Genomic DNA, 115343 nt, shown 5'->3' on the forward strand with positions numbered 1-115343 from the left:
AGTTCCAATTAGGAATTCCACATATTAATTTAAACCAATATGCAATTGAGCCTGAACTGTTGCAATTGGTTCCGGCTGAACTTGCAAAACGTGCAAAAATTATGCCTATCCGTCGCGATCGTAACAAACTTTTCATCGCGATGGCGGATCCAATGGATTACTTTGCGATTGAAGAAGTACGAATGGCGACTGGTTGCCAAATAGAGACAAGTATTGCGGCAAAGGACGATTTATATCGTACGATTACGAAATACTATGACTTACAAGAATCAATGGATGCGGCACTTTCAGATTTAGGTGTCGCAGCTAACGAAGTGCAGCAAGAAATTACCGACGAAGATTCTCCAATCGTTCGCCTAGTAAACCAAATTATTGCAAATGGTGTTGCTCAACGTGCCAGTGATATTCACTTTGACCCGCAAGAAACAGATTTTCGAGTACGGTATCGTGTCGATGGTATATTAAGAACGGAACGATCATTACCAAAACATATGCAAAACATGATTACCGCTCGTATTAAAATCATGGGTAATTTAAACATTACGGAAACCCGCGTTCCACAGGACGGTCGTATTAAATCAACCGTAAACTTTAAACCAGTGGATATTCGATTAGCAACATTACCAACGGTTTTTGGTGAAAAAATCGTAATGCGTTTACTTGATTTAAGTAGTGCGATGAATGATGTTTCAAAACTAGGGTTTACAAAACATAACGAAGACCAGTTCCGTAAAATGATTTCCAGACCGAATGGAATTGTGTTAATTACAGGTCCGACTGGGTCAGGGAAATCATCAACGTTATATGCAGCATTAAACAATCTAAATCAAGAGGGAGTCAACATCATAACTGTTGAAGATCCAGTTGAATATCAACTTGAAGGGATTAACCAAATTCAAGTAAAAGAAGAAGTGGGATTAACCTTTGCAGCGGGACTTCGATCCATATTACGTCAAGACCCTGATATCGTCATGGTAGGGGAAATTCGAGATTTAGAAACTGCGGAAATTGCTGTACGTGCATCTTTAACCGGGCATTTAGTTTTAAGTACGTTGCATACGAATAGTGCAGTTGAATCCATCTCACGTTTAAGAGATATGGGAATTGAACCGTTCCTCATTTCTTCATCGTTAATCGGAATTGTTGCTCAACGTTTAGTTCGTCGTGTATGTCGTGACTGTGCTCGTACGGTTCCAGCAACAGATCGTGAAAAAGAAATCTTTGCTGAAGTAGGCCTTTCAGTTGATACAGTACAACGTGGGCGTGGTTGTGCTGCATGTACTCAAACTGGATATCGTGGTCGTTTGGCAATTCATGAAATATTACCAATAGATCGTGTTATTCGAGACCATATTCTTCAAAGAAGCAACATCTCTGTCATAAGAGACTATATGCATCAAAGTGGTTTCCCTACTTTGTTGAAGGACGGTTTATTAAAAGTTTTAGATGGTGTTACAACAACGGAAGAAGTACTCCGTGTAGCAACGTTTGATTAGGAAGTGAGACAGTGACTAATTTTTCAATAAGAGCATTACTTCAAAAAGCGTATGATGTAAAAGCATCCGACCTTCATATAACGGTAGGAATTCCACCTGTTTACCGCATAAACGGAACTTTACAACAATATGGACAAGCTGTTGTAGAACCTGATGATGTGAGAGATATGGTAACGGCAATCCTACCACCTCACAAGGTTGGGGAGTATAAGGAAAAAGGGGAAACCGACTTTAACTATTCTTTAGGTGACATTTGTCGTTTCCGTGTAAATGCCTATCATCAACGAAATGTAGGAGCTATTGCTTTCCGCTTGATACCATCTAAAATTCCGACGATTGAATCTTTAGGAATGCCAAGTGTGTTGTATGATATAGCTGAAAAACCACAGGGACTCATATTAGTAACAGGTCCTACAGGATCAGGGAAATCAACAACTTTAGCAGCAATGATTGATTATATTAATGAAAATAAATCAAAGCATATTATTACGTTGGAAGACCCGATTGAATATATTCATCACCATAAAAAATCAGTGGTTAATCAACGTGAAATTGGTATGGATACTGGTGATTTTGCAAGTGGATTACGTGCTTCACTACGTCAAGACCCTGATGTCATTCTAGTTGGTGAGATGCGTGACTTAGAAACGATTTCGACTGCCATTACAGCAGCTGAAACTGGTCACCTAGTCTTTGCAACACTTCATACTTCAAGTGCTCCGACAACCATTGACCGAATTATCGATGTGTTTCCTCCACACCAACAAGGTCAAATTCGCATACAGCTAGCAAACGTTATTCAAGGAATCATTTCACAACGACTGTTTCCAAGAAGAGATACAATTGGTCGAGTTGCAGCGACAGAAATAATGGTTGCGGTACCAGCTGTTACGAATTTAATTCGAAATGAAAAGGTTCATCAAATTCCAAGTGTAATGCAAACAAGTCGTGCGCTAGGTATGCATACCTTACAGTCTTCCTTACAAGATTTAGTTTCTAGAGGGGAAGTTTCATTCGAGGATGCAAAACCTTATATGAACGTTGGTGATTACAATTGACCGTATTTAAATATGTAGGTCGAACAAAAACAGGGGCACCTGCAAAAGGGACAATTGATGCAGCGAATAAAAATGCAGCGATAACAAAACTACGTGAAAAAGGCATTAATCCCCGGGAAATCACCGAGTCCAATAGTATATTGCATATGGAATTAAATCTCGGTGGAAACACCATTAAAAATCAAGACTTTGTAATTTACTGTAGACAATTCGCAACACTCATTCGTGCAGGTGTTTCAATTGTTGAATCAACAGATATTTTAGCTAACCAAACGAAAAGTAAACCTTTAAAAAAGGCATTACAAGCAGTCGAAGAAGATATTCGTTCAGGGATCCCATTTTCGGAAGCAACCGCAAGACATCCAAAAGTGTTTCCTGCATTATTTACAAATATGATGCGATCTGGGGAAGCTACTGGTAACATCGACGATACATTGGAACGATTAGCGAATACGCTTGAGAAGCAATATAACTTAAAGAAAAAAATCCAATCAACGCTAACTTATCCTGCAGTTTTAATGGTTATTACGATTTGTGTTGTGTTTTTCTTATTACTTTTTATCGTCCCGACATTTGTAACGACATTTGAGTCAATGGATGCGGAATTACCTGCAATTACTATCTTTACATTAGCTGTTAGTAATTTTCTCCAGGATTTTTGGTGGATTGTTATTGGTTTTGTAGTTGTTGTTAGTGTCGTATTTCAGTTTCTATATAAAAACAATAAGGAATTCAACTATACAGTGCATTACGCATTATTAAGAATCCCTGTTTTCGGGCAGTTATTACAAAAAGATGTGATCGCAAGACTGATGAGAACATTGTCTTCTTTATTTAGTAGTGCTGTACCAATTTTGAATGCATTATCTATTGCAGAAAGAGTTGTAGGTAATCCAGTGGTGGGAAAAGTAGTTTTGGAAGCGAGGACAAGCCTTGAAAAGGGGAGTTCACTAACAGAGCCACTTCAAAAAAGTTGGTTGTTCCCACCATTAGTAACTTCGATGACATCGATAGGGGAATCGACAGGTTCACTTGATTATATGTTGGAGAAGATTGCGGATTTTTATGAGGCAGAAGTGGATCGGGCAGTAGATACTTTAAAATCTTTGATTGAACCGATAATGATCTTAATTTTGGCAGTTGTAGTTGGTTTTATCGTAGCGGCGATTATGTTGCCGATGTTTAGTTTATATGAACAAATTTAAAATAGGAAAAGAATAGGATAGAGGACGTTTTGCGGGGAGGTGTAGGTTAATGCAACTAACGTCCGGGCAAAAAGAAATGATTAATACTAAAAATAATGGAGGATTTAAGATGAAAAAATTCATTAAAAACTTATTGAACAAACGTCTAAACAATGAAAAAGGTTTGACTTTAGTTGAATTACTAGCTGTAATTGTTATTTTAGGAATTATTGCTGCAATTGCGGTGCCGGCGATTGGAAATATTGTAAGTAATAGCCAAGTAAAAGCGATTAAAGCTGATGCAGCAAATATAATAAATGCAGCAAATTTATATTATACAGATAAGGGTAAAGACTCTACTGTTCCAGAATTTAGTCAAGCGAACGGTACTGAATTTATAGAAAATCCAGGTAGTTTTACAACTTATACTGTAAATAAAAATTTAGAGTTTACTGGTACTGCAACTAAAGGTGGGGTAACAGTAAAAATTACAGAGGCAACATTAAATGAATTACAACTTGACACGTCCGATGGCAATGGAACAATAGTTGAAGTAACAAAATAATGGAATTTCAAAGAGCATCTAACTTTCTTAGATGCTCGAATGAAATTCTATTTAAAGGAGGCCCATCCAATGTTCAAAACCAAAAAGAAAAACTCTCACGTCTCCATTGAACTAAATGACTATGTACTTCGTACTCTGGGTGATGAAGGGCCCATCAATTGAGCAAGCGATGATTTATGAAGTAGAGCTTCCTAAAGGAATTGTGAAAGAAGCTTCTATTCAAGATGAAATGGAACTTTTTAATCTATTTAAAGCAAATGCAACGAAATGGGGAGGGAAAAATCAACGAGCTCGCTTTTTTGTTCCTGACCCTACGATTCTATTGAAATCTTTTGAGCATCCTAGTGATGTGCCTAGCACTAAAATATTAGAGTATGTTCAAATGGAGCTAGGTCACACTATTCATTTGCCTTTTCAAGAGCCACTGATTGACGTGTACGACCCAACTCCTGGTGATCGACAAGCGATGATGTTTGCAGCAGCACCAGATGAAGTTCATAAAATGTCCAATTTATTATTAGATATTGATTTTGATCCAGAAGCTGCAGATATCCGTGCTTTGTGTAATTTAAGATTCCTAGATCACATCAAACTTTTACAAAATGATAAAACTTATTTAATTGCTAACTGGTTAATTAATGAATTATCCATTTGTATATATTCTAAAGGAAATGTAGAATTTATCCGTTATCAACCGATTGATACTGATTTATCAACATGGAGAGCGAATAGTACATCCGAAGGGAATGTTGATTTTTCATTTGCTGGAAATATGGAAGAATACCGTATGACATTATCTGATCATATATTAGAAATGGATCGAATTATGAATTTCTTCCGATTCTCATTAAACAAAGGTGAGAAATCTGTCGATGAAATTATTGTTATGGGAGATAATCCATTTTTAGTACAGATTCAATCCTTCTTGCAAGAAAACTTAGCATTACCTATTCAGATTATCGATGATGAACTTGTGCACCAACATTTTCCGAATTTTAAAGCGAAGCATGCTAGTCTTTTAGGTCTTGCGTTAAAGGTGGTTGTTTAAGATGATTCCAGATATAAATCTCTTACCGAAATTAGAAAGACGACAAACCACTTCCAAACTTTTTTATTTGATTCTAGCTGCAGCTACTTTACTAGCGCTTGCTTTTTTCGCTTGGCAATATTTTAGTGCTTCAAATTCTATTTCTTCTTTACAAGCACAAGAAGCGAATTTAATACAACATCGAGATCAATTGCAAATGGGCCTTACTGATATGACGGCGAACCAACAAACTTCATTTGAAGATACTGTAGAATATGTTGATCTTATTTCCTATCCAGTCTTGCCGTTGATCACTGAGATTGAAAAATTGAAAATGAATAATTCATATTTGCGAAATTACTCCTTTGGGGTGGACTCTGTTACCATCTCCATGGATTTTGAAACGTTAAGTGATATCTCCAAATATTTAAGCCGCTTAAAAAATAGTGCTTATTTTGTAGATGTACAAATCTCTCATGTTTCACAATTTGAATTAGGAAATGAAACAGAGACCGAGGAAGACTTTAATGTGCAACCTCGTCAATCTGCAGACATTACTTTAACCATTGATGAAATTTATTTAGCTACGGGAGGTACAAGATAATGAATCTCTCAAGCAATAAAAATACGCAAGTGATTTTACTTGTGGCACTCGTTGCAGCACTGATTTTTGCTGTTTATTATTATTTAGTGCTACCAAAACAAATTGAAGTGGATGAGCTTAATCGTTCGATTCAAAGCTTAAATGCGGAAATCGCGACGATTCAATCTTCTATTACTCAATTAGAAACAAATAAAGGAACAAGTACAACTAACTTGTTTGCACTTCGACAAAAAGTTCCGCCTACAAGTGATGTGGACGAGCTGTTACTAAATATTGAGGAAATCGAGTATGTATCAGATTCTTTAGTTTTATCAATCTCAATAAATGACTCTGGTTCTTCTGCAGCTGATGCGGGGATTGGGATTACCTCTCCAGAGGATCCAGTTGCAGATCCAAATGCGGGGAATTCAACTGATACACAGAATGCTGGAACTGAAACAACAGATGGAGAAAGAGTGAATGAAACACCTCCACTGGTTTCACCTATTGCTACATCATTACCACCTGAGCTAAAATTGTTCTCGTTTAGTATGGAAGTGGAATCACCGGATTACAACAGATTACTAAAATTTATCGATGAACTTGAAAATTTAGATCGCATTATGCATATTGATTCGATTAGTTATTCTTTACCTGGGGAAGAAATAGAATTCGCAGAAGATGAGACGCAATCTGTTACTGCATCCCTTCAAGTAACAACTTTCTATTATGAGGGAGAATAATGCTTTCGAATTAGCTTTGACAAATCTAGTAGAACCTTTATACTAGAGTTTAGTAAGTTTTATGAAGTTAGGTTAGGAGTTGGATTTTTTGGAATATGTGATTACGATTTTTGCATTTTTATTTGGGATGATTTTTGGCTCGTTTTACAATGTGGTTGGGTTACGGGTCCCTCTTAAAATGTCAATAGCTTATCCACCATCACATTGCACGAATTGTATGCACCGTTTATCCACTCTTGACCTAATTCCGATTTTTTCGTACATCTTCCTTAAAGGAAAATGTCGTTATTGTGGGGAGAAAGTTTCTCCAATTTACATGTCTACAGAGATTTTAACAGGTGCTTTATTTGCCTTTGCATATTGGCAGTTAGGTTTTACTCCTGAATTAGCCGTTGCATTAATCTTTATTTCATTACTTGCAATAATCGTAGTTTCAGATATTGCTTATATGATCATTCCAGATAAGGTGTTACTATTTTTCTTACCTCTATTAGCAGTGGGAAGATTTTTCGCACCTTCTGAACCTTGGTGGGATAGTTTACTAGGACCTGTTATAGGTTTTACCGTTTTATTTTTAGTCGCGTTATTGTCTAAAGGTGGAATGGGTGGGGGAGATATTAAACTATTCTTCCTTATCGGTCTGACTCTTGGAACGATTGGAACATTGGTGACGTTGTTCTTTGCTTCATTAATTGGAATAGTGGTTGGCTTTGTTGTTTTAAAAGTACGTGGACAAGACCGTAAACAACCAATATCATTTGGACCATCCATTGCAATTGCAGCCTTGATTGTTTATTTTTATGGGGATTCAATAGTAAAGTGGTACATAAACTTATTTTAATATCATAAAAGATTCGAGCCTAACGCATGTCGTAAGGCTTTTTATTTTGTTTAAATAATATCAACTTCTAAATAATTCTAGTAATTAAGAAAATTTTGAAATATAATTTGATTTGTTAAAAGTTTATTTGGAGGTGGCGTGATTGAAGCCTATTATTGGAATTACAATGAGTATTGAAAATGATACGAGTTTTATCAATTGGCGATATACAAAAGCAATCATTCAAGCAGGTGGGATTCCAGTTGGTATTCCATTAGGTTTGGAAGAGGATGCGTTACAACTGATTCACATGGTTGACAGTCTAGTTTTATCGGGTGGTGGTGATTTACATCCACATACATTTGGGGAAGAGCCACATGTGAACTTAGGACAAGTGAATAGTGATCGAGATCGTTTGGAATTGGCACTAGCGAAAGAAGCGATTAAACGTCAAATTCCGATTTTCGCGATTTGCCGTGGTCATCAAGTGCTGAATGTTGCATTAGGGGGCACTTTATTCCAAGATATTTATTCACAAAATCAAAATATTTATTTACATAGTCAAAAGGCGCCTCGACATGAGGGCACTCATTTTATCTCGGTGAAGCAAGATAGTTTACTTTATAAGTTGTTAGGAAAAGAGACTATGACGGTCAACTCATTCCATCACCAATCAGTAAAACGTGCAGCGTCAAATATTAAAGTAGTCGGAAAAGCAGGCGACGGCATTATTGAGGCAATTGAAATTGTCGACTATCCGTTTTGCTTAAGCGTACAATGGCACCCGGAAGAAATGGCTGTTGAGGGCGATGAAGACTCTAAGAAATTGTTTACGGCATTTATTGAGGAGAGCTTGAAAAATAAAGTGGGGTAACTAGGGGTTCAATGAATATTCCCCAAATTATATTATTACGAGGGTTATGTGACATTTGAGGAGTGTTTTCCTGGAAATGTCTTATAAGCAAAGGATATGAGACATTTGTTGACTGATTTATGAGTGAAATGTCTCAAAAGTATAGGATATAGGACATTTGAGGTATGATTTTCGCGTGAAATGTCTCAAATGTAGAGGAAATGGGACATTTGAGGCGTGATTTTCTTTCGAAATGTCTCATAAGTAGCTGGAATGAGACATTTAAGTCTAGTTTTCCTTAAAAAATGTCTCAAAAGCATAGGATATGAGACATTTCAGCCAGAATATCCTCTGAAATGTCTCAAATGCTAATCCACGAACATCCATCAACTCAATATAATCAAAAAAACGATTTGGAAATCTAACTGATTCCAAATCGTTTTATATTTTTTAATGAATTCGACGATATAAACCTACCACTTTACCTAAAATAGTTACTTGATTTACATAGATAGGGTCCATTGATGAGTTTTCCGGTTGTAGTCGGAAATGTGTTTTTTCTTTATAGAAACGTTTTACAGTTGCCTCATCGTCCTCAGTCATAGCTACTACAATTTCCCCGTTATTTGCAGTGGATGTTTTCTTTACAATGACATAGTCACCATCTAATATACCAGCTTCTATCATGGATTCTCCCATTACTTCTAGCATAAACAGCTGATCTTCACTTGTTCCATAGGAATCTGGTAGAGGAAAATATTCTTCAATGTTTTCAATTGCTGTAATTGGTAGACCGGCTGTTACTTTACCTATTAAAGGAACGTTCACAACACTTTGTTTTGGAACTGGAATTTCTTCCTCTTGGTCGAGAATTTCAATCGCACGTGGTTTCGTTGGATCTCGGCGAATTAAGCCTTTACTTTCTAAGCGAGCTAAATGTCCATGCACAGTGGAGCTTGAAGCGAGGCCAACAGCTTCCCCAATTTCACGAACAGATGGCGGATAACCTTTTGTACGAACTTCTTCTTTAATGAATGCTAATATATCTTCCTGCCTTTTCGAAACTTTTTTCAATCTAGCTCACCTCTGGTATGAATATCTATCTTTACTAGTTACATATAGTATAGCAACAGGATATGAAAAATGCAAACATAAGTTCGAACAAAAGTGTTGACAAAACGTATGTTCGGTTTTATATTAAGAATATACATATACGAACAAATATTCGAAAAGAGGTAGAAAGTATGAAATGGTTAGAAAAAAATAGTTATGTAAAGGTACTTTTAACAGCTTTTTTAGTTATAGCAGGTTATATTTTCATTACAGATGAGGGCAATACAACATACGAACAAATACAAGTGCAACATGGTGATAGTTTATGGTCATTAGCAGAAAAATACCGTGGTAATATGCCAACACATGAGTGGATTAAAGCAGTAAAACTTGAAAACAACTTAAATGGTGAGACAATTGTAGCTGGACGAGAGCTAACAATTCCATTATCAGCAGATACAATCATTATGGCCCAAGACTTTGAGCAAGAGAATAATTCAACTGAAGTAAAGGTAGCGACAAATAATCAATGATCCAGGAAAAACGAAATGCAGTAATTTATGCGAGAGTTAGTACAGAAAAAAATACACAAGAAACCTCTCTTGCTCGTCAACAAGATGAACTAGAAAAATATGCACAAAAAATGGGTTATATAGTACTAGCCTCCTTCCAAGACCAACATAGTGGTTACGAAGTGGATCGTGATGGTTTATTAGAAATGATGGACTATATAAAAGAACATAATGTACAAGCATTATTCATCCAGGATGAAACACGTTTAGGACGTGGACATGCTCGTATGGCAGTGATCCATCTTCTCCAAAAATACGACACAACCATCTATACTCTTAATGATTCTGGACCAATTGCATTAAACGAAATGGATTCGATGTTATTAGAGATTCTTGCTATTGTTGAAGAATATCAACGGAAAATTCACAATGCCAAAATCCGCCGTGGTATGAGACGTGCTGTAGAAAATGGGTACAAGCCTCAACTAAATCTAAAAGATCGCGGAAATCATGAAGGTCGAGATAGAATTGATGTACCAATAGAAGAAATTGTTAACCTTCGCAACAAAGGTCTTACGTTTAATGAGATTGCCTCAACATTACGTGGTGTTGGTTTTGAAGTAAGTAAAGCAACGGTACATCGTAGATACCAAGAATATATGGAGAAAACTGATAGTCAGAATTGATTTGTCATTGAAAAGATGGAGAGTAATGCATTCTAAATACTAAGTTTCTTTTTAATAATTTTTACATCTTTAGTTAGTTCATCAATTTGTTTTTGCATTAACTTTAAATCATAATTATTACTACTATTATTCTGATTTTGTTGCGATTCTTTTAGGGCAATAATAGACGCAATTGTTGCAAGTCCATCACATAAAGTAGTTATTAATCCAGCAATCACTGCTAATTGGGCAGCTTGACTTTCTGGATTTTCAATTTCATTAAATTTATTAATTTCGTTATTCTTCATTAAAGAAACCTCCAAATTTACAATAAAATCTTTCGCTTTTGAATAAATGTAACAGTAAATTCCTAATCCCATTATCGCTAAAGTATGTATCTTTGACATATAGAATTGGGCAAAAGAAGGATAGGTTCAAAGTGTAAATTGACGAGTAAATTTATGATGAATGAATTAAACAATGTAAATGAATTAAGAGCACTCTCATTGAGTGCTTTTTCTAATTGTTTCTCTATTAAAAGATCGCCTTTTATTTTACGAGTAAAGAAACGTTAAATTTCAGAATATTAAAAACTTACTATTGCCAAAATTCACATCTTCAATATGATACTAATAGGGGTGGTTTTTATTTTAGCAATAAAAAAAGAGACAGAAGGAAATAATATTAAATTTGATTTTTTCGTCGGTGATCGAAATATCGGATACGCGGATGGAATGAAAAAGGGTGATACATTTGAATACCATTACATCTACATTTATGAAGAGGTAAGAAAATTAGGTTATGGTTCAGCTGTTTTAAAATTGATGGAAGAAGAATTGAAACTATTGAATATAAAAGTAGCCAATGGTGATTTTATTGCCGAGGATGATCAAACTCAAAAGCAACTACATGATTTTTATATTAAAAATGGATATGCCATAGTCGATGGTGTAATCATTAAACAATTAAGCTAATCTTGTTATTTCGAAAACATGAAACGAATCATAAATCGGGGTATTGCAGATTTATTTTGGTAACTTACGGCAATCTAAATTGTAGCGTGCTTTTTCATTTTCCAACTAGATCTAAAATCGATTAGTTTCTAATACTGCAAAAATTATTAATCACGTGATAATTTTTTATTCTCCTACAAAATCTTTTAATAATGTGCGTTCGAGATGAAAGTTAATAGTTTATCAAAAGAGAAACTTGTATTTTATACAGTAAATTAACATTAAATCATTTATTTTATTAAGTTCTTTCACTTGCACTTCAAGTCTTTTTTCCTTACCTTTAAATCATTGGAAGAATGAAAGGTTGGAACAAATATGTTATCAAAAGAAAAAATTAATCGCATCAACGAATTATCAAAGAAAAAGAAATTGGGAACACTCACAGAAGCGGAAGCGAAAGAACAAACTGCTTTACGAAAAGAATACTTAGATACATTTCGCAATTCGTTTAGAGATACTATAACAAATGTACAAGTTTTTGACGAAGCAGGAAATGATGTAACACCTGAAAAAGTTAAACAATTAAAACGTAATCGCTTAAATTAAATAGATTGATATAACACATTAGGGAAAAGCATGTCATATTTCCGAAAAAGTCATGAGATAGGATTGTTTTCTTTGACAAACTTGTCTAAACTGTATAAGGAAGAAAAGTAAGAAAACTGATCGAGAAAGGAAGTCTCGCAATGACAACAAATGCGGATTTACAAGCAATTAACGCCATCCGAACATTATCAATTGATGCAATTGAAAAAGCAAATTCAGGTCACCCAGGTTTACCAATGGGTGCAGCACCAATGGCATATACTTTATGGACTAAACAGTTAAAACATAACCCACAAAATCCTAAATGGTATAACCGTGATCGTTTCGTTCTTTCTGCTGGACACGGATCGATGTTACTATACAGCCTTTTACACTTAGGTGGATATGGTCTTGATATGGAAGAAATTAAAAACTTCCGTCAATGGGGTTCTAAAACTCCTGGTCACCCTGAATATGGTCACACAGTGGGCGTAGAAGCTACAACTGGACCACTTGGACAAGGGATTGCAATGTCAGTTGGTATGGCGATGGCTGAACGTCATTTAGCTGCAACTTACAATAAACCTGGTCATGAAATCGTAGATCATTACACATATGCATTATGTGGTGATGGCGACTTAATGGAAGGTGTTGCGGCAGAGGCTATTTCATTAGCTGGTCACTTAAAATTAGAAAAATTAATCGTTCTTTATGATTCAAATGACATTTCACTTGATGGTGATCTAGCAAAATCATTCTCTGAAAATGTTCAAAAACGTTTTGAATCATACGGTTGGAACTATATCCACGTAGCAGACGGTACAGATATTGATTCGATCAATAAAGCAATCGAACAAGCAAAACAATCAAAAGACAAACCAACTTTAATCGAAATCAAAACGGTTATTGGATTTGGTTCACCAAATAAATCAGGTAAAGCTGATGCACACGGTGCTCCTCTAGGTGCGGATGAAGTGACATTAACTAAAACTGCTTACGGATGGGGACATGAGCCATTCCAAATTCCACAAGAAGTATATGATACTTTCAATGCAGCTGCAGAAGTACAAGGTGCCAAACCTGAAGCTGAATGGAATGCAAAATTCGAAAGCTACAAAGCAGAGTATCCAGAATTAGCAGAACAATTTGTGAAAGCTATGAACAATGAACTTCCAGCTGATTTTGATGCAGAAGTACCTGTTTATGAAGCTGGAAAATCAGTTGCTACACGTTCTTCATCTGGTGATGTAATTAACGCATTAGCTAAAAAAGTTCCTTCATTCTTTGGTGGTAGTGCGGACCTTGCTGGTTCTAACAAAACTACTATTAAAGGTGGCGGCGACTTCTTTGCTGAAACTCCAGAAGGCCGTAACATTTGGTTTGGTGTTCGTGAATTCGCAATGGGTGCTGCCCTTAACGGTATGGCGTTACATGGTGGATTAAACGTATTCGGTGGAACATTCTTTGTGTTCTCTGATTATGTACGTCCAGCAGTTCGTTTATCTGCATTAATGGGATTACCTGTTACTTATGTGTTCACGCATGATTCAATTGCAGTAGGGGAAGATGGTCCTACACACGAACCAGTTGAACATTTAGCTGCATTCCGTGCTATGCCTAACTTATCAGTTATTCGTCCAGCCGATGCAAATGAAAGTGCTGAAGCATGGAAATTAGCAGTTTCATCTAAATCTACACCTACATTGCTTGTGCTTTCTCGTCAAAACTTACCAGTATTAGCGAATTCAGCAGAACTTGCTAAAGATGGTGTTGCAAAAGGTGCATACGTTGTTTCTCCAGCTACAAAAGAAACTCCAGATGCAATTTTAATCGCAACAGGTTCTGAAGTAGCATTAGCTGTTGAAGCACAAAAAGCATTACTTGCTGATGGAATTGACGCTTCTGTTGTATCTATGCCATCAATGGATCGCTTCGAACAACAGTCAGCTGCTTATAAAGAATCTGTATTACCAAAAGCTGTTACTAAACGTTTAGCAATCGAAATGGGATCTTCATTCGGTTGGCATAAATATGTAGGCTTTGAAGGTGACGTTCTTGCGATCGACCAATTCGGTGCAAGTGCTCCTGGAGAAGTTGTAATTGAAAAGTACGGTTTCACAGTTGAAAACGTTGTTTCTAAAGTAAAAGCTCTATAAGAGTTATTAAGTCGATTTGTTCCAATGTTGGAGCAAATCGGCTTTTTTGTTTGAACTACATTTATTGCTGGGAATCCCTTCTAATGTCTGAAAATGGGACATTAAAATCTGGAATAACATCTGAAATGTCTCAAAAAGTCGAGAAATAAGACATTTGAAGCGAGAATTACATCCGAAATGTCCCAAAACGCCCGGAAATGAGACATTTGAAACGGGAATTACATCCGAAATGTCTCAAAACGCCCGGAAATGAGTCATTTGAAGCGAGAATTACATCCGAAATGTCCCAAAACGCCGGAAATGAGACATTTGAAGCGAGAATCAAATCATAAATGTCCCAAAACGCCGGAAATGAGACATTTGAAGCGAGAATCAAATCATAAATGTCCCAAAACGCCGGAAATGAGACATTTGAAGCGGAAATCACATCATAAATGTCCCATAATCTATCAACCTCACTAGTATTCTCAACTCAAAATTCTCACCCCCTCCCATCTTAAACCCCCATTTTCACCAATAGTTTGTGTAATTCGCTATAATCCTTCCATTTAAGAGAAAATTCATGTAAAATATTCCTAATCTACTAAATTATCAAAATTATTACATAATAGAATAACATTACAAGGATGGGGATGACGTCATGAGATTAACAATTGCCAGGAAACTATGGATGGGGTTTAGTTCGTTAATTATTTTAATACTGATTGCGGGGGCTATTGCTTTATATTCGATTCATGATTTGACTGGAAGATATCAATCTATCATCGATGTGAATTTAGAAAAAATTAATCTTGCAAAGGAAATTGAGAAATCACAAATCGAAGCGGAATCGAATCTTCTTTCATACATAACGTTTAGCAATGAGGAAACAATTGAAAAAGTACGTAACTCCTTACAAACTGGAACTTTAGCAGTTCAAACTTTTAAAAACTTTTCAAATGATGCAAAAGCCTCTGAATTACTGGATAAAGTAACTACGAACTTTACAGTGTTTACCGAAACGACAAATAAAGTTATTGAAATGAAGCAAAAAGGTAAACCTTTTACAAGTTCATTGGCACAATTAAAAACACATAACGGGCAAATTGTTGTTTATCTATCAGAATTAGTAGAACTGCAACAACAAAATGTAAACAAGGCACAAGAAGAAATTAAGTTGTATCAATCATTTGTATGGACTGCGATGATCATCATCATGGGTATAAGTATTGTCCTTGGCGTAGGAGTAACGGTCATTGTAAGTCGAAATATATCAAATCCGATTAAGAAAGTTACAAAGGGCTTAAGACATATCGCCAATGGTAATTTACAAACTGAATTGATTCAAATTAAAAATAAAGATGAAGTAGGCTTGATGGCTGAAACGTTTAATAAAATGTTAGCAGACTTACGAAATATCGTAGGAAAAGTAAGAGATTCCTCTGCACAGCTTGCTGCAAGTGCAGAACAATTATCTGCAAGTTCGGAACAAAGTCTTGCTTCTTCTCAAATGGTAGCAACTTCTACTGAGCGCCAGTTATTGGCAAGTGATAGTCAGGCGAAACTAATGGTTTCCTCTGTTGATGCCATGCGTGATCTAAATACAGGAATGCACCAAATTTCAGAAAGTAATGAAGAAATGCTACGCTCTTCAGACGATGTTCATAAATTGGTATCGAAGGGCTCAACAGTTATCTCTGATGTTGCATATCAAATGGAGACAATTCACCAAACATTTACTGAGACAAATGCCATCATGAGTGAAATGGCCAAGCATTCAAATGAAATTCAAAATATTACTTCACTAATAACAGAGATTTCAGAACAGACGAATTTACTTGCTCTTAATGCAGCAATTGAGGCGGCACGTGCTGGAGAGGCAGGAAAGGGATTTGCAGTAGTTGCAGATGAGGTTCGAAAACTTGCTGAGCAATCAAGAAAGTCGGCAGACGAAATTCAGAAAATGATAAATCAAATGCAAAAAGCAAGTGGTGCTGCCGTTAATGCTATTACAGATGGTGGCGCTAAAATCAATGAAGGAATCAAAAAAACAAATGAATCCTTACATGTATTTAAAGATATTGAAACAAGCGTAGAAGTTGTTATCGATAAAGTTGAAACGGTATCTGCTGCAATCGAAGAGATTCATGCTATTGCAGACTCAGTTACAGAAAGTGTAGTGAAAGTAGAGGCACTTGCACAAGAAGTTGCTGCATTCTCGAATGATTCAAGTGCTGCCACAGAAGAACAGCTGGCAGTTAATCAGGAAATTACATCTAGTGCACAATCACTAGCGACTTTAGCAGAAAAACTTCAACAAGAAGTAAGTAAATTTAATATTTAGTTTCATAATTAAAGAGGTTGCTTGAAAGGATAAAAACTTTCAAAATGGCCTCTTTTTATTTTATAATTTAACAATTTACTAGAATCTCTTGATATATTTCCCAAATATTCCCGATATTATAATATCTGTTAGAGACGGGGAGTAAGTAATGAAGTTTTCAATTCGCAAAAAAACTATGGTTAGGCTTTGGATTTGTCCTATTTTTACTGATTACTATAAAAATCGGATGCAGCTTTTGTGCATCCGTTTGTCCATTTATTTCACTAGTCCATTATGAAAAGCATAAACGACCGCTTGTGTGCGGTCCTGTACTTCTAACTTCGCTAAAATATTACTCACATGTGTTTTAACTGTTTTAAGTGCAATGAATAACTCGTCCGCAATTTCCTGATTTGTTTTCCCTTGTGCTACAAGAAGTAGTACTTCCATTTCCCGTTCTGTTAACTGTTCATGGAGCGGGGTAGCAGTATTAGCATTTGAGCGCATTCTTTGCATCATCTTTGTTGTTACTTCAGGCTCTAGAACAGATTCGCCGTTCATCGTTTTGCGAATGGCATCGGCGATTTGTTTAGCGTTAGAAGTTTTTGAAATGTAACTGACAGCACCAGCTTCTAAAGCAGGATAAACTTTATCATCATCAAGAAAGCTTGTTACCATCATTATTTTAGCTTCTGGCCATTGTTTCAAAATCTCCGCAGTTGCTTCAGCCCCCGTCATTACGGGCATGACATTATCCATTAAAATCAAATCTGGGCGAAGCTTTAAAGCAAGTTCTACAGCTTCCTTGCCATTTTCTGCTTCACCGACAACCGTCATATCAGATTGTGCGGAAAGATAAGCTGAAACGCCAATTCGCACCATTTCATGATCATCCGCGATTAATACACTAATCATTTATTCACCCCATACTTAAGCAAATTTCACTTTTGGAACCAGGTTAGGCACCCCGAACTAATTGCTTTTTCAAAATTCATTCCCAACCAACTATTCCAGTGAATCTGAAACATCATTAGTTTTCAACTCAACTTCAGCACCGTTTCTCTTCTTTAACGGCACCTTTACTTCCACAATCGTTCCTTCACCAGGAACAGAAACGATTTTATACGTACAGCCGATTTCCACCGCCCGTTCGGCAATATTTTTTAAGCCGTACGAAGTAGTTTTATTGTCCTCCTCGACGTTAAAGCCTCGGCCATTGTCTTGAATACGTAAGATAGCGACATTATCCCGAGCAATTAATAATAATTCTACTTCCGTTGCTTTAGAGTGGCGCAATGTGTTCGATAGAGCTTCCTGAGCAATGCGGAATAAATGATCTTCTTCTGCTTTAGAAAGCTCCATTTCTTCAATTTTATAATCTATTTGGAAGTTTACTTTTTGCTTTAATTCAATAACAAGTCCTGTTAATCCTTCAGCTAATGTATTATTGCGAAGGGCAATAGGGCGTAAGTGTAACAATAATGCGCGCATTTCAAGCTGTGCTTGTTGGACTACTTTTTCAACTTGATTTAATGTTTTTTGTGATTTTTCTTCGCCATGAGCTTGCTCAGTTAAGGCTGATAATAACATGGAAGCAGCGAACAGTTGCTGTGAAACGGAATCGTGTAATTCACGAGCTAATCGTTGTCTTTCTTGAACGATTCGTTCTTGAATTATCGCGTCATTTGAATCAACGCGTTCATTCGTTAATTTTTGTAAGCTTTTGCGCTGAGTTTCTATTAATTCACTTGTTTGAAGTAATGCTTTTCTTAATGACCTTGGGATATTTTTTTTCTTCTCCAATGAAAATTCAGGATCCACTAATTGTTTTACATATCGAATGGCTACGATTTCTTTTGTTTTTGAAGCGATGGCCATCCAAATGCTAATCATACAACTTACAACGAAAATTGTAATTCCAAAATAAGCTACTAGCGGGATGTTATTAAATTGTTCTTCCCATAGTGGTCTAAATGTTTCTTCGACAGGTTCACCTAAAAGGAAGTAAAAGAATAGAAAGACCATCGTACTTAGTAGCATACACATTGTAAATGTTCGGACTATAAAGTTAATCATTGTCGAACCACCTCCACATCACCTAACCAGGTTGCAACGTGGATGACAAGCTTTCGTTTTGCCTCAACGGGTTCACCGTCTTCAACTACAATATGTTCATTCATTAACCGTTTTGATGGTTTTTGAGGTAGTTTCACTTCACCTAATATGGTTGTATATTGCAAACGGAATGGAATATCGTATGGAACCACAACCGTTACTTTTCCAATAGCCTGTCTTATTGAAATGACGGAAGTACCATTTGGTAAAATTGTTTGAGTCGTATCGATTGTAATGTCACCAAGAAATCGTTGAATTTGAACGTCTTGCCACTTGTATGCTTCAAGTGGGGGAGATGTAATTCCGATAAAATCATTTTTATGTATCGAACCTTTCTCAAAGGCATCTCCACTTACAATAATGTCGTCTTGTGGTTTTTTATATTGTTTATAAAGCATGTAAATTAAGATCGCAATTACAAATAGTCTTAAAGTTAAAACTGCCATAACAGCTAAAAATGCAAAGAAGCAACCAATCCAAAACAGAGCTTTTTTGCGCTTTTTAAAACTAAAGTAAAATAAAAACCCCGTAATAATGAGTAAGAAGGCACCACCATTATTAAAAACTGTAAGCTCAGTAAATACAATTAAAAGAAGAATGATAAGTGAGGTAGTCAGTTGATCTGTTGTGTATTTATTCAAAGTGGGTACCTCCTTTTTATTGGTTTTGGTGAAAGTAGAAGAGAGGATGTCAATATTTCGACACCCTTCCTCATTTTCCGGCGCAGGGCTAATAGTCCAAAGGATATATCGCTCCCTAATTCCACACTATTATACCATTATATAACTTCGCTTGTTGTAACTACTTCTGTATTAGGAACTGAATTCTTTTTCTCTAATTGTGCTAAACGAGATTCAAGCATAGTCACTTCATATTTGTTATCAATTTTAGTAGATAGATGGTCAATATAAGCTGATAAGTCTTCAAAGCTTGTTTCGTTATTTGATTCAATCACATGATCCATTTTATGGTGTGCGCGGATCACGTTCTCTTTACCCATCAATTGCAATTGTCGTACTTTCATATCTTTAATTTTATGTTTCATTGTTTCATATTTACTTTCTAATTCAAACACTTGTACTTTTGTTGTTTCAATACTAGCTTGTAAAGTCGATTGACGAACAGTGTATACTTCCACTTCTTGTTTTGCAAAGGCAATTAAATCTGCTTCGTTAGCGTCAATAGCAAGTGCTAATTGTGTTGAACGTTTTTCAAGCATAGCTGTAGCTTCTTTTAATTCGCGTTCTAGTTTATTTTTTAGTTCCACTTGGCGAGTAAGTAACTTACCTGTTTGTTCTGTTTGTTTTTCTGCTTCACGAATGTATTGGTTTAACATAGCGATTGGATTTTTGCTTTCCTTTTTATCAAAGAATTCGTGTAAATCTGCTTGAATTTGGTATTTAAATCTTGTTAATAAACTTGTCATTTTGTTCTCTCCTTAAATTTGACTTAGGTGGGGGAGGCCCCCATATCACTGGGAATTATTTTGTTAAGTTAGACCATTCTCTTTCAAAGTTTGTGAATGGATCATTTGATTTGCTTTTAGTAGGGAATTCTACTTTTACGTCTTCGTCTTTCCATTTTTTATAAAGTACATAAAGGATTACGATAGCGACAATTCCGATGATAGCTGGAATGTTTGAGATAGCGGATAAAATCCCGATAATCCCAAGAATAACCCATATGACTTTTGAGAAAGATGATTTACTTTTCACGTAGAAGTGCATTGCTAGGAAAACAAGCAGTGCTGAAAATGCAAGACCTATCATTGGACCTACCATCGCAAGTGCTATGATAAGAGTGACACCACCAGCAATTAATAGTAAAAGTTTTTTCATTTTGTTTAGCTCCTTTCGTTTGGCAGATATGATCTGCATAAGTGCAACTAAGGCTAATCACCAATAGGTTTGGCACTTAACCAAGTTTTACTAATATCCTTATCTTATCTTCTATTCTGTTTTCCTAAAACGGACTGTAAATGGATTTTGAAGTAGGTCTAGAGGCTGAGATGGTATAGGAATAGAGTGCTATTTATGCGTTTCCTCGATATTTTGACAAAAATAGAACTGAATGTGTGACAGTTTGTGACAAAATATTCAGAAAGTTTCGGTTATAATGGCAAATAAGGAAGGGAGGACAAATAATTATGAGAATTTATTCAATTTTTAATATAAGAAAAGAATATCAATCATTTATATTTGGTAGAGAACGCATGCTTTTAGAAATGGTCCAATCAACAGACAAAGTAAAGGAGTCCTCTGTGAGTATGGAACTGAGTTTTATCTGTAAACCTTTAGAAGAGGCGAATGTAAATCAAATCTTTCAACATATTCAAGATCGTTTTCCAACGACTTGTGTTGCGGAGGATACATTAAAAATAAAACATCAAATTAAAGGCGAAATAAAATTAAAAATGCGTAAATACTATATAGAAGCAGTTTGCGAAGGATCACGAATGCTTGATTTGGATTTATTCCAAACTTTAGGTCAAGTCAATGATTCGTTCCTAGCTTTTAACACACAAGAGGCAGAATGCGGTTGGTTGAAGCCCATTAAGCACCTTGCTTACTAGAAGAAATATTATGAATTGCGTGGGTATATAGAAAAAACTTTTGAAATGCTAGAAACAACTGAAGTTATAGTGTATAATCCTTCATGGAGAGTTTTTCTCGAAGACAAGCGTTATTGTGGAGGAGGTTGGTTACAGCATGATGCCAATATGGTTAGGAATTTTACTTATCGTAGTTGCTTTAATAGGGGGCACTTTCTTAGGTTTCTTTATTGCCCGTCAATATATGATGAAATATTTAAAAGAAAACCCACCAATTAATGAACAAATGATCCGTGTAATGATGTCTCAAATGGGACGTAAACCATCAGAAAAACAAGTTCGTCAAATGATGGCCCAAATGAACAAATTACAAGATAAATAAAAAATCTACCTAACAACAGTTTTACTTACGTAGCTGTTGTTTTTTAGTTTTTTATAAGTGTTTGGAAATGTGAAAAGCGCACCGGATTGAGAGTCGGCGCGCCTTAATTTATTTTTTGGTCGGTTGTTAAGTTTCTTCACTCACGGATTGTAGGTTGGCTTGATTGAAAACGTATTTCTCTAAAAATTCTTTGACGGTTTTTTCGTACTCGACTGGGTTGTCGTTGAAGGATTGTGCATGGGCCCCTTTTTCAAACTTTTTGAACATCTTCGGTCCTTTTTTCACTTCATACATTTCTTCTGACATTTCCGGTAAAATGAAATCGTCCTGAAGGCTATGAACGAAAAGGATAGGTGATTCGATATTCGACACAGCTTCTTTTGGTGACACATCCCAAATCGAATAACCATCACGTATTCTTAGGAAAATATTAGCTAGATGAACAGGTAGTTGCGTACGTAATACTGTTGATTTCTTTATTACATGAGAGACTTGCTTCGAGAAATCAGAGAAAGCACAATCTGCAATATAGAAATCTGCATTGTCTTCAATAGATCCAGCATATAGTAGTGTCGTTGCAGCCCCCATTGATTCTCCGTGAATTCCTAAAATAGCATCATCTCCAATAATCGATCTCACTGTTTGCACTACCGCTTGCAAATCAAACTTCTCATAATGTCCATAACTTGTTGTTTTTCCACCTGATTCTCCGTGTCTTCTGTGATCAAAAACAAAAGTATTAAATCCAAGTCGTTCATACATTCTCGCGTACTTCATAGAATTCATTTTGTTTTCTGTAACACCATGGCTAATAATTACGGTATTTTTTGTGTCAAGTGGTTGTAAAAATACACCTTTCACTTGGTAACCGTTTGGTGAATCAATTAACATTTCTTCTTTACGACAATTTTTATACCAAGCTTCATCAAAACGTTGTGCTTTTATTTCACGGTCATAGATAAATCGGTCGTCTTTCTTTTTAATGTACATTAGTTTATTCGTTACAAATATACCGAATACAGTTGTTGCTGCAGATAAGGCGGTTGTAAAAATACTAGAGAATAAAAAGACTCTTCCACGTTTCATAAAAACACCTCGATCTCTTAAAATTTTGAGATATTCAAACCCTTAAGTAACACATCGATAAAACTATTGTAACATAGGATTGTAAACGTAGTATTAATTAAAATCATGTCGTAATTGTATGGGGAATTTGGTAAAATCTCATTACGAAGTGAGTGTTTCCAATGTAAGCGTACTCTTCTTTATTATATTTTACGCAAGAAATAAACGATTGGTTCACAATTCCACCGCGAAATGACAGTAATATATGAAAGTAGGTAATGAAAAATGGCTAAAAATAAAAAACAAAATGGTTTTGCTCAAACAACAAATGTTAGTGATTTAGGAAAAAATGAATCAGTAACATTACAAGATCAATTAAACAGTGACGTCCTAGCGAAATTAAAACTAACTAAGAAAAACTTGGTGGAAGAACAACAAGCCAAAGAAGCAGAACTAGAAGCACAACGCGCATTCGAACGTAAACAACGCGAAAAAAACATGAGCTTCGAAGAATTACTTGAGAAGTACGGGGATCAAGGATCGAAGTTTTAGGTTGATTGGGGGTTAGTGAGGGAAGTTTGAGGTGCGCGGTGGCAAGTGTACATGGTGTATTGCTCGAGGGCGTGGAATAATGGACAAAACTTGCTGGAAAAGTTAGTGGAATGTCCATAAGAAGTGGGTTAATGGACAAAACCTGCTGGAAAAATTAGTGGAGTGTCCATAAGAGGCGGGTTAATGGACAAAACCAGGTTGAAAAGTAGGTGGAATGTCCATATGAAGCGGGTTAATGGACAAAACTTGGTGAAAAAGTTAGTGGAATGTCCATAAGAAGTGTGTTAATGGACAAAACCAGGTTGAAAAGTAGGTGGAATGTCCATTACAAGCGAGTTAATGGACAAAACTTGCTGGAAAAGTTAGTGGAGTGTCCATAAGAGGCGTGTTAATGGACAAAACCTGGTTGAAAAAAAGGTGGAATGTCCATATGAAGCGGGTTAATGGAGAAAACTTGCTGGAAAAGTTAGTGGAGTGTCCATAAGAGGCAGGTTAATGGACAGAACCTGGTTGAAAGGTAGGTGGAGTGTCCATAAGAAGCGTGTTAATGGAGAAAACTTGCTGGAAAAGTTAGTGGAGTGTCCATAAGAGGCGTGTTAATGGACAAAACCAGGTTGAAAAGTAGGTGGAGTGTCCATAAGAAGCGTGTTAATGGACAAAACCTGATTGAAAGGTAGGTGGAGTGTCCATAAGAAGCGTGTTAATGGACAAAACCAGGTTGAAAAGTAGGTGGAATGTCCATAAGAAGTGTGTTAATGGACAAAACTTGCTGGAAAAGTTAGTGGAGTGTCCATAAGAGGCGGGTTAATGGACAAAACTTGGTGAAAAAGTTAGTGGAATGTCCATAAGAAGTGTGTTAATGGACAAAACCAGGTTGAAAAGTAGGTGGAATGTCCATTACAAGCGAGTAAATGGACAAAACTCGGTGAAAAAGATAGTGGAATGTCCATAAGAGGCAGGTTAATGGACAAAACTTGGTGAAAAAGTTAGTGGAATGTCCATAAGAGGCAGGTTAATGGACAAAACTTGCTGGAAAAGTTAGTGGAGTGTCCATAAGAGGCAGGTTAATGGACAAAACCAGGTTGAAAAAAAGGTGGAATGTCCATATGAAGCGGGTTAATGGACAAAACTTGGTGAAAAAGAGGTTGAAGTATCCATAAGAAACAGTTTATTGGATACATTTCGATGGAAAAGGTTGGGTTTTGTCCATTATCATTTTTCTCTGTGCCCAAATCGACCCGAAATCCATGTGAATGGTAACATAGAACGGTTCTCAGTGCCCAAACAGCTCGAAAATCCACCTCAAAAGTAACATAGAGCGGCTCTCAGTGCCCAAACAGCTCGAAAATCCACCTGAAAGGTAACATAGAGCGGCTCTAAGTGCCCAAATCGACCCGTAATCCACCTCAAAGGTAACATAGAGCGGCTCTAAGTGCCCAAACAGCCCGAAAATCCACCTCAAAGGTAACATAGACCCGTTCTCTGTGCCCAAATCGACCCGAAATCCACCTCAAAGGTAACATAGAGCGGCTCTCACTGCCCAAACATCCCGAAAATCCACCTCAAAGGCAACATAGAACCGTACTCAGTGCCCAAACAGCTCACAATTCCACCTCAAAGGTAACATAGAAGTCCACTTCGCACCCAATCCGTCCACAAAACAAAAAAGAGAAGCGCACAAACGCTTCTCCATACTTCATTCCATTCCTCACAAACTACTTCTTTGCTTTCCTCATTCCATAAATAAAGAACAACAAAATAAACCAAATCGGCGTAAGCAGTAAAGCCGGTCTTGTATCATCGGAAACAAACATAATTCCCAAAATCACCACGAATAGAACTAGTACCACATAGTTAATGAACGGTGTTAGTGGTGCTTTGAAATGTGATTTTTTGTGTAAATCTGGACGTTTTTTCAAATAAACTAAATGAGAAATCAAAATGATACTCCACACCCAAATGAAACAAATCGCACTAATCGTTGTAACAATGCTAAAAGCAGATTCAGGTACTAAATAGCTTAATAAAGCCCCAACAGAAACAACGATCGCTGAAACAATCAATGCATTTCCAGGTACGTGATTTTTATTTAACTTGGAGAATGCTTTTGGACCTTGTTTATTTTTACTTAAGTTAAACATCATGCGGCTAGTGGAGAATAAACCACTGTTCCCGGCAGAAGCTGCAGATGTAATGACGACGAAATTAATAATACCAGCCGCTACTGGAATCCCAACCAAAGTAAACACTTGTACAAATGGACTATTTGCTGCACTTAACTCTGTCCATGGGTTGATAGATAAAATAACGAAAATCGCTCCGACATAAAATAGCAAGATGCGGACAGGGATTTTATTAATCGCTGATGGAATATTTTTTTGTGGATCCGCAGTTTCAGCTGCAGAAACCCCTACTAATTCAACCCCTACAAATGCGAATACTACCATTTGGAAGGCGAATAAAAATCCTGAAATACCATTCGGGAAGAAACCACCATGTTCCCATAAATTTGAAACTGACACATAGCCTGTATCTGTTTGGAATCCAGTAATAATCATCACAATTCCTATAATTATTAATGCAACTATCGTAATTACTTTAATAATAGCGAACCAAAACTCTAACTCTCCAAATAATTTTACAGTTAATAAATTCAAGGCTAATAAAATTATTAAACATAGGATTGCAGGGATCCATTGAGGAATGTCAAACCAGTGTCGAACATAAACACCAACCGCAATAATATCTGCCATAGCAGTCATAATCCAACAAAACCAGTAAGTCCATCCTGTGATAAATCCTGCCCAGTCACCTAAATAATCTGTAGCGAAATCTGTAAAAGATGAATAGCGTGAGTTTGATAATAACATTTCACCTAATGAGCGCATTACAAAAAATAGCGCCACACCAATGATTAAATATACAAATAGGACGGACGGACCGGCTTTTTCTATCGCTGCTCCTGATCCTAAAAATAAACCTGTACCAATCGTTCCACCAATAGCAATCAATTGAACATGTCGGTTTTTCAATTCTCGTTTTAACTCTTGCTGTGCCATTAGAATGCCTCCAAAAATATTAGATTTGCTATTTTGCTGCTAATATTACTAAACAATGCATTTCTGATGGATTCACGATTTCTGTATCCTAATTGGACATTTATGATGTGACCCCCCTGTGTCGCAAACAAGAACTGGGACAGAAAGCCTGTCCCCAATGTCCCTCCAAGAAAATAAAAAAAGAGATGGTAGGATACCATCTCTGAAAAGTCGAAGAAGAGGAATAAATAAATGTAAATGCATCATTTCATTTAATATTCGTTTCTAGCTTCTGTCCTTTTGCCTGAGATTGTGAACCCTTCGGCGTCGCGTAATGCGAACTCTCCAGAAATTGCTCCAGCTATAGTCCCCCCATAGCCTTCATCGCACTATATGTAATTGAATTCAATTGTACAACTCACCTTGCAATTGAATTTATAGTGAATATAACAGTTATTTATCAAACTTACAATACTACGAAACTATTTTAATGCTTCTAGTAAAGTAATTACAAGTACATAAAAGAATTGCAATAGGGTGAAACAGTGAATAATGTAATAAATAAGAATAGTGAGAGAAATCGATACTTCCAACCGAAAACATAAAAAAACTGACAAAAAATTGTCAGTTCGTCATTGAGTTCATTTTTCTATTTTTGATATATTCTCTTAATGAAAATAGTATTTTTAATATAACAATAAAAGTAATAGCCCCAGTTGTATCAAGCAAAACATCTTGGAAAGCGCCTGTTCTACCAGCAAGAAAGGTTTGTCGGTATTCATCAAGGCAGGCGAGAGTAAAAGTTGTAAGTATTGCGTATATGACAGCTAGTTTTAATTTGAATTTTCTATAGACTATATAAAACAAGCTCGCTAATAGACCAAAACCAATGAAGTGAAAACTTTTTCGAATTAAGAATTCAATAAAGTAAAAATAGCCACGAGTTTCTACGGAAATGGTTTTTCCCCAATAGGAAAGTTCAATTTTGCTTAACAAATCATAGAAAGGTTGATCAGCTAAAATCGTTCTTAATGATGGAACTAGCGTTTGCTGTTCATAAGTGGTGTTCGAAAATACGAAAAGTATGAGCAACCCAACCGCTAAAAGTAATAAATATTTTTTCATCGGTGCTCTTCGTACATGTCTTGCTTAACGATATTTTTTAGTAGCTCTACATTCTTTATCTGTTGAGCTGTTTTATATGCGGCAATATTATCAAGAAGCTGCTTTTCATTTCTTGCACCTATGACAGTGGAAGCAATGACTGGATGACTAAGGTTAAATGCAAGTGCAGCTGCATGAATGTCACCAAATTCTTCCTCGATTTTTTGCAATACTTCTACTAATTCCTCTTTTGAATATGACATATAGCCTTTCGATTGCTCAACCCGTGATTTCCACTCATTTGTTAGTAAGCCTTTAGCAATCGACCCACGTGTAACAACTGAAGTGCCCGCTTGTTGAATAGATTCAAACCATTCTTCTGGTCTACGGTCGAGAAGACTATATTGCATCATGTTTGAGACTGCAGAACTGTTTTGGACGAATGGAATAAATACGTTTGGACGAATCGATGAAATACCATATTCACGAATAAGGCCATCTTTTTTCAACTTTTCAAATGATTCGATGATCTCGTCCCACGAATCTTCTTTAGTACCTCCATGGAGCTGGTAAATGTCAATGTAATCTGTTTGTAATCGGCGCAAACTATCTTTCAAGCCTTCTTCAATATGCTTAGGGGAAGCATCCCAATGCCAACCATTTCCGTCCTCATTCCATACATTACCAACCTTTGTTGCAACGATGACTTCATGGCGAAAAGGTTTTAAACATTGACCAACGATCTCTTCATTGATTCCTTTATCATACAAATCGGCAGTATCAAAATAATTAATGCCATTTTCAATGGACAGTTCAATAATTGACTTTGCTTCTGATAGATTAGTAGGAAGTGACATGCATCCTAAACTTAGCTCTGAAATTTCAATATCGCTTTTTCCAACCGTTCTTTTTTTCATGTAAAGAACCTCATTTCCAAAACTGTGTTATTTCCATATTAATGGTACAATAAAACAAAACATTAGGACAAGCGAGGACACCTTTTCATGAAAAAATTTGAAGAAAAAACGATACATTCAGAACCCATTTTTAAAGGGAAAGTCATTTCTTTAAAAGTTGATGATGTCATCCTTCCAAATGGAAAAGAATCAAAAAGAGAAATTGTTAATCATCCAGGTGCGGTGGCAATAATTCCTATTACTGACGAAGGTAAAATCATTCTTGTAGAGCAATATCGAAAAGCGCTTGAAAGATCAATTATCGAAATTCCTGCTGGGAAGTTAGAAAAGGGAGAATCTCCTGAACATACTGCTAGAAGGGAGTTAGAGGAAGAAACGGGTTATGGCTGCCATGAGTTGACGTACCTTCAAACATTTGCTACATCTCCAGGATTTGCAGATGAGGTCATTCATCTTTATGTTGCTAAACAACTTTATACAATCGATGTGAAAGCAGAACTTGATGAAGATGAATTTGTATCACTTATGGAAGTTTCGCTCCAAGAGGCAGAAGAAATGGTAAAAGAACAAAAGATTTATGATGCCAAAACAGCATTTGCAGTTCTTTGGATGAAGCTACAAGAGCAAAAATAGTTTTGAACTCAATAAAAACCGATCGTACTCATAATTTCAGCTGTGAGACCGGGCGTTTTTTGATAGATTGTTAAATATTTTTTCATGAGAATTAATTCAGCCAGCATTACCAACTAGTAGATTAATTTATAAAAATTTAAACCTATTAATTTTGCATATTGATAGAGGACGAGCATAAGCTGTATCAACGAAAGGAGAATGCTTATGTTTCGTTCTACTATACTTATCCAATATGCTGTTATTTTAGCAATTAGTTTTGTGAGCGGTGTGATTTGTTTTCAAGCTTTTAGCCTAGACAAATCAATACAATTAATAGAATTGATTGATTCCAGAGTAATTGACCCTAATGATGTATCAATATGGCAATCAATTCTACCATTAGGAGTATCAATTTTATTAGTACTACTTTTTGCAACGCATCCTTATATTCCTTTTGTTGCCCAATTTGTAGTGGCCGTTCGAGCAACATTCTTTGGCTTTAGCTCTGTTTTTTTATTAACTCAACAAGATTCGATGATTGTATATAGTTTATGGTGGTTCCCGTTTCAGTTAATTTATTGTATATTGCTTCTTATTTTATGTTCAGTTTATACGTCGAGAAAAGTGGGACCTAACCGGAGACATTTTTTTGCACAAAATCTATTTTATATCCTATTAGCAGGTTTTGTAGGGCTTTGTATTCTTGAGATTCTCGTCATTTCTTATATTGTTTAAAGTAATAAAATTAGTATGAATGAAATGAATTTTTCGAGTACGCCAAAAAATACGACAAAGTGCGCATAATAATATGACTATATTTCGTCAATATGAAAATCATGTAAAACCTCCCTTGTAATCACTTTTACTCATTTGGTATAATGAGGTGAGTTTAGGAGGGCGTCGTATGGAAAGCCGTATCGATCGTATAAAAAAGCAATTACATAGTGCTGGCTATAAGCTGACGCCGCAAAGAGAAGCGACAGTTGCAGTGCTATTAGAACATGAAGAAGATCATTTAAGCGCTGAAGATGTATTTTTGAAAGTAAAGGATAAGGCACCTGAAATTGGGTTAGCTACTGTATATCGAACATTAGAATTATTAACTGAATTGAAAATTGTCGATAAAATTAATTTCGGTGACGGTGTATCCCGTTATGATTTGCGTCAAGAAGGTGCAAAACATTTCCATCACCATTTAGTATGTATTGAATGTGGATCTGTAGATGAAATCCAAGAAGACCTATTAGATGATGTGGAAGCTGTTGTAGAAAGAAGATGGAACTTTATCATTAAAGACCATCGACTTACATTCCACGGAATTTGCTGGCGTTGTAGTGGAAACAAAACTAAATAAGACTTCTCGAGTACTGTATCAATTGAATACAGTACTTTTTATTTTGTTCATGCAAATATTTCATAAGTTATTTTTTACTTATGGAATATTCCTAACTTTGTCTTTACTTGGATTATTCCAAGTGAATGATGGGTATTAAAATTAACATACCGAGCATTGTTTAACAGTGAGAAAAATAGAGAAATGGTGGACGTGCTAGGTTCAGATGTGTTATTCCAAAATGCACTTTTACTATTCTTAATTTCTGTAATTATTATTTAGCAGTTGGATTTGTTGTATCTAAAGTGCGACAAGTGAATATGAAAGAAATCGCGATTTTTGGTTTAATGTTTACTATTATTCAATTCTTTATCATTAATGTGTTTAGTATTAAATTTAGTATGGATTATATCTATGATGAAACAACAGTATCTATTGGGTTTGATATGGTCAGTACATTAGTTTTTGCTTTCATTATTTCATTTGCTAGTTTTTATGGTGGCAGCTACTTACGAAAAGTGTTAAGTAAATAATGATAATATGAATTAGGACGGTCCGTTAATAGCTGACCGTCTTTTCTATTCGTTCATTCACTTCCTTTTTTCTTATTATTAGGGGATAAATCTTGTACACTTTCCAAAAAAAAACTATCATAACAAGTGAGAAGGTTAGGTGAAGATAGTGAAACATACTAAAGACGCGCTGTTAGATTATATTCATTTTTTACAAGTGGAACGGCAACTTTCAAAAAATACGTTAGCCTCTTACAAAAGAGATTTAGAAAGTTATATTGAACATTTACATACAGTACAAGGAATTGAAAATTTAAATTTCGTCACACGTTCAAACATATTGCTCCATCTCGATGAATTGCGTACAAAAGGGATCTCAGCGCGAACTATTGCACGGCACATTTCAGCCATCCGCTCTTTTCATCAGTTCTTATTGCGTGAAAAGGTAACAGACTCAGACCCTACAATACACTTAGATATGCCGCAAATCGATCAAAAGCTCCCAAGAGTTTTGACGATTGATGAAATAGATGCCCTTATCGCTGCTCCAGACCGTAGTAAACCGCAGGGCATTCGAGACGTCGCAATGCTTGAGTTGTTATATGCTACTGGAATGCGTATAAGTGAATGTATCAGTTTAGATTTGAATGATGTCCATATAACAATGGGCTTTGTGCGAGTGTACGGGAAAGGTGGAAAGGAAAGAATCATACCACTGGGCAAAAGCGCAATAAAAGCATGTGATGCTTATTTGCAAGTTGCACGGGATCGATTACAAGGAAAGTATCCGAAAACTGATGCGTTTTTTATCAATCAAAGAGGGAAACGCTTAACAAGACAAGGTTGTTGGAAACTTTTAAAAGAGCATGCGGAAAGGGCGAATATAAAGAAGGAAATTACGCCCCATACTTTAAGGCATAGCTTTGCGACCCACTTAATTGAAAATGGTGCAGATTTACGTGCCGTTCAGGAAATGCTCGGTCATGCTGACATTTCAACAACTCAAATTTATACACATATTAGTAAAACAAGACTTTCAGAAGTATATAAACAGTTCCATCCAAGAGCGTGATTTCTAATTTTGTGGTAAATTTATTTTCCTAGGTGTTTTGGAAGGTTTACACCTGCAATGTCGGAATCAAATTTTCCCGACCACAATAAAAGCAAACTAAAAAACTTAAAAACAGAAAACAACAGTACATCTTAGGAGGAAAAACAATGAAACCCTTTAAAAAAATACATCTAATCGTTATGGATTCAGTTGGTATTGGAGAGGCGCCAGATGCTGCAAACTTTGGCGATGAAGGTTCAGATACTTTAGGGCATATTGCAGAAAAAATGAATGGTTTAAATATGCCAAATTTAGAAGCATTCGGATTATCAAACATCCGTGAAATTAAAGGAATGAAAAAAGTTGATCAACCAAAAGCCTATTTTGGAAAAATGCAAGAAGCTTCTGTTGGAAAAGATACAATGACAGGGCATTGGGAAATTATGGGCCTAAATATCGATAAACCATTTAAAGTGTATCCTGAAGGCTTCCCTAAAGAATTAATCGACCAACTTGAAGCGAGAACGGGTCGAAAAGTGATTGGAAACATTCCAGCTAGTGGAACAACAATCATCGAAGAATTAGGGCAAGAACATATGGAAACAGGAGCTATCATTGTTTATACATCAGCAGACCCAGTACTACAAATCGCTGCTCATGAAGAAATCGTTCCTTTAGAAGAACTTTATAAAATTTGCGAGATCGCACGTGAAATTACGTTACAACCAGAATTTTTAGTTGGTCGAGTAATTGCACGTCCGTTCGTCGGAACACCAGGTAATTTCTCGCGTACTTCTAATAGACATGACTATGCTTTAAAACCATTTGGTCGTACAACAATGAATGAACTTAAAGACTCCGGTTTCGACGTTATTGCTATTGGGAAAATTTCAGACATTTACAATAACGAAGGTGTGACAGAAGCCATTCGTACGAAAAACAATACAGATGGAATGGATCAAATTGTTGAAGTGGCGAAACGTGATTTCCACGGAATTAGTTTCTTAAACTTAGTTGATTTCGATGCGAACTACGGACATCGTAGAGATCCAATTGGTTACGGCGAAGCATTAGAAGAATTTGATCGTCGTTTACCTGAATTACTAATGGAATTAGATGAAGATGATTTATTAATCATTACGGCGGACCATGGTAATGACCCAACATTCCCTGGAACAGACCATACACGTGAATATGTACCTTTACTTGTTATTTCACCAAGATTTGCAGAAGGAAAAGAGCTTCCACTTCGCGATACATTTGCGGACATCGCAGCTACAATCGCGGAAAACTTTAGTGTCAATGAACCACCATTTGGTAAAAGCTTTTTGTCTGAATTAAAATAAGTAAATTATGTTATAAACTGAAGTTGTAAAGGGAGGCCACTCAAAATGAGAATGGTTGATATTATTGAAAAGAAACGAAACGGTGAAGAATTAACAACAGAAGAAATTAGCTTTTTCGTTCAAGGTTATACAAAAGGAGAAATTCCTGATTACCAAGTAAGTGCGTTAATGATGGCGATTTACTTTCAGGATATGACTGAACGTGAACGCGCTGATTTGACTATGGCGATGGTACATTCAGGAGACCAAATTGATTTATCACAAATTAATGGAATTAAAGTCGATAAACACTCTACTGGTGGAGTAGGGGATACAACGACATTATCTTTAGCTGCCATGGTTGCTGCTTGTGGTGTGCCTGTTGCTAAAATGAGTGGACGCGGCTTAGGACATACTGGTGGAACAATTGATAAACTTGAGGCTATTGAAGGATTCCATGTTGAACTAAGCAATGAGCAATTTGTAAAACAAGTAAATGATATTAAGATGGCGGTTATTGGGCAAAGTGGAAATCTGACACCAGCCGATAAAAAACTTTATGCTTTGCGTGATGTAACTGGTACTGTTCCAAGCATTCCTTTAATCGCAAGTTCTATTATGTCTAAAAAAATTGCAGCAGGTGCAGATGCAATTGTACTAGATGTAAAAACTGGTGATGGTGCATTCATGAAAACACTTGAAGAGTCTGAAGCACTTGCACATGCAATGGTAAAAATCGGGAATAATGTTGGTCGTAAAACAATGGCGATTATTTCAGATATGAGCCAACCTCTTGGTTACGCAATTGGAAATGCTCTTGAAGTGAAAGAAGCGATTGATACATTAAAAGGTGAAGGACCTGAAGATTTACAAGAATTGTGCTATGCGCTTGGATCTCAAATGATCGTTGTAGGCGGTAAAGCTGAATCAATCGAAGAAGCTAGAAAGATGTTAGTAGAAGTTGTCCAAAATGGTGCAGCTCTTGAAATCTTTAAGAAATTTATCGAAGCTCAAGGTGGAAATCCAGCGGTTGTTGACGATCCTTCGTTGTTACCACAAGCAAAATATAAGATCGATGTAGCTTCAAAACAATCTGGCTACATTAGCAAAATGGAAGCAGATGATATCGGTATTGCAGCGATGTTGCTAGGGGCTGGTCGCGCGACAAAAGAATCTACTATTGATTTATCAGTGGGTCTTGTTCTACAGAAAAAAGTTGGAGATGCGGTTGAAATTGGAGATACAATTGTAACAATCCATACTAATTCGTTAGATGTGGAAAATGTCATTCAAAAACTGTATGCTCATATTGAAATTTCAGAAGAAAAAGTGGAAGCTCCACAGTTAATTAAAACAGTCATTACAGAATAAAAAATCCTAAACTTTTAAAGCGAATTATTCATGAATACTATTTCATGGATAATTTGCTTTTTTTGAATTTGTTTAAATAGTTCGAAAGTTGTTAGTACAGTCAAGAAAATATTGTTGTATAACAGAATTGGTGGTAATATAATCTCGACATTACACTTTTTTGGTGTTGCAAGTAGTTTAAAGCTATTACTTAAATGAATATCGCCTATCGATTCCTCGCTAAATAAGGATCAATCAATGACGACTTTTAATAAGTTAGTAGCTTAAATATAGATATTTGCTACTAACTTTATTTTTTAGGTAAATATGTTAGAATAAGAATAATTTCATAATTTTTACATTTACGAGTTAAATTGCAACGCGAAAGAGAAAATGCATAAATCATACTAGAAGAAGGGATATAATGGGGAAATTTTGGACAGGGAGATTCGAAGGCTATTCATTTAATCATTTTAAAAAGGATTTATTATCCGGGACGATAGTAGGGATTGTTGCTATACCACTTGCGATGTCATTTGCTATTGCTTCTGGCGTGAAACCAGAATACGGAATCTACACGGCAATTATTGCCGGTATCCTCATTTCATTACTTGGGGGCTCAAGGTTCCAAATTGGAGGACCAACAGGGGCATTTGTTCCTATATTATTAGGTGTAGTATTAGCGTACGGTTATGAGAATTTATTAATTGCTGGGTTGATGGCAGGGGTTATGCTTGTCCTCATGGGTATTTTTAAATTAGGAGTGTTAATAAAATTTATTCCTAGACCAGTAACAGTAGGATTTACAGCAGGAATCGCAGTGATCATTTTCACGGGGCAAATCGGTAATTTTTTCGGATTAACAGGTTTAAAATCCCACGAATACTTTATCGATAATATTCGAGAAATTGCTTCTCATTTTAATACAATTAGCTTTTATAGTGTTTTAATTGCAGTTATTTGTATGTCAATACAGTTATTAACGCCGAAAATTTTACCTAAAGTACCTGGAGCTTTAGTTGGTATTGTTGTTTCATCTATTGTAGCGGCTCTATTTTTCAGCGGGCAAGTCGCCACAATTGGAACAACTTATGGTGCGATTCCTAGTACTCTACCAGAATTCCATATTCCTGAAATTACGATAGAAAAAATATATTTACTATTAGGACCTGCGTTTGTTATTGCGATGTTGGGAGGAATTGAATCTCTTTTATCTGCAGTTGTAGCGGACGGAATGACAAATAGTAAACATAATAGTAATAAAGAATTAATTGGTCAAGGGATTGCGAATATCGTCACTCCGTTCTTTGGAGGGATTCCGGCGACTGGTGCCATTGCACGAACTGCTACAAACATTAAATCGGGTGCAGTTTCGCCAATGTCTGGTGTAATCCATGGGTTAGTTGTTTTATTAACTTTACTTGTTTTTGCACCTCTTGCAGTCCATATTCCGCTTGCAAGTTTAGCTCCAGTATTAATGATTGTTGCTTGGAATATGAGTGAACGTAAACATTTTGCTCATATATTAAAACTGAAATCAGGCGATTCTCTTGTTCTAGTAATCACATTTTTACTAACAGTATTTACAAGTTTAACAACTGCCGTAATGGTAGGGTTATTATTAGCGGTCATTCTATTTGCAAAAAGAATGAGTGAGATGTTGATTGTCACAAAAGTACTACCAGACCATGATGATCACCATGGCAAAGTTCTACCACATGTAGTGAAACCTAATCATGACTGTCCACAAGTAAGTATCTATACAATAGAAGGGCCGTTATTCTTCGGTGCTGCACAAACTTTTGAGCAATCGATCTTATCTTCAATCAATTACAGACCGAATGTATTAATTTTACGTATGTCAAAGGTTCCTTATATAGATACGACGGGTGAGGAATATTTCCGTAATATAGTGAAGGATTTTAAGAGTCAAGGTGGAACACTATTTGTAACTGGGGTTAATGCTAAATTGAAAAAAATATTAGATCAAACCGGTTTAACTAAAGAAATTGGAGAAGCTAATTTCTTTGCACGTACAGGTGAAGCCATAAACCGTGCAATTGGTTGTGTTAACCGAGGAGTTTGCCTTGGATGTAAACATTTTGCATTCCGTGAATGTACTGATCTTTCTAGTACAAAAATAAGTTAATAGTAGATAAAAAATATGACTATTTTTCAAAATTGGGGTAACACAATTTTGAAAGATAGTCTTTTTTATTGTTTAAAATACTTCCTTTTTTACCATACTAAATGATGGTAATGGTTTATATTTGGCGCGCTTGTTTTAACTGCAGTGAAATTTCTATACAGTAACAAAAGCCAAATTCACATTTAATTTACCTTGTCCATCTTACATAGCAGCTCCTAGTTAGAACAAAAAGAACAACTAGGAGAGATTGTTCCTTTTAGTCGATTGATAGCTATAGTATGTCGGATTTTCACTAGTTTTAACGAATTCTTTCTACTATTGTCAGACGAAAAGGAAAAAAGGGGTGCATTGTGGAATAGCCTTGTAAGAGGAGGCGAATACCATTCATGAATTTTGAAATTAATATGCACACAAATACAATCGCAGTCATTCGTCTATATGGCGAACTGGATCACCATGCAACTGAAAAAATCCGAGATCAAATTTCCAGAACTATTTTACAAGGTAGCCTTAGAACGATTATTTGGAATTTAGAGAAGTTAAACTTTATGGATAGCTCTGGGATAGGGTTGATATTAGGGCGCATGAGAGAACTGCGTGCTGTAAATGGACAAACAATCATATTAAATCCATCGAATACGATGAAAAAGATTTTCCAGTTTTCAGGATTATCTTCGTTCATGATGGATGGAAAAGAACAAGACGCAATAATGCATGCAAGGGGGATTGTGAATGGATAACGAAATGACGCTTTCATTCTTAGCTGTGAGTGAAAATGAAAGTTTAGCAAGGATGGCCGTAACAAGTTTTGTGTCTCAGCTAGATCCTACCATTGATGAACTTTCTGAATTTAAAACGATTGTATCCGAAGCAGTTTCGAATGCAATTATCCACGGCTATGACGAAGATGGCAAAGGTCTAGTGACGGTACATGCTGTACGAGAAGGGGATGTCATTTCTGTTGCTGTAAAAGATGAAGGAAAAGGTATTCCTGATTTGAAGAAAGCGATGGAACCGTTGTACACATCAAAGGCCGAAATGGAACGTTCTGGAATGGGCTTTACCATTATGGAAAGTTTTGCGGACAACTTACAAGTTGAATCGGAACCTGGTGTAGGGACAGTGGTGACGTTTTCGAAAAAATTTCTCTCTGTAAAAATGCCACAAATTTCATAATTTTGGACGCGAATACGCCTGGCGTATTTGAAAGAAGTAAGGGGGATGAGGACAATCGAACAGCCGTCCAATGTTTTGTTGACACAGGAGGAGATGCGTGAGCTTATTGCTCAAGCACAAACTGGTGATATTGAAGCAAGAAAGCAAATGATTGAAGGCAATACGCGGCTCGTTTGGTCGATTGTTCAGAGGTTTGCTTCTCGAGGAGTGGAGCTTGAGGATTTGTTTCAAATTGGATGTATCGGGCTCATGAAATCTGTTGATAAGTTTGATTTATCCTATGATGTGAAATTTTCGACTTATGCTGTTCCAATGATTATCGGTGAAATTCAACGATTTTTACGAGATGATGGAATGGTAAAAGTGAGTCGTTCAATCCGCGAGTTGAACTATAAGATTCGACATGCAACCGATGAATATTTAAAAACAAACGAAAAACCACCTTCAATCTCTGAATTAGCAGATATGTTAGGTGTAACGAAAGATGAAGTACTCGTTGCTACTGATGCTATGAGAGATCCAGCTTCGTTACATGAACAGCTATTTGAAAGTGAAGGGGATTCCATCACTTTGATGGATCAGATGAAAGATGAAAAATCAGAATTACCTTTCCAATATGTACCTCTAAAAGAAGTACTAGCGAAACTCGATAAACGTGAACAGTCCATCATTTACTTGCGATATTACTTAGATTTAACCCAAACAGATATTGCGGAAAGGCTAGGTATATCACAAGTCCAAGTGTCGAGGCTAGAAAAGAAAATTTTAGCGCAATTAAAACATTGGATGGACACCAATAATGCAACAAGATCTACTAAAAAGACGGTGAATAAATGACCAACAAGATTTTTACATCTATAGACGAGGCAAAAAATTATTGTTTTAGTCAATTTGGTAAAGATGAATCATTTGATATTTGTATAAAAGAAGTATACGTAAGAAGTTTACCTGTACTTCTTGTGTATGTAAGTGGGCTCATCGATTCAAATACGTTAACGATTCAACTTACGCCACTCTATTTAGAGCGTGAGGATTTCGACAAATATGAGATAAAAGATCATATTGAAGACGAAGACGCATATTTCGATGAGCATTTTAACTTCTTTGGAAAATCGGAACCAAAAGACAAAAATGAATTTATATTAAGCGTTTTAAGTGGGACAGTTGGGATTGTTACGTTGCATGGTTATGCATACACATTAGAGTTGCGTAATTATCCAGGACGTACCCCTGAAGAGCCTGATAATGAAAAAGTAATTAGAGGATCGCGTGATGGTTTTGCTGAAAACATTATCATCAACGCGGGACTTATCCGACGTCGAATTAGAAGTTCTCAATTACGAATTAACCTCCATAAGTTATCTGATTTAGGACAAACCGATGTTGCGATTTGCTATATGAATGACATCGTGAATGATAAACATTTAGAGTGGATTAAAAAGCGCTTTGAGCAGATTAAACATGATGGTCTGACAATGACTGATAAATCACTGGAAGAATGGTTATTTAAACAAAGATTCCATCCTATGCCATTTGTCAGATATTCGGAAAGACCTGACATAATTGCAGCACACTTATTAGAAGGCCATATTGCAATAATAGTGGATACATCGCCATCGGTTATTATTGTTCCTGTGACGATGTTTCATTTATTGCAACATGCAGAGGAGTACCGACAAGCACCATTTATTGGTACTTCGGTAAGACTTCTTAGATATATAGCTGCATTTTTAAGTTTAACTTTACTGCCGATTTGGTACTTACTCGCGACAAATGAATATCATGTCCCCGATGCGCTCTCCTTTATCGGAGCCAAAGAGGATAACAATATTCCATTATTCCTTCAAATAATTATTGCGAGTTTAGGGTTAGAATATTTACGACTCGCCGCTATTCACACCCCAACACCACTGTCCACCGCAATGGGCTTAGTGGCTGGTGTAATTATCGGACAAATTGCGATTGAAGTAGGATTATTCTCTTCCGAAGTCGTACTCTATACAGCTGTAGTTGCGATTTTCTCATTTGCAATTCCAACTTATGAATTGAGTACAGCATTGAAATATTTCCAATTCTTAATAATTATTTTAACCGCTTTATGGGGGGCAAATGGTTTCTTCATTGCTTTATTTATAACGTTTTCATACTTCTGCCATTTAAGGCCAATGAACGTGCCTTATATGTGGCCATTAGTACCTTTCTTCCCGAAAGCATTCGCACGTGTCTTTATTAGGTTTCCGATGGCAGATGATGCAATTAGACCGTATATTGTCGGGGCGAAATATCGAAAGCGTTCTTGAATGTACCATTGCATAAACGATGTTTCCTATGTTAAAGTTCACATATAAGTTTTTATCTTTAGAAAAGTATTTTTTACATTTCTAGAGAACTTAAGGAGAGATCGTTTATGCATTTATATGGAACACAGTGTATATCAAATAACGGTCATTTAACAATTGGTGGAGTAGATACTGTTGAGTTAGCGAAAACATATGGTACTCCACTTTTCATTTATGACCTTGAGTTAATTCGTGAACGTGCAAGAGGATTTATCGATACATTTAATAAATTAGGGGTTAAAGCAGAAGTTGCTTATGCATCAAAAGCATTTTCATGTGTAGCAATCTATCAAGTTGCGAAACAAGAGAATTTATCATTAGATGTAGTTTCTGGCGGTGAACTATATACTGCCATTAAGTCTGGTTTCCCTGCAGAACGAATTCATTTCCATGGTAATAACAAATCTTATGCTGAACTTGAGTTAGCATTTGAAACGAAAATTGGTTGTATCGTGGTTGATAACTTCTATGAAATTGAACTATTAAAAGAGATTTCAGAAGCTAAACAACAAGCGATGCGCATCTTACTTCGTGTAACACCGGGAGTTGAAGCACATACACATGACTTTATCACGACAGGACAAGCTGACTCTAAATTCGGCTTTGACTTAAACAATGGCCAAGCTGATGAAGCTTTCCAAAAAGTTGTTAATCATCCATACTTACAATTACTAGGATTACATTGTCATATTGGATCTCAAATTTTTGAAACAGACGGCTTTAGTTTAGCTGCTGGCAAATTAATGGAAAAAATTAGTGATTGGAAAGAAAATTTCCAATTTGAATGTACAGTTTTAAATTTAGGTGGAGGCTTTGGTATCCGTTATACTGAGGAAGACCATCCACTTGAACCGAAAGTTTATGTTGAAGAAATGATTAAAACGGTTCAAGAGAATGTAAAAGAATATAAATTATCCATGCCAGAAATTTGGATTGAACCAGGTCGTTCATTAGTTGGAGATGCAGGTACTTCACTATATACAATTGGATCTCAAAAAACAGTTCCAGCGATTCGTGAATATATTGCAGTCGATGGCGGTATGAGTGATAATATTCGCCCAGCATTATACGATGCAAAATATGAAGCGACAATTGCCAATAAAGCAAACGAGCAAAGAGACTTTACATATACAGTTGCAGGTAAACTGTGTGAATCTGGTGATAAATTAATCATCGATGCTGCTTTACAAAAAGCTGAAGCTGGAGACTTATTAGCTGTATTTTGTACAGGTGCATATGGCTATTCAATGGCCTCAAACTACAATCGTATTCCACGCCCTGCAGTTGTCTTTGTTGAATCCGGTGAACATCAATTAGCTATCAAAAGAGAAAGCTACGAGGATCTTGTTCAAAACGACCTTCCATTTTCTATGAATCAGGTGAGTGTGAAGTGAGTAAAAATTCAAAATGGTGGATACTTGGCTTTTTAGTCGTAGGATGTTTTATATGGGCACTGATCTACTTATATATCATCATTCCAAATTCATCTTTACAATAATACTTAAAAGCTACTAGATTATTGAATTTATTTAGCTAGTTGCTTGTAATTAATATATCGTGTAGTATTGTAAAGATGTTAAAACAAGTATGATAAAGTGAAACTACTATTAGAAAGTGAATTATTTCTAATAATATGTTGAAGCCCACAGGATTTGGGTAACACAGTTATTGCTTTCATGGCATTTTGTAAACAATAAGGGCAAAAAGCGAATTTGGCGATAAGTACTGTGTTCTATTTTTCGAACCTTTACAAGCAGTTGGATCACCTACTAAATTGTTAATATGTTTTTATTTATAAGGTTGAGAATAAACTTGCTGTACAGGCGGGATAAAAGAGGGAATGTTATAGATGTTAGTTCGCTATAAAAAATCATTCGAAAAATTAGCAATGGGTCTGCTATCGTTCATGCCTGAAGAAAAAGAAGTAAAGCGATTAATGGAAACTATGCAAAAGTATGAGCATGATGACCATTGGCAATTGTACCTTTGGAAAAAGGATGAAGAATTTGTAGGATTAGTTGGCGTCTTTACACAAGATAAAGTCGCGACGATTCAGCATATTACGGTCATGCCTTCTTATAGAGGCGAGGGTATTGCAATGGCTATGCTTCTTGAGCTTTCAAAACAATATGAAAAGCTTTTGGCATGCGAGGCAACAGAATCATTTATTAACAAGTGTCTACCGATCATAAACGGGGCAGATGGTACGATTTAACGTACCTCTGCTTTTTCTTTTGCTAAGAAATTACTATTTATTTTTTTGATTTCTTTTTAAATCTCTTGCATTTAGTATATCTGAGCGATCACGAAGCATATGTTTATTAAGAAGATAGTGATAAGAATCTTTTGGTAGAATTCGTATTTTATTAGATACTAATGTTTGAAGTTCTTGGTTGATAATTAGGAGTTCAAACGCTTCAAATGGACAATCCTGTTCTAACTTCACAATAGAAGATCGACAATTATTTATTAATGAATCATAATCAATATAATCAAAAAATGGAGAGTTATTATTTTTTTGAAAGTTTTTATAGGCTTTCGTTAATGTTCTTAGAGCACCAGCAAGATTTTGACGACGCCAATGATACATACTTGTTGCTAGTTGAATATATCCGACTAATGGATGATTCTTATCGCTTCTTGGAATATCTTTCCAATACTCTTCCAATACTTCATGGCATTCAAAATAATCTTGGTTTCCATTAAAATAAGAACAATAATCGATAAACAATGGGTGAAACAGTGGATGCATTGATTTCCTCTTTCCTTTATACTAATGAGTGGTATATAAATAGATTCAGTTCAATCTACACATACTTCATCAATGAGTGTAGACAATGGATTCTAAACACATAAAAATAGAACTTTAACAAATAATCAGGTGGGTACAAGTTATGTCTTATGAAGTAAAATTAGATGCCTTTTCGGGGCCTCTTGATTTATTATTGCATTTAATTCATCGTTTGGAAATTGATATATATGATATCCCGATGGCTGAATTGACTGCACAATATATTGACCATATTCATGCAATGAAAGAAGTAGAGCTAAATGAAGCAAGTGAATATCTAGTAATGGCAGCAACACTTCTTGCTATTAAAAGTAGAATGCTTTTACCCATTCATGAAGGCGAAATGGAAGATGCGGATTTTGAAGTTGAAACAGAAGACCCACGAGAAGAATTAGTAAATAAACTGATTGAATATAAAAAATATAAAGAAGCAGCGATTGAGCTAAAAGAGCTAGAATCGGATCGATCATTAGTATATACACGTCCACCGAGTGATTTATCTTCATTTGCTCCAGACGAGCAACTAGCACTATTTGATGCATCAGTGAATGTGTACGATATGATCGGTGCATTACAAAAGATTTTACGACGTAAAAATTTAAGAAAACCACTGTCAACTAGAGTTGCAAGACAGGAAATCTCTGTAAAAGATCAAATGTTTGCCGTTGTAGGTTCATTAAAATCGAATGGAGGAAGATCCTCTTTTTCAGATCTTTTCCCTTATGAAGATAAGACAACCATTATTGTAACGTTTTTATCAATATTAGAATTAATGAAAAGACAAGTTGTTTCCGTTGAACAGCAAAATAACTTCGAAGAGTTATTCGTAATATTGGACAAGGAGGTTCCCGAGGATGAACTCAGAAATTTTAATGAGTAAAATTGAAGCACTTCTGTTCGTAATTGGGGACGAAGGAATTAGTGTAAAACAATTGTCTCAGCTACTGGATGTTGATTCGATGGAAATTGAAGCTGCATTAAGTGAACTGAAAACAAACTATGAAGAATCTAATGTTCGAGGGATTACATTAAAAAATTTAGCAGGTACATATCAGTTAACAACTAAATCAGAAATGGCAGATACGATAAAAAAATTAGTTGAAAACCCTACGAGTAATGTTTTATCAACTGCTGCACTTGAAGTTCTTGCTATTATCGCCTATAAACAACCTATTACAAGAGTTGAAATTGAAGATTTAAGAGGAGTTAAAAGTGATCGACCAATCCAAACTCTCGTTTCAAGGGCACTTATTCAAGAGGTTGGACGAGCAGAAGGGACTGGCCGTGCTATCCTTTATGGTACAACGAAAGAATTTTTAAATTATTTTGGTTTAGAAACACTTAAAGATCTACCACCACTTCCAGATGAAATGTTAAAAGATGACGAACAAGAAACAGATTTATTTATGACGAAATTCCAGGAAACTTTCTCAAAAGAAGGAAAGTAACCATTACTTAGTTTAAGTTTTTGGTTTACGTGAAATACTAGAGTGGAATCCCACTTGAAAAGAATGTAAACCAATTCTTAGTTGTCGCGAATCACATCGATTATTAGGAAAAAATTTGCTTGATTCATATATAATTCATAAAAAATTGTAAGTATGTGATTAGTGGGATAAATTGAACAAAGGAGTGCCTAGTTGAAAAAAATTGCGAAACTAATCTTAATGTTGGCATTTTCATTTACTGCTTATTTTGGTGCTGCTCAAGCTGCAAGTGCATCATATGCAGTAATCGACGCGGATACGGGAAGACTATTGTACGGAAGTAGCCCTCATGTAAGAATGCCCATTGCAAGTCTAACAAAAATGTGGACAGCCTTAGTCGCAATTGAAAATGCGGATATAGATATGGAAGTGACGATTTCACACGAAGCTGCTAACGCTGAAGGTTCTGCCATTTATGTAGAACCTGGTGAAAAGGTGAAATTAGAAACTTTACTTTATGGATTAATGTTACGCTCAGGTAATGATGCTGCCTATGCAATAGCTGAAAGTGTCGGCGGCTCCATTGAAGGATTTGTTGATTTGATGAACGAAAAAGCACTCTATTACGGGCTCAAATCTACCTATTTTACAAATCCATCTGGCTTACATCATGAATTCCACATCTCAACGGCATATGATACAGCGCTAATGCTAAAATACGCAATGGATAACGAGCAATTCCGTGAAATAGCGACAACAATCACTTATAATGCAACTGACAAACTAACGCATGGTACAAACTGGCTAAATAAACACCGATTATTAAGAGAAAAAGTTGGTGCCATAGCAGGAAAAACAGGCTTTACTAAGGCCGCTGGAAGAACGTTAGCAACCTATTTCGAAAAAGATGACAAAAGAGTAATTGTTGTCACATTAAATGAATCAAACGACTGGCAAGTGCATAAATACCTTGCACAAAAAGCGTTTGACGAATACAAAAAAGTTACGATTGCAGATAAAGGATCTTACACTGTAAACAATAATATTTCAGTCAATCTCGAAGAACCTATTAAACTACTTTTAAATGCAAACGAAGAAAACGAATTAAAGAATGTATTATATCTTTCTAGAAAACAAAATGAATTTGGTGTTTGGCACGTCTTTTTAAATAATCAAAGTATCTTTACAAAACGTGTTACTTTAGAGAATTAGATTCGAATGATGCTGGAATAATTCTGTGACTAAGGTTTAGATTTGTGATCCGGACAACTTGGTCGATAACAGTCAAGATGTAAGTTTGTTGTTTAACTGAGCTAGGAAATTGAAAGTGGTAGGGCTATCTAGAAAGTTCGACTTTCTGGAGTAGTCCTATTTTTTGTGGTGTGGGGGATGTTATGGAAGTGTGTATTGTAGTGTTTAGTTGAGGGGCGGAGGAAATGCGGTAGAACGGTGGATTATGGGAGATTTGTGTTAGGGAAGCCGGTGGAAATGTTTCGATAAGGTGGGTAATGGGACATTTGAGCGCGGAAACCAGAGTTACGTGACAAAAAAATAGGAGTCACCGGAAAAGTGTCACGGAAACCAGTGTTGTTTCGTGACAGAAATTCAGAAATCAGCGGAGAAGTGTCAAAATAAAGCCGTTATTTAGACAAAAAATATGAATTCATTTACAAAGTGTCAAAATAAAGCCGTTATTTAGACAGAAAATATGAATTCACATCCAAAGTGTCAAAATAAAGCCGGTATTTAGACAAAAAATATGAATTCAAATCCAAAGTGTCAAAATAAAGCGGTTATTTAGACAGAAATTATGAATTCACATCCAAAGTGTCAAAATAAAGCCGGTATTTAGACAGAAATTATGAATTCATTTACAAAGTGTCAAAATAAAGCCGGTATTTAGACAAAAAATATGAATTCACATCCAAAGTGTCAAAATAAAGCCGTTATTTAGACAAAAAATATGAATTCAAATCCAAAGTGTCAAAATAAAGCCGTTATTTAGACAGGAATTATGAATTCAAATCTAAAGTGTCAAAATAAAGCCGGTATTTAGACAGAAATTATGAATTCACATCTAAAGTGTCAAAATAAAGCCGGTATTTAGACAAAAAATATGAATTCACATCCAAAGTGTCAAAATAAAGCGGTCATTTAGACAGAAAATATGAAAGTCAGTTAGAAATGCCCCAAAAATAGGTTATGAAATATTTGAACACAGTAAGCCGGTGGAAATGTCCGAATAGCATAGGTTATGGGACATTTCATCAAGTAAATCCTGCCAAAATGTCCTAGAAAAACATAGATTACAGACATCTCACCATTAAAAACCGCACAAAATGTCTCGCAAGAAACAGAAACCCTAACTAACATCCGCTAACTAGCAACAAAGCACTATAAATCACATTTGTAAACAGCTGAATGAATAATTTCCCTATAAGTGGAAAACGATAAGAATACTTAGTGACAAAAAGCTGTTTTCCTTTTATATTGGACGAAAATATGACATAATTTTCAACAGATTCTAAAATGCAATCGATGCGGGTATGTATGAATCGAATCAAAGAATACTCGCCAAAAACATTGTGAATTGTCGTGAATGCAAAATCGCATCAATTCATCAACATTAACCGCTTTGTATTCAATTTACTTAGCATTTTAAATAGACGGAGTGAACTAGAAATGGAAAGATTACAAAAAGTGATTGCTTATGCAGGTGTTGCTTCAAGGCGCAAGGCCGAAGAACTCATATTAGAAGGTAAAGTGAAAGTAAATGGTAAAGTTGTAAAGGAATTGGGAACCAAAGTATCTAATTCTGACGTTATAGAAGTTAATGGCGTAAAACTTGAAAAAGAGGACAAAGTTTATTATCTCCTTTATAAACCAAGAGGAGTAATTTCTGCAGTTACAGATGACAAAGGTCGAAAAACTGTAACGGATCTATTTAAGAATGTCCATGAACGAATTTTCCCAGTAGGACGTCTCGATTATGATACGACTGGACTATTATTAATGACGAATGATGGCGAATTTGCTTACCAAATGACTCATCCGAAGTTCAAAATTGATAAGACTTATATTGCACGTGTTAAAGGTGTTCCAACGATTGAAGGATTAAAGAAGCTACAGAGAGGTATTAAGTTGGAAGACGGTAAAACAGCACCTGCAAAAGTGAGTATGACGTCATTTGATGAAAAAGCTGGTAAAGCGATTTGTGAAATCACGATTCACGAAGGTCGTAATCGTCAAGTAAGACGTATGTTCGAAGCTATTGGTACACCTGTTGTAAAACTAAAACGTGAAAGATTTGCATTTTTAGATTTAACAGGTCTAAATCCTGGTGAGTATCGCCAACTTACGAAACATGAAGTTAAGCTTCTTCGTGTATTAGCTGAGACAGGAAAAATTGATTAACACTAGTCTCGTAGTGAAAAGTTCAAAAATCATTCATAATAGGTCAAAGTACTATATTGGATATTTGTTATAATATAGGTGATTTGTTTACTTTATTCAGTAAATTTCACCTTACATAATTCAAGTAATGGCAAATGAACTGAATAAGTGAACCTGCCTAAGAAAATGCAATGCTATTGTCTACGACTCAAAAATGAGATGAATCATAAAGTGAATCATCGTGACAATCGCAAAAACAACAAGATAAATGAGATAGATGGGGAGGTTGACACTCATTGGATAAAAAAAGAAAGCGCTCTATTGTACGTGGAATTATTCTGGTTTTACTAGTAGTAGCCTTTGGTTATACAATTTATAGTTCATTTACGAAAGATAAAGTAGAGGTATTACAAAATGGTGATCAAGCACCTGATTTTCAATTAGTTGGATTAGATGGAAAAACGTATCGTCTATCTGATTTTAAAGGCGAAGGCGTTTTCTTAAATTTCTGGGGAACTTGGTGTGAGCCATGTAAGAGAGAAATGCCTGCTATGGATCGTCAATATGACGTCTACAAAGATCAAGGTGTTAATCTACTAACGATTAATATTGCACAATCAGAATTTGAAGTTGAAAGTTTCCTTAGAGATCTTGGTGTAGACTTTCCAACTGCTATTGATACAACAAAAGATGTAATGACTACTTACAATATCGTACCTTTACCGACAACAATTCTTATTAGTCCAGAAGGTAAAGTAAAAGATATTATTACTGGTGAAATGAGTGAAGCGGATATCGTTTCATATATGGAGTCAATTAAGCCAGAATAGGAGTTCAAATGATGGAAAAAATAGTTTGTGTTTGTGGTCATGAAAACCCGACTGGTACAAAAATTTGTGCGAATTGTGGTAGACCATTAACTGAAGAAGCAAAATCACAAAAAGTGTTAGACATGAAGTATGATGGTTCTGCTATCAGATCGAAAACATTTAACAAATCAATTGTCGATAAAGTATGGAACTTTTTCTCTAGCGTAAAAGTAGGGGTATCTTTAATCATTATTACTTTAGTAGTAGCTTCCATCGGTACAATTTTCCCGCAAGAATTTTATGTTTCTGCAGGTACGGATACTGAGAGAGCACTTTACTATGAAACGAATTATGGTTCAATCGGGACGCTTTACTATAATTTAGGATTAGCAGATCTCTATTCCACTTGGTGGTTCCAAGTACTTGTAGGAATGCTCGGTATTTCAATTATTGTGGCAAGTATTGACCGTGGTTTCCCACTACACAAATCATTAACGAAACAACGCGTTAAACGTCATGAAAGTTTTATGAAACGTCAAAGAGTAATTGCTGAAGGTACAATTACAGAAGGTGATTCTACAAAAACATTAGCTCAGGTTGAAGAAAAACTTAAAAAACTTAAATATAAAGTTCGTCGAGATGGGTCAGCTTTACTTGCGGAGAAGGGAAGATTTGCCCGTTACGGTCCATACATAAATCATTTAGGTTTAATTATTTTCTTAGTTGGAGTTATGCTTCACCAACTACCTGGAATGTATGTGGATGATTCTATGTGGATTCGCGAAGGAGAAACGCGTGCAATACCAGGTATGGATGGATACTTTTTAAAGAGTGAAAAGTTTATTTTCGAAACACATGATAATGAACCAACAACTGCTCAAATCCAACAAGGTGTAAATGCGGTTGCAAAAAATTACCAAACGGATGTCATCCTGTATAAAAAATCTGAAGATGCATTACCAGGTCAAACTGATAATTTAGAAGTGGTAAAAGAATATTCCATTCGAGTAAACCACCCATTACAGCATGAAGGCTTTTCAGTGTATCAAATGGATTTCCGTTTGAACGAATTAAAAGAAATGACATTTGCTTTAACGAATAAAGAGACAAGTGAATCATTAGGGGAAATTACGATCGATTTAAGAAACCCTAAAAAAGAATACATCATTAATGAAACAACAAAAGTTGAATTGAAAAAATATTTCCCGGATTTCTCTGGATTTAACGATAAAGGTGAGCCACAAACTTTATCTCCAAACCCAAATAACCCAGCATTTATTTTTAACATGATTACACCTGACCATCCAGATGGAGAAATAAGCTTTGTAGCCATTCAGCAAACTGTAGAGCCAACTGGTAACAATGAATACAAAATGGCATTTACTGGCGTAGATACGGTGAATATGTCAGGGTTAACAATCCGTAAAGATAACACAATACCGCTATTAGTCGTAGGTGCATTTATCTTCTTATTAGGTGTTACAATTGGATCGTACTGGAATCACCGAAGAATATGGGTTGAGCAATTAGAGGGCGGTCGTATTCGTTTAGCTGCTCATACAAACAAAAACTGGTTCGGCATTAAAAAAGAACTCGATGCAGTAACTGCTCATGCTCATTTACCACAATATATCGACCAGTTAGACGATGAAAAAGATAAAGAAGATCATGAAATAGAAGATGAAAAATAAGACTAGTTTGAATTTAAAAGGGATGGTGACCACACCGTATGAGTTTAATTGATTTAAGTGGTAATTTATTAGAAATTGCATTTATAGCCTACTTAGTTGCAACGTTATTAATTGGAGGTTCGATTAAGAGTTCAAAACCAGATGGTGCTACTAATCGTGCAAATAAATGGGGATACCTTGCAATTGTCGTAACAATCATTGGTTTCCTAGCACATTTAGGATACTTTATTACTCGTTGGATTCATTCTGGGCATGCACCAGTAAGTAACATGTTCGAATTTACAACAGCATTTGGTATGTTCCTAGTTGGGGCATTCATTTTAATGTTCTTTATGTATCGTGTAACAGCACTTGGCTTAGCTGCTTTACCGATTGCTTTATTAATCATTGGTTGGGCAGGAATGTTCCCACAAGATGTAACACCGCTTGTTCCATCTTTACAAAGCCATTGGTTAACAATCCACGTTATTACAGCAGCACTAGGACAATCGATTCTAGCAATTAGTGCAGTTGCAGGTTTAATTTATTTATTAAAAGTTGTTGATAGTAAGAAAAAAGGTAAAGAACGTTTTTGGCTTGAAGCCGTTCTATTTTTCTTAGTAGCTATATTAGGTAATATTGTCGTTTCCGGTGCATTCAATATTGCTGGATATGAAGCGGAATATTCATACATCGATAAGAACGGAATGGAACAAAAAATTTCATATAATGTTCCTGCAATTTTCGGTATGAATGAATCTACTACTTTAACGGATGGAGCTATGGATCCGTTAATTGAAGTACCAGCATTTATTCACGCGTTAAAATTAACGATAGTAGTATGGTCGTTAATAGGTGGTACGGTAATCTATTTGTTAATACGTCTTATTACAAGAAGACGTATTATTGAATTGCTTAATCCTCTAGTTAAGAAAGTAAATTTACAATTGTTTGATGAAATCGGATATCGTTCTGTTCTAATCGGTTTCCCTGTATTCTCACTAGGTGCACTTGTCTTTGCAATGATTTGGGCACAAGAAGCTTGGGGCCGATTCTGGGGGTGGGATCCAAAAGAAGTATGGGCTCTTATTACGTGGCTATTCTATGCGGCATTCCTTCACCTACGTTTATCTAAAGGTTGGGAAGGCAACAAAAGTGCTTGGCTTGCATTAATTGGTTTTGCAATTATAATCTTTAACTTAGTTGTAGTTAACTTAGTAATAGCAGGCTTACACTCTTACGCTTAATATCTTATTTATAGATTGAATAGAAAGTTCTTCTTGTTTTAGGAGAGCTTTCTTTCTATTTAACATTTACATAGATATTATTAATTAAGTAGTATGGCACTATTGAAATAGCATTTAAATACTGACAAAATGACTGTTTCGCTTTATAATCTTTTCATTTTTTTGCATAAATAGTACAATAATAGTAGAGAAGAATGAGAGGGGTAAAACCTATGTCTGAAAATATTTCTATATTAGTCGTAGACGATGAGGATAGAATTCGTCGTTTGTTAAAAATGTATCTAGAGCGAGAAGGATATGAAGTAGATGAAGCTGAAAATGGCGAAGTTGCTCTCTCAAAAGCATTTGAGAAAGAATACAGTTGTATTTTATTAGATATTATGATGCCAGAGAAAGATGGACTTCAAGTCTGTCAGGAACTGCGTGAAAAGAAAGTTACACCAATCATTTTACTAACTGCAAAAGGTGAAGAAGCAAACCGCGTACAAGGATTTGAGCTAGGTGCAGACGATTATATCGTTAAACCATTCAGTCCTCGTGAAGTTGTATTACGTGTTAAAGCAATTCTACGTCGCTCTACAGCATTCTCACCTGTATCAAATACATCTGCTTCAAAGGATTTAGTAGTATTTCCACATTTAACAATTGATCACGATGCACACCGTGTAACTGCAGATGGAACAGAAGTGAACCTTACACCTAAAGAATATGAGTTACTATACTTTTTAGCAAAATCTCCAGACAAAGTATTTGACCGTGAGCAATTACTAAAAGAAGTTTGGCACTATGATTTCTTTGGAGATTTACGTACTGTAGATACTCATGTAAAACGTTTACGTGAAAAACTTAACCGTGTCTCTGAAAATGCTGCAAAAATGATTGTCACTGTTTGGGGCGTTGGCTACAAGTTTGAGGTAGTCAATGACTAGAATATGGAATAGTATCGTCGGGAAGCTATGGGCAACCATATTGCTTCTCGTTTCATTTGTATTGTTCATTTTCACGGTATTAATTTTAGAGTTCTTTGATAACTATCACAAAGAACAAGCAAAGACATCTATTAGTAATACAGCTGCTACAATCGCAAATATAGTCAATAACTACGATGTGGATACTATTTTAGATGATATAATTGATGATTTATTGAATCAAGACACTAATGCTTTTATTGCAACGAATCCTAACGAAGTTACTTCTTCTTTCCAAACAGGATTAAATAAAGAAGAGATTCAGGAGAGCATATTAGAAAATGAGGCATTTAGAAAAGTTTTTGAAACAGACGAGCAAGTGATTAATGAAATGATTCTTCCTTCACAAAAAGAGTCAAACAAACTTGAATCGTATGTTGTGTTAGGTTACCCGTTAAAAAGTGAAACTGAAATGCACGGGGCCATCTTTATTTTCCAAAACCCCGAGTCTATTCACAAGACGACCAACCAAACAACAAAAATTGTCTTTTTATCCGCAGCTATTGCCTTCTTGTTAACAACCTTCTTTGCATTTTTCTTATCCAGTAAAATTACATTGCCTCTCAGAAAAATGCGAGAACATGCTTTTGAATTAGCAAAAGGGAAATTTGATAGTCAGTTACCATCTACTCAGAACGATGAAATTGGTCAACTTGCGGTAGCCTTTAACCAGATGGGGCGTCAGCTAAAACATCACCTTGAAGTAATCAATCAAGAGAAAGAACAATTAGCGAGTATTCTAACTTCTATGACGGATGCGGTAATTACTTTTAATCGAGATCGAACGATTTTAGTAAGCAATCCACCTGCTGAAAAATTACTGCAAAAATGGTATTTGAAGAAAGATGAAAATAACGTCAGTCCGATACCTGCAGAAATTTATCATATGTTAGATCATGTACTCGACTTTGAAGATAAAATAGAAGAAGAATTAGATATTAATGGTTCTAGCTATAGTTTAACAATAAGTCCTCTGAAAAATAACGGGCAGTCTATTCGTGGTGCAGTTGCCGTAATTCGAGATATGACAGAGCAAAAGAAATTAGAAAAATTACGTTCTGATTTTATTGCTAATGTATCTCACGAACTACGTACTCCAATTGCAATGTTACAAGGGTATTCAGAAGCGATTATTGATGATGTAGTTGGAAATGAGGAAGAGCGCAATGAAATGATTCGAATAATTTATGATGAATCACAACGAATGGGTCGTCTCGTATCCGATTTGTTAGACTTAGCGCGGATGGAATCAGGTAATATTACGTTATTTAAAGAAAACATGCCAATTGTTCATGTCATAGAGCGTATTACACAAAAATTTGCTCAAGTTGCAAAAGAAAAGCATGTCCACTTAGAATTTGCTACTGGTCTGTCAGAGGATCTACATGTAAGTTTAGATGAAGACCGTATTGAGCAAGTGTTAACGAACTTAATTGATAATGCAATACGTCATACTCCTGATGGTGGAAGTGTAACGGTTTCACTTGAAGTTGAACTGTCGTATGCTAAAGTGAAAGTATCAGATACAGGTGAAGGGATTCCTCAAGAGGATCTACCATTCGTTTTTGAACGTTTTTATAAGGCAGACAAAGCAAGAACAAGGTCAAAAGGTGGTACAGGTTTAGGTCTAGCCATTGCAAGAAACATCGTAGAAGCGCATAAAGGAAATATTAAGGTTGAAAGTGTTGTCGGTGAAGGTACGACATTTACTTTTTATTTACCATTATAAGGTTATAGTTTACAATAGCAGGGAATGCCTTTTCCCTGCTTTTTATATAAATAAGTAAGGAAGCTAGGCTGACGATTTCGGTGATCGACTTAAGTTCTTAATCGGCTTTTTATCATTGGGTCTTCTACATACCATGATCACACATAAGTGTTTAAATATGGCGAGATGGGAATATGCTTTTTTATAAAAAATTAAACATAAGCCGAAACTTTTAAATGTTTGAAACGACAAATTTAGTAGAATGGGAGTTGTTATGGATGAAAGAATCCATTTTCCATCGTTTATATGATACTTATCATCAAGACGTCTTTCAGTTTCTAATTTATTTAGTGAAAAATCGTTCTGTTGCTGAGGATTTATCACACGAAGTATATGTGAGAGTATTAAAGTCTTATGATCGTTTCGAAGGAAAAAGCTCTGAAAAAACATGGCTTTTTGCCATCGCAAAAAATGTAGCAATCGATTATTTTCGTAAAAATACAGTGAGGGCTGCACGTACGTTCGATGCCTTTGATTGGGAAACAAACCAATTAGTGTCCCCGACAAAATCACCAGAGTCATTCGTCGAGTTAAACGATGAATTGAGAGAATTACTAGAAGCATTAGAAAAATGTACAGGTGACCAAAAAATGGTCGTAATTATGCGCTATCTTCAGGAGCTATCCATTGCAGAAACAGCTGAGATTTTAAATTGGACAGAAGGTAAAGTAAAAACAACACAGCATCGAGCGATTAAACACTTACGGGAAATTTTGACGAAAGAAACTGATAAGGAGGCGAAGTCATATGAGTCATAATCAGTGGGATGATGACAAAATAGAAGAACTACTTTCAACTGTTCCAAAAGTAAAAGATACTCGAACAAAAGATGAAATCCTGCAACGACTAAAAGACGATGGTGTTTTTGATGAAGAGCCTTCAGAAACGAAAGAACCTATAATAACAATCAAGAAAAAGCGTAACAAATGGATTCCTCCTTTCATAACAGTGGCTGCCATTGCTTTAATTGCACTTATGATTCCTTCGCTAATGAACCGGATGAATAGTGGAGGTGAGCAATACTCACTCACTACTACGGAAAAAGCGGAAGATTCAGCTAGTTTGAATGCTATTTCTAGTGAAATGGCGGAAAGTGAATCAGCTCAAGATACGAGGGAATTCGGAATAATGGCTGAGGACTCAGCTTCAAGTTTAAGAACTTCCGTTTATCCTGAAGATTTAGAAGGATACACGGTTTTTCATATAGGTTTAGCCAGTGATCAAGCAGACAGTGTTCCTTTCACGATTTTAATACCGAATGAACAAGTAATGGAAGACTTAGGAAAACCAGACCCAACTGAAGTTGAGCTTTATAACTATTATGCTCCTATTTTAGATGAAGCTGCGATCGGATTCCAAGATTATCATCCATACAAAGGAACGATTTCAGAAGATGGAGATCAGGTGATTCATACACTTCCAGCTGGTCATGGTTACGATATGGCTACTGCTACGATGGGTGTATATACAGGTTCTTTAATTGATACTTTTAAAGCTTATGAGGAAGTAGTATTTTTAAATGAAAATGGAACACCAGTCGAATTTGATCAAGAAGGTGAACCGAGCAAACCGTTGAAGCTACATTCTGAATTCACACAATTTAATTATTTTAAATTTACTCAGGATAATGGGTCAGAATATTTATCTACTAATGGACGAAGATCTTTTACTACTGTTGAAGAAGCTCTTGAAAGTATGAAAGTGGAAGATAATGGTGTTTATCAAACCGTTATTTTGCCAGGAGTAGATTATTCTGTATCTGTAAATGGAAAAACAGTAGTTATTAAGTTTGCATCTGAGCTAGATTTAGAAAGTTTTAATCCTGTCGATGCAATGCAAATGATAGAAGGAATTTTATTAACTGCTGCTAGTTTCGACATGGAAGTAAAATTTGAAAATGTTATTCAATCTAACTGGGGAGGATTTGATTTTACAAATCCGCTACCAACCCCAGTTGGACCAAATAAACTACCATTGTTAATCAATAAATAGCATTGCTGAAATAGAACTCGTGTACTTGAAGGTGCGCGGGTTCCTTTTCATGTTTGTAAAGATGGGAAATAAATACACAAAGCTAGAGGGGGAATTGAAATTTGACCAATAATGGGATGTTAATGGACAATTTGACATTAAATGGGAATTGTAATGTCCATAAACAAGGTGATAATGGACAAAGTGAATGAAAAAGGCAATCGGAATGTCCATAAACAAATCGATAATAACTAAATAAATGAAATCAACCTCATAACTGCTCATTATTACAGAATTAATGTAATTAATAATGCCTCCCTAAAAGTAACCCTAAACCATACCATTCTAAAAGTCTCGAATTCAAACAAGTATCTTTACAGATGCCTATATACGAGCTATAATGAAATCGTAATAAAAAATTAAATATTGATTCATCTTCGGGGCAGGGTGAAATTCCCGATCGGCGGTAATAGAGGTTTACAATTCTGACCATTCACTTGGAGGAATATGTAACATAACTTCTTAAGCCCGCGAGCTTAATTTTGAGCAGGATTTGGTGTGATTCCAAAGCCGACAGTATAGTCTGGATGGGAGAAGATGAAGGTACGGCCGTCTTTCGTTTGCAAAATGAAAGAAAACTGTATGTTTTAGTATTGTTGTATAGTAATAGTACAACCATACTTATTTAAGTGTATCTAAAACTTTATTTAGAACGCTTATTAAACATGCTTTTTTCTCGAATAGACGTTTATTTAACTATACCTATTCTCCCTTATGCTTCCATTGCATAAGGGTTTTTCATTTTAGGAAACGAAACAAAGGCTGTCCTTTCTTCTTGCGAGTTGAATCAGCAAAGAGGAGAGATTCGTAATGCGTCGTCAAAACTTAAAGTTACGATCATACGTAACAATTGGGATGTTAAGCAGTATTGCCTTTTTACTAATGATTATTAAATTCCCACTACCATGGTTCCCAGTGTTTTTACAAATTGATTTTAGTGACGTGCCACCTTTAGTTGCAGCAATCACTATGGGACCTATTGCTGGTATTCTAGTGGAATTCTTTAAAAACTTACTAGACTGGATTTTCTCAGGTGCACCAACAGGAGTGCCAGTAGGACATATGGCAAATTTTGCAACAGGAATTCTATTTATCTTACCTGTTTACTACATCTATCAAAAATTCACTTCCGTAAAAGGGTTAACAGTTGGTTTAATCGTCGGTACAATAACTATGTCGTTAGGAATGAGCATATTAAACTATTTTGCATTTCTTCCTATGTACGCATCATTACTTGGATGGGAATTTAACATGTACGAAACAGTCGTACTAGGAATTTTACCATTCAACGTTATTAAAGGAATTTTGTTAATGTTCGTTGCAATCGTATTATTCCGAACAATGAAAACTTGGATTGAAAATCAACGCTCTCAATATTTAATTCAAAAATAAACCTGAAAAAAATTCATTTATATAAATTAACGGTCGATCCACATATGGATTGGCCTTTTCTATTTGTAAAGAAAAACCGTGATGTTCGTATCAAAAAGTAGAACACTGTTATTGATTTGTGTAAGGATAATTAACATAAACGCTAGACGCGAAGTGAAAAATAGGTAAATATCCCTGTTTAACTCATCGACTTTTGATATAATAAATATCTAAAATTCATATGTTATATTTTATAACATAGTATTGATTACAAACATAACATGTAATAAAATGATGTTAAGTAAGAAAGGAAATGTAACAAATACAAATTTTGATTTATTGTTACATTCAAAAAAACCTTTCTTAATACTTAAATAATTAGTTCATAAATATTAGGGAGAGTGAATTAAATGGGGAAATACACTAAAGAAGATATTAAAAGAATTGTAACGGAAGAAGGAGTTAAATTTATTCGTCTTCAATTTACAGATATTCTTGGTACAATTAAAAATGTTGAAATTCCTTTAAGCCAACTTGATAAAGCTCTTGATAATAAAATGATGTTTGATGGTTCTTCAATTGAAGGTTTTGTTCGTATTGAAGAGTCAGATATGTACTTAAAACCAGATTTAGACACATTTGTAATTTTCCCTTGGACAGCTGAAAAAGGGAAAGTAGCTCGTTTAATCTGTGATGTTACAAATCCTGACGGAACTCCATTTGCTGGGGACCCACGTTCTAATTTAAAACGTGTTCTTAAACAAATGGAAGAGCTAGGATTCACAAGCTTTAACTTAGGGCCAGAACCAGAGTTCTTCTTATTCAAATTAAATGAAAAAGGCGAACCTACGATGGATCTAAATGATGCTGGTGGTTACTTCGACTTAGCTCCAACTGACTTAGGTGAAAACTGCCGTCGTGATATCGTTTTAGAGCTTGAAGAAATGGGCTTTGAAATTGAAGCTTCACACCACGAAGTAGCGCCAGGTCAACACGAGATTGACTTTAAATACGCTAATGCAGTAGATGCGTGTGATAATATCCAAACGTTTAAACTAGTAGTAAAAACAATTGCACGTAAACATGGTTTACATGCTACATTCATGCCAAAACCATTATTCGGAGTAAATGGATCTGGTATGCATGCTAACTTATCATTATTCAGTGGCGATAAAAACGTATTCTTTGATGAAAGTGCCCCATTACAATTATCTGAAACAGCTCGTCAATTCATGGCAGGTATTATGAAACATGCTCGTGGATTTACAGCTGTAACAAATCCATTAGTTAACTCTTACAAACGTTTAGTACCTGGTTATGAAGCACCATGTTATATCGCTTGGTCAGCTCGCAACCGTTCGCCATTAATCCGAATTCCAGCTTCTCGTGGATTATCAACTCGTATTGAATTACGTTCAGTGGATCCATCAGCGAATCCATATTTAGCAATGGCAGTTCTTTTAGAAGCAGGTCTTGACGGTATTCGAAATGGCTTAACTCCACCTGAAGCTGTTGATCGCAATATCTACATTATGAGCCCAGCAGAATTAAAAGAAAATGGAATTGAAAGTTTACCAGGTTCATTAGCTGAAGCACTTGTGGAATTAGAAAATGATGAAGTGATTAAAGCTGCTTTAGGTGAACATATCTACGAAAACTTTAAAGAAGCAAAAGAAATTGAATTCGATCAATTCCGTATTACAGTTCACCCATGGGAACGTGAACAATACATGCAAATGTATTAATAGTTTGTTTAAAGATGCTAGGGTTTAACTCTAGCATTTTTTTATAGATTGATATATTCAAAGGGTTGTCTTGAAAGTTAAAACTCAAGGCAATCTTTTTCTATTTGTATTTTCATGATGAAAAAATTAAAACATATATTGATAAAGATTGAATAATAGTTTTCGCTAAGTTAAAGGGGTGAATGGTGTGCGGAAAAATTGGTTGAGTTACTCCATATTGGTGGTTATTGTTTGTGTCATTGTATGGACAATCTATTCGAATTTATTTCAATCAAAACTTACAATCGATAAATCTATGCCTATAGGAAGTTATGATATTGAGCTTGCGGAACCTGACGAAACTGAAATAGATGAAGGGGACGAATCCGAGGAAGTAGTAAGCGATAAACATGAGGAAGCTGAACATGATCATGAAGATTCTATATTAGATACACACTCAGAAAACGAAAACCACGACCACTCCCATGATATAAATACAACAGAAGTAGTGGATGTATCAAACCCGGCACCACAATTTGTTACAAAGACATTAGATGGTAAGCAAGTTCAACTTTCAGATTACTTAGGTAAAAAAGTGATATTAAACTTTTGGACAACTTGGTGTCCTCCATGCCAAGAAGAAGTTCCGGAGTTACAAAAGTTTTACGAGACATCAGCCTCACAACATGATGTCGTATTGTTAGGATTAAATATTACCTATGATGATCTTGGAATAGATGTTATCCATGATTTTCGAGAATATTACGGAATCACATATCCCATTTTGTTAGATGAGACACGTGAAATTACAGATAGTTATGAAATATTAACAATTCCAACAACCTATATCATTGATGAAAATGGAAACCTCGAAAAGCAAATCATAGGTCCACTTACAAGTGAAATGTTAGACGAAATATTAGAAGATTAATAGAGAAACATAGGAGTCATCTCCTGATAACCTGATATAGGTTGCGGTATACTATATGTAGCGAGATGGAGGTTGAAAATATGGAGATTATTGAAACACCCTATATCCTTGGTGAGAAGAATAAAAAAGCTGGAAAAGTTTTTACGCAAGATCAATTTGATGTAATGAATATACAGTTAAAAACAGGGGAAGAGATACCTGCCCATCATTCGGATCGTGATGTGATTATTATTGTTAGAAATGGAATTGTAGCTTTCACTGTAGAAGAAAAAACTGTGGAGTTAACAAATGAGCAACTTTTATATATAAAACCATTTGAAAAACATAGTATAGTTGCTAAAGAAGATGCGGATATTATTGTAATGAAAATAAAAAATGAATCACTGAATGATCAATAGATACAATAAATAAAGCACCTTACGAATTGTAAGGTGCTCATATTTTATCCCATAATATTGTATCCAGAGTCTACATAAATAACTTCTCCAGTTACACCGCTTGAAAGGTTACTTAACATAACCATTGTCATGTTCGCAACTTCTTCAGATGTTACATTCCGTTTTAATGGAGATTTTTCTTCAATTTGATGTAAGATTGTATTGAAGCTTGGAACACCTTTTGCTGCTAAAGTACGAATTGCTCCAGCTGAAATTGCGTTTACACGAATTCCTTCAGCACCTAAATCGTAAGCTAAATAACGTGTTGAAGCTTCAAGTGCAGCTTTCGCAACACCCATTACGTTATAACCGTCTAGCACTCGTTCAGCACCTAAATATGTCATCGTTACGATTGATCCGCCTTCTGTCATATAAGGACGAGCAGCTTTTGCAACAGCAATTAAAGAATAAGCGCTTGTATCTTGCGCAAATGCATAACCATCACGAGTTGTTTCAACGAAACGATTGTGTAAATCTTCAGCATTAGCAAATGCAACAGAGTGAACTAAACCATGAATAACTCCGTATTTTTCACCAATTTCAGTGAATGCTTTTGCAATACTTTCATCGCTGTTTACATCACATTCTACAACGTCTGTATTATAATCTGTGTAATTTGCTAACACTTTTTCAATTTTACCTTTTGAACGTTCCTTACGATAAGTAAAAATAACGTTTGCTCCAACTTCAAGAAGACTTTTTGCAACTCCCCAAGCAATGCTTCGTTCGTTTGCAACTCCCATTACGACTATGTTTTTATCTTTTAATTGTAAAACGTCCATTTAATTCGGCCCCTTTATCAACAAAGTAATATCAGTTATTAGTACCAACTACTAAAAAGAATTTTAACAGTAAATCCTGTAAATATCAATACAATAATAGTATCTTAATAATAGAGGTGAGGAATGATGAAGTTAACGGTTAAACAGTTAATTGAACAAAATAACGAAAAACGAAAATTGTTAACGTCAGAAAATGTAGCTTATTATGATGATTTACTTGTTTATATAAGAATGAATAAATTCAAGGATGAGAGGGCAACTGAGATTGTATTACTCAATTTATTAGATGAAATATTGGAGGCGCAAAAGGAAGGAAAGTGTGCAAAAGAACTTTTTGGCACATCTCCAAAGGGATATGCTGATAAAATCATTGAATCACTACCAAAAGAAAGTAAGAGAAGTATTATTGAATTTGGTCTAGAGATCTTATTTACGTTATTTGGTTGGTATCTAGTTGTTTGGGGAATTTGGCCGATGATCAATCAAGAAAATCAAACGGTTTACATAGGATCTCTAACTGTTTCGGCGTTATTATTAATAGCTAGCTTACTATTATTAGTCTTATTAGTTTTTAAAGTAATAAAAAATCAAGCATTTTCTGATCAAAAGAAAAAGACAACGGCTACTTGGGTTTTAGGGTTACTAATTGGAATTCTGTTTGTAGTTGGAATCATGAGTAATTTCTTGCTTCAACCTTTTGGCCCTGCTATGAAAATGACATATTACACTCCGTTCGGACTAGGGTGTTTTTTATTACTAGCAAGTTACGTGTTGAAGAAATCGCGTGAAAACAGAGTTGAGTAGTAGAGGTTAATGATATGGTGGGTTTCGTGACAAAAGGTTTCGGTGTTGCTCTTGGGTTTCACGAAAAGGGGATTTGCGTGACATAAAATACCAGGATTACCCAAAAACGTCACGAAACCACTATCAAATATGAAAACGCTCGGTAATCTAAGCAAATAAAAAAGGACATGTCTACCATGTCCTACAATTATTCAAACTTTAATGGGTCTCCATCAAATGACTCGTCTGCAACTTTAATAGAATCTGTTGGACAGCCTTCAAATGCATCTTGCATATCTTCTAGTAGATCCTCTGGAACTTCTGTAGTCCCCATGTTATCATCTAAAATAACGAAGGCAATACCTTCATCGTCATAATCATAAATATCAGGGGCAGCTGCACCGCAAGCGCCACAAGCTATACATGTATCTTTATCTACAATTGTAAATTTTGGCATCTCTTTCTCTCCTTTTTACGCTAGCTACAAATGAGCTTCTTTATCATTCTAAAACGGTTTTATTGACTTTTCAACATAATACTACAATTTTGGAGGGTATGTTTTTGATATTTCAAACTTTAGTCTTAAATTTACTCCGCCTATTTAATGGAGAACGGACCGTTTCAGCTGCCTACCATTTGTTACGTGGGAAGCGTTCAGGACAAACCATTCAAGACGTTGGAATCTTTCATTTGCATGATTATTTTGGTATTCTACCAAAACTTCATAGAAAACAATTTGATGATCAAATTCAACAATTGTGTGAACTTCAATACATAACCATTTTACCTGATAATGGCTACGAGATCACTGAACCAGGATTTCGAGCTTTAGAACAACCACTTCTATCTTTTGATGGTTGGCATTATCGAGGGAACGAACATATCTATTTTGCGCGACTTTCATTAATTGTGCAAACATTATCTCATCAGAGTGTGGGAGAAATGAAATTTACACCCATTCAACAAAATGAAATTGTTCAACAATGGGTAAAAAACTTTTTAAGAACACATCAATACCAAAGCGGACATCTGCAACAAAAATTATTGGATGAAATCATAGAAAGTTTAGATTCGTTATCAATAGAGGAACGTGATAAAGCTATTGTTATGAAAAGATTAAGTGGTATAAGTATTCCAGGTTTTACTTGGCAACAAATTAGCATACAAGAAAATTTATCTGAAATGGATGTTCAATTACTTTATATCGCCACGTTACATCAGTGGTTAAATGAAATAACCTTCAATGAAATAAAATATCCAATTCTTTCTCATATAGCAGAACAAGTTCGTATTGAAGTGACATTAACGGACTCTGCCTACCAAACAGCTCATCTGTTCAAAAAGGGTTATTCAATTGAGGAAATAAGTATTATTCGAAAATTAAAGATCAGTACAATCGAAGATCATATTGTGGAATTGGCGTTGAATGATCGAAAATTTCCATATCATAAATTCGTAACCGAAGAGGATATACAGAACACACTAAGGGCAATAGAAGACTATCAAACGAAAAAACTGAAAGTGTTGCACGAAGTTGTGCCGAATTTATCATATTTTCAATTACGTCTTGTTTTAGCTAGAGGTGACTCAAATTCATGAATTTAGAAGATGTATTATATCAACATTTTGGCTACCGCTCATTTCGTCCTGGCCAAAAAGAAGTAATCGAACAACTGATGCAAGGGAAAGATGTCATCGCTTTATTACCGACAGGAATGGGGAAATCTCTATGTTATCAACTACCTGGTTATTTATTAAATGGCCCGGTACTTGTTATTTCTCCGTTACTATCATTAATGCAAGACCAAGTTACCCAAATGAAGCAGCTTGGTGAAAAGCGTGTAGTTGGTCTAAACTCATTTTTGACTATGGAACAAAAACAGTATGCTCTAAAGTTTTTGGATCAATATCGGTTTATATTTATTTCTCCAGAAATGTTATTACAAAAGCAAGTTAGTGAGAGATTAAAAAGGGTACCACTTTCTTTAATTGTCGTGGATGAGGCACATTGTATCTCGCAGTGGGGATTTGATTTTAGACCTGATTATTTACGAATCGGAGAACTTTTCTCTCATGAAAATAGACCACCTATTCTTGCTTTATCTGCCACTGCTACTAGTAAAGTATTAGGTGATATTCAAACATATTTAAAAATGGACGACCCATATCAGTACATTCACTCAGTAGACCGACCAAATATCCATCTAGCTAGAAAAGTATTTCAGCAAAAGGACGAAAAGGTAGAGTGGATTATCCAGCATGTATTAGAAACAGAAGGTCCAGGAATTATTTATACACAGTCCCGAACAAAAGCTGAAGACATTAGTAATCGATTAAATCAGGCTGGACTATCTGCAGCGAGTTATCATGCTGGAAAAGAATCTGTTGATCGACAATTTATTCAACAGCAATTTATAGGAGGCCAGGTAAAGTGGATTGTTGCAACCAATGCTTTTGGAATGGGTGTGCACAAAGATGATGTGCGTCAAATAATTCATCATTCATTACCTTCTAACATAGCGAACTATATGCAAGAGATTGGTAGAGCTGGTAGGGATGGTAGGGATGCTTTAGCGATTTTGTTGTATGAAGAAGGAGACGAAAATTTCACGAAAATATTGGCAACGGATGAATTGCCAACGGAGCATCATATTGCACTCTATGAAAATGATAAAATTCAAGGTAGAAATCCTAGCGATATGGTACAAAATGGAGAAATCTCTGAAACTGCATTTCGTGTACTAGATTATTGGATGAATCAACTTTCAAGTGAAAATGTTAAGCAGTTGTTACATAAAATGCGAATTGAAAAAATCATTGAAGTAGATGAGATGATGAAAATTGTCCGTACGAATGACTGTATGAGAGAAGTACTTGTCCGCTATTTTGGACAAACTCTTAAATCTCGACCGCAAAATTGCTGTGAATGTTGTGGTATTGAAATGAAAGAGATTTTAGAGCCTAGAAAAATAGATGAATTTACCACACAATTTGACTCATGGAAAAATAGAATTGAGCACATATTAATTGGGAATAAAGAAAAATAGTGAAACTTTTTCATCTAAAAATCGACATAATCTATGAAAATGATAATTGGAAGCATTTACTTTTATCTTATATTTCGTCATAATATGATACAGTAAGTGTCGGAGGTGGTAAAAAATGAGTAAAGAGGATTATAGAGAGAAAATAGAAGAGCATCGTCAATCTATTGAAATCGAAAAACCTAACTCCAGACAGTCACGCTCACGTGTTGCGAAAAATAAAAAGCCAAGACGTAGAGACCCTTTAATGACAATTTTAACTGTTATATTTATTTTCATTCCATTAGTTATTTTAGTGTATGTATGGGGATTCTATAAGCCAACAACACCAAGTCAAGCACAAACTAAAGAAGAAGAATCTCTTGAATATGAAAAAAATGATAAGATAGAAGATGAAGAGACAATAATTGATGAACCAGTATTAATAGATGATACGGTAGATGAAAATAAAGAGGAAGATGACGAGTCTGAAGTAGAAGAATCTAAAGACAATCAAACAAGCGAAGAAGATACTACTTATGAAAAACCGAGTTCTGGACAAGTTCAGGATGAAGAATCAAAAGGTAACAAACATGTAGTTAAAACTGGTGATACATTATTTAGTATTGCAAATGCTAACAACACAACAGTTGATGCTATTATGGAAGCGAATGGTCTTCAAACACCTGATATTCAAGTAGGTCAACAATTAATTATTCCATAATTAGGGAAAATGATTTTCTTTTTAATAGTAAATGAAGTACAATATTCTTCATATACTAAGTTGGATTTTCGATTTGAAAGACGACGGTTTAGTTAAACTAGATCGTCTTTTTCTTTTTGAAAGGGGGAGAGCTTCTTGATTTATATCGCATTATTTGGTATTTGTTGCTGTATTATCATCATGCTATATATGGTAAAGGAAGCTTTTGAAAATAACGTTCTATATCATGAAGTTCAGTTACGTGGAAAAGGAAAACAAGAGAATTTTACGTTGTTTTTTATTTCTGATATACACGTGCGTAAAGTGAATGAAAAAATGATAAAGAATATTTCAAATAAAGTGGATGCGGTAATCATTGGTGGAGATTTCGCAGATAAACGCACTCCCATATATCGAATTTATAACAACATAAAAGTTTTAAAATCATTAGGTCCAATTTATTTTGTTTGGGGAAATAATGACCGAGAAGTTGGGGAAAGTCGACTTCGAAAAATTTTTGAGGAAACCGGTGTTCAAATTATTGAGAATGAATCGGTTTTATTGAATGAAAATGTGCGGCTAGCTGGAGTTGATTTTTCAGCAAAAAATATAGTTCCGTATGATCAGACCTTTAAATATTGTACTGATAAAGATGTAATTATTTTTATTGCCCACAATCCGCAAGTATTTCCGAAAGTACTAAAACAGCAACGTGTTGATTTACTAATGGGTGGTCATTTACATGGTGGACAGATTCGATTTGGACCTTTTGGAATTCATCCTCCTGGTTCATTTTCAATAGTTGACGGCATAGCGACTTTAATAAGTAATGGTTATGGAACGACTTTATTACCATTGCGTTTTGGTGCAAAACCACAATGTCACATTATTGAAGTAAAGTTTACAGTTTAACTAAATGAAAATGGGTAGGTTGAATTGTGAAATTTTCATGAACTATCAGCGGAATAAAATATTACTCGTTATAATAGAAGTAGGTTTGTTTTAAGGAGATGTCATTATGCAAAAGATTGATGCAATTATTGTAGGAGGAGGACCATGTGGTATATCCGCTGCTATTGAATTGCAAAATATTGGGTTACAACCAGTGATTATTGAAAAGGGAAACGTCGTCAATGCACTTTATAATTATCCAACACACCAAACGTTTTTTAGTACAAGTGAAAAATTAGCAATTGGTGACGTACCATTTATTATAGAAGAACGTAAACCGCGTAGAAATCAAGCGCTTGTCTATTATCGAGAAGTAGTAAAAATGAAAAACCTACAAGTGAATCGCTTTGAAAAAGTGGAAAGTGTATCGAAACTTGAGGATGGCCTGTTTTTAGTGAAAACAGACAAGGAGGAATATGTAACACCATACGTCGTAGTGGCAACAGGATATTACGATCAGCCAAATTATATGAATATTCCGGGAGAGAATTTAGATAAAGTATACCACTACTTCAAAGAGGCACATCCATTCTTTGACACGGACGTACTTGTAATTGGTGGTAAGAATTCTGCAGTCGACGCCGCTTTGGAATTACAAAAGGCTGGGGCACGTGTAACTGTATCATATAGAGGAAGTCACTATTCTCCAAGTGTGAAACCGTGGATTCTACCAGAGTTTGAAGCATTAGTTCGAACAGGTGAAATTGAAATGTTGTTCAATAGCCAAGTACGCGAAATTCGTGAGAACGAAGTAGTATTGACGGTAGATGGAAATGAAAAAGTAATTAAAAATGATTTTGTATTTGCAATGACAGGTTACCATCCAGATCATCAATTTATTCGAGCTATGGGTGTTGGAATCGACAATGAAACAGGTCGTCCTACATATGATCCAGAAACGATGGAAACAAATATAGAAAATTTATTTATCGCAGGGGTTTTAGCTGCTGGTAACAATGCCAATGAAATCTTTATCGAAAACGGTAAATTCCATGGCGGATTAATTGCGAATTGTATAGTAAATAAGAAGAAGTAAAGCGGCGCGGATTATGCGCCGCTTTTGTTTTGTAATAGCGGTGTAAAAATTTAATACCGGTATGACCGAGGAAGTGTATGTACCCGAATGCAATTACTGATGAGTGTGTTCATGGCCCGATGAAAGTGTCAAGGGAATTCGGTTTTGAGTGACATTATTTTGGTTTACTTCTTCAAACTGTCACGGAAACTCTGGTTGCGTGACAGAATGATGGAATTACTTCTGAAAATGCCGCGGAAATCCCGGTTGGTGACTGAATTTTGATTCCCTACTTCAAATTGTCACGTAGATATGCCTTTTATTTTGACATCTTTAATTGGATTCTATGATTTTTGTCTAAATAAGCCCTATATTTAGACAACTTTAATTGGATTCTATGATTTTTGTCTAAATAAGCCCTTTATTTAGACAACATTAATTGGATTCTATGATTTTTGTCTAAATAAGCCCTTTATTTAGACAACATTAATTGGATTCTATGATTTTTGTCTAAATAAGCCCTTTATTTAGACAACTTTAATTGGGTTCTATGATTGTTGTCTAAATAAGCCCTTTATTTAGACAACATTAATTGGATTCTATGATTTTTGTCTAAATAAGCCCTTTATTTAGACAACTTTAATTGGATTCTATGATTGTTGTCTAAATACCCCCTATATTTAGACAACTTTAATTGGGTTCTATGATTTTTGTCTAAATAAGCCCTTTATTTAGACAACATTAATTAGATTCTATGATTTTTGTCTAAATAAGCCCTTTATTTAGACAACATTAATTGGATTTAATGATTTCTGTCTAAATAAGCCTTTTATTTAGACAACTTAAATCGGATTTTATGTTATCTGTCTAAATACCCCCTATATTTAGACAACTTTAATTGGATTCTATGATTTTTGTCTAAATACCCCCTTTATTTAGACAACTTTAATTGGATTCTATGATTTTTGTCTAAATACCCCCTATATTTAGACAACTTTAATTGGATTCTATGATTTTTGTCTAAATAAGCCCTTTATTTAGACAACATTAATCAGATTTAATGATTTCTGTCTAAATAAGCCTTTTATTTAGACTAAATACCCCCTTAATTTTGAAAATTCTCAAGCCCGAATGTTCCCTCAACCTGAGCAAATGGGCCATTTCATCTTAAAACTACATACAAACTGCCTCAACCACAGACACCCCAAGCACAAAAAACCACTTAGCAAACGCTTCTAAGTGGCCATCACGCAAAACCCAACCCCAACCCAACCAATAACTAATTAAAAAACTCCTTCAAATCAACAGGTTTATGCACCTGATTTAATCCGATCAATAATTTTAACCGTGCTTTTTGACCGCTAATTCCTGTGGCGAAAATTACTCCCATATCTTCTAGCATTTTCCCTCCACCAACATACCCATATACAGGCTCAGCAATTCCGTTGAAGCAGCGGGAAACTAAAATCACAGGAATATTTGCATCTAGTAAGCACTTAATCCCTTCTGCAACTTGTGGTGGAACATTTCCTTGTCCTAAACCTTCTAAAACGACACCATCATATTTTAAATGTAGAATGGATTCGAGGATGTCTCCTTCCATTCCAGCATATACTTTCAACATTGCGACTCTTTTTTCTAATGATTGTATGTCCACATATCTTCTTGTTACTGGTGTTTGATGAATATGTACCATTTTTTTCGTAATCAATCCGATTGGTCCATATTGAGGACTTTGGAAAGTATTTACACTAGAAGTTGAAGTTTTTGTAATATTGAAAGCTTGATGGATTTCATCATTCATAACAACAAGTACGCCTTTATTGCGTGCATCTTCACTACTTGCTACACGGATTGCTTCAACTAAATTATAAACTCCATCTGCACCTAGCTCATTGGAAGATCTCATCGCACCTGTTAAAACAATTGGAAAATTGAAATTGGTAGTTAAATCTAAAAAGTATGCAGTCTCTTCTAAAGTATCAGTACCATGTGTAATTACGATACCGTCTACTGGAGATTTCTTTGATGATTCAACTATTAAATTTCTTAACTGTAACATTTCATTTGGTGTTATGTGTGGTGAAGGTAAATGAAATGCTTCTATTTCCGTAATGTTTGCATATTTTTCCAAACTTTTACTTAATCCGAGAATAGGGTTTGAGTCAGAAGGTGATACAGAACCTGTTTCATTATTTATTTGCATTGAAATAGTTCCACCTGTATGTATTAGCAAGATGTTTTTTTTCATTTTTTAAAACTCCCCTTAATTTATATATCACAACAATTTATTAATGTTATAATATTCTAAAGTCGACTTTTTATAAAGGAGCAAATAGACATGTTTATATTATTGTCTGCTGCGATCGCTCCAGGCCTCGCGTTGTTCAGTTATTTCTACCTTCGAAATCAAATGTCAACAGAACCACGTAAGACATTGTTTCAGTCATTCATCTTTGGGGCAATCATCACCTTCCCGATTATGTTTATCCAATATGTATTAAAGGTAGAGGGTGTATTTTCCGATCCATTTTTAGCAAATGTCTTATTCTCAAGTACTATTGAAGAGTTTTTTAAATGGTTAGTATTATTTGTCTTTATATATGGCCATGTTGAATTTGATGATCCATATGATGGGATACTATATGGTGCAAGTATTTCTTTAGGCTTTGCGACTGTTGAAAATGTCCTATATTTAATATCATTTGGGATTGATACTGCTTTTATGAGGGCTATTTTACCTGTAAGTAGTCATGCTTTGTATGGTGTTTTAATGGGCTTCTACTTTGGTAAAAGTAAATTCGCAAAAAATGACAGAGCTACAGAATATTTAATCTTAGCGTTTTTAGCACCTTTAATATTACACCTTACATATAATGCGATATTATCTTTTGAAGATTATTGGGTATATCTTGTAGCGCCATTCATGTTATTTTTATGGTGGCTTGCGTTAAGAAAGGTGAAACAAGCTCACCAACATTTAGTTGAACATTTAATCGAACAAAACAAATACAATTAACGGATCATGAACCATTCATTTGAATTCATGAGCCGTTTTTCTTTTTTTTATTGGAAAACGTATAAAACACTCACTTTTTTACATGCTATGAAAAAGGAGTGAATTAAAGTGAAATATGTGGTAAGAAGCATACTTATTACAATTATTTTAATATTTGGAATTGGAATTGCTTCATCAGTAGATCAAACCAATGAAGTTCATGCATTTTCTGGTCGTATATTAGAACGCGGATCATCGGGAGATGACGTCATTGAATTACAAGCGAGATTACAATGGTTAGGCTATTACAAAGGAAAAATAGATGGAATTTTTGGATATGGAACTTACTGGGCACTACGTAATTTCCAACAACAATGGGGATTAGACATCGATGGTATTTTAGGACCAAAATCGCGAGCTGCTCTAGTACGTGCTAGTAAATTTAATAAAGATTGGGTGCATAAACAAATCACGCAAGGCAATCAGTTTACTCATTATGGTAATTTACCGCTAGAACAACAAACAAAAGCTGGTTCAGGGTCAAACGGAGGCAAAGGACAAAACAATGCAACTACTGTTCAATTGCCACCTAAATATTCTGAACGGGATTTACAGTTAATGGCAAATGCTGTGTACGGTGAAGCTCGTGGTGAACCTTATGAAGGTCAAGTCGCGGTTGCAGCTGTTATTTTAAATCGCCTTGAATCACCTGATTTTCCAAATACAATCTCGGAAATCATTTTCCAACCAGGTGCTTTTACAGCTGTTGCAGATGGACAAATTTGGTTAACGCCAAATGAAAAAGCAAAACAAGCCGTTCTAGATGCAATGAATGGATGGGACCCATCAGAAAATGCACTATATTATTTCAACCCAGTTACAGCAACAAGTAAATGGATATGGACAAGGCCGCAGATTAAGCAAATAGGTGAACATATTTTCTGCTATTAAAGGAGGGGACATCATGAAAAATGCAGTATATTTGTTAGCGATAGGTGTAATTGCACTTGGTTTATATTCATTTGAAGTAACAAAAGAAAAAAATCAGTTAGAACGCACCGTACATGCACAGTACACAAATGCATTGACGAGTGCGTCTGAAACATTATCTACCCTTGAAACCTCTGTCAATCAGTCTCTTTTGTTCCAAGATAAAAATGCCCTTAATCAAGAGCTTGATAATATTTGGCGTCTTAGTGATCAGCTACGTGCATCTATTAGCAGTCTTCCATTAAGTTCAGATGTTGCGAATAACTGGATGCGCTATGTTGGGAATATTGGTGAAGAAGCAAGACTAGCTGCAGAAAAAGGCAATTATGAAGCTTGGCATGAAAAGATGAATGTTGTTGGTTCAAATTTAAAAGCTTTATCTGATGAGTGGGAAGTTGCTACTTCCAGATATTTCGAAACGGATGGAGATTTCTCGAAGTGGAAACGTGTATTAAATAACGAAAAAGAGGAAGACGAATTTAAAAATATTGCACAAAATTTAAAAACCTACTCTGAAACAGATTTCCCATTAACGGCAAGTGAGTCAGATTGGTTGAAAAAACGAGAACTGAAAAACTTAGACGATAAAGAAATAACAAAAGAGCAAGCGATTGATGTTGTAGAAATGTTATTTCCAAGTATAAAAGATGCTTCCTACACGGTTACAAAAAGTAGCGATGATGCACCATATCCGTTCTACCATGTTCAGTTTGTAAAAGGAAGCCGTGTTGGATATGCTGACATCACTGTAAAAGGTGGACATATTTTATCCTTCCTTTCTGAGCGACCAGTTCAAGAGGATCGTAATGTTACTCAACAGGATATTCGTGACTTGACATATAAGTTTTTGAAAAATGCAGGATATGATGATGTTGAAATCGTTGAATTTAGAGAAAATCACGAAGCATATCACATCTCAACAGCTCGTGTATATGGTAAGGAAAAGGCATATGTCTATCCAGATGGTATTCAATTAAAAGTATCAAAGGATAGTGGTGAATTATTAGGTCTAAACGCAATGGAATATGTCCAAAAGGAAACAATCAAAGAGCAACCAGTGAAACCAATCGATTGGAAGAATTTTTTCCGTCCTGGAGCAATTGTTGAAGAAGAAAGAATGATTTATACAGAAAATGAATTGTTTGAACTTCGTTTATGCTATGAAGTGATTACACGTTACGAAAATGAATTAAATAAAACATTTAGAATTGTTGTAGATGCTGAAACTCATGAAGTATTAAAAGTGGAATACATGTATTAGAAATTACGCGACTTTATATAGAAAATAAAGTAAATTCGTGCAATAATGAAACTATCATTTGTACGAGGTTGTGATTCAATTGGAAATAAAAATTGGAACTGTCCTAACTTTGGAACCTATTTCTGATACTGATAAGATTGAAAAATTCCATTGTAAATTAGTTGAAAGCACAGATCGAATTATTTATATTGATTATCCCATTAACACATTAACGAAAAAAACTGCCTATTTAATGGATGGTTCACAGTTTCGTGTAACGTTTATCGATGGAGAAAAAACGAGTTATGCTTTTAACACAGAAGTATTAGGTCGTAAAATGGATTCTATCCCAATGATTATGTTGTCGTTACCACCTGACGAAGAAATCATTAAAATTCAGCGCAGACAATTCGTTCGTGTGAGGACTTCTGTTGATGTAGCGGTTGAATTTGAACAACACTACTTACAATTTGTAACAGAAGATATTAGTGCTGGAGGACTTGCTCTAATTCTTAACTCAAATGTTCCTTTTCAAGAAAATGATCAAGTAAACTTAACAATTGTACTGCCATTTTCAAATGGAGATATTCATTATATTCAAACACAATCACTCGTCGTTCGAATATTTGAATTGAATCAAATGAAAATCGCTTCTATTCAATTTGAAGATATCGATGAAGTCGATCAACAAAAATTACTGCGATTCTGTTTTGAAAGACAGCTTATGATCCGTAAAAAAGAATTAAAGACAATTTAATTTACTTCGTAGTACTAACTTAAAAAATACTTATTCGACAACCGAAACTTGCTTAAAAGCCCTATTCAATAGTGGCTTTTTCTTTTGGTTAGTAATGCTGTATCAAAGTTAAATAGAAGAAAATACTGTGACACCTATGGTAAAATGCAGATAGGAAAGTAGGGATATTTATGTCAAAACAAATTCAAATTGCAATTGATGGTCCTGCTGGGGCTGGAAAAAGTACGATTGCAAAAATTGTAGCTGAGAACCTTGGTTTTACATACATCGATACAGGAGCTATGTATAGAGCAGTTACGTATAAAGCATTAAAAGAAAACATAGAATTAAACGATGCAAAAAGCTTAGAAAATATGCTTTCAAATACTAAAATTGACTTGAAACCATCTGAAAATGGACAACTAGTTTTTCTAGATGGAGAGGATGTTTCACAACAAATTAGGTCAAACGAAGTTACAGCCAATGTTTCTCAAGTTTCTGCTCACCCTAACATTCGTGAAATACTCGTAAAAAAACAACAAGAATTAGCTTCCAATGGTGGAATCGTCATGGATGGTCGCGATATTGCTACCCATGTATTGAAAGAAGCTGAACTTAAAATATTTATGTCTGCCTCTGTTGAAGAACGTGCAAAAAGACGTTTTATAGATAATGAAAAACGTGGTATTCCTTCAGATATGGAAACTTTAAAAGAAGAAATTTCACTAAGAGACAAACTTGATAGTGAGAGAGAAGCTTCTCCGTTAATTCAAGCAGAAGATGCAATCTATTTAGATACAACAGAACTATCGATAGAAGAAGCTGCGAATGCAATTTTAAAATTAGCACAAGAAAAAATGGAATAATTTTAATTATGAAACGTATTTTCAATATATAGATACATTTTTTTGAAAGAAAAGGAATATTTTTTGTCTTTATAGAATTAATCTAATAAAATAGAAATTGGAAGATGCGAAGGAGGGTTACATATGTCTGAAGAAATCAATGCGAATCAAGGTCAGGAATTTCGAGAAGGAGATATTGTGAAAGGTGTTGCTGCAAAAGTCGAAGACAAAGCGGTAACTGTTTCAATAGAGGGTGCACCGTTTGATGGAATTGTACCAATCAGCGAACTCTCTAGTTTGCATATTGAAAAAGCCTCTGATGTTGTATCAATAGGTGATGAGTTAGAACTAATCATCACGAAAGTTGAAGAAGAAAATTTTGTATTATCAAAAAGAAAAGTCGATGCGATCAAAGCTTGGGACAAACTAGAAGCACAATTTGCTGCTGGAGAAAGCTTTGAAGCAGAAGTGAAGGATGTTGTGAAAGGTGGCCTTGTGGTTGATTTAGGCGTACGTGGCTTCGTTCCTGCATCACTTGTAGAAGACCATTTTGTAGAAGATTTTGAAGACTACAAAGGGAAAACATTACGTTTTAAAATAACAGAGCTTGATAAAGAAAAAGGTAGATTAATTCTATCTCACCGTGCTGTTTTAGAAGAAGAAAAAAATTCTAAAAAGAAACAAGTTCTTAATGGTATTAAAGAAGGAGATATTATTGAAGGTACAGTTCAACGTATTGCACCATTTGGGGCATTTGTTGATTTAGGTGGAATTGACGGCCTAGTTCATATCTCTCAAGTATCCCATGACCATGTTGAGGATGTAAATTCAGTTCTTACAAAAGGCCAAGCTGTTAAAGTTAAAGTACTTTCAGTTGATCCACAAAATGAAAGAATCTCTTTATCCATTAAAGATACTTTACCAGGTCCATGGTCGAACATTGAAGAACGTGTGTCTAAAGGTTCCGTTCTAACTGGTACTGTTCGCCGATTAGTATCGTTTGGTGCATTCGTTGAAGTATTCCCAGGTGTAGAAGGACTTGTGCATATCTCTCAAATTTCTCATAAGCACATAAACACACCACATGAAGCACTAAAAGAGGGACAAGAGGTTGAAGTAAAAGTGTTAGATGTAAATGCTAGTGAAAAGCGTCTATCATTAAGTATTAAAGACCTTTTAGAAAACCCTGAAAAACAAGAAGAATTTGAATATGAATTACCAGAAGAAACTTCTGGATTCTCATTCAGCGATGTAATTGGCGATAAATTAAAAGGATTTACAAATAAATAATTCAGTTTTCTATAATACAGGTGTGTCCATTGGGCACACCTGTTATTTTTTATTCAAATTCAAAAATCTTTATCAAAAGAAAACCCAAGTGAAATCACCTGGGTCAAATTTTTTTAGTTTCAGACATTTATTCCATTACTGATTTTAATACAAAGCTATTTACAATACCTGTTGTTGGTGATTTTTCTTCACCTACAACAACTAGAGTAAATGATTAACCTATATTTTGACAATACTAAGAACATCTAAATTAATTGGTGCAAAATTGAACTTTGAGTAGGTGTATTACTAACAAAGTGATATAATAGTCGAATTCGTGTATAATACAAAAGATAAGAATTTGGAAGGATGAAGTACAGATGACAAAACCAGTAATCGCCATCGTAGGTCGTCCGAACGTTGGGAAATCAACAATTTTTAATCGTATTGTTGGTGAGCGTGTATCGATCGTGGAAGATGTTCCAGGAGTAACACGTGACCGTATTTATAGTTCGGCAGATTGGTTAACACATGAATTTAACGTAATAGATACGGGCGGAATAGATATGGGTGATGAGCCCTTCTTAGAACAAATTAGAGCGCAAGCTGAAATTGCAATCCAAGAAGCAGATGTCATAATATTTATGACGAATGGTCGTGAAGGCGTAACATTAGCGGATGAACAAGTGGCTAAAATTTTATATAAAACTAAAAAACCGGTCGTTCTTGCAGTAAATAAAATCGATAATCCTGATATGCGTGAAATGATTTATGATTTCTATTCATTAGGATTTGGCGAACCATTCCCAATCTCAGGTTCCCATGGTCTTGGAATTGGAGATTTGTTAGATGAATGTGCAAAACATTTCCCGAAAGAAGATGAAACAACTTATTCGGATGATACGATTAAGTTTAGTTTAATTGGTCGTCCAAATGTAGGTAAATCTTCATTAGTTAACGCATTTTTAGGACAAGAGCGTGTAATCGTAAGTAATATTGCAGGTACTACACGAGATGCAATTGATACACCTTACACATATGACGGTCAGGAGTATGTAATCATTGATACTGCTGGAATGCGTAAAAGAGGAAAAGTATTCGAATCAACAGAAAAGTATTCAGTTTTACGTGCAATGAGAGCGATTGAACGATCAGATGTGGTTTTAGTCGTTCTTAATGCTGAAGAAGGCATTCAAGAACAAGACAAAAAAATTGCTGGATACGCTCATGAAGCTGGAAAAGCAATTATTATTGTTGTGAATAAATGGGATGCAGTTGAAAAAGACGAAAAAACAATGAACGTATTTACAGAACAAATTCGAGAGCATTTCTTATTCTTAGATTACGCTCCAATTATCTTTGTTTCTGCAAAAACAAAACAAAGAGTTCATCAAATTTTAGCTTTAGTACAACGAGTAAGTGAAAACCATGCAATGCGTATCCAATCTTCTATATTAAATGAAGTAATTGAAGACGCTGTTGCTAGAAACCCAGCTCCACGTGATAAAGGTAAACGTTTACGTATTTACTACACTACACAAGTTGCAGTAAAGCCACCAACATTCGTTGTGTTTGTAAATGAACCAGAGCTTATGCATTTTTCGTATGAACGTTTCCTTGAAAATCGAATTAGAGAAACATTTGATTTCGAAGGTACGCCAATTCGTTTAATAGCACGTGCTAGAGAATAATCTTCTATTTCATAGGAGGGTAGTAATATGGAAAATGTAACGGTATTTGGAGCAGGTTCATGGGGAACAGCACTTGCAATTGTTTTAGCTGAAAATGGACATCAAACTTTGCTTTGGACACATCGAGAAGATCAAGCAAATGAAATCAATCTCCAACATACGAATAAAAAATATTTGCCAGAGACGATATTACCTAGTCAATTAACTGCAACGAGTGATCTTGAAAGAGCGATCCAACACTCATCAATTTTCGTAATTGCAGTTCCAACAAAGGCAATACGAGAAGTATGTGCCAATATGATGAAAACGTTAAATAAAAAAGCTTTATTCATCCATGTTTCTAAAGGGATTGAGCCAGATTCGTTGCTTAGAATCTCGGAAATATTGGAAAACTGTTTATCACCTGAAGTAGTTTCGGATATTGTTGTTTTATCTGGACCAAGTCATGCGGAAGAAGTTGTTTTACGCCACCCAACAACAATTACTGCTGCATGTAAAAACATTCAATCTGCAGAAAAAGTTCAGGATTTATTTATGAATGGGTATTTCCGAGTGTATTCCAATACGGATGTGATCGGAGTAGAACTTGGGGGAGCATTGAAAAATGTTATTGCCTTAGGTGCAGGGATCTCAGATGGGCTGGAGTATGGCGATAATGCAAAGGCGGCATTAATTACGCGTGGATTAGCTGAAATTTCTCGACTCGGTGTAAGAATGGGTGGAAATCCATTTACTTTCTCGGGATTATCAGGTATGGGAGATTTAATCGTTACTTGTACAAGTGTACACTCACGTAATTGGCGTGCTGGAAATATGCTTGGAAAAGGTTTAAGTCTTGATGAAGTATTAAGTAATATGGGCATGGTAGTTGAAGGTGTGAGAACTACGAAAGCTGCCTATCAACTTGCACAAAAGTACGAGGTTGCGATGCCAATAACAAGTGCTTTATATGATGTATTATTTAATGATAAACATCCGAAAGATGCTGTAGATGAATTAATGATTCGAATGAAAAAACGTGAAATAGATAATTTACTTTAACTAAAAATAGATTTTAGAATTTAAATTTTACGACATAATTTTCAAGAAGTTTTCACAATTTCTTCATAATTTGGTGTCTATTTACGCAAATGATTTGAATCTAGATGTAAAATAGAGTTAACTCGGAAGGAGGTATATAAATTATACCTCCTATTCTACTGAATAATATTTTTCAGTAGCCTACCGCAGTTAAAAGGATTTTTATACTATTGACTGCAAAATCACTAACAATATACATAGATATTTAGTTTTGAGAGGTGGTATGTTCGTGCAATTACCAGCAATAAATTTAGACTTATTTCTTTTAAATACTTCGCGGGGACCTTTAGCCAGTATGCATGCCCTTGATGTCATGTGGATATCGTTTTATTCGATTGGGGCAATGTTAGTTTCTGTATTAATTTTATCTGCAACTAGAAAATGGATAAAAAACGCAGTACTTTCATTTATTATTAAATTATTTGCATTTATTTTATTTATATTAGGAACATTTTTAATGGTACTTGTTGTCTTTACATGGCCAAATTAAAGTTTTCTTTAGAAAAATAGTAAAACACTTCTAGTAACCGATTCATTGTAGGCATGAACAGTATATTAATGCACTTTCAAAAGAGCAACATAGAATGCATGATTTTGATATGAGGTGAAATTATTGAAAAATAAAGTGAAAATTAGTTTCATGCTAATTATGGTTTCAATAGTATTGGCTGGGTGTTTGTATCCTACTGAAGAAAGAGTAGAAAATCAAATCCCCGATCAAGTGCAAATCGACGGTGTTCAAAGAGCAATTGATGAATTCCAAGCAGATACAGGCGTACTGCCGATTAAAACAAGAGATATGGATACAGATATCTTTATTAAGTATCTAATTGATTTTGATAAATTAGTACCAAAATATTTGGCTAGCCCTCCAGGAAACTCATATGAAAAAGGTGGGATTTTCCAATATATCATTTGGGATCCAGAAAATAATCCTACAGTGAAACTGGTTGATTTACGTGCAGCGGATGCAATTCGTGACGTCAATATTCGCTTTCTTACAACGAAATATCCAACTTACAAAGATCCAATCACAACATATGTTTACACAATTGACTATGATAAATTAGGTATTGGGAAAGAATTAACAGTACCAAGTCCATATTCAAACAATCAATTACCACTTGTTGTGTCGACTGATGGTGAAGTTTATGTCGATTATTCAATTGATTTAAATATACTAATCAAAGAAAATAATCTAACTCCAACACCAGGAGAAGATATTCGAAACTTACTAGTAGAAAAGTATCCAGTCGTACCAGCATATTCGTTACCTTATACGGTTAACGAAAATAATGAGCCTGTCTTTATGTATGATCCAACGAAAGATGAGAAATAAAGAAATAAAATATTGAATGTCAAGTTCGACAATTTTTTGCCTCCACTATAAAGATGATAGACATCTTTGTAGTGGAGGTTTCGTATTATAGAAATGTAAAGGCAATTAGATTGCTATGTCTTGGCTGATTTTCTATGGAACGAATCACTTTTAAATTTTTTGGCACATATTGAAATTTTTCGTACAAGGTGTTTTCATATTCCGGAAATATTGGTCATAGACTATATTACGTAAAGGAGGAGCTACAATAGGCCAAGAAATCTTTCATCAAATAGCAGAGAGAACTAATGGGGATGTATATATCGGTGTTGTAGGACCTGTACGAGTTGGTAAGTCTACTTTTGTGAAGAAAATGATGGAGTCAATTGTGCTCCCGAATATCGTTAACGAAGAAGATCGCAAAAGAGCACTGGACGAGCTGCCTCAAAGTTCACCAGGTCCTGTCATCATGACTGCAGAACCAAAGTTTGTTCCTGCACAAGGTACTCAAATTACTATTGGGGAAAGTGAAATACCTTTCCGAATTCGTTTTGCTGATTGTGTTGGGTATATTATTGACGGTGTTAAAGGTTATGAGGATGAGAATGGTCCAAAGTATGTTCATACACCATGGCATAATGAGGCTATTCCATTCCAAGAAGCTGCAAAAATTGGAACAGATAAAGTCATCCGTGACCATGCCAATATTGGCGTTGTTGTTACAACAGATGGTACTGTAAATGGTATTCCAAGACATGCAGCTCAAGTTGCTGAGACACAAATTATTGAGCAACTAAAAGAAATTGGTAAACCATTTGTAGTCATTTTAAACAGTAGTATTCCAAGTCATAGCAATACTGTTGCATTACGAAATGATTTATTTGAGCAATATGGCGTACCTGTAATCGCAGTATCTATTGATCAAATGTCACTTCGTGATATGGAGTACATCTTACAAGAAGCATTATATGAATTCCCAGTTGAAGATATCGAGGTTGAAAAACCAGATTGGTTAGATGTACTTGACCAAACACATCCATTAATGGAAACTCTTACAGAAGAAGTGAATAATGTTAAGAATTCCATTACAAAAATCCGCGATGTATCACAAGCTGCGGAAGATTTAAAACAAATTGACTTTATCGAAGATAGTATCATCGAAAGAGTCGACGCTGGTTTAGGTGTTGCAACTGTTAGAATTACATTAAAACCTGAAGTTTATAAAGCGGTTTGCAATGAATGGCTAGATCAACCAATTGAAAGCAAAAAAGATTGGTTACTATTCATTAAATCATCAGCAGAAGCAAAGCATGTTCAGGCTAAATTCCATACTGCTATTAAAGATGCTATGGAGAATGGTTATGGTGTAACTCTTCCATCATTGGATGAGTTCGAACCAAGCGAGCCAGAAATTATTAAGCAAAATAACTTCTACGGTGTACGTATGAAAGCGGCAGCACCATCTTATCATGTCATTCGTGTAGATATGGAGACAGAGTTTGCTCCGTTAATCGGAACCGAATTCTATGCTCAACAATTACTGAAAGATCTACACTATGCGTATAAACATGACCGCAATGCATTATGGGAAACTCAATTATTTGGAACTCCATTACATCAAGTATTGAGAGAGGGAATTCAATATAAGATGAATTCTGTTCCATCTAATGCGAAGAACAGAATGCGTCAAACTATTGAAAGAATGGTCAATGAAGGTGACCGTGGACTAGTAACATTTATTATTTAATAACTAAATAGGCATTGATTTTATGCCGAATTATTATTAGGACTTTTCATTCAATAGGTGAAAAGTCCTTTTGTTTGTGTAATTTTGAAAAAAACCTTTGAAATTAGGGTAAAACATGAATAAATACAGTTGCACCAAGGTTTTCTATATGTTACTCTTTTTACATGATTTAGGTAAGGACCCTTTGAGAGGAGGTGAATAGTGTGAATAAAACAGAATTAGTAAACTCTGTTGCTGAAGCTGCTGCTCTTTCTAAAAAAGACGCTTCTAAAGCAGTTGAAGCTGTATTTGATACAATTCAAGATGCACTTGCAAAGGGTGACAAAGTACAATTAATCGGTTTTGGTAACTTTGAAGTTCGTGAACGCGCGGCTCGTAAAGGACGTAATCCACAATCTGGTGAAGAAATCGAAATCGCTGCAAGCAAAGTACCTGCATTCAAACCAGGTAAAGCTCTTAAAGATGCTGTAAAATAATAGCGTCTTGCAGTTACATAGAGTAGCCATCAATTTACGATGGCTACTCTTTTTTAAATCGTATATAATGAATTGTATTCATTTTTTGATTACATCTAAAACATAATAATAACAATGCAATTTGCATGTACATAATTATTTATATTTTTTCGTTCGGCCCTTAGTAGATTTACTTACTTTTCAATTAAGGCAAGTCATTAATGAACCAGTTTTGCGATTAGTGTCGGTATATGCTACGATTCATTTTAACTATGTCTTGTAATTGTTTTAGGAGGATAAAAATGTCAAATGTTAATTTAAAAAAAATAGAAGAAGCAGTAAAAATGATCCTTGAAGCGGTTGGTGAAGATGTTAATCGTGAAGGTTTGCTAGATACACCAAAACGTGTATCAAAAATGTACCAAGAAATGTTTAGTGGACTAAATGAAGATCCTAGAGAATTCTTTAGTACCGTTTTCCATGAGGATCATGAAGAACTAGTGCTTGTAAAAGATATTCCATTCTATTCAATGTGTGAACATCACTTAGTACCATTCTATGGGAAGGCGCATGTTGCTTATATTCCGAGAGATGGACGTGTTGCTGGACTTAGTAAACTTGGTAGATGTGTCGATTCTGTTGCAAGAAGACCGCAATTACAAGAAAGAATTACAGCAACTGTTGCGGATAGCTTATGGGAAATGCTAACTCCATATGGCGTGTATGTTGTAATTGAAGCAGAACATATGTGTATGACTATGCGTGGACTTAAAAAACCAGGCTCGAAAACGATTACATCTGCAGCAAGAGGTGTATTTGAAGAGGACGATTTGAAAAGGAAGGAAGTTATTTCATTTATTCAAATGTCTTAAATAAATGTCATGAATATGATATGATGTCATAAGAAATTGTCAAACCGAGGAGAAAGATATAATGTCACAACCTGATTATATTATTATAAAAGCAGAAGAAGATGGTGTTCATGTTATCGGTTTAACACGTGGATCAGATACTAAATTCCATCATTCTGAAAAATTAGATACTGGTGAAGTGATGATTGCTCAATTTACAGAGCATACATCCGCAATGAAAATTCGTGGTAAGGCACAAATTTTTTCTTCCCATGGTGTTGTAGAAAGTGACTCTAAAAGATAAAATGTTTTAGTATTAAAAATTTTCAAATGTAACATTGTTCAATAGAGTTCTTTTTACATTTTGAAAGATTATTTCAACACTTATTGACTAATAAGTAAATGTACATAATTAGAATGAATTAATGTTACAGCTCGGGTGGATGTAACACTCTCGTAATTGAAATGAATCGTTTGAGCATAATTGATATTATCAAGCATTCGCACTTAAAGTGGAATGGAGTAGTAAAATGAATGCAACATACTTTAACAAAAGCATAGATCAGCTAAAAACAAGTATTATCGAACAATTACAGCATAATACTTTATTTAAATATATAGATGAACCGAAGTTGATCGACAATCAACTATTTTATTTGTTATTGCCGTTATTAAATGGCGAAAATTGGAATGACGATTTAAATACAAGTGCTATCACTGTCGCAATGGTTCATGCAAGTTTAGCTGAACATGAGAAAATTGATGAATATCTAGCAACAAGTAAAGAACAACAGTTAACTGTGCTCTCAGGCGATTTTTATAGTGGTCGTTACTATCAAATGCTGGCTAATGCCGGTAATATTTTGTTGATTCGAGAAATTTCAAAGGGTATTGTAAATCGTTGTGAACAACAAATAAAAATTTATGAAAAAAACCCTTTATCTCTGACTCAGTGGATCGATTACATTTCAACGATTGAAACGGAACTCATCCATAAATTCTATTCTTTCTATGAATTTGGTAAATATAATAGAATTATGTCAAAAAGTTTAGTCTTACTAAGATTAAAAGAAGAATTAATGCATTATAAAACTGGTCGAATAACTAACTTCATCAAAATGGTTCAGTCAAATTTGGTGGACTCCTCTGAATCATTTGAGCAAGTCATTGGCCAAGAGGTGGACAAGTTAAACGATCAAGTAAATGAATATCTTCAATCGTCATCCTTGTTAAAAGACGATCTAAAGCTATACATAATGAATCAGTTAGAACTTGTTCAAAAATAGAAAGGTTTTGAAATAATGGCAAAATCAAAAGAAGAGCGTGTACATGAAGTATTTGAATCGATTTCTGATAACTATGACAAAATGAATTCCGTAATTAGTTTTCAGTTACATGTAAAATGGCGACGTGACACGATGAAACATATGGCTGTTAAACCAGGTTCAAAATGCTTAGATGTTTGCTGTGGTACAGCAGATTGGACGGTTGCCTTAGCGCAAGCTACAGGTGAAACGGGAGTTGTTAAAGGACTTGATTTTAGTAAAAATATGTTAAAAGTCGGAGAAGAAAAAGTAAAACCTTATCCACAAGTCGAATTAATCCATGGAAATGCAATGGAGTTGCCATTCGATGACAATACATTTGATTATGTCACAATTGGTTTCGGATTAAGAAATGTTCCAGATTATATGCAAGTTTTAAAAGAGATGAATCGTGTTTTGAAACCGGGTGGGATGGCTGTTTGTTTAGAAACATCCCAACCTGAATTACCTGGATATAGACAACTATTCCGTTTTTACTTTAAATATATTATGCCTGTATTTGGAAAAATCTTTGCGAAAAGCTATAAAGAATACTCATGGTTACAAGAATCAGCCAATGAATTTCCGGGTATGAAAAAACTAGCTTCAATGTTCGAAGAAGCTGGATTTATTAATGTGAATTATAGAGGGTATAGCGGTGGTGCTGCTGCTATGCATATGGGATTTAAAAAAGAAATCTAGTGGGAAGTGTGTACGCGTGGAAAAGATGAAGCTAAAAATGCTCTATTCTGACTTGAAGCAGGATATAGACATCATCGAAAAAGAATTAGAAAAAGCGTTAAACTCGTCTTCACACTTGATTAATGAAGCATCACTCCATTTACTACAAGCGGGCGGAAAACGAATTCGTCCCGTTTTTGTTTTAATTAGTGCTAAATTTGGGAACTATAATATCGAAGAAATTAAAAACATCGCTGTTCCACTTGAACTAATTCACTCCGCTTCACTTGTTCATGATGATGTGATCGATAACTCAGATATGAGAAGAGGTCAACATACAGTAAGAGCACAATGGAATAATCGAGTTGCAATGTATACAGGAGATTATATTTTCGCACGTGCTTTAGAGTATGTTTCATCTATTGAAAATGAGAAGGTACATCAAATCCTAGCTCATACAATGGTGGAAATAGTAAATGGTGAAGTTATACAAATAGAAGATAAGTTTCGTTCAAATCAAAATCTAAAAGATTATTTTAGAAGAATTAAAAGAAAAACAGCACTGTTAATCGAGTCAAGCTGTGAATTAGGTGCAATTGTCGCAAACTGTGATCCTAAAGTGGTGAATAACCTTAAGAGATATGGTTATTATGTTGGGATGAGTTATCAAATTATCGATGATATTTTAGATTTCACCTCAACTGATAAAGAACTCGGTAAACCAGCTGGTAGTGACTTATTACAAGGAAATATAACATTACCAATATTGTTATTAAAAGATCATGAACAAATTCAAACATTCATCCAACGTGCAGCTGATGGAACTGTAACGGAAGAAGAGCGTCTGGATATGCTTGAAATCGTTCGTAAATCAGAAGCAATTAAAAAATCAATGCAATTAAGTAATCAATATTTAGTAAAAGCATTAAAAGAAGTGGATGCTCTACCAAATCATCCGATGAAAAAGAAACTACGTGATGTAGCTTTATTTATCGGAAAACGAAAATTTTAACTTATGATTTCCCTATTTTAGTAGTATTAAATGAAGTTAATTTTGTTAATTATGTAAGTAGTTTAGATAACTTACCATAAAGTAGGGAATCTTAGTTGACCTGTTTATTGTTAGTTTGGTAATATTTATCGGTAGGTGCTAAAACCTGTATTCGAAATTAAGGAGTGTTTATAACAATGGCTATGGAAAGAACTTTTATTATGGTTAAACCTGATGGAGTAAAACGTCAAGTAGTTGGAGATATCGTTGACCGCTTTGAGCGTCGTGGATTTGAATTAAAAGGTGCAAAATTAATCAACGTACCACGTGAATTAGCTGAAGAACATTATGCAGAGCATAAAGAACGTCCATTCTTCGGAGAATTAGTTGACTTCATTACTTCTGGTCCAGTATTCGCAATGGTTTGGGAAGGCGAAAACGTAATTAAACTTGCTCGTATTATGATGGGTGCTACAAAACCAGAAGATTCTCAACCAGGTACAATCCGTGGTGATTATGCAGTAACAATCTCTGAAAACGTAATTCACGGTTCTGATTCACCAGCTTCTGCTGAACGTGAAATTAGCCTTTGGTTCGGTAACGAATTAGCATAATATATTAATTATTTAGACAAAGCCAAAACAATTTGGCTTTGTCTTTTTTTTACATCTTTTATTAAGTATAATTAGTTAAGTTAAAAATATATTGGTGAAAATTTGGAATGGAGGATTCAAATATGTCTTGGGCAATAATGGTGGGGGCAATAGCAATAGTAGGAATTATAACTGATTATCTTCATAAACAATCTAGTTTAAAAATTAAGGCGACGAGAGAAGAAATCGAACTAGAAAAACTAAAGCAGCAAAATTTTATGCTTGAGACGGAAAAGATTCGTTTAGAACTTGAACAAACAAGGCAGCAACTTTCACTCGATTATAAAAAAGAAGAATCAAATGGGAGCAAGCTATATTAACATTTAACTTCTGTAAATCTAAATTTTAAAATTTGGTACTAGTTGATAATAAGGGGGTTTCATCGTGGAAGTTTTTATTTTTGTTTGGGGTATTATACTAATTTGTGCATCAATTCCGATTACTGCAATCGTTACTTATCACCTAAGAAAACAATCAAAGTTTAAGTTAGAAGCTTTAAAATATGAGATTGAACTAGAAAAACAAAGAAAAGAAAGTTATATAATTGAATCTGAAAAACTTCGTTTAGAAATCGAACAAACAAGACAACATCTAACATTAGATCAACCATTTGCTAGAACACAAAATATTATAAAAGAGTAAAGTTTTTTTATGCCCCCCCTCTGAGAGACAAGTAATTGTCAATTACTTCAAAAATATTTTTATTTTGGTACTTTTCAGCTATAATGAATATATGAAGAATGAGGGGAAAGATTGAAGTGTCTGACTATGAGCATTTTATTGAAGGTATAAAACTTAAAACAGGAATCGATCTAAGTCTATATAAGGAAGCGCAAATGAAACGACGTTTAACCTCTCTATATGAAAAAAAGGGTTATCGAAATTTTGTAGATTTCCTTCATGCATTGGAAAAAGACCGTGATTTAATGAATGAATTCTTAGACCGAATGACGATTAATGTTTCTGAGTTTTATCGAAATGGGAAACGTTGGGAAGTGTTACAAGAAAAAATTTTCCCAATGCTTTTAAAACATAATAAAAGACTTAAAATTTGGAGTGCTGCCTGTTCAACAGGAGAAGAACCATATACAATTTCAATGGTGCTTTCCAATTATTTACCATTAAATCAAATTAACGTTTTTGCGACAGATATCGATGAAAATGTCATTCAAAAAGCGAAACTTGGGTTATATCCTGAACGTTCATTACTAGAAGTACCTACTGATATGAAATCTAAATACTTTATTAAAGAAGAACCATTCTATAAAATTAAAGATGATATTAAGCGTACAGTTACATATAAAAAGCACAATTTACTTAGAGACTCCTATGATACGAATTATGATTTAATTGTATGCCGTAATGTCATGATCTACTTTACCGAAGAAGCGAAAGAACAAATTTATCATAACTTCAGTAAATCTTTAAGATCAGGTGGAATATTATTTGTAGGCTCAACAGAACAAATTTTTAATCCTGCAAGATATGATTTAGAAGTTGAAGACACTTTCTTTTATAGAAAAAAGTAGTGTCAAAAATTCATAATACTTTTACCAACTAGGACTCAATGCTTGTGAGTCCTAGTTTTATTTAAATTTTTTAATTATTGTGAAATAGTTAAAAATGACAATGTTTTTTAGGTTATAATATGTTAAGATAAAAAATACCATACTTTAGCGAGTTGAAGGGAGAAAGTGTTACATATGCGTTATTTAACAGCTGGGGAGTCACATGGCCCTCAATTAACTACAATCATCGAAGGGTTACCATCCCTTTTACCGATAACAGCAGAACAAATAAATTATGATCTTAAACGTCGTCAAGGTGGACATGGACGTGGCCGTCGTATGCAAATAGAAAAAGATTTAGTAGAAATCGTAGGTGGCGTTAGACACGGTAAAACATTAGGTTCTCCTGTAGCATTAGTCGTAAAAAACGATGACTGGAAGCATTGGACAAAAATTATGGGTGCAGAACCACTACCTGAAGATGTAGATCCAGATGAGATTAAAAGACAAGTTTCTCGTCCTCGTCCAGGACATGCCGATTTAGTTGGTGGGATGAAGTATGGACACAGAGATCTACGAAATGTTTTAGAACGTTCAAGTGCACGTGAAACAACAGTCCGTGTAGCAGTTGGATCAGTTGCCAAAGCATTATTAAAGGAATTAGGTATTTCAATTGTTTCTCATGTAACTGAAATTGGTGGAGTGAAAGCTGATCCAACTAAATCAGAAGGTAAATCTACTGATGAAATTCGTGCAATCGTTGAAGAAGATCCAGTTTACTGTCTTGACCCAGAGGCATCAGCTAAAATGGTGCAATTGATTGATGATACAAAAAAAGAGGGAAATTCAATCGGTGGTGTTGTTGAAGTAATAGTTGAAGGACTTCCAGCAGGCATTGGCTCCTATGTACATTACGACCGTAAATTAGACGGGAAGTTAGCGCAAGCTATGCTTTCTATTAACGCATTTAAAGGCGTTGAATTCGGCCTTGGATTTGAAATGGCACGTAGAAAAGGTTCAGAAGTACACGATGAAATTCTTTGGAGTGAAGAAGAAGGTTATACACGTAACTCAAATCGTTTAGGTGGATTAGAAGGCGGTATGACTACTGGAATGCCAATCGTTGTTCGTGGTGTCATGAAACCAATTCCAACTCTATATAAACCATTACAAAGTGTAGATATCGAAACAAAAGAGCCGTTTAAAGCAAGTGTTGAACGCTCAGATGCTTGTGCAGTACCAGCAGCTTCGATTGTTGCTGAAAGTGTAATCGCTTGGGAAGTAGCAAAAGCAATCGTTGAGCAATTCCACAGTGATCAATTACCTCAATTGAAAGCTCAATTAGATGAAATGCGCAAGTATACAAAGGAGTTTTAATGATGAGAATTCCCGTAAATACCGCATCTCACCAATATGACGTTGTTATTGGAAATGGGATTTTACGTGAAGCCATTCAATCGCATAAAGAGGCGATTGAGAAAGCTGATCACCTAATTTTACTTACAGACGAACACGTATGGAATGCACAAGGTGACTACTTTAAACATAATTTCCCATATCCTTTTGAAGTTTTCATTATGCCTCCTGGTGAATCATGCAAAAGCTTTGAAAATTACTTTCAAGTACAAACATTTTTACTTGAGAAAAATTGTACAAGAAAATCCTTCATCTTTGCCTTTGGTGGCGGTGCAGTTGGCGATTTAGCAGGATTTGTAGCAGCAACTTTTATGCGCGGCATTCCTTTTATTCAAATTCCAACAACTATTCTAGCTCATGATTCTGCAGTTGGCGGTAAAACAGCGATCAATCATCCTCAAGGAAAAAATATGATTGGTGCATTTTATCAACCTCAAGCTGTTATTTATGATACGAATTTTTTAAGTACGTTAAACGATAAAGAAATTCGCTCAGGGATGGCTGAGGTTATCAAACATGCGCTAATATCAAACAAAGATTGGTTACAAGAATTAATGCAATATACGATTACAGAATTAGATACTAATAGTTTGGTAGAGCACTTAAAAAAAGGTATTGAAGTTAAGGCGAAAATCGTAGAAGAAGATGAAACAGAACAATCTGTTCGTAAATTCTTAAATTTTGGTCATACATATGGACATGCCATTGAAGCAGCGTCAGGTTATGGCGGTATTTCACATGGTGAATCTGTCATGATTGGGATGGTTTACGCATTATTATTAAGCAGTCGATATGGTAAAGTAAGCCGTGATTTTACGAAAGAATTTTTACGATTTGCAAATAATCAAGGTTATCCTTTTGAACGTGTAGCGGATCTCTCCTTTGAAGAGTTAACACCGTATTTATTGAAAGATAAAAAGAACGAATATGGTGTATTACGTTTTGTTCTATTAAAAGAAATTGGACAACCATTTGTACAATCAATTGAGTTGGCAGAATGTAGGGAAATCGATTTAGAATTCCGTCAATTATTAGAGGAGGTACGCAAGTGATCCGAGGAGTAAGAGGGGCAACGACAATTGAAGCAAATCTCCCTGAATTAATATATAGTGAAACTGAACGTTTAGTACAAGAAATCGTGAAAGCGAATAATATTCAAATTGAAGATATCGCTTCTGTTGTCATTTCAACAACATCCGATATCAATACAGCTTTCCCTGCGAAAGCTGTAAGAACGTTAGAAGGTTGGCAATACGTACCTACAATGTGTATGCATGAAATGAATGTTCCTGGAGCATTACCATTATGCATTCGTGTATTAATGCATGTAAATACGGAAATACCTCAAAAAGACATTCAACATATTTATTTAAATGGTGCAGTTGTTTTAAGACCAGATTTAGTAGTTTAAATAATTATATGACTTGCGAAATGCAGGCCTTTAAATATTCGTATAAAGAGGGAGTCTTTTAAAATGAAATGGAAGCAACAATTATTCGGAATGAAAGCATATCAACCAGGGAAGCCGATTGAAGAAGTAAAAAGGGAATTTGGATTAGAAAAAATCGTAAAACTAGCTTCCAACGAAAATCCTTACGGTTATTCACCGAAAGTTAAGGCATTTTTAGAATCTGATCATACAAATCATGCCATTTACCCAGATGGTTATGCTCAAAATTTACGTACAGTAATGGCAAACCACCTAGGAGTAAAAGAAACGCAACTAATGTTTGGTAACGGATCAGATGATTTAATCGCAATCGTTACACGTGCTCTTCTTTACCCAGGAGTAAATACTGTCATGGCAACACCATCATTCTCACAATATAGCCATAATGCTGAAATTGAAGGTGCAGAAGTTAGACAAGTTTCTTTAAAGGATGGCAAGCATGATCTAAAAGCTATGCTTGAAGCAATTGATGAGAACACTTCAATTGTTTGGGTATGTAATCCAAATAACCCAACAGGTACGATTGTATCGGATGATGAGTTAACTAACTTTATTCAAAAAGTTCCTAGTGATGTATTTATCGTGTTAGATGAGGCTTACTTTGAATATGTAAATTCACCAGAATATAAAGATACGCTTCATTTTGTAGAGGAATATCCAAATGTGCTTGTTATGCGTACATTATCAAAAGCATACGGTCTTGCGTCATTCCGTGTTGGTTATGCAATTGCAAATGAAGATATTATTAAAAAGTTAGATCCAGTACGTGCTCCTTTTAATAATTCAATTCTTAGTCAAAAAGTTGCGATTATTGCGTTGGAGGATCAGGAGTTTATCCAAGAAACTACTGAGAAAACTGCTTTGGGCAAAAAACAGTTTGTTGCTTTTTGTGAAAAACATCAATTAAACTACTACCCATCTCAAGCGAATTTTATTCTTTTTGAAGTAAAGGCAGATAGTGATACAGTATTTAAAGAAATGATGAAACGTGGATATATCATTCGAAGTGGGAATGCTTTAGGCGCACCTGGATATATTCGTGTGACAATAGGTACAGAAGAACAAAATGAGGAATTTTTACGCTTACTTGAAGAAGTGTTAACAGAATTAGGGGTTTTTGCATGACACGAAATGTTCTTGTCATTGGCTTAGGTTTGATTGGTGGGTCAATAGCATTATCATGTCAAAAAGCACCACAAACTAAAGTCTTTGGCTATGATGTTCAAGAAAAAACAAGAGAACTAGCTGCAACCTTAAATATTGTTAATGAAGTAGTGTCTGATGTTAAACAGGCAGCTAGCATTGCAGATATTATTATCTTTGGTACACCAGTGAATGCAACGATTGAATGGATGGACGAATTAAAAAATTGGTCATTAAAACCAGATGTAGTTATTACTGATACGGGTAGTACTAAATCATTAATTATGGAAAAAGCGGTGGAACTGAAGGAAAAGGGAATCACCTTTATCGGTGGTCACCCAATGGCAGGTTCACATAAAAGCGGTGTAACTGCTGCAAGGCAGTATTTATTTGAAAATGCTTATTATATGCTTACACCTTTTGAAGAAGAAGATGGCAATCAAATTATTAAATTAGAACAATTATTAAAGTTCACCCTAGCAAAAATAGTGAAAGTTGATGCGAAGGAACATGATCATATGACTGCGGTTGTAAGTCATTTTCCTCATATTGTTGCCGCATCGCTCGTTCATCAATTGAATGGTGAAAAGGAAAAATTCCCAATGACTTCATTACTTGCAGCAGGGGGCTTCCGTGATATTACTCGTATTGCATCTTCAAACCCTTCGATTTGGAAAGATATCACGCTACAAAATCGTAAAGAGTTACTAGATCAACTTGAATGTTGGCAAGTAGAAATGAATCGAGTAAGAGAAATTTTATTAAATAATGATGATCAGTCGATTGAAAACTATTTTGCCGTTGCAAAAAATGTTCGTGACGAGTTACCAATTACAACTGGTGCGTTTTATACAACATATGATTTATATGTTGATATTCCGGACTATCCAGGGGTTATTTCCGAAGTTACTGGATATTTAGCTGAAGATAAAATTAGTATTACAAACATACGTATTTTAGAAGCACGTGAAGATATTTTCGGAATTTTAGTAATTAGTTTTCAAACGAGCGACATCCGAGATAAAGCAGTCAAATGCTTGGAACGTCGGACGAAATTTGAAATGCATATTGCATAATTTCTATTTAATCCATTCAGTATGGACATACGCCAAGGCGAATATGATAAGTTGAAAGGAGCAATCTCCAATGCCTCAATCTAAAACGATAGATTACCAAAATGTGAATTTAAAGGGTACAATTCAAGTTCCTGGGGATAAATCGATTTCTCACCGTTCCATCATGTTTGGTGCCATTGCAAAAGGAACAACGACAGTAAGTGGTTTTTTACTTGGAGAAGATTGTTTAAGTACGATTGATTGTTTCCGTAAATTAGGTGTCAAAATTGAAGTAGACGGTACGAATGTAACTATTCAGAGCGCGGGTATCGAGGCATGGGAAGAGCCAAAAGAAATTCTTTATACTGGTAACTCTGGAACAACTACGAGATTAATGCTAGGTATATTATCGGGCACTAGTTTACATACAGTAATGACGGGTGATGCTTCGATTGGTAAACGTCCAATGCGTCGTGTAGCTGACCCATTACGACTTATGGGAGCTAAAATCTCAGGTAGAGCAGACGGTCAATATACGCCATTAGCAATTCAAGGTACAACACTTAAAGCAATCGATTATACAATGCCAGTTGCAAGTGCACAGGTAAAATCTGCAATTCTATTTGCTGGATTGCGTGCACAAGGAACAACGATTGTTCGTGAACAAGAAGTATCAAGGGACCATACTGAAAGAATGTTAAAACAATTCGGGGGTAGTATTACGGTTGATGGTGGAGTAGTTTCTATAGAAGGTGGACAACAATTAACTGGTACTCATGTTAATGTCCCTGGAGATATTTCTTCTGCTGCCTTCTTCTTAGTTGCTGGTGCAATCGTCCCAAATAGTGAAATTACACTTGAAAATGTAGGTGTAAATCCAACTAGATCTGGAATTATTGATGTGTTTGAGAATATGGGTGCACAATTATCCGTTCATATTGACGATGAAAACGCACATGAACCAACTGCAACTTTGAAAATACAAACATCACAATTAAAAGCAACTACAATCGAAGGAGATATGATTCCAAGATTGATTGATGAGATTCCAATCTTAGCATTACTTGCAACTCAAGCTGAAGGTAAAACGGTCATTCGAAATGCAGAAGAACTAAAAGTAAAAGAAACTGATCGTATTACAGCTGTTGTAACCGAGCTGAAGAAGCTAGGTGCAAAAATCGAAGCAACAGATGATGGTATGATCATTGAAGGACCAACAAAACTTCATGGTGGCTCATTGAAGTCTTATGGAGACCATCGAATTGGTATGATGGCTGCAGTAGCAGGGTTAATTACTGATTCTCCTGTTGAATTGGATGATGCAGATTGTATCGCGGTTTCATACCCATCATTCTTTGAGCATGTTAATGAACTGATTCATAAATAGTAAATAAAGGAAAAGACTCTCCTGGACTTGGAGAGTTTTTTCTTGTTGATATGGAAGGTGAAATACCTTCAGTATGGCTATCGGAGGTAGAGGTGATTCGGTATTCCGGAGAAGCGTCTATCATCGTGGGGATGAAGGACAAAAATGGCTATGAAGAGTTGATTAATGTCCTTCATCGAGGTTGTGAAGGACCAAAAGTGGCAATGAAAAGCGATGAAGTGTCTTTTATTGAGGTTATGAAGGACAAAACCGTACAGGAAAACTAGAAATGTGGTCTTCATAACGTCGATGAAGACCAAAACCGATCACGAAAACCGGAGAAATGGTCTTCATAAAGCAAATGAAGAACAAAACCAATCATGAAAACCCGAAATGTGTCTTTCATCAAACCGATGAACACCAATACCGCACAAGAAAACCTAAATCATATCCTTTATCCAAAAAATAAACCTCACGAGTTACCAGTTAAGGTTTTTGTATAACACTCATGTTATACTGTAAATTAGGTAGAATTCCTAAGATATTAATTGAGATTAGGTGAAGAAGTTGACAAACCGTTTTAACGAAATGCTTGAAGCCATTCAAAATGGTGACTTAAAAAAGCTAGATGTATTTTTAAATGATTTTTTACTAAATGAAACTCCTGAAAAGCAATATGAAATTGCAGAGTTATTTATGCAATATGGGTATTTAAACGAGGCTAATCGAGTTTTAGAACATTTACAATTTTTATTTCCAGATGAAGCTCAAATTACGATTGATCAAGCATCTGTATTAATAGAACTAGGAAAAGAAGACGAAGCATTAGAATTACTTATGAGCATTCAACCAGATGCTCCTGAATATCCACAAAGTCTTTTAATATTAGCTGATTATTATCAAATGCAAGGTCTTTATGAAGTAGCCGAAAAACGTATTAATGAAGCAATCGAAATACTTCCACATGAACCGATTTTACAGTTTGCTAAAGCAGAACTTTTATACGAAACAGGAAGATTTGCTGAAGCATGTCGAATTTACGAAGAGTTATATGAAAGCGATAAAACTATTGCAGGTGTGTTATTAGCGGAAAGGCTTGCGGAAGTTTATCGTGCAGGTGGTGCATTTGAAACCTCTCTAGAGTTTTATATGGAAGCGCTTGAGGAGAAAGTGACACCAGATTTATTATACGGTTCAGGATATGCTGCTTTTCAGTCAGAAAAATATGAATTAGCAACAAAACAATTAGAAGATTTAAAAGAGCTTGATCCCGATTATTTTAGTGCGTACTTATTATTAGCAGAAAGTTATGCAATGATAGAAGACAATAAGAAAGCATATGCTGTTATTCAAGAGGGTATTAAACGCGATGAATACGAAAAATCTTTTTATTTATTCGCAGGAAAAATTGCTCTTAAAAATAGGTTACCTAATGAAGCAATTGAGTATTTAAAACAGGCAATTGCACTTGATCCAGAGTATATTGATGCAATCGTTGTTCTAATGTCGATTTATGCATATGAGGAACAAAACGATGCAATCATTGATTTATATGAAGAAATGGAACGAAATCATGTTAGTTTTTCTACAATACTACCTTATGTTGCGGAAGCTTATGTTAAAGATGAACAATATAATCGTGCATACGAAATTTACACTGCTGCATATAATGAATTTAAAGATGATGTGTCGTTTTTAGAAAAATATTGTTATTTCTTGATAGAAGAAGGAAAAAGGCAAGAAGCACGTGAAGTGGTAAACCAATTAGTTGCCCTTGAGCCTTTCGAAGAAAAATGGATTGATTTGCAAGGTAGTCTTGATTAAAGGAGGGAAAGCAATGACTTCTTCCGTTCCATTAGTTGACAAGAAGGCTTTTGTCAGGTGGTTTCTTAAGAATTATCAGTTAAAACGTCGAGAATGTGTATGGATTTTGAATTATTTATTGAGTAACGATAATTTGCTTGAAAATATTCATTTTGTAGAAGAGGCACATTATTGCCCTCGAGCTATTGTGATGTCGAGTGTTGATTCGAATGGAGTTCCTTTTAGATTTTATAAAGGAAATATCATGACAAGTGATGCAGAGAAGTCTTTCCATGATCTCCGGTTACACCCGAATGAAAGTATGTATATACAACTGAATTTTCCTAACATCCCACCTAGCCAACAATATTTAGCCGTTCTTGAGGAAAATCCTTATATGCCTAAATATCTTCATATAAGTGAAAAAGACCGAGTAATCGCTGAAGAATTATTAAATAATAGTATGTTAGCATTTCAAGAAGAAAAGATCTTGAAGGAAATTGATGAAGCGTTAGATGAAGGCGATAAAGAAAAGTTTTATGAACTATCAAATTTATTGCAAGCATTAAAACAAACATCAAAAAATAGTTAATGTAGAAAACAGTAGGGACTATCTCTACTGTTTTCTAAAGTAATTTATTTGTTCATTATTTCACAAACATAACTACATAAATAGTCTCTTTTTTTTGATTAAAATGGGTTTGAGAAAAACGTTCATGTACAATACTTAATATGGTTATCTATTGGAGGAAAGTCTATGTATTTTAATGTTCAGGATGTCAGTCAATTTCAATCTCAAAAAGATTTCATTGATACGGTTATAATTCCATTACTTTCTGTAAATCTTAAAGAAAACATGATTAAACAATCTAGTTCACAAACTCAATATTTAATGTCTCTTACAGCTTTTATAGAACAGCAGTTCAAGGGCCGTATTATGTTAATGCCACCATTTACATACCTTGAACAATTTAAAAATACTATTTCACTTTCATCTATAAAAGAGGCGTTTCAGAATGCAGGGTTTAAACATGTTTTGTTCATTACTTCCGATCATAGTTGGACAAGCTTAGAGGAGGATGTAGATGTCATCTGGTTACCGTCTATTCCACTAGAATCCATGGATCAATCTGTGAAAAAGACAATATTAGAAGATCAGCTGAAACATGTAATACCTATACTAACTTCCAAATGGTCTCAAAGTTAGAAATTAGTTTCATTAAATGTTCACAATCTTTCTAAATGAAAGAGAAAGCATTATTGACCAACCTATTTTCTTGATATATCATAGATATGTCCTAGTTTTATTATTTGTAAAAGTATGTCCGTTGGACTGACCTTTTAGTTAGAGGGGGGAAAAGGATGAGTAACAATCGAGTTACAAGACGTCAATTTTTAAACTACACTTTAACTGGTGTGGGTGGATTTATGGCGGCTGGAGTTTTAATGCCGATGGTGCGTTTTGCAATAGATCCAGCACTTCAAGCGAAAGCAGAAGGTGATTTTGTACAAACTAGCACGAAAATTGCTGATATAACTGAAGAACCGATTAAAGTCGATTTCACATTTGAGCAAGTTGACGCTTGGTACAAATCTGATGTTACGGAAGCAGCATGGGTTTACAAAGATGGTGACACAATCGTCGCCCTTTCACCTGTATGTAAACACTTAGGTTGTACGGTAAACTGGGCTGGTGACTCAGCTCACCCAGATCAATTCTACTGTGCTTGTCATGCTGGTCGTTATGAGAAAAATGGTAAAAATGTTCCTGGAACACCGCCACTTGGCCCACTTGATGAGTATGAAGTTTCAGAAAAAGATGGTTTCTTATTGCTTGGGAAAAAAATCGCAAACACTAAAGGTTAATTAGGTTAGGGGGTAGACAATTGTGCTAAACAAAATTTATGATTGGGTCGATGAGCGCTTAGATATTACTCCAATTTGGCGTGATATTGCCGACCACGAAGTGCCAGAGCACGTTAACCCTGCACATCACTTTTCAGCATTCGTATACTGTTTCGGTGGATTAACATTCTTTGTTACAGTAATTCAGATCTTATCAGGTATGTTTTTAACTATGTATTACGTGCCAGACGTTGAGAATGCTTGGAAATCAGTTTATTATTTACAAAACGAAGTTGCTTTCGGTGAAATTGTTCGCGGTATGCACCACTGGGGAGCTTCATTAGTTATCGTAATGATGTTCTTACATACGCTTCGTGTATTCTTCACAGGTTCATATAAGAAACCTCGTGAGTTAAACTGGATTGTAGGCGTTTTAATTTTCTGTGTTATGTTAGGCTTAGGGTTCACAGGATATTTACTTCCTTGGGACATGAAAGCGTTGTTTGCAACAAAAGTTGGTCTTCAAATTGCAGGATCAGTACCGTTCATTGGTGATTTAATTAAAACATTACTTGCTGGTGATGCAACAATTATCGGTGCTCAAACGTTAACTCGTTTCTTTGCAATTCATGTATTCTTCTTACCAGCTGCTTTATTTGCATTACTTGCAGCACACTTTATCATGATTCGTAAACAAGGTATTTCGGGACCACTATGATCCAAACAAATGTTTTTATGATTTCTTAAGGAGGGGACACTATGCAACGCGGAAAAGGGATGAAATTCGTTGGGGATTCACGTATTAAAGCTAACAACCGTATGGTGAATCAACCAAAAGATTATTCCGAGTATCCTGGTAAAACAGAAGCTTTCTGGCCTGATTTCTTATTAAAAGAATGGATGGTTGGTGCTGTTTTCTTAATCGGTTATCTTTTGTTAACTGTTGCGCATCCTTCACCACTTGAAGGTCCAGCAGATCCAACAAATGCTTCATATATTCCATTACCAGACTGGTACTTCTTATTCTTGTACCAATTATTAAAATATACTTACGCTTCAGGTCCATACAATATCATTGGGGCTATCGTTATTCCAGCTTTAGCTATCGGTGCATTAATCTTAATGCCATTCTTAGATAAAGGTCCTGAACGTCGACCATCAAAAAGACCAATCCCTACTGCTCTTATGTTATTAGCAGTAGCAGCTATGTTCTACTTAACTTGGGAATCAGTAGTTAACCATGACTGGGAAGCTGCAAAAGCACAAGGTGTAATTACAGATAAAGACTTAGGTTTATTACCTGATGTTGAAATCGATGAAACTGCACCTGGTTATGAAATCTTCCAAGCACAAGCTTCTTGTGTAGGTTGTCACGCTGCTGATTTTACTGGAGCAGGTGGACCTATGTTATTAGGTAACGAATTAACTGCTGAAGAAGTTGCTGAAGTTATTAAAAACGGACGTGGCGGAATGCCAGCAGATACTTTCCAAGGTACAGAAGAAGAGTTACAACAACTAGCTGAATTCATTGCAAGCTTAAAAGAAGCAAAATAATTTGCCAATAGAGAGTCGGGAAACTGACTCTCTTTCATTTTATTTATTTTTTACTACATAAATCATTCACAATTCTGTAAAATAATGTTGGTTATACTTTTTTATTTATACATATATGCTTTTACATTTAAATTTATGACATATATAAAAGGGGTAAATTTATGAGTTTGTTAACACGAGTTTGGTTCTTATTAACCCACCGTTCTTTTTTAACATTGTTATTAATTGTGAATGTAGCCGGTACTATTTATGGCTATTATTGGTATCGCTATCAGCTTCAAATTACGGAACCACACTTTTTAATTTTTGTTCCTGATAGTCCAACCGCAAGCTTATTTTTTTCAATAGCTATAATTGGATGGTTACTAGGGAAAAATTTTAAATTAATGGAAGCTCTTGCTCTTATTACTTTGGTTAAATATGGAGTTTGGGCAGTCGTTATGAATTTGTTAACATTATATGAGAATGGGTCGATTGATCCTTTAGCATGGATGCTAGTCGTATCCCACTTTATGATGGCTGTCGAAGCGATAATTTATATTGGAAAGTATCGATTTACATATATTCATGTAATTATCGCTGCAGTTTGGACATTGCATAACGATGTAATTGACTATGTTTATGGACAATTTCCTTATTACAATGTTGTTAACAAATATCCAAATCATATCGGATATTTTACTTTTTGGCTGTCTATTGCATGTATTGCAATTGCGTATTTTGCACATAACAAGAAAGAATATTTGCGTAAACTATAAATAATTATTAAAATTAAATTATAGTAATTCTAAGATAGAGAGGGAGAGAGAAGTGTCTTTTATTATTTACTTTATAATCATCATGCTATTGCCACTTTACGCCCAATTAAAAGTGAAAAGTACATATAGAAAATTTTCACAAGTACCTGCACAAAGAGGTATGACTGGTGCGCAAGTAGCTCGTATGATTTTAGATCAACACGGTTTATATGATGTTCGTGTTGTACCGACACAAGGTATTTTATCTGACCATTATAATCCTATGACAAAGACTGTAGCACTGTCTGAAGATAATTATTACAATTCATCACTTGCAGGTACAGCAGTGGCTGCACATGAGGTAGGACATGCAATTCAACATAAAGAGGCATATTCATTCTTAACTTTACGTTCGAAATTAGTACCTATTGCGAACATATCTTCAAATGCTTCTTGGTTATTTGTTATTATTGGTATGGTTACTCAAATGTCAGGACTTTTATTATTAGGGATCGTTTTACTAGCTGCAGGAGTATTTTTCCAAGTAGTTACTCTACCAGTTGAGTTTGACGCTTCAAAACGCGCTATGAATGAAGTTGTATCTTTAGGTATTATTAATAATAACGAAGAACGTAGTGCAAAAAAGGTATTAAATGCAGCGGCTATGACATATGTAGCGGCAGCAGCTGTTGCTGTATTAGAATTATTACGTTTAATTTTAATCTATACAGGAATGAGATCAGACGATTAATTTATTTCTTGTTTTTAGATCAGGTCGATTATCGATCTGGTCTTTTTTTTTGGAAAAATTAATTTATGTAAAGAAATGTTGCGATTTAATGTGTATATTGTAACTTGTGTGCGAAAAACTGTGACGAAAGGTAGTTAACACCTTTTAATATTATTTCTTCTTCATTAATAAGATGTGGTAAGTAAGCGTTAACTTAAGCGCTTAAAACCGATTGAAGGGGGAGAAATGAAATGAACATTCACCTTGGTAAGTTGATATTGTTTGGATTTCTTACAATTATCGTCATTATTTGCTTAGCTATTTATTCTGGATTTTTAACATATGAAATTCTCAAGCCATATTTAGTTGAAGAAGTATATGAACCATTTAAAATAAAAAATTAGCAGACTCATCGGACTCATTATAAATTATCCATATATTTAAGCAAAATAGCCTCGATATTACTAAATCTAATTCTTAAATCTAAAATGGCTCGGCAATTATGCCGAGCCATTGAATTACTCATCTATTCTAAATCCTTCTCCGGTTACATCTTTTACATCTGTAATGGATACAAAAGCAGTTGGGTCGATTTTTCGAATCATGGATTTTAATCGAACAATTTCATTTCTACTGACGATACAATATAATACGTCTTTTGATTGTTTTGTGAAATGACCGTACCCATGGAAAACAGTAAGACCACGTTCCATCTCATGTGTAATATAATCTGCAATTTCATTAGGTTTTTGCGAAATGATTAGAAACGCTTTTGCAGAATAAGCACCATCTTGAACCATATCAATCACTCTTGCTCCAAGGTAAACAGCAACTAGTGTATACATCATCGATCTTTCATCTAAGAAAGTTATTAATGAAGCAATTAAAACAATGGCATCAAAGATGAACATCGTTTTACCCATACTCCACCCAAAAAATTTCTGAACAAGTCGAGCAATGATGTCCACTCCGCCTGTTGTACCACCACAACGGAAGATAATTCCTAATCCAAGTCCGACAAATACACCTGCAAATAACGCTGCGAGGAATAGATCATTTTCTAAATGCATTTGATACTCATAAATTTGGAAGAGTTTTAAAAACACAGAAACAGCAAATGTACCTATTAATGTATAAACAAATTGTTTACGTCCTAAGAGCTTCCAACCTAATATAAACATTGGTATATTAAGGATGATATTTAATAATGCTGGATCCCAATTAAGTGTAAAATAGAGGATTAGAGTTACACCGCTAAATCCACCTTCACCAAGACCGTTTTGCATATTAAAGTGTACGAAGCCAAAGCTATAAATAGCAGCTCCAAAAATTATTCCAATAATTTCTTTAATATTTTTCATATATGCCCCCATTTTTTGTACCAACAATAAATCAATTTTTTCAGATAATTACACTCACTTATTATGTTTTATTTTTCTTCTTTTGACAACAGTATGTCAAATTATATAGGATGTTAAAAGGAAATTGGTCATAATAAGTAATTTTGCTTACAATATTTTCCTTGAACTGGATGATGTTAGCGATTAAATTCATTAAGAAGCTTTTTTATAATTGACCATGATTTTTTAGTAGAAATAAATAGTCTTGTGCAATATAAAAATGTTAATCTAAATATAGGATGCTTTGTATATACTAGAGGGTTTTTACTCATTAGGAAAAGCTTACTATCAAGACCGTTTTAATGAAAGGACGTATTACAAATGACAATAAGAGTAGCAATCGCTGGAGCAAGAGGAAGAATGGGCTCAGAAGCTGTAAAAGCTGTTACGAAACGTGAGGGTATGGAGTTAGTAGCTGCCTTAGATTATAAACACGTTGGAGATAGTCTAGCTGAGCTTGAAATATTTTCACCAGATCTAAATGTGCCAATTTTTACAAACCTTACACAGTTAATAGAAGATACAAGACCGGACGTATTAATAGACTTAACTAATCCTCAATCCGTTTATGAGCATACTAAAGAAGCTCTTTTACATAACGTACGACCAGTTGTCGGAACAACTGGATTTACAGACGAACAATTAAACGAACTAAAAAATCTAGCTGAAAGTCAAAAAGTAGGTTGTATTATTGCTCCTAATTTTGCAATTGGCGCAATTCTTATGATGAAATTTGCTAGAGAAGCAGCAAAATATTTACCTGACGTTGAAATTATTGAGTTGCACCATGACCGAAAATTAGATGCACCATCTGGGACAGGGCTTAAAACTGCTCAATTAATCGCAGAAGTTAGAGATGAAAAAATTCAAGGGCATTCAAATGAAAAAGAAACAATAGAAGGTGCTCGCGGGGCTAACTTTGAAGGGATGCGGATTCACTCTGTTCGTTTACCTGGATTAGTTGCACATCAAGAAGTATTATTTGGTGGAGATGGACAACTGCTTACAATTCGACACGATTCGTACAATCGTGAATCCTTTATGGGTGGCGTTTTATATTGTGTAGAAGCAGTAATGACAATCGAAAACTTAGTTTATGGACTTGAAAATTTAATTTAATTTTATTTCGTATATAAACAAAGCAAATATATAAAAATGAATTCTTAATTGATTTAGAATGGACTGAAGATGATGAAAATTGCTTTAATTGCACATGATCTAAAAAAAGATAGTCTTGTTGAATTTGCTATTGCATATAAAGAAATATTACAACAACACCAGCTATTTGCTACTGGGACAACAGGAAAACGAATTCAAGATGAAGTTGGGTTAACTGTTACAAGATTTCGCTCCGGCCCTTTAGGTGGAGATCAACAAATCGGCGCGATGATTGCAAATAACGATATGGATATGGTGATATTCTTCCGAGATCCATTAAGCGCACAACCTCACGAACCAGATGTTACAGCACTTGTAAGACTTTGTGATGTATATCATATCCCACTTGCAACGAATATGGGAACTGCTGAAATTTTACTTAAAGGATTAGAAAAAGGATTTGTCGATTGGCGTCTAATTCAAGAACGTAGAAAATAATCTATAAGAATAAAACATGATACTGAACAAAAAATTCTTTTCTTACGATGTTACCGATTTAAAAGGGATTTTCGTTCAAATAATAAAAATAAATCAGTAACAGATTACTTTATTCATTTAATTGTAAGAGTTACAACATGTTATGAAAGTAACTCCGAAATAATTAAATAAAAAGTTAGAGAGGATGAATCGTCGGATGAGAAAGTTGAAAATTGGTATTACATGTTATCCAACTGTTGGTGGGTCAGGAGTAATTGCGACAGAACTAGGGAAGTTACTCGCAGAAAGAGGACATGAAATCCATTTTATAACATCGAGTGTGCCATTTCGTCTAAAGAAAATATATCCGAACGTATTTTTCCATGGAGTAGAAGTCAATAACTACTCTGTTTTTCAATATCCACCTTACGATATTGCATTAGCAAGTAAGATGGCTGATGTTATTAAGGAAGAGAAATTAGATGTCTTACATGTTCACTATGCAATACCACATGCAATTTGTGCTGTCCTTGCAAGAGAAATGTCAGGAGAGAATTTTGGGATTGTAACAACTTTACACGGTACGGATATAACAGTTCTTGGTCAGGATTCTACAATGGCACAAGCAATCAAATATGCCATTGAAAAATCTGACATCGTAACAGCTGTTTCTAATTCTTTGAAAGAACAAACTTATGAGTTAATTCAACCTGCGAAAGAAATTGAAACAATTTATAATTTCGTTGATGAGTCTGTATTTCGTCCAATTGACGTAGGTAACTTAAAAGAACAGTTTGGAATTCGTCACAATGAACGTGTACTGATTCATGCTTCCAACTTCCGAAAAATAAAAAATTTACCGGATATTGTGAATACATTTATTAAAGTACGAGATCAAATTCCAGCTAAATTACTTCTTGTTGGTGATGGTCCAGAAAAACATCGAGTGATGGATTTAGTAAAGGAATGTCCTTATAAAAAAGATATTTTATTTTTAGGTAAACAAGAAAACGTAGAACAATTATTTGCAATTAGTGATTTAATGCTATTGCTTTCAGAAAAGGAATCATTTGGATTAGTATTACTTGAAGCTATGGCATGTGGAGTACCTGGAATCGGCACTGCAACGGGTGGAATTCCAGAAGTAATTGAGCATGGTGTGAATGGCTATTTAGTACAATTAGGTGATACAACTACCGCAGCTGAATATGCGATTGATTTATTAACAAACGATGATAAGTTAATTGAATTTAGGGAGGCAGCTATAAGTGCTTCAAGTGGAAAATTTAATTCAAAATTAATTATTGACCAATATGAGCAGTTATATGAACGTTTGGCGGTACTAAGAGTATGAACATAAGACTATCCAAAGACTGGGAAGCAGCAGTTCGGGTAATTGAAAAAATTGAAAAAGCTGGTTATGAAGCAGTAATAGTTGGTGGTGCGGTAAGGGACTACCTTTTAGATAAAGAAGTGAATGATGTCGATGTAGCAACTAGTGCTATGCCGGATGAAATAAAAAAAATATTCAATTCTACTGTTGATATAGGGATTGCCCATGGGACTGTTCTTGTATTAGATGAAGGTCAGCCAATTGAGGTAACAACCTATCGAACTGAAGGAATTTATATTGATTTCCGCCGACCTGAACAAGTTACATTCGTTAAAAATTTAGAAAAAGATTTAGAACGACGTGATTTTACCATTAATGCAATGGCTATGACGAAGTCTGGAGAACTGATTGATTTGTATGGTGGACAACAAGACATCCAAAATGGTCTCATCCGATCTGTTGGTGATCCAAACACAAGATTCAGAGAAGATGCCCTTCGCATGTTAAGAGCCATACGTTTTAGCGCTCAATTAGGTTTTTCTATTGAAAATAAAACACTTAAAGCAATCCAACAAGATAGCGACCTTATTGAATTTATTGCGAAAGAAAGAATTCATATGGAGTTATCTAAAATGTGGGTATCGCGTAAAGTATACGACGGAATCAATGCACTTATTGAAAGTCATCTGGCAAAGTATCTAGTTGGTGATTTTGAAAAGCACTTAGAGGAATGGCGATATTTTAATACAACAAGTTCCGAAGTTGGTTGGGCATATTTATGTTTATTGAATCGAAATCAATTAAGTGACATCATTCATTTTTACAAACTATCAAATAAAGAAAAGAATTTTATTAGAAATGTTTTAAATGCATACCAAGCTCTTTTAAATCGCTGGGACGAACTTGATTATTTCCAATATGATTTATTTACTTTGGAAGCGGCTTATGATTTTGCAATTTGGCAAAATGTAAAAGTTCCATTCAAAAAAGAACATATTGCTATGGTTAAATCAAATTTACCGATTCAATCAATGAACCAGTTGGCGATTAATGGGAATCATTTAATGGAATGGACTACTAAAAAAAGAGGTCCATGGATTAAAGTCGCGCTTGATGCTGCTTTGTTAGCTGTTCTAAAAAGTCATATTAAAAACGATGAAGAACATTTGAAGGAATGGTTTTTACATGAATTTAACGACGAAGGATGAAATATTAAGTCGTTTCCTGAATGCAAATAATGAACCAATTTCAGGTCAGCAATTAGCGGATGAATTTGGCATTTCTCGGACGGCAATATGGAAGCATTTACAAACCTTACAAGATGAAGGATATACTTTTGAAACTATTAAGAAAAAAGGATATCTTCTAACAACAACACCAGACCGAGTAGATCCAGCTAGAATTACTTCTTATCTGGAAACTGCTCGGTTGGGTCATACAATTCGTTATTTTGAAGAAATTACATCCACCCAAACGTTTGCTCATGAGTTAGTAAGAAACGGTGCTATAGATGGAACAGTAGTTGTAGCAGAGAGTCAATCTGCTGGTAAAGGGAGAATGGCCAGACCATGGGAGTCGACAAAAGGTAAGGGCATTTGGATGACTATTATTATTCGTCCAAATGTCTTACCACATCAAGCCCCTCAATTTACCTTAATAGCAGCTGTTGCAGTTGTGAATGCAATAAAATCATTACATAAATCAATCAATCCAGAAATTAAATGGCCAAATGATATATTAATAGATGGCAAAAAATGTACAGGGATTTTGACTGAAATGATTGCAGAAATGGATGGGGTTCAAGCCTTACTCATTGGAATTGGTATTAATGTAAACCAACAAAAAGAAGATTTTCCAGAAGAACTACAAAATATTGCAACTTCTTTATCTATTGAAGCGAATGAAAAATTAAACCGTGCAAAACTAATTGCTACTACTTTAAAATACTTAGAAAAGTATATTGATCTTTATTTACAAGTCGGTTTTGAACCGATTAAAACACTTTGGGAAGAGTTTTCTGGAACAATTGGCAAAAGAATAAAAGCTACAACACTTCGTGAAGTTGTAGAGGGTATGGCAATTGGCATTACCTCTGATGGCGTATTAGAAGTTAAAGTCGATGATGGTGAAATAAAACGCATTTATTCTGCGGATATTGAGATTGAAAAGCCTATATAATTAAAATTTTTACAATTCTAGTGATGTTTTTTTAGAATGATATTGTACTGTACGTTTTCTACCAAAACTGTTATAGTAGGCATGTGGACAGTATCAAATTGAACTGTACCTAATGTTTTTTACTACTATTAAAAAAAATCTGCCTTGATCTTATTAGACAGGGACGGAAGAAAACGAAGCGTTCAATTTTCATTTTAAAAAACAACGCTACCCTTCTGTCCATTTTTAGACAGAAGGGTTTTTTATTTGTGGATAAAAATTTGCTCTTGATATCCAAAAAACATGAAGCGGTGTTTTTTAGTTTAGTTTTCTTCTTACATGAAGAGGAGGAACAAGAATGAAAAAAACAAGTGACTTTTTGAAAATGAAACAAAATGGTGAAAAGATTGTCATGATTACAGCCTACGATTATCCGGGAGCAAAGTTTTCTGAAGAAGCTGCTGTTGATATGATTTTAGTAGGTGATTCTTTAGGAATGGTTGTCCTAGGATATGATTCGACAGTTCCTGTGACAGTCGAAGATATGATCCATCATGCAAAAGCGGTTCGAAGAGGTGCAAAGGATACTTTTGTCGTTGTTGATATGCCTTTTGGCTCTTATCATGGTGATCCAAATGACGCGTTAAAAATTGCAGTGCGTATGATTCAAGAAACTGGTGCAGATGCATTAAAAGTAGAAGGTGCCGGAGAAGTACTTGAAGTCATTAAAAAATTGACGAACGCAGGAATTCCTGTCGTATCACATTTAGGTTTAACACCACAGTCAGTTGGTGTACTTGGTGGGTATAAAGTTCAAGGTAGAACAGCCCAACAAGCAGTAAAGTTAATCGAAGAGTCAAAGCAATGTGAGGAAGCAGGGGCTTGTGCAATCGTTTTAGAATGTATCCCACATCAGTTAACAGAGGTAGTTTCAAAAGAGTTAGTCATTCCTACGATTGGTATTGGCGCTGGTCCAGAAGCGGATGGTCAGGTGCTTGTCTATCACGATTTATTGAGAATTGGAAGTCATCACATTCCAAAATTTGCGGAGAGCTTTGCATTTGTTGGTGAAGAAACTTCACGTGGTGTAAGTGCATATGCAGCAGCAGTGCGGAATGGATCTTTTCCAACACTTGCTCATAGTTTCACGATGAAAGAAGAGCAGCTAACTCAAATCTATGGGGGCACAAAATAATGAAAGTCGTTAAAACCATTGTAGAATTAAAAGAACAAGTAAAAAGAGCAAAATCTGAAGGTAAATCCATAGGTCTTGTACCAACTATGGGATACCTCCATGAAGGTCATTTAACATTAGCAGATACAGCAAGACAAGATAACGATCTTGTGATCATGAGTATTTTTGTTAATCCAACACAATTTGGACCGAATGAGGATTTTGAATCTTATCCAAGGGATTTAGAACGTGATTGTAAATTAGCAGAAACTGTAGGAGTAGATATTATTTTCGCTCCATCTGTTGAGGAAATGTACCCAACAGATGGCGGAATTTATATTCGTGCCGGTAGACAAGCGGAAATATTATGTGGAGCTTCTAGACCTGGTCATTTTGATGGTGTACTTCAAGTGGTCGCAAAATTATTCCATTTAAGCGAACCGAATCGAGCGTATTTTGGTCAAAAGGATGCACAACAAGTAGCCATCATACAAACAATGGTTAGAGATTACAATTTCCCACTGGAAATTCGTACGGTACCTATTGTTCGAGAGGTAGATGGACTGGCGAAATCTTCAAGAAATGTCTATCTGACAGAACAAGAAAGAAAAGAAGCACCTGCCATTTTCGAATCACTACAAATTGCAAAAGAAGAATACTTAGCAAGTCGAAAAGTAGAAAAAGCTAAGGAATTAGCTAAAAAACATATTGAAGATAAAACGACAGGTAAAATAGATTACTTTGAGTTTTTATCTTACCCAGACTTAAAACCAATAACAAACGAAACAAGAGACTTTTTACTAGCTACTGCTGTGTATATAGGAAAAACTAGATTAATAGACAATATAATTTTTCACACAAAGGGGTAAAACAACATGTTTAGAATGATGATGAACAGCAAGATCCATCGTGCAACTGTAACTCAAGCAGATTTAAATTATGTTGGTTCAATTACAATTGATCAAGATATTTTGGATGCAGTTGGTATGTTACCAAATGAAAAAGTTCATGTAGTAAATAATAATAACGGGGCTCGTTTCGAAACTTATATTATTGCAGGAGAAAGAGGAAGTGGCGTCATCTGTGTAAATGGAGCTGCTGCTCGCCTAGTACAAAAAGGGGATATTGTCATTATTATTTCCTACGTTTATGTTGATCATAAAGAAGCAGCAGATCATAAGCCAACTGTAGCCATAATGGGTGAAAACAATACAATTAAAGAAATGATTAGTTATGAACCTGAGGCAACAGTACTATAATAAAGGGAGAACAGAAAAGCAACGGATTTAACTAAAATCATTTTCCCACACCAAACAAAAAGTGAACAAATTGGTGATGCAGCAAAAGCTGTTTACTGGAGGGCAATTAATACTTGATGAATATAATCTAAACATTCCTTTTTCCGATACTATTTTCGAAAAATATTATCTTGAAATGATTGTGAAATTCAGTTATAATAAACTTTAGGTGCCAAACCTAGTAAAGTATATACTTTACAACAACCAAATTCGCTAACGACTCGGATTGTCGGAATTTGGTTGCACAGCAGGGATGATGAGCCCCTGCTTTTTTTATGTCTATTTTTAGGGTTGGTTTGAAAGATTTCTTTCAGGACAACCCTTTTTATTTGTTTTAAAACACCTCGATGAAATTTCCTTAAACTTCACAATAAGGTATAATGCCTAACGAATAATAGGTACAACATGACCAATCCGCATTATATATGATAAAATCCCATTATATTAAATCAGGCATTACATATATACGTACATTCTTCGGATGTTTGTACATCCCATAAACAGAATTTTCACTATGACTCGTCTCGGTGTAATCGTCCGTAAAACTTTCGCAATAGTCAATATAGATAAATGAAAGTTAATACAAGTAAACACGGCGAGTTGATCAACTAATAAGAGGGTTATGTGGATATCCCCTCTTTAGAAGTTTCACTATATGCGAATGAGAGTTGAAGTAAGATGGAAAGTCAAAAATATGCAATTGTTGATATAGAAACAACAGGCCATTCACCTGCTAATGGTGATCGGATGATCCAAATCGCAATTGTTATTATGAATGATTGGACTGTTGAAAAGACTTTTACAACCTTCATTCATCCCGGAAAACCTATTCCAATTTATATACAAGACTTAACGAATATAACAGATGAAGATGTTCAAGAGGCACTGCCTTTCGAAGCACATGCTCATACAATTTATGAATTAATGCAAGATGCAATTTTTGTAGCACATAATGCAGATTTTGATTTATCTTTTTTACAGTCTGAATTTGAACGTGCGGGGTTACCAAAATGGAGAGGGAAAAAAATAGATACAGTTGAATTAGCAAAAATTGTATTTCCCACTTCACTAGGATATAAACTTGGTGACTTAGCGATGGATTTAAATATTCCTTTACAACACGCTCATAGGGCAGACGATGATGCTTATGCTTGCGCTCTTGTGTTAAAAAAGTGCTGGGAAGAACTATTAGCACTTCCACAACAAACATTAGAGCAACTACACAAACATTCGTTTCGACTAAAATCGAATTTATCTCACCTGTTTTTCGATGCATTACAGGTTAAAAGAAGTTCTAGTGAAGAGTCTAATAATATCGTTTACTTTAAAGACTTAGCTTTAAAGAAATATGAAAAGGCATCTCTGAAAATTGCAAATGATAAGTTACATTACCCAATCGCTAATGGGGAAAAAGCTTCCTTACTAAAAAAAGCATTTTCTCAATTTGAAGAAAGACAGAAACAATTTGAGATGATGGATTTAATTTGGGAAAAATTAAATAATCATAATGAAGTGGTCATCGAAGCTTCAACCGGAATTGGAAAAACATTAGGCTATTTATTGCCTTCGATTATTTATGCCAAACAGACAGGACGTAAAGTTTGTATAAGTACCTATACATCTCATTTACTAGAACAGCTTTTATCTAACGAAATTCCTAAAATGGAGAAAATAATTGGTGAAAGTATCAATGCTGTACTTCTTAAAGGAATGCATCATTACATTGATCTAGAACGTTTTTCCCAAATAATAAGAATGAAAAACATTTCTTATGATGAAACATTAACAATGCTTCAGGTTCTTATTTGGCTAACTAAAACTGAAACTGGTGATTTAGAGGAGCTGAATGTATCGGGGGGAGGAGCTTTATTTTTAGATAAACTCCGAAAAAGTCCAGATTCTACAACAAAAGAAAATCACTCCATCGATTATTATCAACGTGCACTTGAAGTGAGTGAAAGTGCTGATTTAATAGTGACGAATCACGCAATGTTAATCGCGGATTTGAATCGTAAAGTGCCAATCTTTCAAAATATAGGCGGTTATATTATCGATGAAGCACATCAATTTGTTCAGGCAGCGGAGATTCGAGATGAAAGTATATTAACCTATGCAAATTGGAAATATGTATTTGGTCAAATTGGTCTTTCATCAGATGGTCAACTATTTTCTTCTATCAGAAGTTATGCAATAAAAACTAAGATGGTTCCATTACAATTAATAAATGATTTAGAAAAAGTATTTGAGCAACTTATTGAACTGTTTGATCGATCGATGAACAATATTGCACATCATATGAAAATGCAAACTATAAAGAACAAATTTGATACAAAACGAGTCGCTTTTTTAAACGAATTGTTTCAAGATCAAGATGAAGCAATTCATCAATTGCCAGTGAAGATTCAGCAATGGATCGATTTAGCTCAAAATGTCGGTTTCAAGATTGAAAGTGATGTGCAACAATTATCACTTGAACACGTTTCAATTTTAGAACAATGGAAGTATTGGATACGTGAATTTAAGATTAAGGCAAATGAATGGGACGAAATATTCCTTAATCCAAATCCTCACTTTACAACTTGGGTAGAAATGGACCAGCGAAATATTCCAGGAAGTATTCGTATTTATAAAAAACCAATTGATGTAAAAGACACTGTAAATCAACTATTTAATGAAGTTCGTAAAAACAATTCTATTGTATGGACTTCTGGTACTATGACTGTACCAAATAAGCAAAGATATATAGCTGAGCAACTAGGTATTCGTAAAGAGACTCCTGTACATTTATTTTTTGCGGACAAAGAGTACTATAGAGGTGCTAAGGCTTATATCGTTTCAGATATGCCTGATATTCAGGGAGTTTCACAACATGATTACGTGGAATCTGTTGCGCTAGCTGTTACAAGAACAGTTCGTGCAACTGATGGACGTTGTTTTGTACTATTTACATCTCAAGAAATGCTAAAGAAAACAGTTGAACTGATTCAAGAAAGTGAACTACTACAAGACTATATGTTATTCGCCCAAGGGGTTACTCCTGGTAGTCGAATGAGATTATTAAAATCTTTTCAAAAATTTAATCATTCCGTATTGTTTGGAACGAATAGTTTTTGGGAAGGGGTAGATGTACCAGGTGATAGTCTATCTGCTGTTATTATCGTACGTCTTCCATTTACCGCACCAGAGGAACCAACATTTAAAGCGAAATCGATTGCATTACAACAACAAGGAAAAAATGCTTTTACCGAGTTATCTTTACCGGATGCAATCATACGTTTTAAGCAAGGATTTGGTAGATTAATACGTACATCATCGGACAAAGGTGCATTTATCATTTTAGATCGACGTATTGAGACAAAATCATACGGAAAAGAATTTATTCAAGCATTACCGCCAATATCTATTGAAAAACTCCCACTACAAGATATGGTTTTAGAGCTTGAACACTGGTATAATAGTTAAGATGAGGAAAGAAAGCAGGTTGACATATATGGACAAAAGAAAAAAAGATCAAATAAAGAATTGGGTAGTGTTTATTATCCTCTTTATTTTATCTGTGTCACTTGTCATTTCAATTCTAGTACTTTCGAATGCCATGGCTCCCATCAAGGATATCGAACAAAAAGCCGAGGAATTAGCGATTTCGTCCAATTCCCTTTCTACCGTTACAGATTCTTATATTTATAACGGGAATAAGCCGTATGTTACTGTTTTCGGGGAAGACGAAGAGGGTAATGAAAAAGCAGTATTTGTTCCAATCAGTTTAGAAGAAAAATCGATTCAGGAAGTATATTTGCAAGACGGTATATCTAAGGAAGAAGCTTTATCGGTTATTAATCAAGAAGAAGATGTAAAGAAAATCTTGCATACAAAATTAGGCTATGAAGAAGCAGGGGTTGTATGGGAAATTACCTATACAAACGAAGCTGAAAAGTTAAATTATGTCTATATTTTGTTTGAAAATGGCCAGTGGTGGAAACGAATTTTGAACTTATAGAGGAGTAGATTTACTTTATGAAAGAGTTACTTGCAAACCGTGTTAAATCATTAACACCATCTTCAACTCTTGCAATTACTGCAAAAGCAAATGAATTAAAAGCACAAGGGATTAATGTCATCGGTCTTGGTGCAGGAGAACCTGATTTTAATACACCACAAAATATCCTTGATGCAGCAGTAGATTCAATGAATAAAGGACTTACAAAATATACACCTTCTGGTGGTCTACCTGCATTAAAAGATGCTATTATTGACAAGTTAAAACGTGATAATAACCTTAACTATAACCGGAATGAAATAATTGTAGGAATTGGTGCAAAACATATTCTTTACACATTATTCCAAGTTATTTTAAATGAAGGCGATGAAGTAATTATTCCAATTCCATATTGGGTGTCTTATCCAGAGCAAGTTAAGTTAGCTGGTGGGGTTCCAGTATATGTTGAAAGTACTTCTGAACAAAATTATAAAATTACTGCTGAACAATTACGTCAGGCAATCACTGAAAAAACAAGAGCAGTTATTATTAACTCACCAAGTAATCCATCTGGTATGGTTTACTCAAAAGAAGAACTTGCAGAATTAGCTGCAGTTGCTGTTGAACATGATATTTTAATCGTTTCAGATGAAATTTATGAAAAACTTCTTTACAACGGGTTAACACATTACTCTATTGCGGAACTTTCAGATGAGTTAAAGGCGCGTACAATTGTAGTCAATGGTGTTGCAAAATCTCACTCTATGACAGGTTGGCGAATTGGATATGCAGCAGGTGATGCAACAATTATTAATTCAATGACTGACCTTGCTTCACATTCTACTTCGAACCCGACTACTACTTCTCAATATGCTACAATTGAAGCATATAATGGTCCACAAGATTCAGTAGAAGAAATGAGAAAGGCATTTGAATCACGTTTAGAAATCATTTACCCTAAACTAAGTGAAATTCCTGGATTCAAAGTTATTAAACCACAAGGGGCATTTTATTTATTACCTGA

At 35.1% G+C, this 115343-nt stretch carries 117 protein-coding genes and 2 riboswitches (2 of these 119 cut by a window edge); of the genes, 101 read left to right on the forward strand and 16 right to left on the reverse strand.

Annotated elements, in window-relative coordinates; genetic code table 11:
• The 9 genes from ACOQFO_RS13960 to ACOQFO_RS14000 form a co-directional block, all read left to right on the forward strand.
• Positions 1–1496: the 3' portion of a GspE/PulE family protein gene (locus ACOQFO_RS13960; protein ID WP_421690273.1), read on the forward strand. The gene continues 169 nt to the left of window position 1, outside the view; only the last 1496 of its 1665 coding nucleotides appear in the window; the start codon falls outside the window, past its left edge; the stop codon is at positions 1494–1496.
• 11 nt (positions 1497–1507) lie between these two features.
• The gene (locus tag ACOQFO_RS13965; protein ID WP_421690274.1) at positions 1508–2554 is read left to right on the forward strand and encodes a type IV pilus twitching motility protein PilT; all 1047 of its coding nucleotides are present in this window, start codon (positions 1508–1510) and stop codon (positions 2552–2554) included.
• A complete protein-coding gene (locus ACOQFO_RS13970; RefSeq protein WP_421690275.1) occupies positions 2551–3759 on the forward strand; it encodes a type II secretion system F family protein in 1209 nt (402 codons plus the stop codon). The genes ACOQFO_RS13965 and ACOQFO_RS13970 overlap by 4 nt, the downstream gene beginning before the upstream one ends.
• A gap of 49 nt (positions 3760–3808) precedes the next feature.
• Positions 3809–4303: a type II secretion system protein gene (locus ACOQFO_RS13975; RefSeq protein ID WP_421690276.1), complete on the forward strand. Its 495-nt coding sequence runs from the start codon at positions 3809–3811 to the stop codon at positions 4301–4303.
• A gap of 142 nt (positions 4304–4445) precedes the next feature.
• A complete protein-coding gene (gene pilM, locus ACOQFO_RS13980) occupies positions 4446–5351 on the forward strand; it encodes a type IV pilus biogenesis protein PilM (protein ID WP_421690277.1) in 906 nt (301 codons plus the stop codon).
• Position 5352: 1 nt separating this feature from the next.
• Positions 5353–5934 carry a hypothetical protein gene (locus tag ACOQFO_RS13985; RefSeq protein ID WP_421690278.1) on the forward strand — a complete coding sequence of 194 codons (582 nt, stop codon included), beginning with the start codon at positions 5353–5355 and terminating at the stop codon, positions 5932–5934.
• Positions 5934–6656: a potassium transporter gene (locus ACOQFO_RS13990; protein WP_421690279.1), complete on the forward strand. Its 723-nt coding sequence runs from the start codon at positions 5934–5936 to the stop codon at positions 6654–6656. The genes ACOQFO_RS13985 and ACOQFO_RS13990 overlap by 1 nt, the downstream gene beginning before the upstream one ends.
• Before the next feature lie 88 nt (positions 6657–6744).
• The gene (locus ACOQFO_RS13995) at positions 6745–7497 is read left to right on the forward strand and encodes a prepilin peptidase (protein WP_421690280.1); all 753 of its coding nucleotides are present in this window, start codon (positions 6745–6747) and stop codon (positions 7495–7497) included.
• Between the two features lie 142 nt (positions 7498–7639).
• Entirely contained in the window at positions 7640–8350 is a 711-nt protein-coding gene (locus ACOQFO_RS14000) for a gamma-glutamyl-gamma-aminobutyrate hydrolase family protein (protein WP_421690281.1), read from the forward strand.
• Between the two features lie 429 nt (positions 8351–8779).
• On the opposite strand, the gene lexA is transcribed toward ACOQFO_RS14000, so the two are convergent.
• Positions 8780–9403, reverse strand: coding sequence for a transcriptional repressor LexA (lexA, locus tag ACOQFO_RS14005; RefSeq protein ID WP_421690282.1), 624 nt, complete (start codon positions 9401–9403; stop codon positions 8780–8782).
• A gap of 170 nt (positions 9404–9573) precedes the next feature.
• On the opposite strand from lexA, the gene yneA reads away from it, so the two are divergent.
• Entirely contained in the window at positions 9574–9915 is a 342-nt protein-coding gene (yneA, locus tag ACOQFO_RS14010) for a cell division suppressor protein YneA (RefSeq protein ID WP_421690283.1), read from the forward strand.
• Positions 9912–10580 (forward strand): YneB family resolvase-like protein, encoded by a 669-nt coding sequence (locus tag ACOQFO_RS14015; protein WP_421690284.1) that lies wholly within the window; start codon positions 9912–9914, stop codon positions 10578–10580. Before yneA ends, ACOQFO_RS14015 begins: the two co-directional genes overlap by 4 nt.
• Before the next feature lie 32 nt (positions 10581–10612).
• Here the strand turns inward: ACOQFO_RS14015 and ACOQFO_RS14020 are convergent, their stop codons facing one another.
• Positions 10613–10867 carry a hypothetical protein gene (locus ACOQFO_RS14020; protein ID WP_421690285.1) on the reverse strand — a complete coding sequence of 85 codons (255 nt, stop codon included), beginning with the start codon at positions 10865–10867 and terminating at the stop codon, positions 10613–10615.
• 330 nt (positions 10868–11197) lie between these two features.
• On the opposite strand from ACOQFO_RS14020, the gene ACOQFO_RS14025 reads away from it, so the two are divergent.
• The 4 genes from ACOQFO_RS14025 to ACOQFO_RS14040 all read left to right on the forward strand — a co-directional run bounded on the left by ACOQFO_RS14025 (position 11198) and on the right by ACOQFO_RS14040 (position 16576).
• Positions 11198–11533 carry a GNAT family N-acetyltransferase gene (locus ACOQFO_RS14025; RefSeq protein ID WP_421690286.1) on the forward strand — a complete coding sequence of 112 codons (336 nt, stop codon included), beginning with the start codon at positions 11198–11200 and terminating at the stop codon, positions 11531–11533.
• Positions 11534–11887: 354 nt separating this feature from the next.
• Complete coding sequence (locus ACOQFO_RS14030; protein WP_421690287.1) at positions 11888–12118, forward strand: DUF896 domain-containing protein; 231 nt, start codon at positions 11888–11890, stop codon at positions 12116–12118.
• A gap of 140 nt (positions 12119–12258) precedes the next feature.
• On the forward strand, positions 12259–14253 hold the full coding sequence (gene tkt, locus ACOQFO_RS14035; protein WP_421690288.1) for a transketolase: 1995 nt from the start codon (positions 12259–12261) through the stop codon (positions 14251–14253).
• A gap of 640 nt (positions 14254–14893) precedes the next feature.
• A complete protein-coding gene (locus tag ACOQFO_RS14040; RefSeq protein ID WP_421690289.1) occupies positions 14894–16576 on the forward strand; it encodes a methyl-accepting chemotaxis protein in 1683 nt (560 codons plus the stop codon).
• 255 nt (positions 16577–16831) lie between these two features.
• Here the strand turns inward: ACOQFO_RS14040 and ACOQFO_RS14045 are convergent, their stop codons facing one another.
• From ACOQFO_RS14045 to ACOQFO_RS14065, 5 genes are all read right to left on the reverse strand, one after another.
• Positions 16832–17470 (reverse strand): response regulator, encoded by a 639-nt coding sequence (locus ACOQFO_RS14045; protein ID WP_421690290.1) that lies wholly within the window; start codon positions 17468–17470, stop codon positions 16832–16834.
• Positions 17471–17560: 90 nt separating this feature from the next.
• Positions 17561–18631: a sensor histidine kinase gene (locus ACOQFO_RS14050; protein WP_421690291.1), complete on the reverse strand. Its 1071-nt coding sequence runs from the start codon at positions 18629–18631 to the stop codon at positions 17561–17563.
• Positions 18628–19311 carry a cell wall-active antibiotics response protein LiaF gene (gene liaF / locus ACOQFO_RS14055; protein WP_421690292.1) on the reverse strand — a complete coding sequence of 228 codons (684 nt, stop codon included), beginning with the start codon at positions 19309–19311 and terminating at the stop codon, positions 18628–18630. The genes ACOQFO_RS14050 and liaF overlap by 4 nt, the downstream gene beginning before the upstream one ends.
• 137 nt (positions 19312–19448) lie before the next feature.
• Complete coding sequence (locus ACOQFO_RS14060; protein ID WP_421690293.1) at positions 19449–20096, reverse strand: PspA/IM30 family protein; 648 nt, start codon at positions 20094–20096, stop codon at positions 19449–19451.
• 55 nt (positions 20097–20151) lie between these two features.
• Complete coding sequence (locus tag ACOQFO_RS14065; RefSeq protein WP_421690294.1) at positions 20152–20508, reverse strand: ABC transporter permease; 357 nt, start codon at positions 20506–20508, stop codon at positions 20152–20154.
• Positions 20509–20816: 308 nt separating this feature from the next.
• On the opposite strand from ACOQFO_RS14065, the gene sirA reads away from it, so the two are divergent.
• Entirely contained in the window at positions 20817–21242 is a 426-nt protein-coding gene (gene sirA, locus ACOQFO_RS14070) for a sporulation inhibitor of replication protein SirA (RefSeq protein WP_421690295.1), read from the forward strand.
• 139 nt (positions 21243–21381) lie between these two features.
• Positions 21382–21603 (forward strand): YneF family protein, encoded by a 222-nt coding sequence (locus ACOQFO_RS14075; RefSeq protein ID WP_421690439.1) that lies wholly within the window; start codon positions 21382–21384, stop codon positions 21601–21603.
• A 126-nt stretch (positions 21604–21729) separates the two neighbouring features.
• On the opposite strand, the gene ACOQFO_RS14080 is transcribed toward ACOQFO_RS14075, so the two are convergent.
• The gene (locus tag ACOQFO_RS14080) at positions 21730–22689 is read right to left on the reverse strand and encodes an alpha/beta hydrolase (protein WP_421690296.1); all 960 of its coding nucleotides are present in this window, start codon (positions 22687–22689) and stop codon (positions 21730–21732) included.
• A gap of 264 nt (positions 22690–22953) precedes the next feature.
• On the opposite strand from ACOQFO_RS14080, the gene ACOQFO_RS14085 reads away from it, so the two are divergent.
• Positions 22954–23220 (forward strand): YqkE family protein, encoded by a 267-nt coding sequence (locus ACOQFO_RS14085; protein WP_421690297.1) that lies wholly within the window; start codon positions 22954–22956, stop codon positions 23218–23220.
• Positions 23221–24935: 1715 nt separating this feature from the next.
• On the opposite strand, the gene ACOQFO_RS14090 is transcribed toward ACOQFO_RS14085, so the two are convergent.
• The 3 genes from ACOQFO_RS14090 to ACOQFO_RS14100 form a co-directional block, all read right to left on the reverse strand.
• Positions 24936–26279, reverse strand: coding sequence for an amino acid permease (locus ACOQFO_RS14090; RefSeq protein WP_421690298.1), 1344 nt, complete (start codon positions 26277–26279; stop codon positions 24936–24938).
• Between the two features lie 261 nt (positions 26280–26540).
• Positions 26541–26617: riboswitch (glycine riboswitch) on the reverse strand.
• 265 nt (positions 26618–26882) lie between these two features.
• The gene (locus tag ACOQFO_RS14095; protein WP_421690299.1) at positions 26883–27383 is read right to left on the reverse strand and encodes a VanZ family protein; all 501 of its coding nucleotides are present in this window, start codon (positions 27381–27383) and stop codon (positions 26883–26885) included.
• Positions 27380–28279: an aldo/keto reductase gene (locus tag ACOQFO_RS14100; protein ID WP_421690300.1), complete on the reverse strand. Its 900-nt coding sequence runs from the start codon at positions 28277–28279 to the stop codon at positions 27380–27382. Before ACOQFO_RS14100 ends, ACOQFO_RS14095 begins: the two co-directional genes overlap by 4 nt.
• An 87-nt stretch (positions 28280–28366) precedes the next feature.
• Between ACOQFO_RS14100 and ACOQFO_RS14105 the strand changes: the two genes are divergently transcribed.
• The 14 genes from ACOQFO_RS14105 (at position 28367) to ACOQFO_RS14170 (ending at position 42341) form a co-directional block, all read left to right on the forward strand.
• Complete coding sequence (locus tag ACOQFO_RS14105) at positions 28367–28912, forward strand: NUDIX domain-containing protein (protein ID WP_421690301.1); 546 nt, start codon at positions 28367–28369, stop codon at positions 28910–28912.
• A 204-nt stretch (positions 28913–29116) separates the two neighbouring features.
• Entirely contained in the window at positions 29117–29626 is a 510-nt protein-coding gene (locus ACOQFO_RS14110) for a hypothetical protein (protein ID WP_421690302.1), read from the forward strand.
• 169 nt (positions 29627–29795) lie between these two features.
• On the forward strand, positions 29796–30245 hold the full coding sequence (locus ACOQFO_RS14115; protein WP_421690303.1) for a Fur family transcriptional regulator: 450 nt from the start codon (positions 29796–29798) through the stop codon (positions 30243–30245).
• Between the two features lie 284 nt (positions 30246–30529).
• The gene (locus ACOQFO_RS14120; RefSeq protein ID WP_421690304.1) at positions 30530–30757 is read left to right on the forward strand and encodes a hypothetical protein; all 228 of its coding nucleotides are present in this window, start codon (positions 30530–30532) and stop codon (positions 30755–30757) included.
• Between the two features lie 148 nt (positions 30758–30905).
• Positions 30906–31808 carry a site-specific tyrosine recombinase XerD gene (xerD, locus tag ACOQFO_RS14125; RefSeq protein ID WP_421690440.1) on the forward strand — a complete coding sequence of 301 codons (903 nt, stop codon included), beginning with the start codon at positions 30906–30908 and terminating at the stop codon, positions 31806–31808.
• A gap of 146 nt (positions 31809–31954) precedes the next feature.
• Positions 31955–33133: a phosphopentomutase gene (deoB, locus tag ACOQFO_RS14130; RefSeq protein ID WP_421690305.1), complete on the forward strand. Its 1179-nt coding sequence runs from the start codon at positions 31955–31957 to the stop codon at positions 33131–33133.
• Between the two features lie 45 nt (positions 33134–33178).
• The gene (locus ACOQFO_RS14135) at positions 33179–34483 is read left to right on the forward strand and encodes a pyrimidine-nucleoside phosphorylase (RefSeq protein WP_421690306.1); all 1305 of its coding nucleotides are present in this window, start codon (positions 33179–33181) and stop codon (positions 34481–34483) included.
• A gap of 403 nt (positions 34484–34886) precedes the next feature.
• Positions 34887–36611 carry a SulP family inorganic anion transporter gene (locus ACOQFO_RS14140; RefSeq protein ID WP_421690307.1) on the forward strand — a complete coding sequence of 575 codons (1725 nt, stop codon included), beginning with the start codon at positions 34887–34889 and terminating at the stop codon, positions 36609–36611.
• Between the two features lie 386 nt (positions 36612–36997).
• Positions 36998–37351 carry an STAS domain-containing protein gene (locus ACOQFO_RS14145; RefSeq protein WP_421690308.1) on the forward strand — a complete coding sequence of 118 codons (354 nt, stop codon included), beginning with the start codon at positions 36998–37000 and terminating at the stop codon, positions 37349–37351.
• Complete coding sequence (gene spoIIAB / locus ACOQFO_RS14150) at positions 37344–37787, forward strand: anti-sigma F factor (RefSeq protein ID WP_421690309.1); 444 nt, start codon at positions 37344–37346, stop codon at positions 37785–37787. The genes ACOQFO_RS14145 and spoIIAB overlap by 8 nt, the downstream gene beginning before the upstream one ends.
• A gap of 45 nt (positions 37788–37832) precedes the next feature.
• Positions 37833–38624, forward strand: a complete 792-nt coding sequence (locus ACOQFO_RS14155; RefSeq protein ID WP_421690310.1) for a SigF/SigG family RNA polymerase sporulation sigma factor — start codon at positions 37833–37835, stop codon at positions 38622–38624.
• Complete coding sequence (locus ACOQFO_RS14160) at positions 38621–40087, forward strand: spore germination protein (RefSeq protein WP_421690311.1); 1467 nt, start codon at positions 38621–38623, stop codon at positions 40085–40087. Before ACOQFO_RS14155 ends, ACOQFO_RS14160 begins: the two co-directional genes overlap by 4 nt.
• Before the next feature lie 107 nt (positions 40088–40194).
• Positions 40195–41520: a diaminopimelate decarboxylase gene (gene lysA, locus ACOQFO_RS14165; RefSeq protein ID WP_421690312.1), complete on the forward strand. Its 1326-nt coding sequence runs from the start codon at positions 40195–40197 to the stop codon at positions 41518–41520.
• Between the two features lie 455 nt (positions 41521–41975).
• Positions 41976–42341 (forward strand): GNAT family N-acetyltransferase, encoded by a 366-nt coding sequence (locus tag ACOQFO_RS14170; protein ID WP_421690313.1) that lies wholly within the window; start codon positions 41976–41978, stop codon positions 42339–42341.
• Positions 42342–42374: 33 nt separating this feature from the next.
• On the opposite strand, the gene ACOQFO_RS14175 is transcribed toward ACOQFO_RS14170, so the two are convergent.
• Positions 42375–42878: a DUF309 domain-containing protein gene (locus ACOQFO_RS14175; protein WP_421690314.1), complete on the reverse strand. Its 504-nt coding sequence runs from the start codon at positions 42876–42878 to the stop codon at positions 42375–42377.
• 142 nt (positions 42879–43020) lie between these two features.
• Here ACOQFO_RS14175 and ACOQFO_RS14180 point away from each other — a divergent pair, with 142 nt between their 5' ends.
• From ACOQFO_RS14180 to ACOQFO_RS14250, 15 genes are all read left to right on the forward strand, one after another.
• Entirely contained in the window at positions 43021–43797 is a 777-nt protein-coding gene (locus ACOQFO_RS14180) for a segregation/condensation protein A (protein WP_421690315.1), read from the forward strand.
• Entirely contained in the window at positions 43772–44365 is a 594-nt protein-coding gene (gene scpB / locus ACOQFO_RS14185; RefSeq protein ID WP_421690316.1) for an SMC-Scp complex subunit ScpB, read from the forward strand. Before ACOQFO_RS14180 ends, scpB begins: the two co-directional genes overlap by 26 nt.
• Positions 44366–44557: 192 nt before the next feature.
• Positions 44558–45556: a D-alanyl-D-alanine carboxypeptidase family protein gene (locus tag ACOQFO_RS14190; protein WP_421690317.1), complete on the forward strand. Its 999-nt coding sequence runs from the start codon at positions 44558–44560 to the stop codon at positions 45554–45556.
• Positions 45557–47026: 1470 nt separating this feature from the next.
• On the forward strand, positions 47027–47758 hold the full coding sequence (locus ACOQFO_RS14195; RefSeq protein WP_421690318.1) for a pseudouridine synthase: 732 nt from the start codon (positions 47027–47029) through the stop codon (positions 47756–47758).
• A gap of 275 nt (positions 47759–48033) precedes the next feature.
• A complete protein-coding gene (gene resA / locus ACOQFO_RS14200; RefSeq protein WP_421690319.1) occupies positions 48034–48567 on the forward strand; it encodes a thiol-disulfide oxidoreductase ResA in 534 nt (177 codons plus the stop codon).
• A gap of 11 nt (positions 48568–48578) precedes the next feature.
• Positions 48579–50237, forward strand: coding sequence for a cytochrome c biogenesis protein ResB (gene resB, locus ACOQFO_RS14205; protein WP_421690320.1), 1659 nt, complete (start codon positions 48579–48581; stop codon positions 50235–50237).
• A gap of 38 nt (positions 50238–50275) precedes the next feature.
• A complete protein-coding gene (ccsB, locus tag ACOQFO_RS14210; protein WP_421690321.1) occupies positions 50276–51463 on the forward strand; it encodes a c-type cytochrome biogenesis protein CcsB in 1188 nt (395 codons plus the stop codon).
• Between the two features lie 212 nt (positions 51464–51675).
• Positions 51676–52392: a response regulator transcription factor gene (locus ACOQFO_RS14215; RefSeq protein WP_421690322.1), complete on the forward strand. Its 717-nt coding sequence runs from the start codon at positions 51676–51678 to the stop codon at positions 52390–52392.
• Positions 52385–54160, forward strand: coding sequence for an ATP-binding protein (locus ACOQFO_RS14220; protein WP_421690323.1), 1776 nt, complete (start codon positions 52385–52387; stop codon positions 54158–54160). Before ACOQFO_RS14215 ends, ACOQFO_RS14220 begins: the two co-directional genes overlap by 8 nt.
• 257 nt (positions 54161–54417) lie before the next feature.
• Entirely contained in the window at positions 54418–54957 is a 540-nt protein-coding gene (locus tag ACOQFO_RS14225; protein WP_421690324.1) for an RNA polymerase sigma factor SigX, read from the forward strand.
• Complete coding sequence (locus ACOQFO_RS14230; protein ID WP_421690325.1) at positions 54947–56191, forward strand: hypothetical protein; 1245 nt, start codon at positions 54947–54949, stop codon at positions 56189–56191. Before ACOQFO_RS14225 ends, ACOQFO_RS14230 begins: the two co-directional genes overlap by 11 nt.
• Positions 56192–56599: 408 nt before the next feature.
• A riboswitch (FMN riboswitch) is annotated at positions 56600–56773 on the forward strand.
• A 267-nt stretch (positions 56774–57040) separates the two neighbouring features.
• Positions 57041–57622, forward strand: coding sequence for an ECF transporter S component (locus ACOQFO_RS14235; RefSeq protein ID WP_421690326.1), 582 nt, complete (start codon positions 57041–57043; stop codon positions 57620–57622).
• Positions 57623–58011: 389 nt separating this feature from the next.
• The gene (gene glnA / locus ACOQFO_RS14240) at positions 58012–59346 is read left to right on the forward strand and encodes a type I glutamate--ammonia ligase (protein WP_421690327.1); all 1335 of its coding nucleotides are present in this window, start codon (positions 58012–58014) and stop codon (positions 59344–59346) included.
• 187 nt (positions 59347–59533) lie between these two features.
• Complete coding sequence (locus ACOQFO_RS14245; protein WP_421690328.1) at positions 59534–60256, forward strand: TlpA family protein disulfide reductase; 723 nt, start codon at positions 59534–59536, stop codon at positions 60254–60256.
• An 80-nt stretch (positions 60257–60336) separates the two neighbouring features.
• Positions 60337–60654, forward strand: coding sequence for a cupin domain-containing protein (locus tag ACOQFO_RS14250; protein ID WP_421690329.1), 318 nt, complete (start codon positions 60337–60339; stop codon positions 60652–60654).
• A gap of 44 nt (positions 60655–60698) precedes the next feature.
• Here the strand turns inward: ACOQFO_RS14250 and fabI are convergent, their stop codons facing one another.
• Positions 60699–61475, reverse strand: coding sequence for an enoyl-ACP reductase FabI (gene fabI, locus ACOQFO_RS14255; RefSeq protein ID WP_421690330.1), 777 nt, complete (start codon positions 61473–61475; stop codon positions 60699–60701).
• A 123-nt stretch (positions 61476–61598) separates the two neighbouring features.
• Here fabI and ACOQFO_RS14260 point away from each other — a divergent pair, with 123 nt between their 5' ends.
• Complete coding sequence (locus tag ACOQFO_RS14260) at positions 61599–62279, forward strand: DUF1129 family protein (protein ID WP_421690331.1); 681 nt, start codon at positions 61599–61601, stop codon at positions 62277–62279.
• A gap of 187 nt (positions 62280–62466) precedes the next feature.
• On the opposite strand, the gene ACOQFO_RS14265 is transcribed toward ACOQFO_RS14260, so the two are convergent.
• Entirely contained in the window at positions 62467–62715 is a 249-nt protein-coding gene (locus ACOQFO_RS14265; RefSeq protein WP_421690332.1) for a ferredoxin, read from the reverse strand.
• Positions 62716–62819: 104 nt separating this feature from the next.
• Here ACOQFO_RS14265 and ACOQFO_RS14270 point away from each other — a divergent pair, with 104 nt between their 5' ends.
• The 5 genes from ACOQFO_RS14270 to ACOQFO_RS14290 all read left to right on the forward strand — a co-directional run bounded on the left by ACOQFO_RS14270 (position 62820) and on the right by ACOQFO_RS14290 (position 67971).
• On the forward strand, positions 62820–63857 hold the full coding sequence (locus ACOQFO_RS14270) for a helix-turn-helix domain-containing protein (RefSeq protein WP_421690333.1): 1038 nt from the start codon (positions 62820–62822) through the stop codon (positions 63855–63857).
• Positions 63854–65305: a RecQ family ATP-dependent DNA helicase gene (locus tag ACOQFO_RS14275; protein WP_421690334.1), complete on the forward strand. Its 1452-nt coding sequence runs from the start codon at positions 63854–63856 to the stop codon at positions 65303–65305. Before ACOQFO_RS14270 ends, ACOQFO_RS14275 begins: the two co-directional genes overlap by 4 nt.
• 115 nt (positions 65306–65420) lie before the next feature.
• A complete protein-coding gene (locus ACOQFO_RS14280) occupies positions 65421–66005 on the forward strand; it encodes a LysM peptidoglycan-binding domain-containing protein (RefSeq protein WP_421690335.1) in 585 nt (194 codons plus the stop codon).
• A gap of 135 nt (positions 66006–66140) precedes the next feature.
• Positions 66141–66896 carry a metallophosphoesterase gene (locus ACOQFO_RS14285; RefSeq protein ID WP_421690336.1) on the forward strand — a complete coding sequence of 252 codons (756 nt, stop codon included), beginning with the start codon at positions 66141–66143 and terminating at the stop codon, positions 66894–66896.
• A gap of 106 nt (positions 66897–67002) precedes the next feature.
• Complete coding sequence (locus ACOQFO_RS14290; protein ID WP_421690337.1) at positions 67003–67971, forward strand: YpdA family putative bacillithiol disulfide reductase; 969 nt, start codon at positions 67003–67005, stop codon at positions 67969–67971.
• Between the two features lie 1258 nt (positions 67972–69229).
• Here ACOQFO_RS14290 and ACOQFO_RS14295 read toward each other — a convergent pair.
• Positions 69230–70201 carry an asparaginase gene (locus tag ACOQFO_RS14295; RefSeq protein ID WP_421690338.1) on the reverse strand — a complete coding sequence of 324 codons (972 nt, stop codon included), beginning with the start codon at positions 70199–70201 and terminating at the stop codon, positions 69230–69232.
• A gap of 90 nt (positions 70202–70291) precedes the next feature.
• Between ACOQFO_RS14295 and prsW the strand changes: the two genes are divergently transcribed.
• The 37 genes from prsW (at position 70292) to ACOQFO_RS14480 (ending at position 101810) form a co-directional block, all read left to right on the forward strand.
• Entirely contained in the window at positions 70292–70969 is a 678-nt protein-coding gene (prsW, locus tag ACOQFO_RS14300) for a glutamic-type intramembrane protease PrsW (RefSeq protein WP_421690339.1), read from the forward strand.
• Positions 70970–71086: 117 nt separating this feature from the next.
• Positions 71087–71899: a spore cortex-lytic enzyme gene (gene sleB, locus ACOQFO_RS14305; protein ID WP_421690441.1), complete on the forward strand. Its 813-nt coding sequence runs from the start codon at positions 71087–71089 to the stop codon at positions 71897–71899.
• 13 nt (positions 71900–71912) lie between these two features.
• Positions 71913–73199 carry a PepSY1/2 domain-containing protein gene (locus ACOQFO_RS14310; protein WP_421690340.1) on the forward strand — a complete coding sequence of 429 codons (1287 nt, stop codon included), beginning with the start codon at positions 71913–71915 and terminating at the stop codon, positions 73197–73199.
• A gap of 70 nt (positions 73200–73269) precedes the next feature.
• Complete coding sequence (locus ACOQFO_RS14315) at positions 73270–73935, forward strand: flagellar brake protein (protein WP_421690341.1); 666 nt, start codon at positions 73270–73272, stop codon at positions 73933–73935.
• Positions 73936–74105: 170 nt separating this feature from the next.
• Entirely contained in the window at positions 74106–74780 is a 675-nt protein-coding gene (gene cmk, locus ACOQFO_RS14320) for a (d)CMP kinase (RefSeq protein ID WP_421690342.1), read from the forward strand.
• Between the two features lie 123 nt (positions 74781–74903).
• Positions 74904–76049, forward strand: a complete 1146-nt coding sequence (rpsA, locus tag ACOQFO_RS14325) for a 30S ribosomal protein S1 (RefSeq protein ID WP_421690343.1) — start codon at positions 74904–74906, stop codon at positions 76047–76049.
• A gap of 359 nt (positions 76050–76408) precedes the next feature.
• The gene (gene der, locus ACOQFO_RS14330) at positions 76409–77719 is read left to right on the forward strand and encodes a ribosome biogenesis GTPase Der (RefSeq protein WP_421690344.1); all 1311 of its coding nucleotides are present in this window, start codon (positions 76409–76411) and stop codon (positions 77717–77719) included.
• A 27-nt stretch (positions 77720–77746) separates the two neighbouring features.
• Positions 77747–78760 carry an NAD(P)H-dependent glycerol-3-phosphate dehydrogenase gene (locus tag ACOQFO_RS14335; RefSeq protein ID WP_421690345.1) on the forward strand — a complete coding sequence of 338 codons (1014 nt, stop codon included), beginning with the start codon at positions 77747–77749 and terminating at the stop codon, positions 78758–78760.
• Between the two features lie 268 nt (positions 78761–79028).
• Positions 79029–79289 carry a DUF2768 domain-containing protein gene (locus ACOQFO_RS14340; protein WP_421690346.1) on the forward strand — a complete coding sequence of 87 codons (261 nt, stop codon included), beginning with the start codon at positions 79029–79031 and terminating at the stop codon, positions 79287–79289.
• A 123-nt stretch (positions 79290–79412) separates the two neighbouring features.
• On the forward strand, positions 79413–80138 hold the full coding sequence (locus tag ACOQFO_RS14345) for a hypothetical protein (RefSeq protein ID WP_421690347.1): 726 nt from the start codon (positions 79413–79415) through the stop codon (positions 80136–80138).
• 259 nt (positions 80139–80397) lie between these two features.
• Positions 80398–81864, forward strand: coding sequence for a stage IV sporulation protein A (gene spoIVA / locus ACOQFO_RS14350; RefSeq protein ID WP_421690442.1), 1467 nt, complete (start codon positions 80398–80400; stop codon positions 81862–81864).
• Positions 81865–82067: 203 nt separating this feature from the next.
• Entirely contained in the window at positions 82068–82340 is a 273-nt protein-coding gene (locus ACOQFO_RS14355; RefSeq protein ID WP_036183797.1) for an HU family DNA-binding protein, read from the forward strand.
• A gap of 281 nt (positions 82341–82621) precedes the next feature.
• Complete coding sequence (gene folE / locus ACOQFO_RS14360; RefSeq protein ID WP_421690348.1) at positions 82622–83191, forward strand: GTP cyclohydrolase I FolE; 570 nt, start codon at positions 82622–82624, stop codon at positions 83189–83191.
• 61 nt (positions 83192–83252) lie between these two features.
• Positions 83253–83474 (forward strand): trp RNA-binding attenuation protein MtrB, encoded by a 222-nt coding sequence (gene mtrB, locus ACOQFO_RS14365; protein WP_421690349.1) that lies wholly within the window; start codon positions 83253–83255, stop codon positions 83472–83474.
• A gap of 226 nt (positions 83475–83700) precedes the next feature.
• A complete protein-coding gene (locus ACOQFO_RS14370; protein WP_421690350.1) occupies positions 83701–84456 on the forward strand; it encodes a heptaprenyl diphosphate synthase component 1 in 756 nt (251 codons plus the stop codon).
• A gap of 15 nt (positions 84457–84471) precedes the next feature.
• Positions 84472–85176, forward strand: a complete 705-nt coding sequence (locus ACOQFO_RS14375) for a demethylmenaquinone methyltransferase (RefSeq protein ID WP_421690351.1) — start codon at positions 84472–84474, stop codon at positions 85174–85176.
• Positions 85177–85192: 16 nt separating this feature from the next.
• Positions 85193–86167, forward strand: a complete 975-nt coding sequence (gene hepT, locus ACOQFO_RS14380) for a heptaprenyl diphosphate synthase component II (RefSeq protein ID WP_421690352.1) — start codon at positions 85193–85195, stop codon at positions 86165–86167.
• 176 nt (positions 86168–86343) lie between these two features.
• A complete protein-coding gene (ndk, locus tag ACOQFO_RS14385; protein ID WP_421690353.1) occupies positions 86344–86760 on the forward strand; it encodes a nucleoside-diphosphate kinase in 417 nt (138 codons plus the stop codon).
• A gap of 122 nt (positions 86761–86882) precedes the next feature.
• Positions 86883–87119: a hypothetical protein gene (locus ACOQFO_RS14390; protein WP_421690354.1), complete on the forward strand. Its 237-nt coding sequence runs from the start codon at positions 86883–86885 to the stop codon at positions 87117–87119.
• A gap of 64 nt (positions 87120–87183) precedes the next feature.
• Positions 87184–87441 (forward strand): hypothetical protein, encoded by a 258-nt coding sequence (locus ACOQFO_RS14395; protein ID WP_421690355.1) that lies wholly within the window; start codon positions 87184–87186, stop codon positions 87439–87441.
• A gap of 116 nt (positions 87442–87557) precedes the next feature.
• A complete protein-coding gene (locus tag ACOQFO_RS14400) occupies positions 87558–88328 on the forward strand; it encodes a CheR family methyltransferase (protein WP_421690356.1) in 771 nt (256 codons plus the stop codon).
• 174 nt (positions 88329–88502) lie between these two features.
• The gene (gene aroC, locus ACOQFO_RS14405) at positions 88503–89684 is read left to right on the forward strand and encodes a chorismate synthase (protein ID WP_421690357.1); all 1182 of its coding nucleotides are present in this window, start codon (positions 88503–88505) and stop codon (positions 89682–89684) included.
• A 2-nt stretch (positions 89685–89686) separates the two neighbouring features.
• A complete protein-coding gene (gene aroB / locus ACOQFO_RS14410; protein WP_421690358.1) occupies positions 89687–90775 on the forward strand; it encodes a 3-dehydroquinate synthase in 1089 nt (362 codons plus the stop codon).
• The gene (gene aroH, locus ACOQFO_RS14415; protein ID WP_421690359.1) at positions 90772–91134 is read left to right on the forward strand and encodes a chorismate mutase; all 363 of its coding nucleotides are present in this window, start codon (positions 90772–90774) and stop codon (positions 91132–91134) included. Before aroB ends, aroH begins: the two co-directional genes overlap by 4 nt.
• A gap of 63 nt (positions 91135–91197) precedes the next feature.
• Positions 91198–92298: a histidinol-phosphate transaminase gene (gene hisC / locus ACOQFO_RS14420; protein ID WP_421690360.1), complete on the forward strand. Its 1101-nt coding sequence runs from the start codon at positions 91198–91200 to the stop codon at positions 92296–92298.
• Entirely contained in the window at positions 92295–93392 is a 1098-nt protein-coding gene (locus tag ACOQFO_RS14425) for a prephenate dehydrogenase (protein ID WP_421690361.1), read from the forward strand. Before hisC ends, ACOQFO_RS14425 begins: the two co-directional genes overlap by 4 nt.
• Positions 93393–93462: 70 nt before the next feature.
• Positions 93463–94758, forward strand: coding sequence for a 3-phosphoshikimate 1-carboxyvinyltransferase (gene aroA, locus ACOQFO_RS14430; protein ID WP_421690362.1), 1296 nt, complete (start codon positions 93463–93465; stop codon positions 94756–94758).
• A 92-nt stretch (positions 94759–94850) separates the two neighbouring features.
• The gene (locus ACOQFO_RS14435) at positions 94851–95024 is read left to right on the forward strand and encodes a hypothetical protein (protein WP_421690363.1); all 174 of its coding nucleotides are present in this window, start codon (positions 94851–94853) and stop codon (positions 95022–95024) included.
• Between the two features lie 280 nt (positions 95025–95304).
• Positions 95305–96561 carry a tetratricopeptide repeat protein gene (locus ACOQFO_RS14440; RefSeq protein WP_421690364.1) on the forward strand — a complete coding sequence of 419 codons (1257 nt, stop codon included), beginning with the start codon at positions 95305–95307 and terminating at the stop codon, positions 96559–96561.
• 13 nt (positions 96562–96574) lie between these two features.
• Positions 96575–97132, forward strand: a complete 558-nt coding sequence (locus tag ACOQFO_RS14445) for a ReoY family proteolytic degradation factor (RefSeq protein ID WP_421690365.1) — start codon at positions 96575–96577, stop codon at positions 97130–97132.
• Positions 97133–97297: 165 nt separating this feature from the next.
• Positions 97298–97747: a YpiF family protein gene (locus tag ACOQFO_RS14450; protein WP_421690366.1), complete on the forward strand. Its 450-nt coding sequence runs from the start codon at positions 97298–97300 to the stop codon at positions 97745–97747.
• Between the two features lie 155 nt (positions 97748–97902).
• Positions 97903–98406 carry a ubiquinol-cytochrome c reductase iron-sulfur subunit gene (locus ACOQFO_RS14455; RefSeq protein ID WP_421690367.1) on the forward strand — a complete coding sequence of 168 codons (504 nt, stop codon included), beginning with the start codon at positions 97903–97905 and terminating at the stop codon, positions 98404–98406.
• 22 nt (positions 98407–98428) lie between these two features.
• A complete protein-coding gene (qcrB, locus tag ACOQFO_RS14460) occupies positions 98429–99103 on the forward strand; it encodes a menaquinol-cytochrome c reductase cytochrome b subunit (RefSeq protein ID WP_421690368.1) in 675 nt (224 codons plus the stop codon).
• A 41-nt stretch (positions 99104–99144) separates the two neighbouring features.
• Positions 99145–99939, forward strand: a complete 795-nt coding sequence (locus ACOQFO_RS14465) for a c-type cytochrome (protein WP_421690369.1) — start codon at positions 99145–99147, stop codon at positions 99937–99939.
• Between the two features lie 161 nt (positions 99940–100100).
• Positions 100101–100697: a DUF1405 domain-containing protein gene (locus ACOQFO_RS14470; RefSeq protein ID WP_421690370.1), complete on the forward strand. Its 597-nt coding sequence runs from the start codon at positions 100101–100103 to the stop codon at positions 100695–100697.
• A 52-nt stretch (positions 100698–100749) separates the two neighbouring features.
• On the forward strand, positions 100750–101427 hold the full coding sequence (locus ACOQFO_RS14475) for a zinc metallopeptidase (RefSeq protein ID WP_421690371.1): 678 nt from the start codon (positions 100750–100752) through the stop codon (positions 101425–101427).
• 230 nt (positions 101428–101657) lie between these two features.
• A complete protein-coding gene (locus ACOQFO_RS14480; RefSeq protein WP_421690372.1) occupies positions 101658–101810 on the forward strand; it encodes a hypothetical protein in 153 nt (50 codons plus the stop codon).
• Between the two features lie 114 nt (positions 101811–101924).
• Here ACOQFO_RS14480 and ACOQFO_RS14485 read toward each other — a convergent pair whose 3' ends face one another.
• Complete coding sequence (locus ACOQFO_RS14485) at positions 101925–102767, reverse strand: YitT family protein (RefSeq protein WP_421690373.1); 843 nt, start codon at positions 102765–102767, stop codon at positions 101925–101927.
• 360 nt (positions 102768–103127) lie between these two features.
• On the opposite strand from ACOQFO_RS14485, the gene dapB reads away from it, so the two are divergent.
• The 11 genes from dapB to ACOQFO_RS14540 form a co-directional block, all read left to right on the forward strand.
• On the forward strand, positions 103128–103925 hold the full coding sequence (gene dapB, locus ACOQFO_RS14490) for a 4-hydroxy-tetrahydrodipicolinate reductase (RefSeq protein WP_421690374.1): 798 nt from the start codon (positions 103128–103130) through the stop codon (positions 103923–103925).
• 72 nt (positions 103926–103997) lie between these two features.
• Positions 103998–104402: a methylglyoxal synthase gene (mgsA, locus tag ACOQFO_RS14495; protein WP_421690443.1), complete on the forward strand. Its 405-nt coding sequence runs from the start codon at positions 103998–104000 to the stop codon at positions 104400–104402.
• A 196-nt stretch (positions 104403–104598) separates the two neighbouring features.
• Positions 104599–105735: an N-acetyl-alpha-D-glucosaminyl L-malate synthase BshA gene (gene bshA / locus ACOQFO_RS14500; RefSeq protein ID WP_421690375.1), complete on the forward strand. Its 1137-nt coding sequence runs from the start codon at positions 104599–104601 to the stop codon at positions 105733–105735.
• Positions 105732–106922 carry a CCA tRNA nucleotidyltransferase gene (locus ACOQFO_RS14505; protein WP_421690376.1) on the forward strand — a complete coding sequence of 397 codons (1191 nt, stop codon included), beginning with the start codon at positions 105732–105734 and terminating at the stop codon, positions 106920–106922. The genes bshA and ACOQFO_RS14505 overlap by 4 nt, the downstream gene beginning before the upstream one ends.
• Entirely contained in the window at positions 106900–107892 is a 993-nt protein-coding gene (locus tag ACOQFO_RS14510) for a biotin--[acetyl-CoA-carboxylase] ligase (RefSeq protein ID WP_421690377.1), read from the forward strand. The genes ACOQFO_RS14505 and ACOQFO_RS14510 overlap by 23 nt, the downstream gene beginning before the upstream one ends.
• A gap of 337 nt (positions 107893–108229) precedes the next feature.
• Positions 108230–109066 carry a 3-methyl-2-oxobutanoate hydroxymethyltransferase gene (gene panB / locus ACOQFO_RS14515; RefSeq protein WP_421690378.1) on the forward strand — a complete coding sequence of 279 codons (837 nt, stop codon included), beginning with the start codon at positions 108230–108232 and terminating at the stop codon, positions 109064–109066.
• Positions 109066–109914, forward strand: coding sequence for a pantoate--beta-alanine ligase (gene panC, locus ACOQFO_RS14520; protein WP_421690379.1), 849 nt, complete (start codon positions 109066–109068; stop codon positions 109912–109914). Before panB ends, panC begins: the two co-directional genes overlap by 1 nt.
• Before the next feature lie 6 nt (positions 109915–109920).
• Positions 109921–110304 carry an aspartate 1-decarboxylase gene (panD, locus tag ACOQFO_RS14525; protein ID WP_421690380.1) on the forward strand — a complete coding sequence of 128 codons (384 nt, stop codon included), beginning with the start codon at positions 109921–109923 and terminating at the stop codon, positions 110302–110304.
• A 717-nt stretch (positions 110305–111021) separates the two neighbouring features.
• The gene (dinG, locus tag ACOQFO_RS14530) at positions 111022–113805 is read left to right on the forward strand and encodes an ATP-dependent DNA helicase DinG (RefSeq protein WP_421690381.1); all 2784 of its coding nucleotides are present in this window, start codon (positions 111022–111024) and stop codon (positions 113803–113805) included.
• A gap of 52 nt (positions 113806–113857) precedes the next feature.
• Complete coding sequence (locus ACOQFO_RS14535; RefSeq protein WP_421690444.1) at positions 113858–114340, forward strand: DUF5590 domain-containing protein; 483 nt, start codon at positions 113858–113860, stop codon at positions 114338–114340.
• 17 nt (positions 114341–114357) lie between these two features.
• Positions 114358–115343, forward strand: partial view of a pyridoxal phosphate-dependent aminotransferase gene (locus ACOQFO_RS14540; protein WP_421690382.1) — the 5' portion only. 208 nt of this gene lie beyond the right edge of the window; 986 of the gene's 1194 nt are visible here — the first part of the coding sequence; the start codon lies at positions 114358–114360; its stop codon lies beyond the right edge, outside the window.

This window comes from Ureibacillus sp. MALMAid1270 (genome assembly GCF_049202975.1).
Classification (GTDB): Bacteria; Bacillota; Bacilli; order Bacillales_A; family Planococcaceae; genus Ureibacillus.

Bases quoted from the DNA above. Each gene is read 5' to 3' on its own strand.
- sirA (WP_421690295.1), top strand. From the start codon at position 20,817: ATGAGAATTTATTCAATTTTTAATATAAGAAAAGAATATCAATCATTT.
- ACOQFO_RS14030 (WP_421690287.1), top strand. From the start codon at position 11,888: ATGTTATCAAAAGAAAAAATTAATCGCATCAACGAATTATCAAAGAAA.
- ccsB (WP_421690321.1), top strand. From the start codon at position 50,276: ATGAGTTTAATTGATTTAAGTGGTAATTTATTAGAAATTGCATTTATA.
- mtrB (WP_421690349.1), top strand. From the start codon at position 83,253: ATGTCACAACCTGATTATATTATTATAAAAGCAGAAGAAGATGGTGTT.
- ACOQFO_RS14170 (WP_421690313.1), top strand. From the start codon at position 41,976: ATGTTAGTTCGCTATAAAAAATCATTCGAAAAATTAGCAATGGGTCTG.
- spoIIAB (WP_421690309.1), top strand. From the start codon at position 37,344: ATGGATAACGAAATGACGCTTTCATTCTTAGCTGTGAGTGAAAATGAA.
- aroC (WP_421690357.1), top strand. From the start codon at position 88,503: ATGCGTTATTTAACAGCTGGGGAGTCACATGGCCCTCAATTAACTACA.
- ACOQFO_RS14040 (WP_421690289.1), top strand. From the start codon at position 14,894: ATGAGATTAACAATTGCCAGGAAACTATGGATGGGGTTTAGTTCGTTA.
- mgsA (WP_421690443.1), top strand. From the start codon at position 103,998: ATGAAAATTGCTTTAATTGCACATGATCTAAAAAAAGATAGTCTTGTT.
- fabI (WP_421690330.1), bottom strand. From the start codon at position 61,475: ATGGACGTTTTACAATTAAAAGATAAAAACATAGTCGTAATGGGAGTT.
- ACOQFO_RS14145 (WP_421690308.1), top strand. From the start codon at position 36,998: ATGAATTTTGAAATTAATATGCACACAAATACAATCGCAGTCATTCGT.
- ACOQFO_RS14135 (WP_421690306.1), top strand. From the start codon at position 33,179: ATGAGAATGGTTGATATTATTGAAAAGAAACGAAACGGTGAAGAATTA.
- ACOQFO_RS14265 (WP_421690332.1), bottom strand. From the start codon at position 62,715: ATGCCAAAATTTACAATTGTAGATAAAGATACATGTATAGCTTGTGGC.
- ACOQFO_RS13990 (WP_421690279.1), top strand. From the start codon at position 5,934: ATGAATCTCTCAAGCAATAAAAATACGCAAGTGATTTTACTTGTGGCA.
- cmk (WP_421690342.1), top strand. From the start codon at position 74,106: ATGTCAAAACAAATTCAAATTGCAATTGATGGTCCTGCTGGGGCTGGA.
- ACOQFO_RS14090 (WP_421690298.1), bottom strand. From the start codon at position 26,279: ATGGCACAGCAAGAGTTAAAACGAGAATTGAAAAACCGACATGTTCAA.
- ACOQFO_RS13985 (WP_421690278.1), top strand. From the start codon at position 5,353: ATGATTCCAGATATAAATCTCTTACCGAAATTAGAAAGACGACAAACC.
- ACOQFO_RS14485 (WP_421690373.1), bottom strand. From the start codon at position 102,767: ATGAAAAATATTAAAGAAATTATTGGAATAATTTTTGGAGCTGCTATT.
- ACOQFO_RS14470 (WP_421690370.1), top strand. From the start codon at position 100,101: ATGAGTTTGTTAACACGAGTTTGGTTCTTATTAACCCACCGTTCTTTT.
- ACOQFO_RS14480 (WP_421690372.1), top strand. From the start codon at position 101,658: ATGAACATTCACCTTGGTAAGTTGATATTGTTTGGATTTCTTACAATT.
- dapB (WP_421690374.1), top strand. From the start codon at position 103,128: ATGACAATAAGAGTAGCAATCGCTGGAGCAAGAGGAAGAATGGGCTCA.
- ACOQFO_RS14290 (WP_421690337.1), top strand. From the start codon at position 67,003: ATGCAAAAGATTGATGCAATTATTGTAGGAGGAGGACCATGTGGTATA.
- ACOQFO_RS14445 (WP_421690365.1), top strand. From the start codon at position 96,575: ATGACTTCTTCCGTTCCATTAGTTGACAAGAAGGCTTTTGTCAGGTGG.
- ACOQFO_RS14275 (WP_421690334.1), top strand. From the start codon at position 63,854: ATGAATTTAGAAGATGTATTATATCAACATTTTGGCTACCGCTCATTT.
- tkt (WP_421690288.1), top strand. From the start codon at position 12,259: ATGACAACAAATGCGGATTTACAAGCAATTAACGCCATCCGAACATTA.
- aroA (WP_421690362.1), top strand. From the start codon at position 93,463: ATGCCTCAATCTAAAACGATAGATTACCAAAATGTGAATTTAAAGGGT.
- ACOQFO_RS14155 (WP_421690310.1), top strand. From the start codon at position 37,833: ATGAGGACAATCGAACAGCCGTCCAATGTTTTGTTGACACAGGAGGAG.
- pilM (WP_421690277.1), top strand. From the start codon at position 4,446: ATGAAGGGCCCATCAATTGAGCAAGCGATGATTTATGAAGTAGAGCTT.
- ACOQFO_RS14390 (WP_421690354.1), top strand. From the start codon at position 86,883: ATGTCTTGGGCAATAATGGTGGGGGCAATAGCAATAGTAGGAATTATA.
- ACOQFO_RS14510 (WP_421690377.1), top strand. From the start codon at position 106,900: ATGAATTTAACGACGAAGGATGAAATATTAAGTCGTTTCCTGAATGCA.
- ACOQFO_RS14465 (WP_421690369.1), top strand. From the start codon at position 99,145: ATGCAACGCGGAAAAGGGATGAAATTCGTTGGGGATTCACGTATTAAA.
- ACOQFO_RS14085 (WP_421690297.1), top strand. From the start codon at position 22,954: ATGGCTAAAAATAAAAAACAAAATGGTTTTGCTCAAACAACAAATGTT.
- ACOQFO_RS14110 (WP_421690302.1), top strand. From the start codon at position 29,117: ATGTTTCGTTCTACTATACTTATCCAATATGCTGTTATTTTAGCAATT.
- ACOQFO_RS14105 (WP_421690301.1), top strand. From the start codon at position 28,367: ATGAAAAAATTTGAAGAAAAAACGATACATTCAGAACCCATTTTTAAA.
- ACOQFO_RS14175 (WP_421690314.1), bottom strand. From the start codon at position 42,878: ATGCATCCACTGTTTCACCCATTGTTTATCGATTATTGTTCTTATTTT.
- prsW (WP_421690339.1), top strand. From the start codon at position 70,292: ATGTTTATATTATTGTCTGCTGCGATCGCTCCAGGCCTCGCGTTGTTC.
- ACOQFO_RS14425 (WP_421690361.1), top strand. From the start codon at position 92,295: ATGACACGAAATGTTCTTGTCATTGGCTTAGGTTTGATTGGTGGGTCA.
- ACOQFO_RS14195 (WP_421690318.1), top strand. From the start codon at position 47,027: ATGGAAAGATTACAAAAAGTGATTGCTTATGCAGGTGTTGCTTCAAGG.
- bshA (WP_421690375.1), top strand. From the start codon at position 104,599: ATGAGAAAGTTGAAAATTGGTATTACATGTTATCCAACTGTTGGTGGG.
- panD (WP_421690380.1), top strand. From the start codon at position 109,921: ATGTTTAGAATGATGATGAACAGCAAGATCCATCGTGCAACTGTAACT.
- deoB (WP_421690305.1), top strand. From the start codon at position 31,955: ATGAAACCCTTTAAAAAAATACATCTAATCGTTATGGATTCAGTTGGT.
- ACOQFO_RS14260 (WP_421690331.1), top strand. From the start codon at position 61,599: ATGATGAAGTTAACGGTTAAACAGTTAATTGAACAAAATAACGAAAAA.
- der (WP_421690344.1), top strand. From the start codon at position 76,409: ATGACAAAACCAGTAATCGCCATCGTAGGTCGTCCGAACGTTGGGAAA.
- resB (WP_421690320.1), top strand. From the start codon at position 48,579: ATGGAAAAAATAGTTTGTGTTTGTGGTCATGAAAACCCGACTGGTACA.
- yneA (WP_421690283.1), top strand. From the start codon at position 9,574: ATGAAATGGTTAGAAAAAAATAGTTATGTAAAGGTACTTTTAACAGCT.
- ACOQFO_RS14160 (WP_421690311.1), top strand. From the start codon at position 38,621: ATGACCAACAAGATTTTTACATCTATAGACGAGGCAAAAAATTATTGT.
- ACOQFO_RS14370 (WP_421690350.1), top strand. From the start codon at position 83,701: ATGAATGCAACATACTTTAACAAAAGCATAGATCAGCTAAAAACAAGT.
- ACOQFO_RS14015 (WP_421690284.1), top strand. From the start codon at position 9,912: ATGATCCAGGAAAAACGAAATGCAGTAATTTATGCGAGAGTTAGTACA.
- hisC (WP_421690360.1), top strand. From the start codon at position 91,198: ATGAAATGGAAGCAACAATTATTCGGAATGAAAGCATATCAACCAGGG.
- ACOQFO_RS14225 (WP_421690324.1), top strand. From the start codon at position 54,418: ATGAAAGAATCCATTTTCCATCGTTTATATGATACTTATCATCAAGAC.
- rpsA (WP_421690343.1), top strand. From the start codon at position 74,904: ATGTCTGAAGAAATCAATGCGAATCAAGGTCAGGAATTTCGAGAAGGA.
- scpB (WP_421690316.1), top strand. From the start codon at position 43,772: ATGAACTCAGAAATTTTAATGAGTAAAATTGAAGCACTTCTGTTCGTA.
- ACOQFO_RS14335 (WP_421690345.1), top strand. From the start codon at position 77,747: ATGGAAAATGTAACGGTATTTGGAGCAGGTTCATGGGGAACAGCACTT.
- ACOQFO_RS14115 (WP_421690303.1), top strand. From the start codon at position 29,796: ATGGAAAGCCGTATCGATCGTATAAAAAAGCAATTACATAGTGCTGGC.
- ACOQFO_RS14045 (WP_421690290.1), bottom strand. From the start codon at position 17,470: ATGATTAGTGTATTAATCGCGGATGATCATGAAATGGTGCGAATTGGC.
- ACOQFO_RS14455 (WP_421690367.1), top strand. From the start codon at position 97,903: ATGAGTAACAATCGAGTTACAAGACGTCAATTTTTAAACTACACTTTA.
- ACOQFO_RS13975 (WP_421690276.1), top strand. From the start codon at position 3,809: ATGCAACTAACGTCCGGGCAAAAAGAAATGATTAATACTAAAAATAAT.
- ACOQFO_RS14250 (WP_421690329.1), top strand. From the start codon at position 60,337: ATGGAGATTATTGAAACACCCTATATCCTTGGTGAGAAGAATAAAAAA.
- ACOQFO_RS14235 (WP_421690326.1), top strand. From the start codon at position 57,041: ATGCGTCGTCAAAACTTAAAGTTACGATCATACGTAACAATTGGGATG.
- ndk (WP_421690353.1), top strand. From the start codon at position 86,344: ATGGCTATGGAAAGAACTTTTATTATGGTTAAACCTGATGGAGTAAAA.
- ACOQFO_RS14065 (WP_421690294.1), bottom strand. From the start codon at position 20,508: ATGAAAAAACTTTTACTATTAATTGCTGGTGGTGTCACTCTTATCATA.
- ACOQFO_RS14180 (WP_421690315.1), top strand. From the start codon at position 43,021: ATGTCTTATGAAGTAAAATTAGATGCCTTTTCGGGGCCTCTTGATTTA.
- ACOQFO_RS14140 (WP_421690307.1), top strand. From the start codon at position 34,887: ATGGGGAAATTTTGGACAGGGAGATTCGAAGGCTATTCATTTAATCAT.
- ACOQFO_RS14060 (WP_421690293.1), bottom strand. From the start codon at position 20,096: ATGACAAGTTTATTAACAAGATTTAAATACCAAATTCAAGCAGATTTA.
- folE (WP_421690348.1), top strand. From the start codon at position 82,622: ATGTCAAATGTTAATTTAAAAAAAATAGAAGAAGCAGTAAAAATGATC.
- ACOQFO_RS14280 (WP_421690335.1), top strand. From the start codon at position 65,421: ATGAGTAAAGAGGATTATAGAGAGAAAATAGAAGAGCATCGTCAATCT.
- ACOQFO_RS14215 (WP_421690322.1), top strand. From the start codon at position 51,676: ATGTCTGAAAATATTTCTATATTAGTCGTAGACGATGAGGATAGAATT.
- lysA (WP_421690312.1), top strand. From the start codon at position 40,195: ATGCATTTATATGGAACACAGTGTATATCAAATAACGGTCATTTAACA.
- ACOQFO_RS14505 (WP_421690376.1), top strand. From the start codon at position 105,732: ATGAACATAAGACTATCCAAAGACTGGGAAGCAGCAGTTCGGGTAATT.
- ACOQFO_RS14375 (WP_421690351.1), top strand. From the start codon at position 84,472: ATGGCAAAATCAAAAGAAGAGCGTGTACATGAAGTATTTGAATCGATT.
- ACOQFO_RS14050 (WP_421690291.1), bottom strand. From the start codon at position 18,631: ATGATTAACTTTATAGTCCGAACATTTACAATGTGTATGCTACTAAGT.
- ACOQFO_RS14450 (WP_421690366.1), top strand. From the start codon at position 97,298: ATGTATTTTAATGTTCAGGATGTCAGTCAATTTCAATCTCAAAAAGAT.
- ACOQFO_RS14230 (WP_421690325.1), top strand. From the start codon at position 54,947: ATGAGTCATAATCAGTGGGATGATGACAAAATAGAAGAACTACTTTCA.
- ACOQFO_RS14220 (WP_421690323.1), top strand. From the start codon at position 52,385: ATGACTAGAATATGGAATAGTATCGTCGGGAAGCTATGGGCAACCATA.
- panC (WP_421690379.1), top strand. From the start codon at position 109,066: ATGAAAGTCGTTAAAACCATTGTAGAATTAAAAGAACAAGTAAAAAGA.
- ACOQFO_RS14020 (WP_421690285.1), bottom strand. From the start codon at position 10,867: ATGAAGAATAACGAAATTAATAAATTTAATGAAATTGAAAATCCAGAA.
- panB (WP_421690378.1), top strand. From the start codon at position 108,230: ATGAAAAAAACAAGTGACTTTTTGAAAATGAAACAAAATGGTGAAAAG.
- ACOQFO_RS14095 (WP_421690299.1), bottom strand. From the start codon at position 27,383: ATGAAAAAATATTTATTACTTTTAGCGGTTGGGTTGCTCATACTTTTC.
- ACOQFO_RS14075 (WP_421690439.1), top strand. From the start codon at position 21,382: ATGCCAATATGGTTAGGAATTTTACTTATCGTAGTTGCTTTAATAGGG.
- ACOQFO_RS14295 (WP_421690338.1), bottom strand. From the start codon at position 70,201: ATGAAAAAAAACATCTTGCTAATACATACAGGTGGAACTATTTCAATG.
- ACOQFO_RS14310 (WP_421690340.1), top strand. From the start codon at position 71,913: ATGAAAAATGCAGTATATTTGTTAGCGATAGGTGTAATTGCACTTGGT.
- dinG (WP_421690381.1), top strand. From the start codon at position 111,022: ATGGAAAGTCAAAAATATGCAATTGTTGATATAGAAACAACAGGCCAT.
- ACOQFO_RS14100 (WP_421690300.1), bottom strand. From the start codon at position 28,279: ATGAAAAAAAGAACGGTTGGAAAAAGCGATATTGAAATTTCAGAGCTA.
- aroB (WP_421690358.1), top strand. From the start codon at position 89,687: ATGAGAATTCCCGTAAATACCGCATCTCACCAATATGACGTTGTTATT.
- ACOQFO_RS14080 (WP_421690296.1), bottom strand. From the start codon at position 22,689: ATGAAACGTGGAAGAGTCTTTTTATTCTCTAGTATTTTTACAACCGCC.
- glnA (WP_421690327.1), top strand. From the start codon at position 58,012: ATGGGGAAATACACTAAAGAAGATATTAAAAGAATTGTAACGGAAGAA.